Origin of the sequence: Candidatus Enterovibrio altilux, assembly GCF_002381345.1 — a bacterium.
Taxonomy (GTDB): Bacteria; Pseudomonadota; Gammaproteobacteria; order Enterobacterales; family Vibrionaceae; genus Enterovibrio; species Enterovibrio altilux.
The window spans coordinates 288358-403700 of the sequence record NZ_CP020660.1 but is presented as its reverse complement, the minus strand read 5'-3'; the positions used below and the strand labels follow the sequence as shown (position 1 = coordinate 403700).

The 115343-nt window shown below is 36.8% G+C and carries 83 protein-coding genes, 7 tRNA genes, 1 other RNA gene and 28 pseudogenes (2 of these 119 only partly in view); 67 read left to right on the top strand and 52 right to left on the bottom strand.

What is annotated here, in order from left to right; genetic code table 11:
• A protein-coding gene (gene murJ, locus BTN50_RS01740; RefSeq protein ID WP_256386976.1) for a murein biosynthesis integral membrane protein MurJ crosses the window boundary here: on the bottom strand, positions 1-120 show its 5' portion. 1440 nt of this gene lie to the left of the window's left edge; only the first 120 of its 1560 coding nucleotides appear in the window; the start codon lies at positions 118-120; its stop codon lies off the left edge, out of view.
• Between the two features lie 311 nt (positions 121-431).
• Here murJ and rpsT point away from each other — a divergent pair, with 311 nt between their 5' ends.
• From rpsT to BTN50_RS01705, 8 genes and pseudogenes are all read left to right on the top strand, one after another.
• The gene (rpsT, locus tag BTN50_RS01735) at positions 432-692 is read left to right on the top strand and encodes a 30S ribosomal protein S20 (protein ID WP_096618806.1); all 261 of its coding nucleotides are present in this window, start codon (positions 432-434) and stop codon (positions 690-692) included.
• A gap of 248 nt (positions 693-940) precedes the next feature.
• Positions 941-1510, top strand: a pseudogene (locus BTN50_RS01730) (winged helix-turn-helix domain-containing protein); the annotation flags it as partial.
• A 288-nt stretch (positions 1511-1798) separates the two neighbouring features.
• Positions 1799-1978 (top strand): hypothetical protein, encoded by a 180-nt coding sequence (locus BTN50_RS09680; protein ID WP_151897947.1) that lies wholly within the window; start codon positions 1799-1801, stop codon positions 1976-1978.
• A gap of 750 nt (positions 1979-2728) precedes the next feature.
• Positions 2729-3598: a prepilin peptidase gene (locus BTN50_RS01725; protein WP_096618805.1), complete on the top strand. Its 870-nt coding sequence runs from the start codon at positions 2729-2731 to the stop codon at positions 3596-3598.
• A complete protein-coding gene (gene coaE, locus BTN50_RS01720) occupies positions 3599-4204 on the top strand; it encodes a dephospho-CoA kinase (RefSeq protein WP_096618804.1) in 606 nt (201 codons plus the stop codon).
• A 5-nt stretch (positions 4205-4209) separates the two neighbouring features.
• Positions 4210-4950 (top strand): cell division protein ZapD, encoded by a 741-nt coding sequence (gene zapD / locus BTN50_RS01715; protein WP_096618803.1) that lies wholly within the window; start codon positions 4210-4212, stop codon positions 4948-4950.
• A gap of 29 nt (positions 4951-4979) precedes the next feature.
• Complete coding sequence (gene yacG, locus BTN50_RS01710) at positions 4980-5138, top strand: DNA gyrase inhibitor YacG (RefSeq protein ID WP_096618802.1); 159 nt, start codon at positions 4980-4982, stop codon at positions 5136-5138.
• 188 nt (positions 5139-5326) lie between these two features.
• Positions 5327-6167 (top strand): annotated as a pseudogene (locus tag BTN50_RS01705) (transposase).
• Positions 6168-6285: 118 nt separating this feature from the next.
• Here the strand turns inward: BTN50_RS01705 and lpcA are convergent.
• Both lpcA and BTN50_RS11965 read right to left on the bottom strand, forming a co-directional pair.
• Entirely contained in the window at positions 6286-6864 is a 579-nt protein-coding gene (lpcA, locus tag BTN50_RS01700; RefSeq protein WP_096618801.1) for a D-sedoheptulose 7-phosphate isomerase, read from the bottom strand.
• 165 nt (positions 6865-7029) lie between these two features.
• The gene (locus BTN50_RS11965; RefSeq protein WP_394336772.1) at positions 7030-7236 is read right to left on the bottom strand and encodes a transposase; all 207 of its coding nucleotides are present in this window, start codon (positions 7234-7236) and stop codon (positions 7030-7032) included.
• A gap of 312 nt (positions 7237-7548) precedes the next feature.
• Here BTN50_RS11965 and BTN50_RS09900 point away from each other — a divergent pair, with 312 nt between their 5' ends.
• Both BTN50_RS09900 and bcp read left to right on the top strand, forming a co-directional pair.
• A complete protein-coding gene (locus BTN50_RS09900; protein ID WP_161492894.1) occupies positions 7549-7689 on the top strand; it encodes a hypothetical protein in 141 nt (46 codons plus the stop codon).
• A gap of 490 nt (positions 7690-8179) precedes the next feature.
• The gene (bcp, locus tag BTN50_RS01690) at positions 8180-8650 is read left to right on the top strand and encodes a thioredoxin-dependent thiol peroxidase (protein ID WP_096618799.1); all 471 of its coding nucleotides are present in this window, start codon (positions 8180-8182) and stop codon (positions 8648-8650) included.
• A 939-nt stretch (positions 8651-9589) separates the two neighbouring features.
• Here bcp and purB read toward each other — a convergent pair.
• From purB to BTN50_RS01670, 4 genes are all read right to left on the bottom strand, one after another.
• A complete protein-coding gene (purB, locus tag BTN50_RS01685) occupies positions 9590-10960 on the bottom strand; it encodes an adenylosuccinate lyase (RefSeq protein ID WP_096618798.1) in 1371 nt (456 codons plus the stop codon).
• A 22-nt stretch (positions 10961-10982) separates the two neighbouring features.
• On the bottom strand, positions 10983-11603 hold the full coding sequence (gene hflD, locus BTN50_RS01680; RefSeq protein WP_096618797.1) for a high frequency lysogenization protein HflD: 621 nt from the start codon (positions 11601-11603) through the stop codon (positions 10983-10985).
• Positions 11596-12729 (bottom strand): tRNA 2-thiouridine(34) synthase MnmA, encoded by a 1134-nt coding sequence (gene mnmA / locus BTN50_RS01675; protein ID WP_096619510.1) that lies wholly within the window; start codon positions 12727-12729, stop codon positions 11596-11598. Before mnmA ends, hflD begins: the two co-directional genes overlap by 8 nt.
• Positions 12730-12814: 85 nt before the next feature.
• Positions 12815-13357 carry a pseudouridine synthase gene (locus BTN50_RS01670; protein ID WP_096618796.1) on the bottom strand — a complete coding sequence of 181 codons (543 nt, stop codon included), beginning with the start codon at positions 13355-13357 and terminating at the stop codon, positions 12815-12817.
• 335 nt (positions 13358-13692) lie between these two features.
• Between BTN50_RS01670 and icd the strand changes: the two genes are divergently transcribed.
• Entirely contained in the window at positions 13693-14943 is a 1251-nt protein-coding gene (gene icd, locus BTN50_RS01665) for an NADP-dependent isocitrate dehydrogenase (RefSeq protein ID WP_096618795.1), read from the top strand.
• Between the two features lie 419 nt (positions 14944-15362).
• On the opposite strand, the gene BTN50_RS11960 is transcribed toward icd, so the two are convergent.
• The 4 genes from BTN50_RS11960 to BTN50_RS01650 all read right to left on the bottom strand — a co-directional run bounded on the left by BTN50_RS11960 (position 15363) and on the right by BTN50_RS01650 (position 17824).
• On the bottom strand, positions 15363-15551 hold the full coding sequence (locus BTN50_RS11960; RefSeq protein WP_394336771.1) for a hypothetical protein: 189 nt from the start codon (positions 15549-15551) through the stop codon (positions 15363-15365).
• Between the two features lie 568 nt (positions 15552-16119).
• Complete coding sequence (gene gshB / locus BTN50_RS01655; RefSeq protein ID WP_096618793.1) at positions 16120-17067, bottom strand: glutathione synthase; 948 nt, start codon at positions 17065-17067, stop codon at positions 16120-16122.
• Between the two features lie 362 nt (positions 17068-17429).
• On the bottom strand, positions 17430-17585 hold the full coding sequence (locus BTN50_RS09895; RefSeq protein WP_161492893.1) for a hypothetical protein: 156 nt from the start codon (positions 17583-17585) through the stop codon (positions 17430-17432).
• A gap of 143 nt (positions 17586-17728) precedes the next feature.
• Positions 17729-17824, bottom strand: a complete 96-nt coding sequence (locus tag BTN50_RS01650; protein WP_096618792.1) for a hypothetical protein — start codon at positions 17822-17824, stop codon at positions 17729-17731.
• A gap of 1172 nt (positions 17825-18996) precedes the next feature.
• Between BTN50_RS01650 and BTN50_RS01645 the strand changes: the two genes are divergently transcribed.
• Positions 18997-19773 carry an MlaA family lipoprotein gene (locus BTN50_RS01645; RefSeq protein WP_096618791.1) on the top strand — a complete coding sequence of 259 codons (777 nt, stop codon included), beginning with the start codon at positions 18997-18999 and terminating at the stop codon, positions 19771-19773.
• Between the two features lie 542 nt (positions 19774-20315).
• Positions 20316-21100 (top strand): annotated as a pseudogene (locus BTN50_RS10785) (IS5 family transposase); the annotation flags it as partial.
• A 138-nt stretch (positions 21101-21238) separates the two neighbouring features.
• Here BTN50_RS10785 and BTN50_RS01640 read toward each other — a convergent pair.
• Positions 21239-21505: a hypothetical protein gene (locus tag BTN50_RS01640; RefSeq protein ID WP_096618790.1), complete on the bottom strand. Its 267-nt coding sequence runs from the start codon at positions 21503-21505 to the stop codon at positions 21239-21241.
• A 158-nt stretch (positions 21506-21663) separates the two neighbouring features.
• A complete protein-coding gene (locus BTN50_RS09675; protein ID WP_150137407.1) occupies positions 21664-21918 on the bottom strand; it encodes a hypothetical protein in 255 nt (84 codons plus the stop codon).
• Between the two features lie 532 nt (positions 21919-22450).
• Here BTN50_RS09675 and BTN50_RS11955 point away from each other — a divergent pair.
• Positions 22451-22615 (top strand): annotated as a pseudogene (locus BTN50_RS11955) (transposase); the annotation flags it as partial.
• 246 nt (positions 22616-22861) lie between these two features.
• Here BTN50_RS11955 and BTN50_RS01630 read toward each other — a convergent pair.
• Together BTN50_RS01630 and BTN50_RS01615 are read right to left on the bottom strand one after the other, a co-directional pair.
• Entirely contained in the window at positions 22862-23350 is a 489-nt protein-coding gene (locus tag BTN50_RS01630) for an LlaJI family restriction endonuclease (protein ID WP_096618788.1), read from the bottom strand.
• Between the two features lie 1283 nt (positions 23351-24633).
• Positions 24634-25491, bottom strand: a complete 858-nt coding sequence (locus BTN50_RS01615) for a 5-methylcytosine-specific restriction endonuclease subunit McrB (RefSeq protein ID WP_151897946.1) — start codon at positions 25489-25491, stop codon at positions 24634-24636.
• A 295-nt stretch (positions 25492-25786) separates the two neighbouring features.
• Here BTN50_RS01615 and BTN50_RS10355 point away from each other — a divergent pair, with 295 nt between their 5' ends.
• From BTN50_RS10355 to BTN50_RS10775, 4 genes and pseudogenes are all read left to right on the top strand, one after another.
• Positions 25787-26050 (top strand): hypothetical protein, encoded by a 264-nt coding sequence (locus BTN50_RS10355; RefSeq protein ID WP_190319755.1) that lies wholly within the window; start codon positions 25787-25789, stop codon positions 26048-26050.
• A gap of 71 nt (positions 26051-26121) precedes the next feature.
• Complete coding sequence (gene dcm, locus BTN50_RS10780; RefSeq protein WP_150137403.1) at positions 26122-26460, top strand: DNA (cytosine-5-)-methyltransferase; 339 nt, start codon at positions 26122-26124, stop codon at positions 26458-26460.
• Positions 26457-26555, top strand: coding sequence for a DNA cytosine methyltransferase (locus tag BTN50_RS11950; RefSeq protein WP_150137410.1), 99 nt, complete (start codon positions 26457-26459; stop codon positions 26553-26555). Before dcm ends, BTN50_RS11950 begins: the two co-directional genes overlap by 4 nt.
• A 345-nt stretch (positions 26556-26900) precedes the next feature.
• Positions 26901-27050, top strand: a pseudogene (locus tag BTN50_RS10775) (DNA cytosine methyltransferase); the annotation flags it as partial.
• Here BTN50_RS10775 and BTN50_RS01605 read toward each other — a convergent pair.
• The gene (locus BTN50_RS01605; RefSeq protein ID WP_150149082.1) at positions 27034-27300 is read right to left on the bottom strand and encodes a hypothetical protein; all 267 of its coding nucleotides are present in this window, start codon (positions 27298-27300) and stop codon (positions 27034-27036) included. The pseudogene BTN50_RS10775 and the gene BTN50_RS01605 overlap by 17 nt on opposite strands.
• Positions 27301-28362: 1062 nt before the next feature.
• Between BTN50_RS01605 and BTN50_RS09280 the strand changes: the two genes are divergently transcribed.
• The gene (locus tag BTN50_RS09280) at positions 28363-28491 is read left to right on the top strand and encodes a hypothetical protein (RefSeq protein WP_394336761.1); all 129 of its coding nucleotides are present in this window, start codon (positions 28363-28365) and stop codon (positions 28489-28491) included.
• Positions 28492-28853: 362 nt separating this feature from the next.
• A complete protein-coding gene (locus BTN50_RS11750) occupies positions 28854-28979 on the top strand; it encodes a hypothetical protein (protein ID WP_256386975.1) in 126 nt (41 codons plus the stop codon).
• Between the two features lie 355 nt (positions 28980-29334).
• On the opposite strand, the gene BTN50_RS01600 is transcribed toward BTN50_RS11750, so the two are convergent.
• Both BTN50_RS01600 and BTN50_RS01595 read right to left on the bottom strand, forming a co-directional pair.
• On the bottom strand, positions 29335-30663 hold the full coding sequence (locus BTN50_RS01600) for an NAD(P)/FAD-dependent oxidoreductase (RefSeq protein WP_096618783.1): 1329 nt from the start codon (positions 30661-30663) through the stop codon (positions 29335-29337).
• Positions 30664-30914: 251 nt separating this feature from the next.
• Positions 30915-31512: pseudogene (locus BTN50_RS01595) on the bottom strand (transposase).
• A 689-nt stretch (positions 31513-32201) separates the two neighbouring features.
• Here BTN50_RS01595 and BTN50_RS09670 point away from each other — a divergent pair.
• The 7 genes from BTN50_RS09670 to BTN50_RS01560 all read left to right on the top strand — a co-directional run bounded on the left by BTN50_RS09670 (position 32202) and on the right by BTN50_RS01560 (position 40658).
• A complete protein-coding gene (locus BTN50_RS09670) occupies positions 32202-32381 on the top strand; it encodes a hypothetical protein (RefSeq protein WP_150137402.1) in 180 nt (59 codons plus the stop codon).
• Positions 32382-32931: 550 nt separating this feature from the next.
• A complete protein-coding gene (gene nudF / locus BTN50_RS01590) occupies positions 32932-33558 on the top strand; it encodes an ADP-ribose diphosphatase (protein WP_096618782.1) in 627 nt (208 codons plus the stop codon).
• Between the two features lie 465 nt (positions 33559-34023).
• On the top strand, positions 34024-34848 hold the full coding sequence (cpdA, locus tag BTN50_RS01580; RefSeq protein WP_096618781.1) for a 3',5'-cyclic-AMP phosphodiesterase: 825 nt from the start codon (positions 34024-34026) through the stop codon (positions 34846-34848).
• Positions 34849-34850: 2 nt separating this feature from the next.
• Entirely contained in the window at positions 34851-35429 is a 579-nt protein-coding gene (gene yqiA / locus BTN50_RS01575) for an esterase YqiA (protein ID WP_096618780.1), read from the top strand.
• A gap of 96 nt (positions 35430-35525) precedes the next feature.
• Entirely contained in the window at positions 35526-37418 is a 1893-nt protein-coding gene (gene parE / locus BTN50_RS01570; RefSeq protein WP_096618779.1) for a DNA topoisomerase IV subunit B, read from the top strand.
• Between the two features lie 25 nt (positions 37419-37443).
• Complete coding sequence (parC, locus tag BTN50_RS01565) at positions 37444-39708, top strand: DNA topoisomerase IV subunit A (protein ID WP_096618778.1); 2265 nt, start codon at positions 37444-37446, stop codon at positions 39706-39708.
• Positions 39709-39902: 194 nt separating this feature from the next.
• Positions 39903-40658, top strand: coding sequence for a 1-acylglycerol-3-phosphate O-acyltransferase (locus BTN50_RS01560; protein ID WP_096618777.1), 756 nt, complete (start codon positions 39903-39905; stop codon positions 40656-40658).
• 408 nt (positions 40659-41066) lie between these two features.
• On the opposite strand, the gene pyrI is transcribed toward BTN50_RS01560, so the two are convergent.
• Positions 41067-41534 (bottom strand): aspartate carbamoyltransferase regulatory subunit, encoded by a 468-nt coding sequence (pyrI, locus tag BTN50_RS01555; RefSeq protein ID WP_096618776.1) that lies wholly within the window; start codon positions 41532-41534, stop codon positions 41067-41069.
• Positions 41535-41550: 16 nt separating this feature from the next.
• Positions 41551-42483 (bottom strand): aspartate carbamoyltransferase, encoded by a 933-nt coding sequence (gene pyrB / locus BTN50_RS01550; RefSeq protein WP_096618775.1) that lies wholly within the window; start codon positions 42481-42483, stop codon positions 41551-41553.
• 1016 nt (positions 42484-43499) lie between these two features.
• Here pyrB and BTN50_RS01540 point away from each other — a divergent pair.
• From BTN50_RS01540 to nspC, 7 genes are all read left to right on the top strand, one after another.
• A tRNA-Arg gene (locus BTN50_RS01540) sits at positions 43500-43576 on the top strand.
• A gap of 39 nt (positions 43577-43615) precedes the next feature.
• A tRNA-His gene (locus BTN50_RS01535) sits at positions 43616-43691 on the top strand.
• 3 nt (positions 43692-43694) lie between these two features.
• Positions 43695-43771 (top strand) — tRNA-Pro (locus BTN50_RS01530).
• A 699-nt stretch (positions 43772-44470) separates the two neighbouring features.
• A complete protein-coding gene (locus BTN50_RS10765; RefSeq protein WP_223823310.1) occupies positions 44471-44626 on the top strand; it encodes a hypothetical protein in 156 nt (51 codons plus the stop codon).
• Positions 44593-44784, top strand: coding sequence for a pyridoxal-dependent decarboxylase (locus BTN50_RS10760; RefSeq protein WP_223823309.1), 192 nt, complete (start codon positions 44593-44595; stop codon positions 44782-44784). Before BTN50_RS10765 ends, BTN50_RS10760 begins: the two co-directional genes overlap by 34 nt.
• A gap of 499 nt (positions 44785-45283) precedes the next feature.
• The gene (locus tag BTN50_RS01520) at positions 45284-46528 is read left to right on the top strand and encodes a carboxynorspermidine synthase (RefSeq protein WP_096618774.1); all 1245 of its coding nucleotides are present in this window, start codon (positions 45284-45286) and stop codon (positions 46526-46528) included.
• A gap of 60 nt (positions 46529-46588) precedes the next feature.
• Positions 46589-47722 (top strand): carboxynorspermidine decarboxylase, encoded by a 1134-nt coding sequence (nspC, locus tag BTN50_RS01515; protein ID WP_096618773.1) that lies wholly within the window; start codon positions 46589-46591, stop codon positions 47720-47722.
• A 455-nt stretch (positions 47723-48177) separates the two neighbouring features.
• On the opposite strand, the pseudogene BTN50_RS01510 reads toward nspC, so the two are convergent.
• Positions 48178-48624: pseudogene (locus BTN50_RS01510) on the bottom strand (transposase); the annotation flags it as partial.
• Between the two features lie 806 nt (positions 48625-49430).
• Between BTN50_RS01510 and BTN50_RS10755 the strand changes: the two are divergent.
• The 4 genes and pseudogenes from BTN50_RS10755 to BTN50_RS09890 all read left to right on the top strand — a co-directional run.
• Positions 49431-49832: pseudogene (locus BTN50_RS10755) on the top strand (transposase); the annotation flags it as partial.
• A 141-nt stretch (positions 49833-49973) separates the two neighbouring features.
• A complete protein-coding gene (locus BTN50_RS01495) occupies positions 49974-50921 on the top strand; it encodes a glycosyltransferase family 2 protein (RefSeq protein ID WP_096618771.1) in 948 nt (315 codons plus the stop codon).
• 47 nt (positions 50922-50968) lie between these two features.
• Entirely contained in the window at positions 50969-51313 is a 345-nt protein-coding gene (locus BTN50_RS01490) for a GtrA family protein (protein WP_256386982.1), read from the top strand.
• 1447 nt (positions 51314-52760) lie between these two features.
• The gene (locus BTN50_RS09890) at positions 52761-52913 is read left to right on the top strand and encodes a hypothetical protein (protein WP_161492891.1); all 153 of its coding nucleotides are present in this window, start codon (positions 52761-52763) and stop codon (positions 52911-52913) included.
• Here BTN50_RS09890 and BTN50_RS10750 read toward each other — a convergent pair.
• Positions 52892-53518, bottom strand: a pseudogene (locus tag BTN50_RS10750) (IS5 family transposase); the annotation flags it as partial. The gene BTN50_RS09890 and the pseudogene BTN50_RS10750 overlap by 22 nt on opposite strands.
• 1046 nt (positions 53519-54564) lie before the next feature.
• Between BTN50_RS10750 and BTN50_RS01480 the strand changes: the two are divergent.
• Positions 54565-54640, top strand: a tRNA-Glu gene (locus BTN50_RS01480).
• A 127-nt stretch (positions 54641-54767) separates the two neighbouring features.
• Positions 54768-54843, top strand: a tRNA-Val gene (locus tag BTN50_RS01475).
• A gap of 372 nt (positions 54844-55215) precedes the next feature.
• Here the strand turns inward: BTN50_RS01475 and BTN50_RS09885 are convergent.
• A complete protein-coding gene (locus BTN50_RS09885; protein ID WP_161492889.1) occupies positions 55216-55383 on the bottom strand; it encodes a hypothetical protein in 168 nt (55 codons plus the stop codon).
• A gap of 402 nt (positions 55384-55785) precedes the next feature.
• Positions 55786-56544 carry a hydroxyacylglutathione hydrolase gene (gene gloB / locus BTN50_RS01470; RefSeq protein WP_096618769.1) on the bottom strand — a complete coding sequence of 253 codons (759 nt, stop codon included), beginning with the start codon at positions 56542-56544 and terminating at the stop codon, positions 55786-55788.
• A gap of 26 nt (positions 56545-56570) precedes the next feature.
• On the opposite strand from gloB, the gene BTN50_RS01465 reads away from it, so the two are divergent.
• The 6 genes and pseudogenes from BTN50_RS01465 to BTN50_RS01445 all read left to right on the top strand — a co-directional run bounded on the left by BTN50_RS01465 (position 56571) and on the right by BTN50_RS01445 (position 62440).
• On the top strand, positions 56571-57287 hold the full coding sequence (locus BTN50_RS01465; protein WP_096618768.1) for a methyltransferase domain-containing protein: 717 nt from the start codon (positions 56571-56573) through the stop codon (positions 57285-57287).
• A 62-nt stretch (positions 57288-57349) separates the two neighbouring features.
• A pseudogene (locus BTN50_RS10345) lies at positions 57350-58132 on the top strand (transposase).
• A gap of 480 nt (positions 58133-58612) precedes the next feature.
• Positions 58613-59920 (top strand): NAD(P)/FAD-dependent oxidoreductase, encoded by a 1308-nt coding sequence (locus BTN50_RS01460; protein WP_096618767.1) that lies wholly within the window; start codon positions 58613-58615, stop codon positions 59918-59920.
• Between the two features lie 156 nt (positions 59921-60076).
• Positions 60077-60784: pseudogene (locus BTN50_RS09265) on the top strand (transposase); the annotation flags it as partial.
• 304 nt (positions 60785-61088) lie between these two features.
• Positions 61089-61859, top strand: coding sequence for a class I SAM-dependent methyltransferase (locus BTN50_RS01450; protein WP_096618765.1), 771 nt, complete (start codon positions 61089-61091; stop codon positions 61857-61859).
• A gap of 392 nt (positions 61860-62251) precedes the next feature.
• Positions 62252-62440 carry a transposase gene (locus tag BTN50_RS01445; RefSeq protein ID WP_256386981.1) on the top strand — a complete coding sequence of 63 codons (189 nt, stop codon included), beginning with the start codon at positions 62252-62254 and terminating at the stop codon, positions 62438-62440.
• 951 nt (positions 62441-63391) lie between these two features.
• Here BTN50_RS01445 and BTN50_RS10745 read toward each other — a convergent pair.
• Both BTN50_RS10745 and BTN50_RS10740 read right to left on the bottom strand, forming a co-directional pair.
• On the bottom strand, positions 63392-63901 hold the full coding sequence (locus BTN50_RS10745) for an aminotransferase class III-fold pyridoxal phosphate-dependent enzyme (RefSeq protein WP_235610989.1): 510 nt from the start codon (positions 63899-63901) through the stop codon (positions 63392-63394).
• A gap of 293 nt (positions 63902-64194) precedes the next feature.
• Positions 64195-64335: a hypothetical protein gene (locus BTN50_RS10740; RefSeq protein ID WP_223823308.1), complete on the bottom strand. Its 141-nt coding sequence runs from the start codon at positions 64333-64335 to the stop codon at positions 64195-64197.
• A gap of 1262 nt (positions 64336-65597) precedes the next feature.
• Between BTN50_RS10740 and BTN50_RS01435 the strand changes: the two are divergent.
• A pseudogene (locus BTN50_RS01435) lies at positions 65598-66517 on the top strand (IS5 family transposase).
• A gap of 415 nt (positions 66518-66932) precedes the next feature.
• Here the strand turns inward: BTN50_RS01435 and BTN50_RS01430 are convergent.
• From BTN50_RS01430 to BTN50_RS01420, 3 genes are all read right to left on the bottom strand, one after another.
• On the bottom strand, positions 66933-68441 hold the full coding sequence (locus tag BTN50_RS01430; RefSeq protein ID WP_096618763.1) for a SpoVR family protein: 1509 nt from the start codon (positions 68439-68441) through the stop codon (positions 66933-66935).
• Positions 68442-68506: 65 nt separating this feature from the next.
• A complete protein-coding gene (locus BTN50_RS01425) occupies positions 68507-69778 on the bottom strand; it encodes a YeaH/YhbH family protein (RefSeq protein ID WP_096618762.1) in 1272 nt (423 codons plus the stop codon).
• Between the two features lie 36 nt (positions 69779-69814).
• Positions 69815-71749 (bottom strand): PrkA family serine protein kinase, encoded by a 1935-nt coding sequence (locus BTN50_RS01420; RefSeq protein ID WP_096618761.1) that lies wholly within the window; start codon positions 71747-71749, stop codon positions 69815-69817.
• A gap of 456 nt (positions 71750-72205) precedes the next feature.
• On the opposite strand from BTN50_RS01420, the gene BTN50_RS01415 reads away from it, so the two are divergent.
• Both BTN50_RS01415 and BTN50_RS01410 read left to right on the top strand, forming a co-directional pair.
• Positions 72206-72967, top strand: a complete 762-nt coding sequence (locus BTN50_RS01415; protein WP_096618760.1) for a flagellar brake protein — start codon at positions 72206-72208, stop codon at positions 72965-72967.
• 699 nt (positions 72968-73666) lie between these two features.
• A pseudogene (locus BTN50_RS01410) lies at positions 73667-74479 on the top strand (IS5 family transposase).
• A gap of 242 nt (positions 74480-74721) precedes the next feature.
• Here BTN50_RS01410 and pdxH read toward each other — a convergent pair.
• Positions 74722-75360 carry a pyridoxamine 5'-phosphate oxidase gene (gene pdxH, locus BTN50_RS01405; RefSeq protein WP_096618759.1) on the bottom strand — a complete coding sequence of 213 codons (639 nt, stop codon included), beginning with the start codon at positions 75358-75360 and terminating at the stop codon, positions 74722-74724.
• Between the two features lie 420 nt (positions 75361-75780).
• On the opposite strand from pdxH, the pseudogene BTN50_RS01400 reads away from it, so the two are divergent.
• Positions 75781-76702 (top strand): annotated as a pseudogene (locus BTN50_RS01400) (IS5 family transposase).
• A gap of 52 nt (positions 76703-76754) precedes the next feature.
• Here BTN50_RS01400 and BTN50_RS10730 read toward each other — a convergent pair.
• Positions 76755-77423, bottom strand: a pseudogene (locus tag BTN50_RS10730) (IS5 family transposase); the annotation flags it as partial.
• 318 nt (positions 77424-77741) lie between these two features.
• On the opposite strand from BTN50_RS10730, the gene BTN50_RS01390 reads away from it, so the two are divergent.
• Entirely contained in the window at positions 77742-78326 is a 585-nt protein-coding gene (locus tag BTN50_RS01390; RefSeq protein WP_096618758.1) for a TfoX/Sxy family DNA transformation protein, read from the top strand.
• 1215 nt (positions 78327-79541) lie between these two features.
• Here BTN50_RS01390 and BTN50_RS09875 read toward each other — a convergent pair.
• A complete protein-coding gene (locus BTN50_RS09875) occupies positions 79542-79685 on the bottom strand; it encodes a hypothetical protein (protein ID WP_161492887.1) in 144 nt (47 codons plus the stop codon).
• Positions 79686-79829: 144 nt separating this feature from the next.
• Between BTN50_RS09875 and BTN50_RS10725 the strand changes: the two are divergent.
• A pseudogene (locus tag BTN50_RS10725) lies at positions 79830-80341 on the top strand (transposase); the annotation flags it as partial.
• 774 nt (positions 80342-81115) lie between these two features.
• On the opposite strand, the gene BTN50_RS01380 reads toward BTN50_RS10725, so the two are convergent.
• Positions 81116-81595, bottom strand: a complete 480-nt coding sequence (locus tag BTN50_RS01380; protein ID WP_096618757.1) for a MarR family winged helix-turn-helix transcriptional regulator — start codon at positions 81593-81595, stop codon at positions 81116-81118.
• Positions 81596-82113: 518 nt separating this feature from the next.
• Positions 82114-82284 (bottom strand): annotated as a pseudogene (locus tag BTN50_RS09255) (IS5/IS1182 family transposase); the annotation flags it as partial.
• Positions 82285-82364: 80 nt separating this feature from the next.
• Here BTN50_RS09255 and BTN50_RS10720 point away from each other — a divergent pair.
• Positions 82365-83000: pseudogene (locus BTN50_RS10720) on the top strand (IS5 family transposase); the annotation flags it as partial.
• 152 nt (positions 83001-83152) lie between these two features.
• Here the strand turns inward: BTN50_RS10720 and ssrA are convergent.
• Positions 83153-83518, bottom strand: a transfer-messenger RNA (tmRNA) gene (gene ssrA, locus BTN50_RS01370).
• Between the two features lie 1193 nt (positions 83519-84711).
• Here ssrA and gmhB point away from each other — a divergent pair.
• The 4 genes and pseudogenes from gmhB (at position 84712) to pgsA (ending at position 89351) form a co-directional block, all read left to right on the top strand.
• The gene (gmhB, locus tag BTN50_RS01365; protein WP_096618755.1) at positions 84712-85266 is read left to right on the top strand and encodes a D-glycero-beta-D-manno-heptose 1,7-bisphosphate 7-phosphatase; all 555 of its coding nucleotides are present in this window, start codon (positions 84712-84714) and stop codon (positions 85264-85266) included.
• Positions 85267-86130: 864 nt separating this feature from the next.
• Positions 86131-86772: pseudogene (locus BTN50_RS10715) on the top strand (IS5 family transposase); the annotation flags it as partial.
• A 157-nt stretch (positions 86773-86929) separates the two neighbouring features.
• A complete protein-coding gene (gene uvrC / locus BTN50_RS01355; protein WP_096618753.1) occupies positions 86930-88756 on the top strand; it encodes an excinuclease ABC subunit UvrC in 1827 nt (608 codons plus the stop codon).
• Positions 88757-88799: 43 nt separating this feature from the next.
• Complete coding sequence (gene pgsA / locus BTN50_RS01350) at positions 88800-89351, top strand: CDP-diacylglycerol--glycerol-3-phosphate 3-phosphatidyltransferase (RefSeq protein WP_096618752.1); 552 nt, start codon at positions 88800-88802, stop codon at positions 89349-89351.
• Between the two features lie 232 nt (positions 89352-89583).
• Here pgsA and BTN50_RS10710 read toward each other — a convergent pair.
• The 11 genes and pseudogenes from BTN50_RS10710 to BTN50_RS01295 form a co-directional block, all read right to left on the bottom strand.
• Positions 89584-90159 (bottom strand): annotated as a pseudogene (locus BTN50_RS10710) (transposase); the annotation flags it as partial.
• A gap of 424 nt (positions 90160-90583) precedes the next feature.
• Entirely contained in the window at positions 90584-91954 is a 1371-nt protein-coding gene (locus BTN50_RS01335) for an MATE family efflux transporter (protein ID WP_096618750.1), read from the bottom strand.
• Between the two features lie 177 nt (positions 91955-92131).
• A pseudogene (locus tag BTN50_RS09245) lies at positions 92132-92248 on the bottom strand (IS5/IS1182 family transposase); the annotation flags it as partial.
• A 79-nt stretch (positions 92249-92327) separates the two neighbouring features.
• Positions 92328-93061 (bottom strand): annotated as a pseudogene (locus tag BTN50_RS01330) (IS6 family transposase).
• Between the two features lie 136 nt (positions 93062-93197).
• Positions 93198-93893: pseudogene (locus BTN50_RS11945) on the bottom strand (IS5 family transposase); the annotation flags it as partial.
• 456 nt (positions 93894-94349) lie between these two features.
• Positions 94350-95573 carry an NADH:ubiquinone reductase (Na(+)-transporting) subunit F gene (nqrF, locus tag BTN50_RS01320; RefSeq protein ID WP_096618748.1) on the bottom strand — a complete coding sequence of 408 codons (1224 nt, stop codon included), beginning with the start codon at positions 95571-95573 and terminating at the stop codon, positions 94350-94352.
• A gap of 31 nt (positions 95574-95604) precedes the next feature.
• Positions 95605-96201, bottom strand: coding sequence for an NADH:ubiquinone reductase (Na(+)-transporting) subunit E (gene nqrE / locus BTN50_RS01315; protein WP_096618747.1), 597 nt, complete (start codon positions 96199-96201; stop codon positions 95605-95607).
• Positions 96202-96215: 14 nt separating this feature from the next.
• Positions 96216-96842, bottom strand: coding sequence for an NADH:ubiquinone reductase (Na(+)-transporting) subunit D (locus tag BTN50_RS01310; protein ID WP_096618746.1), 627 nt, complete (start codon positions 96840-96842; stop codon positions 96216-96218).
• Positions 96835-97617, bottom strand: coding sequence for a Na(+)-translocating NADH-quinone reductase subunit C (locus BTN50_RS01305; RefSeq protein WP_096618745.1), 783 nt, complete (start codon positions 97615-97617; stop codon positions 96835-96837). The genes BTN50_RS01310 and BTN50_RS01305 overlap by 8 nt, the downstream gene beginning before the upstream one ends.
• Entirely contained in the window at positions 97604-98848 is a 1245-nt protein-coding gene (locus BTN50_RS01300) for an NADH:ubiquinone reductase (Na(+)-transporting) subunit B (RefSeq protein ID WP_096618744.1), read from the bottom strand. Before BTN50_RS01300 ends, BTN50_RS01305 begins: the two co-directional genes overlap by 14 nt.
• 3 nt (positions 98849-98851) lie before the next feature.
• Positions 98852-100192: a Na(+)-translocating NADH-quinone reductase subunit A gene (locus tag BTN50_RS01295; protein ID WP_096619505.1), complete on the bottom strand. Its 1341-nt coding sequence runs from the start codon at positions 100190-100192 to the stop codon at positions 98852-98854.
• A gap of 1799 nt (positions 100193-101991) precedes the next feature.
• Between BTN50_RS01295 and csrA the strand changes: the two genes are divergently transcribed.
• The 3 genes from csrA to BTN50_RS01280 all read left to right on the top strand — a co-directional run bounded on the left by csrA (position 101992) and on the right by BTN50_RS01280 (position 102768).
• Complete coding sequence (gene csrA, locus BTN50_RS01290) at positions 101992-102195, top strand: carbon storage regulator CsrA (RefSeq protein ID WP_096618743.1); 204 nt, start codon at positions 101992-101994, stop codon at positions 102193-102195.
• A gap of 358 nt (positions 102196-102553) precedes the next feature.
• Positions 102554-102630, top strand: a tRNA-Arg gene (locus BTN50_RS01285).
• Between the two features lie 46 nt (positions 102631-102676).
• Positions 102677-102768: transfer RNA gene (locus tag BTN50_RS01280), tRNA-Ser, on the top strand.
• A 175-nt stretch (positions 102769-102943) separates the two neighbouring features.
• Here the strand turns inward: BTN50_RS01280 and BTN50_RS01275 are convergent.
• A pseudogene (locus BTN50_RS01275) lies at positions 102944-103788 on the bottom strand (IS5 family transposase).
• A gap of 446 nt (positions 103789-104234) precedes the next feature.
• Here BTN50_RS01275 and BTN50_RS01270 point away from each other — a divergent pair.
• Positions 104235-105401, top strand: a complete 1167-nt coding sequence (locus BTN50_RS01270; protein ID WP_096618742.1) for a DUF2066 domain-containing protein — start codon at positions 104235-104237, stop codon at positions 105399-105401.
• A 242-nt stretch (positions 105402-105643) separates the two neighbouring features.
• On the opposite strand, the pseudogene BTN50_RS01265 reads toward BTN50_RS01270, so the two are convergent.
• A pseudogene (locus BTN50_RS01265) lies at positions 105644-106537 on the bottom strand (IS5 family transposase).
• Between the two features lie 142 nt (positions 106538-106679).
• Here BTN50_RS01265 and BTN50_RS09655 point away from each other — a divergent pair.
• From BTN50_RS09655 to BTN50_RS11830, 3 genes and pseudogenes are all read left to right on the top strand, one after another.
• Complete coding sequence (locus BTN50_RS09655; protein WP_150137312.1) at positions 106680-106862, top strand: hypothetical protein; 183 nt, start codon at positions 106680-106682, stop codon at positions 106860-106862.
• 512 nt (positions 106863-107374) lie between these two features.
• A complete protein-coding gene (nhaA, locus tag BTN50_RS01260) occupies positions 107375-108553 on the top strand; it encodes a Na+/H+ antiporter NhaA (protein WP_096618741.1) in 1179 nt (392 codons plus the stop codon).
• A gap of 71 nt (positions 108554-108624) precedes the next feature.
• Positions 108625-109375: pseudogene (locus BTN50_RS11830) on the top strand (transposase).
• Between the two features lie 370 nt (positions 109376-109745).
• Here BTN50_RS11830 and BTN50_RS01255 read toward each other — a convergent pair.
• Both BTN50_RS01255 and BTN50_RS11940 read right to left on the bottom strand, forming a co-directional pair.
• Positions 109746-110906 (bottom strand): FAD-dependent oxidoreductase, encoded by a 1161-nt coding sequence (locus BTN50_RS01255; RefSeq protein ID WP_096618740.1) that lies wholly within the window; start codon positions 110904-110906, stop codon positions 109746-109748.
• A 35-nt stretch (positions 110907-110941) separates the two neighbouring features.
• Positions 110942-111829 (bottom strand): annotated as a pseudogene (locus BTN50_RS11940) (IS5 family transposase).
• Here BTN50_RS11940 and BTN50_RS09860 point away from each other — a divergent pair.
• A complete protein-coding gene (locus BTN50_RS09860) occupies positions 111822-111989 on the top strand; it encodes a hypothetical protein (protein ID WP_161492882.1) in 168 nt (55 codons plus the stop codon). The pseudogene BTN50_RS11940 and the gene BTN50_RS09860 sit on opposite strands and share 8 nt — an antisense overlap.
• 419 nt (positions 111990-112408) lie before the next feature.
• Positions 112409-113833 carry a tRNA (N6-isopentenyl adenosine(37)-C2)-methylthiotransferase MiaB gene (miaB, locus tag BTN50_RS01245; protein WP_096618738.1) on the top strand — a complete coding sequence of 475 codons (1425 nt, stop codon included), beginning with the start codon at positions 112409-112411 and terminating at the stop codon, positions 113831-113833.
• Positions 113834-114033: 200 nt separating this feature from the next.
• Here miaB and BTN50_RS09855 read toward each other — a convergent pair whose 3' ends face one another.
• Entirely contained in the window at positions 114034-114174 is a 141-nt protein-coding gene (locus tag BTN50_RS09855) for a hypothetical protein (protein WP_161492881.1), read from the bottom strand.
• A gap of 70 nt (positions 114175-114244) precedes the next feature.
• Here BTN50_RS09855 and BTN50_RS10705 point away from each other — a divergent pair.
• Positions 114245-115115: pseudogene (locus BTN50_RS10705) on the top strand (IS5 family transposase); the annotation flags it as partial.
• A gap of 149 nt (positions 115116-115264) precedes the next feature.
• Here BTN50_RS10705 and BTN50_RS01230 read toward each other — a convergent pair.
• Positions 115265-115343, bottom strand: partial view of an IS1 family transposase gene (locus BTN50_RS01230; RefSeq protein ID WP_161492880.1) — the 3' portion only. It continues 188 nt past the right edge of the window; only the last 79 of its 267 coding nucleotides appear in the window; the start codon falls outside the window, past its right edge — the gene reads right to left on this strand; the stop codon is at positions 115265-115267.

Sequence of the window (115343 nt, the reverse complement as noted above, 5' to 3'; positions counted from 1 at the left end):
AGTAGCAGCACTTGAACCCATAAGATTCGCAATAACAACATCACGAACCAAGCCCATGGTACGGGATACCATCGTCATAGTGCTGACGATCATCCCCGAGCAAAGCAGTTGCTTTGACACGTAAATCCCCTGTTAAAAAACAATAAAGATAATAATTACAGCAATACTTTACCACTAAGCCTACAATAATTTATTCATGAAAAATACAAACTCAAGTATCAACATACACTAAATATTTACTTAACGGTAAGGATGCTGGTAAAATATTATGTATCTTAGTCTCACAGTTCGTAATATGGAGATACTAAAAAGTTTAGTGTTAGTATGGCGGATACTTGCATAAATGAATTGACAATAAAGGTAAACTGAGGCATAATTCTTGGTCTTAAGCCTTAAATTGGCATTGTATATAAGATCTGGGAGTTATACCCTTGGCAAATATTAAATCTGCTAAGAAGCGTGCGGTTCAATCGGAGAAACGTCGTCAGCATAATGCAAGCCGTCGTTCAATGATGCGTACTTATATGAAAAAAACTATTGCAGCTATTGTAGCAAGCGATAAAGGTGCTGCTATGCAAGCATTTAGTGAAATGCAGCCTATTGTTGATCGTATGGCTACTAAAGGTCTTATTCATAAGAACAAGGCTGCTCGCCATAAAGCTAATCTAGTTGCTCAGATTAAAATGCTTTAATGGGTATTTCAATTCGAAATAAAAAACCAGTATCTTGAAATGTGACCCCCAATAATTTCACGTGCAATTATTGGGGGTCTTTTTTTATGTCTAAAGATAGTTTAAAACTAAGGTTCACTATTGTTTGTTCAACAATACTTTGACGGTACAACACTTACTAACCTACTAAACAAGTATGCAATGCCATCTATACTCATAATAATTGAAGGTGCTTGATTTATTAATGATGCAGGATCATGCTACAGACCATGAAAGTTTCTTTAACCGATAATCAAAAACAAAAACTCGAGATTCAACACGACAAAGCTCGTGATGGTAGAATACGTGACCGCATAAAAGCAGTACTTCTTACATCCGAAGGTTGGAAGACAGCTATGATCTCTCAAGCTCTTCGTATTCATGAAACAACGGTACTGCGCCATATTAAAGACTACACATTATCGGCAAAACTATCCCCTGAAAATGGGGGTTCGTTAAGCTACTTAACGTTAGTTCAAACTCAGACTTTAATAGAGCACTTGACTGAATATACGTATCATCATACACATCAAATAGTCCACTATGTAATAACATATTTTAACGTTAAATACACGGTCCCAGGAATGAATAAATGGCTACATCACAATGGTTTTAGTTATAAAATGCCTAAAAATTTACCTCATAAGTTTGATGAGACTAAACAACCAATTTCTAGCGCAGCATATGAAGCTATAAAAACAAGTTGTAGGAAAGATGAATCAATTTTATTTGTTGATGTCGTTCACCTGACCCGAACTACTAAAGTTTCTCACGGATGGGTACGAACAGGACATGATAAATAAATAGCGTTGTCTCTGATGTAGAAAACAAAACCATTAAGTGTATCAAATGTAACTGACGATTAAATGCTACCAAACCTGCTCAAACAAACCCGTCGAAGAATTAATGAAATACTACGGGATGGAGCTTACTACACCAGACAATGTTATGAAGCCGTTTGTATTAAATGAGCAGGTTCCATTCATTTTACTAAAAAAAGAACAATTTTTAAGCACGAGATTATTCGCGTAATTCAGTTGTCAGTTACCAGAAGGTATACAGTCCAAATCAGACTTGGGAAACGAGGAATGGTTATAATAAAATCTTCCCTATCAGAAATAGAAATGTTTCGGGTCAAAAAATTTTCAGGCAGGATATTGAGCCTAAGGGATCATAATGCTCAGATTAGCGTAATTTATGTCATGATGAAAATATTAAATAAGCCGACCGAGTTAAGCATGTCTAGCACAAAAGTGATTGTCTCATAGTGAAGTATATTGGAGTTTGCTATCTGAGCTTAAATTAAAAAATAGAACCACTATGTCTATCAAATTGTTGCTTATATTGGTGAGAGGTTTGGAGGGGGAAGAGTAAAGTACACGGTCGCGAGAATGCATAAATGATTTCATCATAATGCATTCAGTTATAAAATATCGATAAATGAGAAAATTTTGTGCATCACTATAACGAACTGCAAGCTGCTTGTACCAAAGACGGATCTATTTTGTTCGTTAGGGCTGCTCATTCAATGAAAGCCATAAAATAACGGATAGATGGATACATAAAGAACAGAATCAAGCCCTCGAAATGATGGGTAGTCATTGTAGTTTTAATTGTATTGATGTCCTGAATCTTAGCAATATTACTGGCACCGTGATAAGCGAGTATGAGATAATAAAAAATATACTGTACTTTGTCTATGTAAACTGGTAGATAGTAATCTTTTCACTTAGCAGCTTAATATTGTTTTTCAATGAAGTAAAATATCATCGAGATGACTTCGACAAAGATCATGGTATTAGTTTTTAGTAATGAGTTGTTATGGAAGGTGATGAATGAGCAGGCATAAATAATATTTAGGCTAAAAACCAACATTATTTTAATGGAAATATTGAATAATGTTGTACTGTGACTTTGCCAGAGACTACAGATCCTTTAAACATCCAGTATAAATTATATGTTTTGTGTGCTCGAGTCTGTAGCTTTCAGTTGATTGAGTATAAATACTGGATTAAAATATGAATTGGTTATTTGACTCACCGAACTTATATGTAGTTATTGCGTCTATATTTGGGCTGATTGTTGGTAGTTTTCTTAATGTTGTGATTTACCGTTTCCCGCTTATGCTGAAAAAAGCATGGCAAAAAGAGTGTTACGAGTGTTTCTCAGAGTTACCGGCAACTGAAGGATTACCTCTGTTTAATCTCAGTATTCCACGCTCACACTGTCCCACATGCAAGCAGCCCGTAAAAGTCATTGATAATGTACCAGTATTTAGTTGGTTATTGCTAGGTGGTGAATGTCGTCACTGCAAAACAAAAATAAATATTCGTTACCCTTTTGTCGAGTTACTAACAGCAACCGCTGTTGGTTTAACTGCTTATTTTATTCCGGGTTCCTATTGGTCATTAGCGGTTATTGGCGCAACTTTTGTACTTATTGTATTATGTTTTATTGATTTAGATACCATGCTGTTACCAGATAAAATGACGCTGCCATTAATGTGGGCAGGTTTATTCGTTGCACTCATCGGTATTTCCCCAGTGTCTATAGAAGATACGCTAATAGGTGCAATGACTGGTTACTTGTCACTATGGAGTGTATTTCAGCTCTTCAAGTTTATGACAGGCAAAGAAAGTATGGGATATGGTGATTTTAAATTGCTGGCAGCACTTGGAGCTTGGCTTGGATGGCAATTTTTGCCTTTAGTAATTCTTCTTGCCTCTTTCGGCGGTGCTATCTCTGGTATTATTTTGATGTATATTTACGGTGTAGGAAAAGAAACTCCCTTCTCATTTGGACCTTATCTCACCATTTCTGGTTGGATAAGTTTGTTGTGGGGTAATAAGCTTATTGATTGGTATCTGATTTCTTATTTAGGGATGTAAATGGCACTGGTAATTGGCCTTACTGGAGGTATTTGTAGCGGGAAAACAACGGTTGCTAACTTTTTCAAAGTGATAGATATTGACATTATTGATGCAGATATTATTGCACGACAGGTTGTTGAGCCAGGAACCAGCGGGTTATCTGCCATCATTACTAAATTTGGAGACACTATCCTTGATGAGAACAAGACTTTAAATCGTACCAAACTGCGCGAACATATTTTTTCAAACCTCGATGATAAAGCGTGGCTAAACGCTATGCTTCATCCAAAAATTAAACAAGAGATGATAATGCAAACACAGAATGCATCGTTACCCTACTGTATGTTGGTTGCACCACTATTGATTGAAAATAGCTTACAGTCACTTTGTGATCGTATCCTTGTTGTTGACGTGTCTGAAAAAATTCAGGTTGCTCGTATTATACAACGAGATAACGTCGATGATATTCAAGTAAAAAACATTTTTTTATCTCAAGCAACAAGAAAGGAACGGCTTTTATTTGCCGACGATGTTATTAAAAATGAATGCAACGATGAGGAACTAAGTGCGAAAGTTGCTATTTTACACAGTAAATATCTCACGTTAGCAGAAAAACAACGATAATCATCATGACTAGCGATACCCTTTACGAACATCCCTTAAATGAACAAGTTCGCGTTTATTTACGCTTAGAACACATGATGAATCAAGTGATTAAATCTGCAGTGCTTTCTGAAAGTGGTCAATCAATTCTTTTTTTTAAAAGTCTTTTTGATTTGATGGAAATCTTGGAACAGGTGCAGGTCAAAGCTGATTTGGCCAAAGACTTAGAAAAGCAACGTGTTAAACTACAAACTTGGTTAGAAGTGCCAGAAGTCGATAAAGAACAACTTATGTTTTTGCTCGCTGAAAGCCATCAGTTTCAACAATTACTACTTCAAGCTCCAAGGCTCGGGCAAACACTGCGTGACGATAAGTTCCTTTCTGCAATTCGCCATCGATTCTCTATTCCGGGTGGTATATGTAGTTTTGATCTTCCTGTTTTCCACCACTGGCTCAATTTGCCGTTGGTACACCGCCAAACTGATGTCATTACCTGGCAAACATCTTTAGAACCATTAAATAATGCGCTCACCTTATGGCTTCGTTTGACGCGAGGTGGTGCTATAATGCAGAATTTCACTATAATCAATGGTTTCTTTCAAAAAGATGTAGAAGGTGCGAGCCTTTTACGTATTAAAATATCGCCAGATTATAATGTTTTTCCATTAATTTCCGGGTATAAGTCACGGTTTACTATTCGTTTTATGCCATTTGATGAAAGCCAAACAATCATTAACGAAATGATGCTGTTATTGGCTGTCTGCTAAAAATTAATAATTATGTTTTAAGGTGATTTGTGACACAAAAAAATTTAACCATTGTCAAATGCCCACGGTGTAAGTTGCCTGTGGTTTGGGACAATGTTAGCCCATATCGCCCATTTTGCAGCAAACGTTGCCAGCTCATAGATTTAGGTGAGTGGGCTGATGAAGAAAAACGTATCACGAGTGTGTGAAATATATCAGACAGCAAAGATAGTTAAAAAATCAATAAATATCAACAGTCATTGAAAATAATTTATTTTCAGCATTTAATTGATTGAAAAGTGATCCATTTTTTATGGTGGACTTTTTTTCCTAAATAAAGGAACTAGATTATTAATCTACGTTCTAAACTGTTAGATTCACTGAAATATTGAGGTATATGATATGTCACCACAAAATAACGAGCTGGAAACAGCATTATCAAGCTCTAATAAATGCTTGCTCACTAACATTCTGGATTGATCAAAAAGCGATTCAGCTATGGGATCAAATCATGCAGGATAGGATAACCATGGAACCACCTGCTTATTGAATGACTTAGCCATTACAATAAATTTTATGGTTAAACGCGGATTTTTAATATAATTGAGGGGTCGCAAGGATTCGTTAATTTTATTTTCACACTTCCTCAACTTTTATTATTATGCTCTTATTATTTATGCATTAGCAAGGAGTCAAAATAGTTAATGTTGTATTTAAGATGGAAATAAAGAAACCATATAACACTTAGTTATTGATGATACGGAGCTCAAAGTTTACGATGAAGGCAAATGGAAAATAAAAAAAGCATGGTACTGATGGAAACTGCTAAATGTAGTGCAAGTTATAGTTAGTGGTAGGCATAACTAGGCATAAAATTATTGCTGCTGGGTTAAGTGCATTAAATGGGCCTGGTGGTGAAATGTTACCTAACTTGCTCAAAGAGATCCGCTAAAAATTTAATGGACTATCAGCCATTGGTCCTTACGACCCTAAACAATATTACGAAACCGCACGTATGAAACGAGTAGTTACACTTATTCTACCAATATAATGGAATAACTGTTAGGGAACAAGGTTATTCGTGCAATTTAGCTGTCAATAACCAGAAGCTCTACGGTTCGAAGCCACATTGAGCTTTAAGAGATCACCATGTTCATATTAACGAAACTTACACCATAATGAAAGCGTTATATAAGCTGACAGGACTAGGTATACCTAAAATTAATGTGCTTTTTTAATGGTTCATCGTTTTGGGATTAGCTATCTGTGTTTGCATTAAGAAATAAAATTATGCACATAGCGAGTTTTTACGTTTCATATCATAGTACTGTTAAAAACAGTTATGTGATATGAGCATCACGTTTCCATCTCTTTTTCAACTAGCTGAATTAGGATGTGAATAACTTTAATATGTACCTCCTGAATACGATCAGCATAGCCAAAATGTGGGACACGAATTTCGATGTCAGTTAAGCAGGCTACTTTACCGCCATCTTTACCCGTAAGCATGATTGAAGTCATACCTTTTGCTTTCGCAGTTTCAACTGCACGAAGAATGTTTTTTGAATTTCCTGACGTAGACAAACCAAACAGAACATCGCCTTTCGAGCCAACAGCTTCTAAATAACGAGAAAAAATAAATTCATAACCAAAGTCATTGCTTACACATGAAATATGGCTTGGGTCGGAGATAGCGATTGCAGGATAACCTGGACGTTTTTCACGGTAACGCCCCGTTAACTCTTCAGCAAAATGCATAGCATCGCAGTGTGAACCACCATTACCGCAAGACAGTACTTTGCCACCGGATTTAAATGCATGAGCCAGCATCTTTGCTGCAGACTCAATGTTTTTAATGTTTTTTCTGTCGTTAAGAAACATGTTCAGTACATGGGCTGCTTCAGTCAGTCCTGAACGAATAAGACTTTGGTACATAGCAATTCTCTTTGCATTTTTGAATGGCTTGGGGTAATATCAACTTAAATTTTTACTCTTAATTAACTTAAAGATACAGGCTTGAACACCTGAAACTTATTATTTTTTGGTAAAGTCATAATGAAAAATGTTTAAAATTTTTTTGAAGTAGCGTTGGCTTTTAGCCTAAATGCTATTTCTGAACTGTTCATTCATCACCGACAATAATTGCTCTATCGAACTGAGATTTGAACTATAATATGGAAGGTAGTGAAGATCAATATTAAGAATAAAAGCTTTATTTTTGACAAAATTATTCCGATGATGTACCGCTCCGTCGAAAATAATACGAGGTTGATGAGTTAATGAGTAAGTTTTTTGATTGGTTGACAAAAAAGACAATATTTTACTGTTTATTGTCTAATGGTCGTTGACCAAAGTGCCTGCAATATCGCGAATATTTAGGGGTCTCATAAGATCGCGGCAACGATAGTGAACAGCGTCAAGGTCTAATGCTGTTAAGTGGTTTGCAAGGCTTCATTAATTTCATTTTCAAATGTGTTCAACTGCCATTGTTATGCTCTCATTACTCATGTGTTAACAAGTAAACCAAAATGGTTAATGTTGCGTTCAAGACGGAAATTAAAGGAATAATTTGGTACTGAGTCATTGATTTTATGGGGCTTAAAGTCTGGGTGAAGCTACATGAAAAATAAAAAGATATCATGGGCGGTGCAGTGCTATCTAACTTGCTCAAACAGATCCACCGAAAAATCCATGAAATATCAGGCTATCGTGCTTATCACACCAGATAATGCCACGAAATCATTCGTATCAAACGAGTAGTTCCGCTCATTTCACCAAGAAAAAATATTTTTTGAAAATTCAGTATGGTAATCATAAATATTATCTATTAAAATAGTAATATTTTGAATTAAAAAATTCCTTGAATTGACATTGAACTTAAGGGGTTATAATACCTAAATTTAGCGAAACTAACGGCATGATAAAATTATTAAATAAGCTTGACTGGACTAGATATTCCTAAAGTGAAAGCGAGCATTTAATAGCTATCCCTGTTAAAATTTATTATTAGATGCTTAAGTCAGACAATAAAATTCACTTTCAAGTGAATTAAGTATATATAATAACTATTAATTATTAATAAATTAGATACTTGTAATTATTGTTAATATATAGATTACTAAAATGAAGTAATATTACTGAATGTTGCATCTGTTACAGTGGATTATTTAACATTAATCTCATACTTCAACACTATGTTTCATGTCAAAGTGAGTTAATTAAACATATTAGTAACATAGAAGGAAGATATATGCAAATGTTAACCGCAGGTATGGCTGCACCAAACTTTACACTTCAAGACCAAAATGGTAATGTAGTAACACTCACTCAATTCAAAGGTGAAACCAAAGTGCTGGCGTATTTTTATCCGCGAGCTATGACACCAGGCTGCACGACACAAGCCTGTTTATTACGTGACAGCAAAGCAGTGTTTGAAGCATTCAATACTGTGATTCTTGGTCTCAGCCCTGATCCTGTAAAAAAACTTAAATACTTCGAACAAAAGAAAGAACTGAATTTCACGCTATTAAGCGATGAAAATCACGCCGTTGCCGATGCGTTTGGCGCGTGGGGTCCAAAAAAGTTTATGAATAAAGAATATGATGGCATTCACAGAATAAGTTTCTTAATTGATAAAAATGGAAATATTGAGCATATATTCAACAAATTCACGACTAAAGATCACCACGACATTGTGATCAACTTTCTTAAAAGTATTTAGGCCTTTTGGTAGTATGGTAAGTTAACACAGCCAAGATAGGGCGTTATTTTCTGGCTTAGGCAATTCAATTATTTACTTAAGCGGCTAAACAGCTAGGTTAACTTAAATATTTAGGCTGCTGAGTAAACTTATTATAAAATAACCAATTTGAAGCAGTATGAAGAAGCTTTAATTAATCTGAGTTCACTGACATTTTGGAGTAATCAAAAAATTATTTGGCTATGGAATGAAACTAAATAGAATCGCCATGGGAGCTCCTCCTCGTTCATTCAGCTATTCAGCCATTATGACGGTTTTCATGTTCCAATGTGTATTTTTAGTGCTGTTAAGAGGTCTGCAAGAGGCTTTGTTTCTGCATTAGAGTTTAGATAGCCAATTGCAACATGATGAGCTATTAGCTCATTGAGTTAATTTTTAGCATACTGAACTCTTAAGCTTAATGTTCCTCCCAGTAATTTTTTAATTTTAAATATTGCCGTCTCGGATAGGGCTAGGTATGCTTAAAATGAAAGAGATTGTTTAATAGGGAATTATGTTGAAATTTATTATTTAAATTTACATTAGGAAATAAAGCTCTTTGATTATGCTATTTTTAGTTTGGTTATTTTGCAGTTCAGCTTGCCTATAGGTCTAAATATTTAAGGGATCCTAGTTGTTTAAAATGTAGATGAATCATTGAATTCTCTGATTTAGGAAACAAAGTGTATTCTTGACCTCCATCGGTTGAATATAGGTCAGTGCCAACTTGTGCAGTATGATAATGAAGTGTGGTGTCACTGACATTAATTCTTGTTATTATTTTTTGCATCTGTTTACAAAGTTACTAAAATGTACAGTAGATAATGAAATTTTAAATTTAGGACATTGAAATGTTGATTTTAGTGACATTGAGTAGAGCATCGCTGTTTTACTGAGAGCTTACTGCTAAATCATAATCGCTTAAAGTTGATCGGTTAACTTGATAGCATCTCCAATATAGTTTGCTGGTGTCATTTGCTGCAGCCGTATTTTTTCATCTTCAGGCATATCCAAGCTGTCAATAAATGCACGCATTACTTCACTATTTATATGCTTGCCGCGGGTCAATTCTTTTAGCTTTTCATATGGTTTATTAATACCATAACGACGCATAATCGTTTGAATAGGTTCAGCCAGCACTTCCCAATGTTTATCCAGCTCAGCTTCTAGCGCTGCTTGGTTTACTTCAAGTTTATTAATGCCCTTCAACGTTGAGGTGTAGGCAATAATGGAATAGCCTACACCTACACCTAAGTTACGAAGCACGGTTGAGTCAGTCAGGTCACGTTGCCAGCGAGAAATTGGTAGTTTTTGTGCCAAGTGATTTAATACTGCGTTTGCCAGACCCAAGTTACCTTCTGAGTTTTCGAAGTCGATTGGATTAACTTTATGCGGCATGGTTGAAGAACCAATTTCGTCTTCAATAATTTTTTGCTTGAAGTGACCCAGTGCTATGTAGCCCCATACATCACGATTAAAATCGATTAAAATAGTGTTGAAACGAGCAAGAGCATCGAACAGTTCAGCAATGTAATCATGAGGTTCGATTTGAGTTGTATACGGGTTCCACGTAACTCCAAGAGACTTAGTGATAAATTTTTCGCTGAAATCATGCCAATCTATATCAGGGTAAGCTGACAGGTGAGCATTATAGTTACCCACAGCTCCATTAATTTTTGCAAGGATTTCAACGCTTGCGATTTGTTTGTATTGTCGTTCCATTCGGTAAGCCACGTTCGCCATTTCTTTACCTAGAGTAGAAGGCGATGCGGGTTGACCGTGTGTGCGAGACAAAAAAGGTACTGTACGATATTCAAATGCTAAATTTTTGACCGCATCGATTACCTTGCGAATTTCTGGTAATAATATATCTTTACGTGCTTCTTTCAGCATTAGAGCGTGGGCGGTGTTATTAATATCTTCAGATGTACATGCAAAGTGAATGAATTCATTTATTGCGTGAAGTTCTTCATTCTCAGCCATTTTTTCTTTTAAAAAATACTCAACTGCTTTTACATCATGGTTGATTGTACGCTCAATCTCTTTGATACGTATTGCATCAGCTTCGTTAAATTCAGTCGCAATATCATTTAAAAGAGTGCTCGCTTCTGCACTTAATGCAGGTATTTCCTTGATTGCATCTGTTGCTGCCAGTTTTTGTAACCAACGAATTTCCACGATTGTGCGATACTTCAGCAAGCCAAACTCACTGAAGATTGAACGCAATGCAGTTGTTTTCGTTCCGTAACGGCCATCTACCGGTGAAACAACTGTCAGTGCTGATAGTTCCATGAGTTCTCTCCTAGATTATTGATTATGAATGCCTGGCTAAGATGACTTTAGCCTGCTCAATCATTTGCTTACGACCAAAAATAAGGTGGCGACGTTTACCTCCAATGTGACGCCAAAGCACTGCGCTGCGGATACCTGATAATAAGAGTGCACGCACTTTATGTTGAACGGCTGTTATTTGCAATTGGGCAGAAGTGCCTGTGACTTGAATGCGTGTCCCCAATGGGCTAATAGTATCTAAATATATACTCGCGAGATTACTAATCATTTGCTCATCGAGCAGATCAAAATGTTTGAGCTGACGTTGGACTGTATCTAAACGGTCAGCTAGCTGAGAAAGGCTATGTCTGTGACCAGTTAGCTTACGTTCCAACGCGAGGATATTAATTAAGTAACGAGTTAGTTCACGGCCATCAGAGCTGTTACCTAATTCATTAATGAGGGTTGTTAAACCTAAAATGAGATTCTCTTCTTTACCAAAAATATCAATGGTTGAAGCAGGGTTTGTGATAATAATACTGTTTAAACTTACGCCGAGAATATCGCGATCACAGTTACCTATGCGAGCCACTTGCTGTACAAGTTTGACGGATTGACAGATACTTGCAAATACGATGGTACGATCAAATAAAGTATTAGCCACGGACTACAGCTCCTGAAAGACGTGCTTTAATGATGCCGCCACCTAGACAAACATCACCAGAGTAAAATACTGCTGATTGACCCGAGGTTACCGCGCTTTGCGGCTTATCAAAAATTACTTTGATCTGGTCACTATCAATAGGTTCGATGGTACATGATATGTCTTGTTGACGATATCTCGTTTTTACAGTGCATTTCAATGGCTCAGTTATTGTTATGCGATTAACCCAGTGGAGCTGTGTGGCAATTAACCCATTTGAATATAGGCTTGGGTGATTGCTGCCTTGAGCGACAATGAGAATGTTATGTGCTAGATCTTTATCAACCACATACCATGGGTCTTGAAGACCGTCTCCGCCTTTTTGACCGCCGATGAACAAACCTTTGCGTTGGCCAAGCGTATGGTACATTAAACCTTTATGCTCACCAATGGTTTTACCTTCGGTAGTCTCTATAATTCCAGGTTGTGCTGGCAGGTACTTAGAAAGAAAATCAGTAAACTTTCGCTTCCCAATGAAGCAGATGCCTGTTGAATCTTTCTTCTGCGCAGTGATGAGCTTTTGTTCTTTGGCAATCCGACGTACTTCTGGCTTTTTTAGATCACCAACAGGAAACAAGCTGTATGCAATCTGCTCGTGGCTTAACGTGTACAAAAAATAGCTTTGATCTTTGTTGTGATCAATGCCACGAAGCATCTGCACTTTTTCATTAGCATGGGTAGGGAAGGTGCGACGGACATAATGACCCATCGCGATGCAATCAGCATTTAACACTTCGTCAGCAAATTCCAAGAAAGCTTTGAATTTAATTTCTTTGTTACAAAGAATGTCTGGATTTGGTGTTAGACCCGCTTTGTATTGAGCCAGGAAGTGCTCGAATACATTATCCCAGTACTCAGCAGCAAAGTTAATGGTGTGAATGTGAATATCAAGTTTGTCGCAAACGGATTGTGCATCGGCTAGATCTTGCGCTGCCGAACAATATTCATCATTATCATCTTCTTCCCAATTTTTCATGAATAATCCTTCTACCTGATAGCCTTGTTGCTTCAGTAGATAGGCCGACACTGAAGAATCAACACCGCCGGATATACCGACAATAATTTTTTTATTGCTATTATCTGACATGATGAAATTTTTAGCTTCAAATGTATTAATAGTAGAGTTTACCAAAATTTTTTGCGTGATTACAAATGAGCACCTAATCACATTTTCATTGTTCTGTTGAAAGTAAAATTTCTACCCATTCGCCCGGTGATAATGCTTCAATCGTCCAATCACCTAAGCTATAACGGATGAGTCGCACTGTTGGGTGACCAATAGCTGCGGTCATACGACGAACTTGTCGATTCCTACCTTCTTTTAATGTTATCGCTATCCATGTTGTTGGAATGGAACGTCGATGCCGGATAGGAGGATTTTTTAGCCAAATATCAGGTTCTTGTATGACGTTAACATCAGCAGGAAGTGTGCAGCCGTCGTTGAGTTCAATACCTTTGCGTAATTGCATAAGAGATTTTTCTGTCGGTATACCTTCAACTTGTACCCAGTATATTTTTGTTAATTTGTATTTTGGTCTGGTTAACTGAGCTTGCAAGATACCGTCGTTAGTTAAAACCAATAAACCTTCGCTATTTTTGTCAAGGCGGCCTGCTGGGTAAACATCCTTCACTTGAATAAAATCAGCTAATGTAGAGTCACCTGGTTCGCCAGTAAATTGCGTCAATGTGTTAAAAGGTTTGTTGAAAAGAATTATTTTTGTTGGGCCTCTATCTCGTGATGGTGTATATAAACGTAAGCGTGAAGCGCGTCGTTTTTTTTTAAAGCAGGCTTTTGTATGCCTCTTTTTGAAAAAATTTTAAACGTCATGAAATACTATCAATTAGGTTAGGTAACAAATTAAACCTTAAGATTATACATAAATAATATGATTGGGGTGTTACGTAATATACAGTATTTTTTTGCTCATATGTTACATTAAGAATAATCATCATTTTTTGTACCAATATATAAGCTTTTGAGGTTCTTAGTATTGTAGCTAATTATACTGTTTGGTAGGCAAAAATAACAAATGAACGTTAGGAGAGCTATATGAAAAGTAAAGTACTCGTGCCAACTGATGGTCAGAAAATTAAGATAAAAAATGGCAAGCGGATTGTTCCTAATAATCCGGTTATTCCTTATATTGAAGGTGATGGTATTGGGATTGATGTTAGTCCTGCGATGATTAAAGTTGTTGACGCAGCTGTTAAAAAAGCTTATTGCGGTAATCGTAAGATCTTTTGGATGGAAATATATACAGGTGAAAAATCAACACTGCTTTATGGTGAAGATGAATGGTTGCCAGCGGAGACGTTAGATTTTATTCGTGACTATAAAGTGGCTATTAAAGGCCCACTAACAACACCTGTGGGTAGTGGTATTAGTTCTTTGAATGTTGCATTACGTCAGGAGCTTGACTTGTATATTTGTATTCGCCCCATTCGTTACTTTAAAGGTGTACCTAGTCCGGTGAAGCGCCCAGATCAGACTAACATGGTTATTTTTCGTGAAAATTCAGAAGATATTTATGCTGGTGTAGAATTTAAAGCTGGTACTGCTGCAGCAGACAAAGTGATTAAGTTTTTAAAAAACGAAATGGGTGTCACGAAAATACGCTTTGATGAACAATGTGGTATCGGCATTAAACCTGTGTCAGAACAAGGTACTAAGCGCTTGGTTCGTGCCGCAATTCAGTACACTATTGATAATGATCGTGCATCAGTGACGTTGGTACATAAGGGTAATATAATGAAGTTCACTGAAGGTGCTTTTAAAGATTGGGGCTATGAAGTTGCTAAAGAAGAATTTGGAGCGAACTTACTGGATGGTGGCCCGTGGATGTCGTTGAACAATCCAAATACTGGTAAAATAATCATTATTAAAGATGTGATTGCAGATGCATTTCTTCAGCAAATTTTACTACGCCCAGTAGAGTATGAAATTATTGCAACTATGAACCTGAATGGTGATTACATCTCTGATGCGCTTGCTGCACAGGTTGGAGGTATCGGTATCGCACCTGGTGCAAATATTGGTAATAGTATTGCATTGTTTGAAGCGACACACGGTACCGCACCAAAGTATGCGGGTCAGGATAAAGTAAATCCAGGTTCACTTATTCTTTCTGCCGAGATGATGCTACGTTATATGGGTTGGATTGAAGCTGCTGATTTATTAATTTTTTCAATGGAAAAAACGATTAGTAATAAAACAGTAACGTATGATTTTGAACGTCAAATGGATGGTGCTATATTACGTAAGTGTTCTGAGTTTGCCCAAGATATAGTGAAACAAATGTAATAAATTTTATATAAAGCGCCTGTAAAAACCCCCGGAAGCTGGGTTGCGTATTCAGTAGGTTGATTGTAATTTCAAGGTAATACTTATGTTCAAGCAATGCACTAATGACCTTAAATTTTGTTTCTTAATGCGAGTTCAGATAGCAAATTTCAACATGAGGAACTATTTTTGCACGCTTGCTGCCGTTTTAGGCATACCTAGTTCTGTTGCCTTATGTAATGTTTTTATCGTAGCGTAGATTTCGCTAATCTAAGCGTTGTGCTCTCTTCGGCTAAATGTCCCTTCGTATAGTTTTTTGATTCAAACATTTCTGTTTTTCGTAGGGAACCTCTATGGTAACCATACTTCATTTCCCAGTGCTGATTTGAACTATATAAATGCTGGTAATGAATTGCTCAATTATGCGGATGACTTTGTTCCTAAAAAGTTGCTCCTTTTCTTTGTGGAATGATTGGAACCGCTCGTTTAATACGAATGGTCTCGTAACATTGTCTGGTGTCGTAAGCTTTATCGCCTGATGTTTCATTGAGTCTGCATCGAGTCTGTTTGAACACATTAGGTAGTACTGTACTATCAGTTATATTTGAGGCACTTAATTCAGCAGTAATGATTTCATACGTATTTATATCTACTACTAAATGTAGCTTGCGCCAGACTTGCTGTTTCCCATAAGTACTATGCTTTTATACTTGGCATTCGCCTGCACTGCAAATTTTTAGCTCCGTAAAATCAATGGCTAAGAGCGGATGGATGATTTAGTCTTCGCTTTGAACACGATGTTCACCATTTTGGTTCTCTTGCTAGCGCATGAATAGTAGGGGTCTGACAGCGGCAGTAAGCAAATTTAAAAACAGAGTTAATGAATCTTTGCAGACCTTTCCAACGCCTTAACAATCCTCGTTTAATCATAAAAGTCATCGTAGGAGCTAAGTCACTAAATAAAAGAGGTCTCCCATGATTATCCTTCTTAGTTTGATCCCACAGCGTTCAGTTAGCTGTTTAGAGCGTAGATTGATAATTTAGTTCCTTGATGGAGGAAGTAAAGTCATAATTTAGTCATTCCTGTTATCCATTTCACAGATAAGTATCATGGGCATATAGGCATTTATGTTTAGCATTAGTCGCAAGCAAAAAAAATAGATTTTAGCAGTCGTTGCTGCCCCAAAAATATAACGACTACTTTTGTAAACGTGCTTCAATTACATCCATCAGCTTACTGCTGATATTGATATTAAATGCTGCTTCAATTTCTCGAATGCAGGTTGGGCTTGTAACATTTATTTCTGTCAGCTTGTCGCCGATGATATCCAGCCCAACAAAAACTAAGCCTTTTTCTTTCAATGTGGGTGCTACAGCACGCGCAATCGTCCAGTCTGTGTGACTCAATGGACGTGCTTCCCCATGCCCTCCAGCTGCTAAGTTTCCGCGGGTTTCACCTTTCGCAGGAATGCGAGCAAGGCAATATGGCATAGGCTCACCATCAACAACTAGAATACGCTTGTCTCCATTGCTGATATCAGGCACGAAGGTTTGCACCATGCAGTAATTATGACCCAGTGCCGTTAGCGTTTCAATGATAACTGAGAGATTAGGATCTCCTTTCTTCACGCGAAAGATGGCTCCACCACCCATGCCATCAAGTGGTTTTAAGATCATATCACCATGCTTTTCGTGAAATAATCTGATTTGATCATTACGGCGCGTTACTAATGTTATGGGTGTATGTTCAGGGAACCAAGCAGTAAATAGTTTCTCGTTACAATCCCGCAAGCTCTGTGGTTTGTTAATGATCAGGCAACCTTCAATTTCTGCGCGCTCAAGAATGTAGGTAGCATAAATATATTCGGTATTAAACGGTGGGTCCTTACGCATCAATACAACATCAAGATCAGCTAATACAATTTCTTGCTCGTGCTTCACGTCAAACCACTTGTAAGGTTTTTGTGTCACACGGATGATTTTGGTGCGAGCCAAAGCTTTACCTTGCTCAAGTGACAGATCATTCATTTGCATGTAATGAATTTCCCAGTCGCGTGCTTGTGCTTCTAGCATTATGGCGAAAGAAGAATCTTTTTTGATATTGATGGTCTCAATTGGATCCATAACGATACCAAGTTTGAACATTTATTTGTCCTTATTATGATTTTGTTGCTTAACTTGAGTTCAGATAACGCATTTCAAAACAATTAACTATGAGATCATCACTTTCATTTTAGGTATATCTAGTCCTGTAGTCATGTCTTCATTAAGTTGAGTGTAATGTAAAAATAATATTCACGTTAATGAATGTTCCTATGTCTTGGTCATGCATTCCCGTTGATTTGGAATATCTGATCGTTTCTCTAATTGGGTCGTTTTAAGCGAGTATGGGGGGTGAATTCTCCTTTTGGATGCGTTGTGTGTAGAGTTTGCTAATAATGTGTTTATTTTTTGAAAGGATATCGTAGATAGGCTTTGCCTCATAATTTGAGTTCAGATAGCAAATCCTAATATGTCTCACTGTTAGACAACCACTTCGTTTTAGACATATCTAGCTCGGCCAGCTTCTTTAACATTTTTATCATGGCGTAGGTTTCATCAATTTGAGCATTGTGATTTCTGAGGCTCAATCTTCTTCCAAAAAATTTTTTAACTCGAAACATTGCTATTTCTGGTAGGGAACTGTTTATGGTAATAATATCTCGTTTTTAATGCTTATTTGAACTGTATAACTTCTGATATCTGATCGCTAAATGTAATTTACGCTAAACTTGTCGTTCTCACCAGTGCCATGTTTTTCTACTTTTTATTCGTCTTTACCGTAAATTTTCAACTTGGTGGAATTAATAACTAAGTGCGGGATGGTTTCTTTAGTCTTTATCGTGGGCGTGACGTTAACCATTTTTGTTCGCTTGCTAATGAATGAATAGTGAGAGCATGACAGCAGCAGTTAAGCAAATTTGAAAACAGAGTCGATGAATCATGCAAATTTTTTAAGGGTATTAAGATATATGTTTGATCATGAGAGCTATTGTAACGACTAAGCCACTAAATAAACGAGACTTTCATCACTTCAGCATGTCAATTAGCTACGATAGATGTTTTCTATCAGGAGCGCTCATGTTTCGAGTCAAAAGCTGCGTGTCGAGATATTGAACCTAAGGGATTAACAATGTCCAGATTCACAAAATTTACGCCATGATAAAAGCGTTAAGCAAGCTGAGCGGGTTAAGTATGCCTAACACAAAAACGAGCGTCTAATAGCTCATTATGTTGGGATTCTTTATTGGAACTAAAGTTATGGAACAAAGCTATGTGGATGAACAGAAGTCTTTTCTGGATAACAAAAAAATTAATTGCTATAGGATGCATGGAAATTTTGATTAAAGCAAGTATTGCTCATATATTTGATCATCATTGAAGAAAACATCCAATATACTTTCCAATCGTTTATTATATTTAAACATTAAAGGCAATGCATTACGAATTATTGGTACTTTGATTAAACGTGAATATTACCTTTACAACGTAATCCACTTATTCAGCATATGATTGTTACTGTTATTAATTTTTACATTTGCTCACGATTATTATCGGGTGGCTGGATGACGGAATTATACTACTAACCACATTAGGAATCTCTACATTATTAGATAGATTTCCATTATTTGATCGAAAATTAACATTTGCATGTTGGAAGTGTGTCAGCTAGATAGTACTCGAGATGAATGCATGCTGTTTGAAAACTTGAATTTTGCCGTCTCATCTGGTTATTTCGTATAAATTGAAGGTCCGAATGGCTCGGATAAAATCATTTTATTGTGTATTATCATAGGCTTGAAATCATCAGAGTCTGAAGATATTCTTTGGTTAGATATATAGCTCAAATTTTACCCTGATAGAACTATTATGGGAGGTGATGAATGAACAATCAAAAAACTATATTTACTATGACTCTTTCGACGATTACAGGGCCTTTGAAATCCAGAATAAATGAGCAGCTTCAGGCGCTCAAACTAGTATATTCAAGTTGTTTGTGCATAGATCAGTGTATTTTTTGGAACTAAAATAACAATGTGGAAAGACTTAATTTTTGTTTTTTGTTTAGCCGTAGGATTGAGCGGTTGTGCTCAGTCACCTGAGAAGTTAACTACTGACGATGAAACCAATGTAAAAATACGTTGGACACATACTAGCGATCCGTTTGAGGGGTTCAATCGTGCTATGTGGGTAATTAACTACGAGTACTTCGACCCGTATGTTGGACGGCCTCTGTCTGTGGCGTATGTAAATTATATGCCCAGTTGGACACGGACTGGCATCTCAAATTTTATTAGTAACCTCGAAGAGCCAGCAAGCATATTTAGTAGTTTGTTAATGTTTGAAAACAAAGATGCACTGGGGCACTTTAATCGTTTTTGGCTAAATACTATTTTTGGTGTGGCAGGTTTAATTGACATTGCTACCACTGTAAATATTCCAAAGTTAAGTGACAGACAATTTGGTGATGCGATGGGCTATTATAACATAGGTCAAGGCCCTTATATGATGGTTCCTGTATATGGTCCAATAACGGTGAGAGATGGAGTGGGAGCCGCGGTTGATATCCTTTACCCACCAATGTCTTTACTTACAATTACGCAGTCGATTATAAAGTGGACACTGGATGGAATGGAAAGCCGAGCTGTGTTGATTAAACAAGAAGAAATATTAAAAAATTCACCAGACTTATATGCATTGATTCGCGACGCATACTTGCAAAATAAAGCATTCAAAGCGCGTAATGGTGAAGTTCATGCTGATGAAGATGAAGATTTTGAAGCCTTCATGGATGAAATTGATGGTGATTAATCTCTTTCATATTTAAAATCTTCCTTAGATGTACTTATAATCATTGAAAGTACTTAATTTTGTAATGATGCAAAACAATGCTATAGAGAATGAAAATTACTATAATTAATTGTTTAAAAATAGATTCTGTATTCTATTCGTTGACTGTTGTACAAAGATTATACTCTAGTTCAATGAATGTACCTATTATTTTATCAAGTACTTACGTTAATTTCAAAATCAGATTACTTTTTATTGAGTCGTTTCAAGCAAGTGCATAGAGTTTGTCAATATTGTGTTTACTCTTGGGAAGAATATTATATACATTAAAATAATCAATACACTATAAAGCAATTTTTTAGCATGTATCAACGATTATAAAATACATTAAAATATTTTTTCCATCTAAGTTTTATGCAGACTAAAGTCAGTGAAATTTTTCCCTACTCACGAAAGGCTATGAGTCATTTATTTTATAGATGGACGACTTTGTTTCCTCGGTTAAGGAACTAAATTACTAATCAACACTCTAAACAGCTAAATTCACGTAAATATTCAGGCCTGTGAACAAGCTCCGCTACAAAATAACTAACCGAAAAAAGCGTAATCAATACTTAATCAATTGTGGCTCATTAATACTCTGGATTGATGAAGAAGCTATTCAGCTATGAAACCACACGAAACAAAGTAATCATAGGAAACCTCGTTTATTTAGCGACTGAGCCATGACGACGGTTTTCATGGTTAAATGCGTATTTTCAATGCTACTGAGCGGTCTGCAAGGATTAATTAATTCCGCTGTTAAACTTGATTAACTGTTGTCATTATACCCGTGCTATTCATGTATCAGTAAGCGAACCATAATGGTTAACGGCACGTTCAGGGTAAAGAATAAAGGAACTATCCAGCACTTAGCCATTGATTATACTGGACTCAAAGTCTACGGTGAAGGCGAATGGAGAGTAAAAAAGCATGGCACTGATGGAAACGGTGAGTCTGCAACAAGTTACATTTAGCGGTAGCTGTAAATATGTGTGAAACTATTGCTGCTCAATTCAGTGTATCAAATATGGATGACGGTGAAATGTTACCTAACTCATTCAAACAGCTCACTAAAAAATAAATGAATATGAGCCGATGGTGCTTATGACACCAGACAATGTGACGAAACTATTCGTATTAAGCGAGCGGTTCCACTTGTCCCACTAAGAAAAGGATAACTTTTGGGAAACGAGATTATCCGTGTGATTTAGTTGTCAGTTGCCAGAAACGTTTTCGATTAATGACAACATTGTTTTGAATCAAAAACTCTCTCAGAGAGACATTGAGCTTAGAAGAGCACAATGCTTAGATTAGCGAAATTTACGCTATGATACACGCGTTAAATAAACTTCTTGGACTAGGTATGTTTATGAAAGTAAACATTCAACAGTTAACTATGTTGAGAGTTGCTGTCTGAACACAAATTAAGAAATAAAACCGTCTATTAAACATAAATATCGAGTAATCCATTTTTTTTACTAGATGCTTCTGAGCCGTCTTCACTCAATAGTTCAAAAATGTCATTGACTTCTTGCTGTTCGGTTCGTTCTTTAATTTTGTCTTGTTTTTGGATATTGGCTACTTTTTGCAGTAAAGAGTTTGAACGTTTGGGGAACCAAGTTATCGTATGCCTCCACGATTTGTTATCTGATATTATCGACGATAAATTAAATAGCTTGAGTTTTTTTGAATAAAAGTTCAGTAGCATCATTTTTGTGTTTTTTGCTAATTCCGTACGAATAAAGATTATTTTTTAATTTTCAACGTATCATGAAGTTCGTTATCACGATATTATCATAATAATTTATTATTTTTATCGGCTTTGTTTCCTAATTTGAATGCAGATAGCAATTCCAAAATAATGAACTATTAGACGCTCGTTTTCGTGTTAGGCATACCTAAGCTGGTCTGCTTATTTAACGCTTGTATCGTAATGTAGGTTTCGATGATCTGAGTTGTCTGATTCCTTAGGTTTAATGTCGTTTCAGTAATTTTTTGACTCGAAACATTGTTGTCAATGATAGAAAACGTTGATGGTAACCATACCTCGTTTTTTAATGCTGATTGAACCGTATAACTTCTGGTAACTGACCACTGAATTACACGGATGACTTCGTTTCCCAACAGTGGCTCTTTTTTTTAGTGGGATGAGTGGGACCGCTCGTTGAATACGAACGATGTCGTAAGCACCATTGGCTGATATTTTATTTATTTTTCGGCGGGCTGTTTGAGCAAGTTAGCAGTATTTCACCATCAGTAATATTTGATGCACTTAACTTAGAAGTAATGATTGCATGCATATTTATAGCTACCGCTAAATGTAACTTGTTACTAGACTTGCCGTTTCCATCAGTGCTGTGCTTTTTTACTTTTTATTCGTCTACACTGTAGACTTTGAGTCCAGTATAATCAATGGCTAAGTATTGAATAATTCCTGCAGTCTTAGTCTTGAACGTGACGTTAATTGTTTGAGCTCACTTGTTAATGCATGAACAGTGAGGGCATTACAATGGCAGTTGAGCAAGTTTGAAAATAGTATTAATGAATTTTTGCAGACCTCTCAATGACATTGAAAATACGCATTTAGTTATGAAAGCCGTCGTAATGACTAAGTGGAGTAGATCAACAGAAAAGAGTCCTACATTATCGAAAGACCTTAATGAAATGGTCAGAACAAATACTTAATTACTTTAAAACTAACGTTTTAAACAATGGGAGAACCGAGGGATATAACTGCAAGGCAAAGTGGATTCAACGTTGTGCATATGGATTTAGGAGCTTCACAAATTACAGATTGAAGCTTCTCTATTATTATCGATAAGTCATTGTTTTAAGACTTATTTATGAGCGATATGGAGGTTCAAGTAAGACCTAACAAATACGCTCGTGTAAAATTTAGAATATGTAGTAGGATATCAATAACTTAAATCAATAGTGACTGAATTTGATCGAATTAAAATGACCCAGACTATTGATTTAAGCTGATTTGAAAGAGTAGTTCACCATTAAGCGAGGACATTCCATAGTTTCCTCCTCGGTTAAATTAATCTGAATTTCTTCTACTGGTTTAATAGATGAAGTCATGAATCAATTTTTGAATAGATGTCTCTTGAAGAATATTGTCTAGGTATGTGCTTGAATCATTTCTTAGATATGCTTTCATGAAGTCAACAATAGGAACCTCTAAGCACTCCACAACACCTAGTTCAGTATACTCTCTAGTTTTATTTTCCATATATACTTCTCCTATATGACAATATTCCTCTCCTGGAAATGCTAGAATATTTCTCAGTTTCAACTCAGTTTTTAGTGTTGCTGACCACCCATAGTAAAACTGTTTAACCAGATCAGACCAACCTGGAGTGCTCTTAATTTTAATATTGTAATACTTTACATCGATAACAATTAAAGTATCTTCTTTTCTAACTAAGGTATCTGGTATTTGTTCCATAAAGATTTTAGGCTTTTGTCTACTGATACCTTCTTTGTATCTATATCTTGGTTGTGGGAATAGCCCTTTAAGGGACTCATCTCCATTTATGATCGTGTTACAAATGTCCTTTTACAAGACATGGAATAAATATGTTCCATACGCATACTCAGATCTATTATTGGAAATATTCGTTAGAGACAAGTAATCAATTATTATTCTAAGTAAGTTTAATGTTCTTTCACAGAACACACTCCTTGTGAACTCCCTAAGCAACAGGATATCCTGCTTAATATCTTTCTCTTTCAAATTAAGGCTATGGACTTCTCTTGCAATAAAGTTCTCACTTAGTAGGAGCCAATGATGACTTCAATCGCAACTCGAAACTATTTTTTTATGAATTAACGCAACTCTACTATTTAATTGTTTTTGTACTACTGAGGTTTCATAGTTTAAGTAAATCGGTGATTCATTTGAATCTATTGGCAAGTGCTTATCAAGAGTTCTCTTCCAATTTATTTTTTCTGTTCCATTTTTTTATTCTTTTTAACTAAATCTTTAATCAAACCGTTATGAAGCCAGTCTTTAAGAATGTACAAGGCAAGATTAATTTTTTCACAATTGTTCCCATTCCAACTATACAGTTTGGAATTCTAAATCCCTTGTTTTTCCAGAAAATTTATTTAAAGTTTTTAGTATAAGAGTAATCTGCTCTACAAAACTGTTTTTTGCAAATCGTTTAGGCAATATAAGATACGTTTTATTAAGTTCTACAACTCCAGCAAACTGTATAGACTTACCATTTGAAGTCGTCATTCTATTGCTCAATAGATAGTTTTGAAGCTCTAAAGGAATATCTTCTCCTAGCTAATCTCCATCATTGTAGATCTCAAATTAACTACTCATCTTAAGCTGGGACCCCCATAGCTTTGTGCACATCTTTTGAAAAGATACAGCCTCCTTCTTTGAACTTTTCTTGAATATCAAAAAAAGGAAGTTATGTTTTCATCAAATATTAACTCACGACCAGACAATCTCAATACATCATCCCATAAGTACAATAACAGCTTTTTTGAGATAGAATCAATTGATTCAAATTCACCTTCTTTTAAGAAATAAGGTCCTATAAGTCTATCTTCAGGCATAAAAACAACTTTTTCTAAAACTTTATTAATACCGTTTGCAAAGTTCTTTCATGATATATCATGATCGTTATAAATGATTGTTATTTTTGAAATATCATCAGCTTTAAATTTAACAGGTCGATATAAAAAGTTCCATCGTCTCTTGAATGCGGAATCCATTGCTTGAACTCTTTGGTCTGAACTATTCATTGTTGCAACTAATGATAAATTCGAAGGAATAACTAACATGTTATCCTCTAAAGAAGCTGAGCAGTTTTCTTTCAGCTACTTCTCAAATGGTAAGCTTACTGATACTGGATATTCACTTCTACCTTCATTATTACGCTCAAGAAGTTGAAGAATTTCACCAAATATATTTGAGGTATCACCTCTATTAATTTTTTCAATCAATAAAGTAACTGGCTGGGTCGGTGTAATTGTTGACTTCTTTATTGCTAATGCAAATGGCCCTGGAATAAGGTCATACATCACCTTTGGTTTATCTTCTGAATAATCCATAGTTGGTCCTACTGATCCAACAAAGTCAGCGTTTGAATACTCACTATGAAACACCGTTTTAATTATATTTGAAAAATTATTTTTTAGATAATAACTCTTCCCTGTACCAGGAGCTTTATAAACGATAAGATTTTTTCTTTTACACTCGTCTGGCTTTCTGCAGAGGTAACAGATACATTGTGAGAGCTTTTTTTCTAATCTTAAAAGCTCAATTCCTCTTTGGTTTGCGTTTAAGAAATTACTTATTAGACTAAATGTCGCACCGTCTGCATGTGTTATTCCGGCAAGATTAAATAAAGCACTAGAAACAAGATCTGAACGATCTAAATATTTGTTAGCACGATGCCAACTTGGATCAGTTAAAAACTTTATAAAAATTTTTTTATCGTCGCTGCTAACCACCTTATCTATCTCACTCATATATTTTTCGACAGTAGATGGTTCAAGTTGCTTCTGTTTTGAAATTTTTGGTTCTTTATTGAATTGTTTAAAGATTTTATTGAATAGAACTTTATATTTTTCCATCTCTACGACATAAGAAAAGTAATAAGCTGCTATGTAAAACCATTGATGTGGAATAAACCTGAATTTATTGTTTTTTATAAAAAGAAACATACTGTCCACGTTTAAACTCTTCTCCACCCTTAACATAGTTTGCTTCATAATAGTCTATGAAATTATTTGGTACTTCAGACTCAGAACAAAGCATTGCGTCATTCCTCATCTTCTTAGAACATTAATCGAATAATTTTTCCAAATCCAATAAGCTCATAAAACTCCATTTATTAAATAGTTATGTTTTATATTCTACTAAAATATGAGTTTTTTAACGTTAGTAAAACTTGCTATTTTTATTATGTGATTTATCTGTGAAAATACTTTATGTAAAAAAAATTATTTTTATCTCGAGAGCAATTCAGTGGAATTTGAGCAATTATATAATAAAAAAACTGAGCTTGACCTTACACGCAAGGAATTCGCTGACTGGCTAGGACTTGGGAAAAAAGGACAAAAGTCTGTAAAGCAATGGGAAGAAGGTAAAGAAGAAATACCTCAAAAATATGCTAAAAGGTTAGTAACTTTCCCCTATATCCTCCTTATATGTTCCGTGGGAAAAACAAATTTAAAATTATGCACTTATTTGCAGGTATTGGTGGTATACGTCTTCCATTCCAAGAATTAGGTGGAAAGTGCATTTTACGTCTGCATGGGATAAGTTTGCTCAAAAGACATACAGAATAAATTACGGAGAACATGCAAGAGGGTGACATTACTCAAATTTCATCTTCATCTATCCCAGATCATGATTTACTTGTTGGTGGTTTCCCGTGTCAGCCATGTTCACAGGCTGGCCTTAAGAAAGGTTTCTCTGACACAAGAGATACCCTGTTTTTTAATGTACAACGAATTATCGTAGATAAGCGACCAAAAGCATGCTTACTAGAAAACGTGAAACAACTTAAAGGTCACAATAAAGGTAATACTCTTGAAACTATTATTAATACACTGGAAGGTAAAACATCTTTCACTAAGAAAGAACTTGATGAAATGAGCCTTACACCAGAAGCAAGAAGAGCTTTAAGTACAAACTGAACTATCATGTTGAAGTTAAAGTTGTTAGAGCTTATGACTATGGAGTCCCTCAAAACAAAGAACGTATTTATATTGTTGGATTTGATAAAGATTAAGCTCCACAGAACTTTGACTGTGATACTGAGTTCAACTGGCCAATACCAGTGAGAAAGAAAGCTAAAGTTGGTGATATTTTAGAAGATAACTCTACTGTTAATGAGAAGTACACATTCTTAGAGAAACTTTGGGCTGGTAACATGAAAAGAAAATAAAGACATAAAGAAAAAGGTAACGGTTTTGGATTTAGTCTATTTGATAAAGATTCAGATTATACAAGTACCATTAGTGCTAGATACTACAAAGATGGTAGTGAAATTCTAATTGATTAGTCTGATTTAGGTAAGAGACCGAGAAGACTAACTCCTAGAGAATGTTTAAGACTTCAAGGTTTTCCTGAGAACTTTATTATCCCTGTTTCTGACATGCAAGCTTACAAGCAATTTGGTAACTCTGTTGCTGTACCAGTAATAGAAGCAATCGCTAAGAAAATGTATAAGGTTATGAATAGAACATATGGAATAGGAACGACAACATCTAAAAAGCTTCAGTAACTATAATAAGGCTAGGAGATATTCTAGGTCTCTCCTCGCTTGCATTAAACCTTGTCTCTAAAATGTTTAAACTATTTTCGTTATTTTCAATCATTTTTTCAATAATCTTTCTCTTAATAACTATTCCAGTTTTGTCAGTATTATAGTTCCAACAATTAGGATACTTTTCCTTTAACCATTTTGAGAATGTTACACTAACTCCACTTTTTAACATTAAAATTGCAGCTGGATCTGATGTCCCATATTTCATTTTATTGTATAATTCTTTATTCAGTAAACTCATCTTTGACATTACTTCTATACGCTCTTCACCCTTAATGGTGGGTTGACCTCTTTAGTCAGTAAAATAAAGCAGACACGATTTTCAATTTGATACGATTTATTCACTAAAAAAATTGTATTAAAGGAGAAAACCGCGTTTGAAAAAAACGTCTGCCTTAAACCAGTAGGTTTCAGTATTTTGATCATTCCAGTTTATTTTTAGAGAAAAGTGGGAGATAGAAGGCTGCATTTGTTGTGTTTGTACTTTGGTTAAAATGGGTTTTGATGCCTAATTTTCCCTATCCTTTCATTGGGTATAGTATTATCATTCTTTCACTTGCGATGTAGTTATTTAGAGATGTTTCTCGAAAAAATTTTCTTTTCATGAAATAAATTCGTCTTACTTCAACCTCTTTAAAAAGTCGAAGTTTACGGTTTGTAGAGAATTTGTCTTCACTTAATGACATTCTAGACTATTATAATTTAAATACTAATTAGTAAACAAGGCAGTTCTTTACGCAGGAAGCCGAAATAATTAGATCTATAGTAGAAGAAAGTAGAAAAACAGCTCAAGACAATCAAATAGACATGGTTTGGAGAGTTAAAGACTTTCAAAAAAGTTCACTGAAAAGTCAGCGCAAGTTCACCGAGACAATTAATGCCCTGTCACCTGCTGTAATGTTCAGTGAAGAAAACTAGCTAAGTATTGGCAACTCTGTTGTTAATAATTCTAAAAGTTTAGGCAAAAAAAGCCCACTCGTTAAAATGGACTTTTTTAAAATGGGGTGACTAAATAAACGAGGTCTTCCATAATTATCCTGCTTAGTTTGATTCTATAGCTGAATAGCTTCTTCATCAATTCAGAATGTTAGTTAACCACGATTGATCAAAACTTAACTATACTTTTTTCAGTTAGTTCTTTCGTAGTGAAACTGGTTCATAGACCTAAATATTTAAGTGAGCCTAACTGTTTCGAGTGTGATTAAAAATTTAGGTCTCTTATTTAGGAAATAAAGCCTGCTATCATAAATGTTCTCTAGCGGAGACAGCAATGGTTCGAGTCAAAAAATTACTCGTAGGGATATTGAGCTTAAGGGATCACAATACTCAGATTAACGTAACTTACGCCATGATAAAAGTGTTAAATAAGTTGATTGGGCTAGGTACGCCTAAAATATAAGCTATGTTTAATAGTGAATCATGTTAAGATTTGTTATCTGAACCCGAATTAGGAAATAAAGCCCTCCCCCTGACTCTGCATGCATCAGCAAACAAGCTAAAAAGGTTAACATCCTGTTTAAGATGCAGATTAAAAGAACCATCCCATACTTAATAATTATTCTACAGGGTTCCAAGTCTACGGAGAAGGTGAATGACAAGTAAAAAAGTATGGCATTGATGGGAAACGACTAGTATGGCGCCAGTTACACTTAGTGGTAGATATAAATACGCATGAAATAATTGCTGCTGAGTTAAGTGCATTGAATGTGACTGATGATGAAATACTATCTAACCTGCTTAAACAGCCTCGCTGAAGAATCAATGAGATATCAGACGAAAGTGCTTAGAATAACCAGACAATATTATGGAATCGTTCGTATTCAACGAGCTGTTCCACTCATCCTACTAAGAAAAGAGCAACTTTTGGAAACGAGATCATATGTGTAATTTAGTGGTCCGTTACTAGGTGTGATACTGTGCAAATTAGTATGGAAAAACGAGGTATAGTTACCATAAATATTTTTATTAAAAACGGCAATGTTGAGAATTAAAAAATTATTGAGAGGGATATTGAGTTTAAGGGATCAGAATACTCAGATTAGTGCAATTTATACCATGATAAAAGCGTTAAATAAGCTGACTGGGCTAGGGATGTCTAAAACATAAGCGCTTGTCTAATAGTGAATCATATTGAAATTTGCTATCTGCATTTAAAGTAGGAAGCAAAGTTTTTAAATTAATGACGTTACATATTCCCCGTTTTTTGCAAACTGGAAAAATAATAATACAGATAGCAACCAAGCTAAATACCCAACTTATCTCGTACGGTGTAATACCAAGCTCCCAACATCGAAAATGGTACGCGAAACATATGTCCACCTGGGAACGGTAAGTGTGGCAACCCAGCAAAAGCATTAAATCGTTCGGTTTGTCCTTTCAGTACCTCTGACATTAATCGACCAAAAAGATGTGTGTAAGTCACACCATGTCCACTGCACCCTTGCGAATAATAGATGTTATTGCCGATTCGTCCCACTTGTGGAAACCGAGAAAGTGTCATTAAAAAATTACCAGTCCAGCTGTAGTGAATTTTTATGTTATCTAGCTGGGGAAAGGTCTTCAGCATTTTGGGCCGAATCATGGCGTTAATGCCTGACGGATTTAGCGCACCATACGCCACTCCACCCCCATAAATCAATCGCTTATCTCCAGATAGTCTATAATAATTTAATAGGTAATTACAATCTTCAACGCAATAATCTTGCGGCAGTATGCTTTTAGCTTGTTTATCCGAAAGCGGTTCTGTCGCGATCACTTGTGTGCCGCAAGGCATCGACTTGGCCTTCAGTTCTGGCACAAGCCCACCTAGATAGGCATTACCCGCCAGAACCAAAAATGCTGCCGTAACCGAGCCTTTATTAGTAAATACTTTCACGGGATCACCATGTTCAATGCGTATCACCGCTGAGCGTTCGTAAATTTTACCACCGAGGTTTTCTACTGCAGTAGCTTCTCCAAGTGCAAGGTTTAATGGATGAATATGCCCCCCGCTTTTATCCAACAACCCCCCCACATAAATATCTGAATTAACTATATTTTTCATGTCTGATTGAGATAACATTTCTAGCTGATTATATCCATAGCGTTCCCATAGGGCTTTTTGCTGGGTTATTTTTTGCAATTGCTTGTTATTCAGTGCTGCAAAAACCCCCCCGTCTTTAAGGTCACATTGAATGCCATATTGAGTGATACGATCACGAATGATCTTGCTTCCTTCAAATGCCATTGTTCCAAATAATATCGCCTGCTTTTTACCTACTATTTTTTCGAGTACGTCAATATCACGACTATAGCTATTAACAATTTGTCCTCCATTTCGTCCAGACGCACCCCATCCCACTTTAGCAGCCTCCAATATCGTCACACGAAATCCTTCCTCAAGGAGATAAAGGGCAGATGAAAGCCCTGTATAACCACCGCCAATAATACATATATCGGTTTTAGCATTTGATGTTAAAGTGTTTCTTAACGGAGATGGATTTGCTGATGCAGCATAATAAGACGACACATGTTCGCTTGCTTGCCTGTGAGCACACTTTGATAAACTACTAAAATTTATTTGTTCCAGCATGATATATACACCCTTTCATTTAAGTATAATAATGTTTTTTGAAAATTCGTTTCATTTCTTTTTGGGGTTTTTGCATTGCTTAATGAGCGATGTACCATGATAAAAACACAAAAAATAACATTACTAAAATAATGATGATTACTAATTACATGAATGTTTTTAGTGAAAGACCAAACTTAACATATAAAAAATTTTAGTGAGCTTTGTTTCCTAATGTGAGTTCAGATAATAGATCCCAACATGATTCACTATTAGACAATCGTTTTTGTGTTAGATGTACCTAGTCCTGTCAGCTTATTTAACGCTTTTACTATGGAGTAAGTGTTGCTAATTTGAGCATTATAATTTTTTAAGCTTAATGTCCCTACCAGTAGTTCTTTAACTCGAAACATTGTCGTTTTTGATAGAGAATATTTATAGTAACTATACCTCATTTTTCAATGCAAGTTTGAACTGTATAGCTGATGCCAGACTTGCCATTTCCCATCAGCACCACATTTTTACTTTTCATTTTTCTTCACCGTAAACCTTGAGCCCCATAGAATCAATATTTAAGTGCTGGATGCCTCCTTTGTTCTTAGTCTTGAACGTGACGTTAATCGTTTTGGCTCGTTTGCTAATGCATAAATAATGAGGTCATGACAATGACAGTTGAACAAGTTTGAAAATAGAATTAATGAATTCTTTAAGACATCTCAATGGTAGTGAAAATGTGCATTTAACCATGAAAACCACCGTAATGGCTCAGTCGCTAAACAAACTAGGTCTTCCATCATTACTCTGTTTAGTGTGATTCCATAACTAAATAGCTTTTTCATCAATACAGAATGTTAGCTAGCCATGATTGATTAAAGCTTGATTATACTGCTTCTAGTTAGTTATTTTGTTGCGGAGATTGTTCATAGACCTGAATATTTAAGTGAGCCTTACTGTTGAGAGTTTTGATTAAAAAAATTTAGTTTCCTTATTTAGACAATACAGCCGGTTATCATAAATTTTCTCCAGCAGAGATAGCAACGGTTCGAGTCAAAAAATTATTGGTAGGTAGATCGAGCCTAAGGAACTATACAATTTATATTAATTAAACTGGTGCAATGATAAAAGCATTAAATATGATGACAAGAATAAGTATACCTAAAACGAAATCGATTGTTTAAGAGTGCATTATGTAAAAATTTGTTATCTGAATTTGAATTAGGAAAAAAGTCACTAGTAGTTAAATAAAGGAGGTTTCCCACGATAATACAGTTTAGCCATTACAGTGGTTTTCATGGTTAAATGTGTATTTTTAATACTATTGCGAGGTTTATAAGGATTCATTATTTTTATTTTCAAACTTGCTTAACTGCCGTCTTCATGCTCTGCATTATTAATGCAGTAGCAAACAAACTAAAATAGTTAATGTCACGTTCAAGACGAAGAATAAAGAAATCATATAGTACTTAGCCATTGATGCTGCGGAGCTAAAAATCTACGGTGAAGTTGAATGGTAAGTCAAAAAGCATGGTACTGGTGGCAAACGGCGAGTTTGATGCAACTTGCATGTAGCGGCAGATATAAATACGCATACAATCATTGTTGCTGAGTTAAGTTCATCAAATGTAACTAACAGTGCAATGTTACCTAATTTATGCCAAATTTATCGAAAAATCAATGTAATATCAGGCAATAGAGTTTACGAGACCAGACAATGTTACGAAACTGTTCGGATTAAATGAGTGATTCCATTCATCTTACCAAAAAAAGGAGCAATTTTTGAAAATGAGTTATTCGTATAATCTAGCGGTTAGTTACCAGAAATTATACGGTTCAAATCAGCGTTGGGAAGCGAAGTATGGTTACCATAAATGTTTCTTATCAGATATTGTAATGTTTTGAATTAAAAAATTTTTGGAGGAACATTAAGCTTTAAGAGGGCATAATGCTTAGGTTAGCAAAATTTACGCTAGGATAAAAGCATTAAATAAGATGACTCGGCTAGGTATGCTGAACATGAAAGAGATTGCATAATAGTGAATCATATTTGGGATTTATTATCTGAATTCTAATTAGGGAACAAAGCCCAAAAAGTATCCACTTTTACCATAAATTATGCACCCTTACTGAATACTAACAATATGATAGGTTAGTGAAAAAAATTGAATGTAAAATGATCGGTATTAAATTGGGATTCAAATTATTCTGTAATCTATGCCAAAAAAGTAGAGGTTTATGATTGCAGTATACGGGATGGAATCGCTATTATTTATCTTTTAATATAAGCGCTATATGGGTGAGTGTATCCTACAGGAAATACAGTTAAACCAGTTTGGCAAACATGATGTTCAGATTGATCAAAGTGACCTTGTATATAATGGTTACTTTAAGATAGTAAAATATCGCTTTCGTTATCGTTTGTTTGCTGGTGGTTGGAGCAAAACTGTTGAACGTGAGCTGTTTGAACGTGGACAAGCGGCTGCTATGCTTCCCTACGATGTGGCCAATGATAATATTATATTGATTGAGCAAATTCGCATTGGAGCAATGGTCGCCAATGTAGAGCCATGGCAATTAGAAATCGTTGCTGGAATCATCGATAAGGATGAAACACCTGATATGGTAGCAATTCGGGAATCAGAAGAAGAAGCTGGATTGCTTGTGGAAAATCTTATTCCTATCACAAGCTATTTATCAAGTTCAGGTGGGTGCTCAGAGCGTATTCATCTTTACCTGGGTCAGGTTGATGTTTCTACTGCTAGTGGTATTCACGGATTACCAAAAAAAAGCGAAGACATTTTGGTGCACATTGTACCGAGAGAGATGGCGTATCAATGGGTGCTTAATGGCAAGATCGAAAATGCGGCATCAATTATTGCATTGCAGTGGTTGATGTTGAATGTAGAAAGTTTACGTTAGTAATCCCGTGACTACACTGCATTAATATTACGATTATGTCGTGAAATAAGGGTATGGGGTTGGCCTGAGTATCTTTAATTCGAATACACGAAATTAATTATGCCAAACTGCTAAGGCTAATGTCACATTAGGTTGATAGTAGTAAATGTTGCGACTATGAAATATAAGGCATTGCATTTTAAGTTGATGTTGTATAATCAATTCAATATATAACATTGTTGAATCTTTGGCAGTATGGGGATGTGTTAGCGTATTTGCGAGTACGATTGGTTGTTTGTATGTATCATCATGCGGATGTAGCTGCGTTATTACTATTCTAACCTGCACATGCTTCAGCGAGATGAAAAACATGAAGTTAACGTATTCTCTCTGATTGGTTGGTCTATTGTCTGCGAGTTAAATGACATGCGATGTTGTGGTGCAACACAATATATTAGTGCTTACTTATATCAGGATTTTTAAACGTTGCGGATTCGTCATCTATTTAGCCAGGACAACCATACTATTCGGTTGCTGCAAATAACGGATACTCATCTTTTCGCAGACCCTCATGGTAGTTTACTGGGGGTAAATACTGTAGCTAGCTATAAAGCGGTTATTGGCGAAATCAGAGACCAATACATTGTCTTTGATGCCATAATTGCAACCGGTGATTTATCACAAGATCATTCTGCAGAATCATATCAACATTTTGCGGATGGTATTTCTGGATGGATCCAACCCTGCTATTGGTTACCGGGGAATCATGACTGTCAGCTAGAGATGCTGGCTGTGCTCAACCAATCTACTTTGGTACGTTGTGAGCAAGTATTGTTAGGTGAGCATTGGCAAATGATTATTTTAGATAGCCAAGTCAAGGGTGTTCCACATGGTTATGTGTCCAATAAACAGCTGATGCTTCTTGAACAGACATTAATATCGCAACCCAAAAGACATGCGCTTGTGTTATTGCACCATCATCCGTTGTCAGTAGGCAGTGCTTGGCTTGATCAGCATCAGTTACATAACCAAGGTGTATTTTGGTTATGTATCGAAAGACACAATAATATTAAGGGTATCGTGTGTGGACATATTCATCAAGCGCTTGATATCCAATATGCGGGTCTACGCGTAATGGCTGCGCCATCTACATGCATTCAATTTTTACCTGATTCTGATGATTTCGCGCTAGATTCTACAAACCCGGGGTGGCGAGAAATTTCGTTGCACCAAGACGGAACGATAATCAGTAAAATTGGACGCATAAAAGGGAGTGGCTTCCATCCTGATATGAATTCTTCTGGATATTAAATATGTCGGTGATGTTACTTTATATTCATGGATTTAACAGTTCTCCACTTTCCGTTAAGGCACAGCAAATACAGCATTGGTGCAAGGTTCATCGTCCAGACATAAAGCTGGTAGTTCCTCGGTTAGCTTGTTATCCTGCTGCCGTGGTTACTCAACTTATAACCCTTGTTAATGCTTATAGAGGTAACTATCGCATTGGTTTGGTAGGCAGCTCTTTAGGTGGGTATTTTTCGACGTGGCTACATAGTAAATATGGATTTTCAGCTGTTCTAGTCAATCCGGCCGTTAAACCTTATGAATTACTGGTTGATTACTTGGGACCACAGCAAAATCCTTATACGGGAGAACAGTACCTACTGAAATCTTATCATATGGATGAATTAAGCACATTGAATACCAAATTTATCTACCATCCGGAATCTTTATGGTTGTTACAGCAGACAGGAGATGAAGTATTAGATTACCGCCAGGCTGTTGCTAAATATCAAGGGTGTAAGCAAACTATTGAAGCAGGTGGTAGTCATGCCTTTATTGGCTTTGAAAGATACTTCGCTGAAATTATTCAATTTTTGGGACTGTGAGTATGTTTCACAGAATGTTCTCGTGAACTGTGCCAGTATCGGACACGCGAACGAGCTATCATAAGCCATGTGAGAAACTTAGAAAACCATTTAGTTATGACAGAGCAAATTTATAATGCGGAATCCATTGAAATTCTCAATGGCCTAGAACCAGTACGTCGCCGTCCTGGTATGTATACGGATACAATTTGTCCTAATCATCTTGGTCAGGAAGTGATTGATAATAGTGTTGATGAGGTACTGGCAGGGTATGCTGGTAAAGTTGAAGTTATTCTTCATGCGGATCAGTCCCTTGAAGTTATTGATGACGGCCGGGGCATGCCAGTTGATATTCATCCTAAAGAAGGAATGTCTGGTGTTGAGTTGATCCTGTGTAAATTGCATGCTGGAGGTAAATTTTCGAATGATAGCTACCAATTTAGTGGTGGTTTGCATGGCGTTGGCATTTCAGTGGTTAATGCGCTGTCTAGTCGAATTGAAGTGTCTGTTAAACGTGATGGTCAGGTGTACAGCATTGCGTTTGAACATGGCAAAAAAGTGCAAGAGTTGACGGTAACAGGAACTTGTGGTCGTCGAGCTCAAGGGACGCGCGTTCATTTTTGGCCTGATATGTCTTACTTTGAGTCGCCAAAATTTTCGATTTCGCGCCTCAAAAGTACTCTTAAAGCAAAAGCAGTTCTGTGTTCAGGATTAGAAGTCGTTTTTACTGACAAGAATACCAATGAGATGATTAGATGGTATTATAAAAATGGTCTTAAGGACTATATTGCAGAAGGCGTAAGAGGCTATAAGCTTTTACCCGATGAGCCGTATGTTGGTAACTTTATTGCGTCGCATGAAGCGGCTGATTGGGCTATCGTTTGGTTACCTGAAGGTGGTGAACTGATTACTGAAAGCTACGTTAACTTAATTCCTACGACACAAGGAGGTATGCACGTTAATGGTTTACGGCAAGGTTTGCTTGACGTGATACGTGAGTTTTGTGAATTCCGTAGCTTGCTGCCACGTGGCGTTAAGCTGATGGCTGATGATATCTGGGACCGATGTGCCTATGTGTTGTCAGTGAAGATCCAAGACCCACAGTTTGTTGGCCAGACTAAAGAGCGGTTGTCTTCACGCCAATGCGTGGCATTCGTGTCTGGTGTAGTGAAAAATTCATTTAGTCTTTGGTTGAATGAGCGTCCACAATTGGCAGAACAGTTGGCAGAAATTTGCATTGCTAATGCACATAAACGTATGCGTGTTGCGAAGAAAGTAGTGCGCAAAAAGGTGGCGTCAGGTCCAGCACTTCCAGGTAAATTGGCTGATTGTTCTGTGCAAGATTTGGCACGTACGGAATTGTTCCTTGTCGAGGGTGACTCAGCGGGAGGTTCTGCTAAACAAGCGCGTAATCGCGAATTTCAAGCTATAATGCCGCTGCGTGGTAAAATCTTAAATACATGGGAAGTGTCAGCTGATGAGGTGCTGGCGTCAAAGGAAGTATATGACATTTCAGTTGCTCTAGGGATTGATCCTGACAGTGACGATCTGAGTGGATTGCGTTACGGTAAAGTATGTATTCTTGCGGATGCAGATTCGGATGGCCTACACATAGCGGCACTGCTTTGTGCACTATTTTTTAAACATTTTCAAGCTCTGGTGGCTGCATGCCATGTGTATGTGGCAATGCCCCCTTTGTATCGTATTGATTGTGGTAATAAAGTTTTTTATGCTCTTGATGATGTCGAAAAAGCTGGAATTTTGAAAAATCTTAGCCCAAAACGCGCCAAAATTGATATTCAAAGATTTAAAGGTCTGGGTGAAATGAATCCACTCCAGCTTCGTGAAACCACTATGGATCCTAATACCCGTCGTTTGGTGCAGCTTATCGTCGATGACCATAATGAAACGGATCGCATGATGGATATGTTGCTTGGAAAAAAGCGCTCAAAAGATCGTTGTTATTGGTTGCAAAAAAAAGGTGACATGGCCGTACTGGCAGATATTTAACTGAATTTTAGGATAGAGCATTTTAATGAGTGATATCACTTATAATGGTGTCGAGCAGCTTCCACTCAGAAAATTTACTGAGGATGCATACCTCAATTACTCTATGTATGTCATAATGGACCGCGCATTACCATTTATCGGTGATGGTCTGAAGCCAGTACAACGGCGCATTATTTATGCCATGTCTGAGCTCGGTTTATTGGCAACTGCAAAATACAAAAAATCTGCTCGTACTGTGGGAGATGTGTTAGGTAAATATCACCCCCATGGTGACACTGCATGTTATGAGGCCATGGTATTGATGGCACAACCATTTTCATATCGTTATCCACTGGTTGATGGTCATGGTAATTGGGGTGCTCCAGATGACCCGAAGTCGTTCGCTGCGATGCGTTATACTGAGTCACGTTTGTCTCATTTTTCTGAAATTTTGCTGGATGAAATTAGTCAAGGTACAGTAAATTGGCAGCCGAACTTCGATGGTACAATGAAAGAACCTAAAACCATGCCAGCGCGTTTGCCACATATACTCTTGAATGGTGTGACAGGCATTGCTGTTGGTATGGCGACAGACATCCCTCCTCATAACGTGCGTGAGATAACGAATGCAGTGGTGGCTCTTATTGACACGCCAAAGCTTTGTTTGGATGGCGTGCTGGAATATGTGAAAGGTCCTGATTACCCAACGAAAGCAGAAATTATTACCTCAATGGTAGAACTGAGGAAATTATATCGCAGTGGTAAAGGTTCTGTGCGTATGCGAGCTTGTTGGCATAAAGAAAATTATAATATCGTAATCAGTGCGTTACCGCATCAGGTTTCTGGTGCAAAATTACTTGAGCAAATTGCAAATCAAATGCGTGCAAAGAAACTACCTATGGTAGAAGATCTTCGTGATGAATCGGATCATGAAAATCCTACGCGTATTGTGATTGTGTTACGTTCAGAGCGTATTGATTGTGATCAGCTCATGCATCACTTGTTTGCAACAACGGATCTTGAGCGTAGCTATCGTACCAATTTGAATATGATTGGTCTTGATGGTCATCCTCAAGTCAAAGGTTTATTGCAAATTTTGACTGAATGGATTGAGTTTAGGCGTAACATAGTACGCCGCCGTCTGCAATATCGTTTAGATAATGTACTGGTTCGCCTGCACCTCCTTGATGGCTTATTGGTTGCATACCTGAATATTGACGAAATCATCGAGATTATACGTACAGAAGATAATCCGCAAACGAAGCTGATGCAGCACTTTGAACTGAGCACTTGTCAAGTTGACACTATTCTTGACATTAAACTCCGTCAGTTAGTCAAATTAGAAGAAATTAAAATTCGTGCTGAGCAAGACGGATTGCGCAAAGAATGTGAGGAGTTGAATAAACTGTTGGGCTCTGAATGTCGCATGAACAAGTTGTTAAAAAAAGAACTTATGGCTGATGCTGATAAGTATGGTGATGTTCGTCGATCGCCCTTGGTTGAGCGCGAAGAAGCGAAAGCAATGACAGAGCGTGACTTAGTTCCAAATGAATCAATTACGGTTGTGTTATCAGATAAAGGATGGATCCGTCATGCGAAAGGGCATGACGTTGATCCAACTACATTAAACTATAAGTTAGGCGACAGTTATTTTGCTGCGGCGCGGGGGAAAAGTAGCCAGCTAGTTGTTTGCGTTGGTACTGATGGTCGAAGTTATGCACTTGAATCATATAATTTGCCAGCTGCACGAAGTCAAGGTGAACCAATTACAGGACGCCTGAATATCACTGCTGGTACGACAATTCGTCATGTATTGATGGGTGATAATGAAAATTTGATATTAATGGCATCGGATGCTGGATATGGTTTTGTGTGTAAATATGATGATTTATTGTCAAAAAATCGAAGTGGTAAAGCCTTATTAAGTTTACCTCAAGCCTCAGAAGTGATGCCGCCTCAGCAAGTGTTTGATATTGATAGTGATGATATCGTTGGTATCACTAATAAAGGTCATATGCTAGTTTTCCCGGTGAAAGAATTATCTCAGCTGAGCAAGGGAAAAGGGAATAAAATCATTAATATTCCTCCGGCCCGAACTAAAACGCGAGAAGAGTTACTGGCTCAGCTGTTTATTGTACCAGCAGGTTCAACAGTTATATTGCATGCAGGTAAACGTAAGTTGTCACTGAAACCAGTAGATATGGATAACTTCCGTGGTGAGCGAGGTAAACGGGGCTCAATGTTACCGCGAGGTCTGCAGCATATCACTGCGATAGAAATTTTAATTACAGGTTCCGTACCTACTACTTAGATTGTATTGAGGGAAGCGTAATCACACAATTCTCAATTAGGAAAGATTTTGAGTCGGTTAATTTATAAATAGATGAATTTTTTTAGTGCATACGAATATTATTTAAAGTTTTATTTAAGCGTACAAGAGTACGTTATAAATCATAGTAGCAGTTATATTTCTACTGCGTGACTCATTGACTTTAGGAGAAAAAAATGTATTTAATACTACGGCTGTTGGCTGTCGTGTTATTTGCGACTGTTATGCTTATTTTCGGTTGTGGTTACTGTCTCTTTAGCCCAAGAAATCCTAAAAACGTTTACACTGTGGGACGTTGGTTCGGCAAAATGTCTCGTGTGTTTGGTATTAAACTTGAGCTACGTCAATCTGCAGCATCAAAAGCAGTGGGAACTTGTGTGTATATTGCTAATCATCAAAGTAATTGGGATTTAGTGACAGTATCCAATGCTGTACGTCCAGGTGCGGTGACTGTTGGTAAAAAGAACCTCGCTTATATCCCTATCTTTGGCGCCTTGTACTGGTTGACGGGAAATATTTTGATTGACCGCAACAACCGAAGTAAATCGATAGGTACTATTGGGCAAGTTATAGACAAGGTAAAAAAGATCAACGTATCAGTCTGGCTGTTTCCTGAAGGCACACGTTCACATGGCCGTGGCATATTGCCATTCAAAACGGGTGCATTCCATGCTGCGATTGGTGCGGGTGTGCCGATTGTGCCGATTGTTTGTAGTTCTACAAAAAATTTGAAAGTATCTCGTGGGGATAACGGTTACATTATTGTCGAGTTAATGGATCCTATTTCAATTGAAGGCTATGGTAAGAAAAATGTCCGTGAATTGGCACAACATTGTCATAATGTTATGTCGACACATCTGGTAGAATTAGATGCTGAAGTAACTGAGTTGAATCAAAAAAATGAAGTGAAGAAGTCTCATAACATCAGCTGATCTTACATAACCAAGCACCCTTAGGTAACTTAAATAAGGTGCAGGACTAGCTGCGAACTGTAATGGTTGGAGTTCATCAGCCCATAGTTTTAGGCAAACGCGCACTCTTTACATAGGAACGCACAGGTTAGTGTTCACCATCGTTTTTATCAACAAAATTATCGTATCCTTTATTTGCTGTGGTAAACTCTTTGGCTATCGAAATAAAGGCTATTTAGCCTGATTTATTTTAATTATGTTTTTCCTGAATTTATGCATTTGGGTGGAAATCGAGTTAACATCTAGTCTGTGTCATGCTTTTTAAGCAAAGTACACATTTTTAGAAATATAAGTGGTTGAATATTATGATGCAGTAACGAGATAAAAGCTATTATAAACATTATTTTTTGTATATATAAATATAATATTTTAGTTACTGCCGGTCATGGTTACACGTGAAAATATTTTTTCACAGTATTTACATTTTAGATGCAGATCATTTGTTTTGTTTACGATGATGAAACTACTAGTTACAGCTCTTTCATCATGGGTAATACAGTTTGTATTTGGACAGTTGAACACGTCTATAATTGTGTCTGGTAGCGCTAACGGCAATTTGGCAATAACAGTATAGTTCTTAATTTGGTTTACTGTTGCTTGTGGTGCATATATAGCTAGCTGCTTTGTCTGCTCTGTACTAATGAAAAAATTTTCAATTTTGATCAAGTCTTTTGCACCCAGCGCAGAAGAAGGCAAATTTAGACCAATTATAACACGTTCATTAGTTTTGTACAGTTTGAACCGCTTCATGACTTTAAAGGCAATATGCGCTGGAATATGGTCAATGACAGTGCCATTTTTAATAGCTTCAACTTGTAGTTTATAACCTTTACTCATAATATTCACTCCTGTCCTAAAGCCCTTCATTAATTACTAGTATCAATAATGCTTGGCGAGCATAGATTCCGTTTTTTGCCTGCTGAAAATAGTAGGCATACGGTGTTTTATCGATCGCAATGGTGATTTCATTGATGCGTGGCAGGGGGTGAAGAACTTTGAAATTTTTGCGTGCATGTTCTAGTGCTGGTGTGTCGAGTATGCAGGAAGCTTTAATGTGTGCATATTCAGACTCATCATCGAAGCGCTCTTTTTGTACACGAGTCATGTAGAGAATATCGAGGTCTGGAACCACTTCTTCAATCGTGGTATGCAAGCTGTATTTAATGCCAGTTTCATCCAGTTCTTCTAAAATGTAGTTAGGCATTGCCAGCTCTTCAGGTGTAATAAAATAGAGATAATTATTGGTGAATTTTGATAGTGCTTGAGTTAGTGAGTGCACGACTCGACTGTATTTAAGGTCACCTACCATTGCGATGTCTAGGTTATCCAAGCGTCCTTGTGTTTCATGAATACTAAAGAGATCAAGAAGGGTTTGTGATGGATGCTGGTTTGTACCATCACCACCATTAATTACGGGTATACCATTAGAAAATTCAGATGCCAAGCGTGCAGCGCCTTCTTTAGGATGGCGCATGACGAAAGCATCTACATATGCAGAGATGACCTGTATAGTGTCAGAAAGTGTCTCGCCTTTTTTACCTAAAGAAGTATTATCACCATCAGGAAAACCAATTACAGTGCCACCAAGGCGTTGTACGGCTGTTTCGAATGATAGACGTGTGCGGGTGGAGGCTTCAAAAAAACAACATGCGACTACTTTATTTTTTAATAACGTAGGATGGGATTGTCTTTTTAGTTTACCTGCCGTTTCAACGATTAGTTCCAATTCTTCTCGGGATAACTCCAAAATTGAGATAATGTGTTTATGATACAGCGAGGTCGTCATGTTTGTTTTCTTTTTATGATTTATTGTGAGTAAAAGAACAAAAAGGATACTAATACCATATAATGGTATATATGTAATCATACTGTATAACACTAAATAATCACTATAAATGATACATTTATTTGGAACGGGTGTAAGCATTGGTTATAAATGGTAATGTGTGCTAGTTAGGCTGTGTTTCCTAATTCGAGCTTAGAGAGAAAACTTTAATATTATGAACTGTTAGATGAGCGCTTTCATGTTAGAGATATCTAGCCTTATCAGTTTGTTTAACGTTTTTATCATGGTGTATGTTTCGCTAATCTGGGCATTGTAATCTCTTAGGCTCAATGTTCCTTCGAATAGTTTTTTGATTTAAAATATTGCCGTCTTTGGTAGGGAATATTTATGGTAATCATACTCCGCTTTTCAATGTTGATTGGAACCGTATAATTTCTGGCAACTTGTGTCAGACTCATCGTTTCCCATTATTACCCTGCTTAGTTTGATTCCATAGCTAAATGGCTTTTGTATTAATCTAGAGTATTAGTGAGCCACGATTGATTAAATCTTGATTATATTGCTTTTAGTTGGTTGTTTTGTAGATAAGTTGATCCATAGGCCTGAACATTCAAGTGAATTTAGCTGTTTAGAGCATAGATTAATACTTTAGTTCCCTAATTTAAAAAATAAATTGAAATTTTCATAATGATAAAAGCATTCAATAAGCTAAGAAGACTAGGTATGCCTAAAACGCAAGTGATCGTCTAATAGTTAATTATGCTAGGATTTACTATCTAAACTCGCATGAAGAGACAAAATCTAACTATGTAGCAAAACCGTAATTAAGTTAACTTCGTGTAAATATTAAATGATTATAGTTCTTTAGATTATTGCTTCAAACCGTTATGCTCACTATTACTTGTATGGATTTTATTTTGATGAATAAAAAAAAGACCATTTAGGTAAAAATTCTAAAAAGTTCTAGACGGCAAGAAGCGATCCACGTAGTATCCGACTCCGTAATTAAGAACAAAGCACCCGTAGCTCAACTGGATAGAGCGTTGGTCTCCGGAGCCAAAGGTCGTAGGTTCGAATCCTGTCGGGTGCACCAAACCAAAAAATGGAAGTCATTAGGCAAAAAGATAATGTGGTGGTTATAGCTCAGTTGGTAGAGCTCTGGATTGTGATTTCAGTTGTCGCGGGTTCGAGTCCCGCTAGCCACCCCACTTCGGTGAATAGCGCAGTTTGGTAGCGCATCTGGTTTGGGACCAGAGGGTCGGGGGTTCGAATCCCTCTTCACCGACCATGTTTAGGGAAAGCCCGATCTGATTGAGAGGGCTATTTCGTATTTATTTTAGTAAACGATTAAATTGCATAAATTATAATCTAGCATTATCGAACTTCAAAACATACATAAACATTTGTTTATTCAAATGAAACTTTAATTACCCGTAGTTCACTAATATTTGGGGTTGATGCAGAAGCCATTTAGTTATGGAATTAAACCATGCAGGATAATCATGGGAGATCTTGTTTATTTAGTGATTTAGTCAGGTTTTGTTTTTTTTACTCTAGTTTAGAGAGCAAATTTCAACATGATTCACTATTAAAGCATTGCTTTTATTTTAGGCGTACCTAACGCTATCAGCGTATTTAAATCTTTGATCATGACGTAGCTTCACTAATCTGCGCATTAACGGATTGGCTATGTCAACGTTTTGACTTTGATGATAACGCTGATGGTGTTTGCACCAATGATGGTACACAAAGTAACCGTGTGGGGTTATTGATGGCGCGTAACCATGCAATCAAAAATCATTTCAGACGCAGATGTGCAGAAAGATAGTTTACCAAATTATACAAATAAACTGCGTATTATAAGCTCAAAAAATTTTTACTTCACTATACGAAAATTTGCGTCATTACTGAGGCTGGGTGGCATGCAATTGTTAGTGTTGGTACCTATAGCGATGGCACTATGGATATTGAACCAGCCGATGCGGTTTTGGTTACGTTGAAAGCCGAAGGTTTAATCCCTTTCGCCATAATGGGTACGGTAAGCACGACAGATCATGGTGTGATTCACAGTTTAGATGACGCCGCGACGTTGGCAAAAAAACATGGCTTATGGGTGCAGCTTATGGTGGTGCGCCAATATTAAGTAACCATTATGCCCGTTTGGAAGGCATTGAACGTGCAAATTCACTAACTGTAGATTTTCACAAAATGTTCTTTCAACCAATTAGCTGTAGTACCGTGCTGCTCAAAAATAAAAACCACTTTGAGTATATTCAACATAACGCCTATTATCTCAATTAAGAAGAAGATATACTTCTTACTTTAGATTGATAAATCTGTCGTGACAATATGCCGCTTTGATGCACTAAAATTATGGCTTATCTTACAGAATGTAAGACCTCAAACGCTAGGTTTAATGGTTGATCACTTGCTACGCTAAACTCAACTTATTGCTGATATGGTGAACAACTGTTTGCAGTTTGAGCTATTAGTAGCTCCATGTTTATCAATGATTTTGCTTAGGTATGTGTGCATAAATGAAGACTTTAACCTTGATTATTTCAATAAGTAAATCCGGTTGGATGCTCTGGTGAAACTGTGGTCAATGAAAACGTCACTCTCAAGTTCACGCCCTCAATCCATGGTTGCAGTTAAGTGATTTCGATAATTTGTTGAATAAAGTAGAGAACCTTGCGAACGATGCAGTTCAGCAATTTTAGGGTTAATAACTAAGTGTGATGCCTTGAAAGGATTACTGGTTAGTAAAGACATCAAACTGCTTGAAAAGGAACTGAAGAATATGACAATTTTACAAATTGGTGCTGGCGGTGTTGGTTGGGTTATTGCGCACAAAGCGGCACAGAATAATGATATACTTGGTGATATCACTATTGCATCGCGCACGGTTAGTAAATCTGATGCGATAATTGCGTCGATCAAAAGACATCATAATTTAAAGGATTCTCGCCGAAAACTTAAATCACGAACTGTTGATGCTTATGATATCAATGCGCTTATTACATTAATCCAAAATGTAAAACCTAACTTGGTGATTAATGCTGGCCCCCCGCGGGTTAATATGAGCATCATGGAAGCATGTTATCAAGCAAAAGTATCATACCTTGATACGTCAGCAGCGGTTGATCTTTATTCTGAAGGCCAGCAAGTCCCTCAAGCTTATGACTGGCAATGGAACTATCGAAAGAGATTCAAAGAAGCAGGTATTACAGGGATTCTTGGCGCGGGCTTCGATCCGGGCGTAGTAAGTGTGTTTGCGGCATATGCGGTAAAACACTTATTCGATGAAATTGATACTATTGATGTCATGGATGTTAATGCGGGAAACCACGGTAAGAACTTTGCAACCAACTTCGATCCAGAAACCAACATGCTAGAGATCCAGGGTGATTCTTTCTACTGGGAAAATGGTAAATGGGAACAAGTGGCGTGCCATACTCGCATGATGGAATTTGAATTCCCGCTAGTGGGTAGCCATAAAGTTTACTCGATGGCCCATGATGAAGTACGTTCAATGAAGGAGTTTATTCCTGCAAAACGGATAGAATTTTGGATGGGTTTTAGTCACTCTTACTTAAACTACTTTAACTGTATGCGTGATATTGGTTTATTGAGCCCAAATGCGATCACGCTGCAAGATGGTACAGTGGTTGAACCGTTAAAAGTACTGAAAACTTTGTTGCCTGATCCAACGTCTTTAGCACCTGACTATACGGGTAAAACTTGTATTGGCACGTGGGTGCAAGGCAAGAAAAATAACAAAATGCGCAGCGTATTTATTTATAACAATGCCGATCACAAAGTGGCATACAAAGATGTTGAGCATCAGGCGATTGCGTACACTACAGGTATTCCTGCGATTACTGCTGCATTGCTTTATTTTAAAGGCGTATGGAATGGCAAGGGGGTGTTCAATATGGAACAACTTGATCCTGATCCATTCCTCGAACTGTTACCATTAATTGGTCTTGATTGGAGTGTGAAAGAGCTAGAGCCTCAATCTCCTATTATTAATATTCTTAAGTAAGTTTAAGATTAGGCCTGCGATATTTTTAATAAATATTGTGGGTTTTTTGTAAGGAAAGTAATGAGCCCATTACAATTGAAAACTCCATATTTTTTGATTGATGAACATAAATTGCTCCGCAACTTAGAAATAGCAAAATATTTAAAAGAGCTATCAGGTGTTAAATTACTTCTGGCGCTGAAATGTTTTGCCACATGGGGCGTTTTTGATATCATTAAACCTTATCTTGATGGTACAACTAGCAGTGGACCATTCGAAGTAAAACTTGGCTATGAAACTTTTGGCGGCGAAACACACGCTTACAGTGTCGGGTATAGCGAAGATGATGTGCGCGATATCACGGATATTTGCGATAAGTTTATATTTAATAGCCAATCACAATTGAAGACTTATCGTCATATGGTAGCAGGCAAAGCATCATTAGGCCTTAGACTTAATCCTGGAGTCAGTTATGCTGGACAAGATCTTGCCGATCCTGCCCGTCAGTTTTCTCGCTTGGGTGTGCATGCAGATAAAATTGATCCTGAAGTGTTTACATCGTTAAATGGGGTGATGTTCCACATGAACTGTGAGAATAAAGATGTGGATGCTTTTGTTGCTTTACTTAATGTAATCTCTGATAAATTTGGCAATTATTTTGATGCGTTGGATTGGGTAAGTTTAGGCGGTGGAGTATTCTTCACTTGGCCTGGCTATAACATAGAGAAGTTAGCTTCTGCGTTAAAAGCCTTTGGTATGCATTATGATTTACAGCTTTATTTGGAACCTGGCGAGGCGATTATTACTCAAACCACTGACCTAGTTGTTACCATAGTAGATATCGTAGAAAACGACATGAAAACTGCGATTGTAGACAGTTGCACTGAAGCACATCGTTTAGATACTTTGATTTACAATGAACCCGCATTCATCAAGGAATCGACCGAAAATGGTAAGCACACATATGTAATTGGCAGTTGTTCATGTTTAGCGGGAGATCAGTTCTGTGTGGCTAATTTTGAAGAGCCCTTGGAGGTTGGTCAACGTTTGCATATTCTTGATAGCGCAGGATACACCATGGTTAAACTCAACTGGTTTAATGGCCTCCGCATGCCCTCTGTATATTGCCAACGTACTAACGGTTATATTCAATTATTAAACGCATTCGACTATCAAGACTTTAAGCGTTCCTTGTCACAGTGGTCTGTCAACTAGTGGCATTATTCTCTTAATCAGGAAATTCAATTATTTATTATACGCAGCTTTATTTTCTGACTCAAATTCAAATAACAAATCTCAACATGATTCACTATTAAATAATTGTTTTTATTTTAGGCATACCTAACTCTGCCAGCTTCTTTAACACTTTTATCATAGTGTTGGTTTCGCTAATCTGAGTATTGCTATCTCTTAAGCTCACTGTTCTTCTGAGGAGTTTTTTGATTCGAACATTGCCATTTTAATCGGTAACTTTTGTGGTAACTATACTTCGTTTTCTTATTCTGAGTTGAACCGTATAATTTCTGGCAACTGACCGTTAAATTACACGAACGACCTTATTTCCAAAAAACTGTGCGCTTTCTTGATAGGATGAGTGGCTTCGCTCATTTAATACGAATGGGGTCGTAAGTACCATTGCTTAGTTTTTCATAAATTTTTTAGCGAATTTATTTTGAAAAATTAGGTATTCCTTCATTATCAATCACATTTAATACACTTAAATCAGCAGTAATAATTGCATGCATATTCATATTTACCTCTAAATATAACTTATGCTAGACGTGTTGTTTTTCATCCGTACCATGCTTTTTTGCTTTTCATTCGCCTTTACCGTAGACTTTGAGCCCCGTAAAATCAATGGCTAAGTACTGGATAGTTCCTTTAATATTCGTCTTGAATGCGATGTTAACTGTTTTGGCTTGTTTGCTAATGCATGAACAGTGAGGGCATAACAACGATAGTTGAGCAAGCTTGAAAACGGAATTAATGAATCCTGGAAGACCACTCAATGACATTGAAAATAGACGTCTAACCATGAGAGCAATCATAGTGGCTAAGTAGTTAAACACATAAAGTCTTTCATTATTATCTTGCTTAGTTTGATTCCATAGCTGAATAATTTTTTATTAATTCAGCATATTAGTGACTCACTTACCTTCTATATTTATACGCGAACTACTAAGATATGAAATAAAATTAAACAGAATAACCGTGGAAGACCTTGTGTATTTAGAGGCTTAGCCATTACGACGGCTCTCATAGCCCAACGAATCTTTTGCATGCTGTTGAGATGTTTGACAGAATTTATTAATTTTATTTTTAAACGTGCATCACTATCTTTATCATGATTCATGTAATAGCAAACGAGCCAAATGGTTCACATTTCGCCCAAGATGAAAACTAAAGAAAAAGTACAGCACTTAACAGTTTATTCTACGGAACTGAAAGTCTGCGATGAAAGCAAATAAACAGCACACAAGCATGGTACTAGCATCAAACGTCTAGTCTAGCATCAGTCACATTGAGCGGCAGACATAAATGCGCATGCAATCATTCCTGCGAAGTGAAGTTCATCAAATATTACTGACAGTTCAGTGCTATCTAACTTGGCCAAATAGACCCGCCGAGGCATCAATGAAATATAGAGTAATGGTACTTATAGCACCAAAAAAAGTAACCATGTGGGAACTAAATCATCCGTGCAATTTAGCGGTTAGTTACCAAAAGATATACGATTCGCATTAGCATTGAAAAACAAGGTATGGTCACCATAAACATTCTCTATCAAAAACGGCGTTATTTCTTAAATCAGAGAACTAAATTATTAATTTACATTCTAAACAGCTAGGTCACTTAGATATTCAGATCTATGAACAAACTCCGCTACAAAATAACTAACTAAAAGTAATATAATCAAATTTGAGTCAATGGTGGCTCACTAATGTTTGGGGTTGATGAAGAAACCATTCAGCTATGGAATCAAACTAAGCAGGGCCATCATGGGAGACCTGTGTCTTGAACGACTTAACCATTACAACAGCTTTCATAGTCAAACGAATATTCCCAATACCTTTAAAAAGTTTGCAAAAATTTATTCATGCTGTTTTCAAATGTGCTCAATTACCGTTGTCATACCCTCACTATTTATGTATTAACAAGTGAACCAAAACGGTTAACATGCGTTCAAGACGAATACTGAAGGCATCATCCAGCAAAACGTTAGGAAATGAAGTATGGTTATCATAAACGTTCCTTATCAAAGACAGCAATGTTTCGAGTCAAAGGGCTATTCGGAGGGACATTGGGCTTAAAAAATTATAATGTTTAAATTAACAAAAGCTACGCCATGATAAAAGTATTTAATAAGCTGACAGAATTAGGAAACAAAGCCTGATCATCCCCTAAAAAAGTACATCAATAAACGTGTATTAATGAATGCACCCACTTCAATATTGGAAGGTAAATCATGATCTCACCGATAATTTCTATTGTATGTCCCTGCTACAATGAGCAAGAAGTTCTCCATGTATTTACCGACAAGATCATTAACATTTTATCGATGGATACGTTTACCTATGAATTACTTTTCGTAAATGACGGTAGTAAGGATAATACACTTATTTTCCTTCATGAACTTGCAGTGCGCAATAAGAACATTCGCATTATCAATTTATCTCGGAACTTCGGTAAAGAGGCAGCATTAACTGCAGGGCTTGACCATGCAAAAGGGGAAGTCGTCATCCTCATTGATGTAGACCTGCAAGACCCACCGGAACTGATTCATGACTTTCTGCGTGAGTGGCAAAAAGGCTATGATGTTGTTGTAGCAAAACGCATCAATAGAAGCAGCGATACGCTTACCAAAAAGATCACCGCCAGCCTATTTTATAAATTCCATAACAGTATCTCAGATGTGATTATTCCAGATAATGTAGGCGATTTTCGACTAATTACGCGACGTGTCGTTACCGCTATTCAACTTCTTCCTGAAAACCAACGCTTTATGAAGGGAATTTTTTCTTGGGTCGGCTTTAAAACATCCATTATTCAATACACACGCCAACCAAGAGCTGCAGGAAAAAGCAGTTTCAATGGATGGCGGCTCTGGAATTTTGCACTGGAAGGAATAACTAGTTTTAGTACTACTCCTCTGCGTATTTGGCTCTATCTCGGTGTCTTTGTCTCTGCCATCGCCTTTATTTTTGGTGCATCAATCATATTGAAAACGCTTTTTTTAGGTGTTGATATACCAGGTTATGCGTCATTACTTACTATCATATTGTTTTTTGGCGGCATTCAACTAATTGGACTTGGCATTATGGGGGAATACATAGGACGGCTTTATATGGAATCCAAGCGACGGCCAATTTACATCATTGAAGACGACTCTAATACTCAGAAAGACAAGTTTTGATACAAAATTTAGTAAACAAAGTACTTGATTATCGAATAATTAGGTTTGTGTTAACTGGTGGCTTCGCGACAATGCTGCACATCGCAACTGCATTTTCCTTATTACATTTTTTGAGCATATCGGTGTTTATAGCAAATCTATTCGGATTTTCTTGCTCGTTTGGTTGGTCTTACCTGATGCAATCGCGCTTTGTATTTAAAAAAAAATTATCCATTACGAATGCAAAGCGTTTCTTCGTTGTTCAAGTTAATGCATTATTAATTTCACAATTAATCAGCGAGTTGTTTGAAGATACAAATAGTTACCTACGCGTATTAATTGTTGTCTTTATGCTCCCTCTCATTACTTATATTATCCATCGTATTTGGACCTATAACAACTCGAATAGTTAAACATGTGTGGACAACATTTAAATGATACCAAGCATTTTTAATAAAAATATCTCTTTTTTTCGGTGGATCAGCTTTATTGTTAGCTATTTTTCACACTTTTATATGCAAGCAATCGGTTCTTAACCGGCAATCAGATCCAAATGCTGAAGAAAGGATATTTTGGTACATATTGTAACGTTTGACTGACATTCGATAATACCGCAAGCGCTATAAAAACGTATTTGGATCACTGTCATCCTGGGTGGTGGGCAGCCCTCTTTTAATCTGGTATTCTCCATGGACGCCCATGTTATTGCTTGTTATATTGCTGGTTGTTGCATTTTTTATTAGACTTAGTGATTAAAGACGTTTTTAGCTCCCTGTACGCTTATTACTTATGATCGTTTATTGGCACAACCCTTGGCTTTTGTACGATAGCATGCTCTACAACCCTTCTTACTTATGCTTTTTTGCTGTTTTGTATTTTTAATTTGCTTTCAAACTTAGAAAAAATTCATCATTCCTTTATAGCTTTATACACGTTTTTACTATTGTGGAGTAATGCAGTTACGCTATTCATGGCCAGTCCTTACTGTTATTTCTTGCTACTTATTATACCGTCGGATGGCTTATCCTTCTTGAATTGGCGTCATTGAAGCAAAAATTTTCATTTTGATAGCCTTCATCATTTATTTTCAAGAATATATGGTTAATAACACCATAAGCCAAGAAAGCAGCCGCTACATTGGATATTGTATCCTCCACATTTATCCGGTACTCACAGCCGTCTTTGATTGGTTGAGATATAGTTTCACGTTATTTTCAAACCGTATTATTATTAACGTTAAGTTTGGTTGGATTATCACGATCAGCTGACTATAATTACTACACCAACATTGCTGGCAAGTTATTCTTTTTGTCATGGGTACAGTAACTGTAATTTTGTCTGCAAAAGTACATTGAAGGAAGTGGAAAAAATTAAGCACATAATTAAACGAGGAACCGCAATTACCAATGAAAAACAATGGTCGCTACTTTTTTTGTTCGACCGTGCTTGTTATCATGATTAACATCATGCTATCACTAATCGCTTTTTCTTACTGGCACCTCATTTTGGCGTATCCATTCGCATTACTTCCATTACTGATGGCAGCAGAGACATGAAAAAATATAATGCAAGAGGGCTCCATAAAAAATTTTTTTGCACTGTTTTTATCACCGTTAACCTAGTCATCTCAACTGACAGCGACAAGCATTTTTATAAGGTCGATCACGTCTAGCAAGTAAACCAATATTTCAGCGACCAAGGGCTGTATCCTAAATAACTAGTATTTATACAAAAAATTTTATTTGAATTGCATATAAAAATAAACTAAACGTCAAAATTACAATTTGATCATTGAAAAAAATCATTGACATAATAAGAATTATAGTATTATCTATTTAAATATTATTTTCGTCAATGCTGATGATTTCAGTTAAAATTTCCTCCCTGCATGGGCTTTGTTTAGAACAATTACTCGGAAAAATATGGAATCTAAAGTATTATAATGCCCAGATTGGCAAAACCTACGCCATAATAAAAGCATTAAATAAGCTGATCGCTAAATTACACGGATGATCTCGTTTTCAAAAAATATTTCTTTTCTTCGTGGGATGAGTGTAGCCACTCATTTAATACGAACGGTTTCGTGATATTGTCTGGTGTCATAAGCACTATCGGCTAATATTGCATTGATTTCTCGGTGAGTCTGTTTGAGTAAGTTAGGCAGCACTTCATCGCCAGTAATATTTGATGTACTTAACTCAGTAGCAATAATTTCATGCATATTTGTATCTGCCACTAAATGTAACTTGCGCCAGACTTGCTGTTCCCCATCAGTACCATTCTTCTTCACCGTAAACTGTAAACTCCGTAGAATCAATGGCTAAGTACTGGATGCTTCCTTTATTCTGCGTTTTGAACGTACCGTTAACTATTTGGGCTCATTTGCTAATGCATGAATAGTGAGGACATTACAATGGCATCGAAAATACGTGTTTAACCATCAGGGCCGTCATAATAGCTAAGTCGTTCAATAAACGAGGTCTCCTATGATTACCCTGCTTAATTTCATTTTATAGCTAAATAGCTTCTGCATCAATCCAGCACGTTAGTGAATTACGATTGATTAAAGCTTGATTATACTGCTTCCAGTTAGTTGTTTTGTGGCGAAGATTGTTCATAGACCTGACTATTTAAGTGAGCCTAGCTTTTTAGAGTATAAATTGAAAATATAATTCCCTTATTTAGGGAATAAAGCAACCTAAAATTAAAGCAATAGTCTAATAGTGAATTATGTTAGGCTTTACTATCTGAACTCGAGTTCAGAAACAAAGTTATTATACGATCTAAGCAACTTGACGGATGTGTTTACAGTAGTGTACTATAAATCAATTATTATTAAGTATAATTTAGTACTTATGATAATTAAGAAAAATTGAAAAAATAATTTTAAGTATAATAGAAGTGTCAGAAAGTGGCCTTGAGAGCAAACTAAAACTTAGATGGAAAGTAAACTAATATAAATTTTAGTAGTCTATATTGTACATGATACTTAATTAAAGATTATAACCATGTACTATGAATCTAGAGGCTAATGCGTTAAAAGAATTTTTAAAAAGGGTAGCTACAAAAGTCAAATAAATTGATGTGAACAGTGAAAATAAAAAAATATACATTTTAATTCAATACAAAATGGAGAATTTTACCTATTGTATCAATATATTTCCAAAAAAATATTGATTTTTTTAAAAATTATCTGATATAATTTGTAGTCACTTTAATTTTGATTTATTAGAGAAGTATATCTGAAACTTTGAGAGATACTATCAGTTATAAACAGGAGGTAGATAAGATAGGGGGTAACATCAAGTCATCATGACCTTTACGAATTGGGCCAGTCATGTATTATAATAGTATGTATTGAGATAGTAGTGTGAATTTCAGTAAGTATATACAAGTTTAATTTTGATTCTATTGACACAATGTAATATGTAACAATTTTGTATGTTTCTTTCATCACACCATTCATCACATAATAAGAGTAGTTTGCCTCAGAAAGTGGATAACTAAATCTTCTAAAGGCCGTTTATTATAAGTGTTTATATTTCGATAAAATCATCACAAAGTAATTTTATGGTACCTGTAGTTGGATTAGCCAAGGCATGAAAAAGTGATTGAAGTTTCCAAAACCTCAGTTCATTAGTAGTTCATTTATTGACAAGCATGTGTCCCATTCGTCTAGAGGCCTAGGACACCGCCCTTTCACGGCGGTAACAGGGGTTCGACTCCCCTATGGGACGCCAAATGAGTCTTTAGTTTAACTAGTGCAGCAATTAGTTATTAGTTTAAATTGTACATAACTCATAAGTCTCTTCGCATAGAAATGTTCTATTTTTACTGTTCAAGTGGTGACAAATAAAAAATTATCGTGGGCGATTAGCTCAGTTGGGAGAGCACCTCCCTTACAAGGAGGGGGTCACTGGTTCGAGCCCAGTATCGCCCACCACTTTTTAATTTTTTACATGATATTGTAGGCCTAATAAGTAAGTGTAATATGCCTAAATTTTTACGAGGTGATTATTATAAAAGTCTTATTATTACGTAAATTTCACTAAATTTAAACATTATAATCTTTAACAAAAATATTTATGACATCATATCCTATTTTTCAATACATATTGGAACTATACGACTTATGGTAACTGATTGCTAAATTATTAGGACAATCTCATTTTTCAAAAACTACTTCCTTATCTTCTGATATTTCATTGACTCTTCGATAGGCTCAATGTTCCCCGTTAATACGATATTTGTTACTCGTCATTTAGCTTTGTTTCCCAATGTTTATTTGAACCGTATAATTTCTAGTAATTGACTGCTAAATTATACAGATGATATCGCTTTTAAAAATTACCCATTTTGGGTGGGATGGGGGAACCACTCGCTTAATAAGAACGGTTTCGTAACATTGTCTGGTTTTGTAAGCACTATTGCTTGGTATTTGATTGATTTTTTCAAGTCGTTTTGAACGAGTTAAGCACTTCACTGTCCGTCACATTTGATGCGCTTAACTCAGCAGCAATGATTTTGTGCGTATTTATATATACCACTAAATGCAACTTGCGCTAGACTCGACGTTTACCACCCATTCCATGCTTCTTTATTTTTCAGTCGCTTACACCGTAAAATTTTAGCCCCGCAGAATCAATGGCTAAGTAATTAAATAAATGAAGTCTCCCATAATTATTCTACTTAGTGTAATTCCGTAGCTGAATGGCTTCTTCATGAATTCAAAATGTTAATAAGCCACGATTAATTATATAACTTCCAGTTAGTTGTTGCGTAGCTAAGGCTGTCCATAGACTGAAATATTTAAGCAAACTTAGTTATTTATAACGTAGATTAATAATTTAGTCCCCTGATTTAGAGAACAAAGCAGTGATGAATATCAAAAATAGTCCTTCCAGCGCCTTAACGCTGTAAAAGTATCTAGATCGGATGCATTTTGTGTTAGGTGTTTTACACCGGCTTTTACTGATGGTTGGTGTATACGTAGAAATGGATTGATAGCTTTTTCATGGCCAATGGAGCTTGGTAATGTGCTTAATCCTTTTTCGCGTAAATACGCTACATTCTCAGCATACTGATTCAATTCGGCATTATTTGACTCGATGACTTGTGCAAATTTTAGATTAGCTTGTGTATATTCATGAGCGCAATAGACTTTAGTGTCATCAGGCAGTGAGGCTAATGACATAAGAGATGCAAGCATTTGTACTAAAGTGCCTTCAAAGCATCGTCCGCAGCCACCAGAAAATAAAGTGTCGCCACTAAACAATATCCCTTTAGCGTAAAAAGCAATATGATCAATGGTGTGGCCGGGTACTTGATAAACAGTGAAATATGTGTTAAATAGCACAAAAATTTCTTTGTCTTTTAAAACGTTGGTCACATATGGAAAACGTGCAGTGGGAGGACCAAACACGACGATATTTGGAAATGCCTCTTTAAGTGCCGGAATGCCATTAACATGATCGTCATGATAATGTGTTACTAGTATTCCATCAAGCACAATACTTTGCTCTTTTAATACTTTAAATACAAGACTTGCATCACCTGGATCGATAACAAAACAATGATTATCTTCATTTTTTATCAGCCAGATGTAATTATCATTGAATGCGGGTATGCTTGATATAGATAGCATTCATTCTCCAGATACTACACAGAATTATGAAACCAGCACGTAGCAAACGGCCATTGGAATACCCGTATACATGGGATCAATTCTCACATGGCGAATGGGCATGCTCGCATATACAAACACGGTTAGACGAATGGTTACCTCGAATGTTTGGTTACCACATGCTCAAGCTTGGTGGTTTAAGCTGTGAGTTGACAAGTGACCATTGTAACATCAGGCATCAAGTTTGTATCGACAAATTAAATCCCTTACGTACTATTGAATCGGAAAGCTATAGTCTCCCCTTTATAAATAAAGCATTTGATGTTTGTGTTCTTGCAAATCAACTCGATTATATTGATGATCCGCATCGACTTTTACGTGAAATTGACAGGGTAACGATAGACGATGGATACATTATTGTTTCGGGGGTTAACCCCCGCAGTATTATGGGAGTAGGACGGCTCATTCCTTGGCGAAAAAATAAATTACCCTGGAACGGGAGGATGTTTACCTCTATGAGGGTAAGAGATTGGTTAGGTGTTCTGAACTACGAAGTGTTGGAGTTATCTTGCTTTGGTTTGGTTCCTGTAACCAAGTATCGAACGTGGAGCGTTTGGTTTGAAAACTCTTGCTCAGGTTTACTGCCAGCAATAGGTTCACTTTATTTTATTGTCGCACGTAAACGAATATATTCTTTAAAGCTAATGAAACCTGAGTGGAGATTGCGAAAACAGTTATCACCAGTGAGTGGCTTTGTTTCCTAAATCAGGGAGCTAAATCATTAATCTACCTCTAAACAGCTAGGCTTACTTTAATATTTAGGTCTATGAGTAAGCTCCGTTACAAAATAACTAACTGGAAACAGTATAATCAAGCTTTAATCCAATCGTGGCTGACTTATATTCCGGATTAATGTTAGAATCACTCAGCTATGGAATCAAACTCAGTAAGGTAATTATAAGAGACCTCACACATTAGTAAATAAACCAAAACGATTAATGTCACGCTCAAGATGAAGAATAAAGGCACTGTCTAGCACTTAGCTACTGATTTTACGGGAATCAAAATCTACGATGAAGGCGAATGGAAAGTAAAAAGTATGATCCTAATGGTAAGCGTTTAATTTGACGTAAGTTACATTTAAAGGTAGATATAAATATGCATGAAATCATTGATGCTGAGTTAAAAGCATCAAATGTAACTGACGGTGAAGCCCTACCTAACGCGCTCGGACAGACCTGTTAAAAAATCAATTGAATATCAGTCAATGGTGCTTACGACACCATGCAATATTACGAAACTGTTCGTATTAAACGAATGGTTCCACTCATCCCACCAAGAGAAGGAGCAATTTTGGGGAACGAGATCATTCAGGTAATTTATCAGTTAGTTACCAGAAATTATATGATTCTAATTAACGTTAAAAACGGAAAAGGATTGCCATAAACGTTGCCTAGTAAAGACAGCAATAGCTCGAGCCAAAAAACTACTGGAAGAGACACTGAGCCTAAGGGGTCAGAATACCCAGCTTAGCGAAACCTGCGCCATGATAGAAGCGTTATATAAGCTGACAAGATTAAGTATGCCTAAAGCGCAAGCACTCGTCTAATCGTTCATTATGCTGATATCTGCTATCTCACCGCAAATTAGAAAATAAAGCCATATTCTAGCTGGAAGACTTCACTGCATCGGTTACAATAGTAGCATTAGTATCCACCATGTTTAAGTTCGTACGTTTAAGCATTAGTCATTTTAATAAACAAGTACTTACCATTAACAGTAGTCATAATAACCACTTTAAAAAATAAGCATATTAAGCTAAACTTAATTTAATAAATACATGATTAATTTTACCATCACTAATCTTATCGTGAGAGATGTTTAGTTTCAAATTTTGGCTAAAGCAATGTCACATTTATAAATGACCCAGAATCATCAAAAAATAATGTAGCTTCAATAATTACGAATATATTCATCAGGTAGTGCGTGGTAAAGATATCATCTTAGCTTAATGTTGTGATTTACCGCTTTACTCTCAAGACTACAGTACGTTAATCTTTGTTATTATATTACACATGAGAATGCAGCTATGTGCCACGTGGCATCAAAATTACCGCATACACAATCTTATTATGCTGCCACAATTAAATATGCGCAGCGCTACCCTACATTATCGGAGCATATTCCTGCTGATGTGTGCATTGTTGGTGGAGGTTTTAGTGGGGTCAATAGTGCTATTGAATTGGCACAGCGTGGCTATTCTGTTGTTCTACTTGAATCTAATAAAATCGGGTGGGGAGCATCAGGACGAAATGGGGGTGAACTTATTCGTGGTATGGGACATAGCATTGAAAAATTTACTAATCAGATTGGGTGTGACGGTGTAAATGCAATTAATCAAATGAGTATAGAGGCGGTTCAGATCGTTAAGGATCGCATTGGCGAATTTAACATAGATTGCGATCTAGAAATGGGATACTGCGCTCTAGCGCTTAAATCTTCTCATATACGTGAGCTAACAAAAGATTTTGAATTACTGACGCAAAGTGGGTATCCTTATGAGATTAAAATGCTCAGTAAAGCTGCACTTGCTGAGGTTATCGGTTCTAATCGCTATATTGGGGGCATGCTAGACATGGGCAGCGGGCATTTGCACCCACTTAACTTAGTTACAGGCGAAGCAGTTGCCGCAGCATCGCTCGGTGTTCAGATCTTTGAAGACAGTGCTGCAGTTAGTATTATCAAAGGTAATCAGCCTGTTGTGAAGACGGAAAGTGGGCAAGTAACTTGCCGTTATTTATTGCTGGCTGGAAATGCTTACATTGGGCATAAACTTGAACCTTACATTGGTGGAAAAATATTACCGGCTGGAAGTTATATTATTGTGACTGAACCTCTAAGTGATGAACAAGTACATCAAACTATACCGAAAAACATGGCCTTTGCTGACTTGAATATTGCACTGGATTATTATCACCTTTCTGACGACAATCGTTTATTATTTGGCGGATTATGTACTTACTCAGGCAAAGATCCGAAAGATATCACAAGTGCACTGCTCCCAAACCTTGAGCGTGTATTTCCTTCGCTGAAAGGCATTAATATCGACTTTGAATGGGGTGGGATGATTGGTATTGGTGCGAATCGATTACCTCAAATAGGTGCATTACCTGATTCACCCAATATTTTTTTTGCTCAAGCATATTCAGGCCACGGTATTAATACTACGCACATGGCAGGTAAAGTGATAGCTGAAGCTGTCTCCGGAACCGCTGAACGTTTTGATGTGTTTGCCAAAGTGAAATCCATGACTTTTCCAGGCGGAGCGATGTTTGGTTCATCATTGTTGGCGATAGGTATGACATACTACAAAATAAAAGAAGCACTACAACAATAAAGTTGCATGTATCTAAAAAAGCTTTATTTCTAAATTTTAGTTTAGATGGTTTTGTTTCCGAAATTATAGAGATAAATTTTCAACCAACGCTCTAACAGGTTTATAAACAATCGTCGTTACAAAAAAACTCACTGGAAGTAGTATAATGAAGTTTTAATCAATCGTGGTTAATTAACCTTCTGGAGTGATGAAAAAACTAATCAGTAATGGAATCAAACGAAGCAGCATAATCATGGGAGGGCTCGTTTATTTGGTGACCTAGCCATTTCGATGGCCCTCATGGTTAAATGCGTATTTTCAATGCCATTGTCATGTCCTCACTATTCATACATTAGCAAACGAGTCAAAACGGTTAATGTCACGTTTAAGACGAAGAATGAAGGAAGGATCCAGCACTTAGCCATTCATTTTTTGGGGGATCAAAGTTTAGGGTGAAGGAGAATGGAAAGTGAAAAAGCAGGATACTAATGAAAAACAGCGAGTCGGATGCAAGTTACATTTAGTGGTAGATATAAATGCATGTGAAATTATTGCTGCAGAGTTAAGTGCATCCAATGTGACTGACGATGAAATCCTACCTAACTTACTCCAACAAAATAACCTTAAAATTAATAAAATACCAACCGATGGTGCTCACGACACCGTTCGTATTAAACGAGCAGTTTCACTCATGCCACAAAGGAAAGGAATAACTTTTTGAAACACGGTTAGCAACGTAATTTAGCAGTCAGTTACCAGAAGTTATACGGTTCCAATTAACATTGAAAAATAAGATTTTACTATAAACGTTCCCTATAAAAAACAGTAATATTGAGAGCCCAAAAACTACGAGGAAGAATATTAGGCCAAAGGGATTACAATACTTAAATGAACGAAATCTATGGCATAATAAAAGCATTAAATAAGTTAGCAAGCTAGGTGTGCTTAAAATGCAAGCGATTGACTAATAGTAAATTATGTTGGGATTCACTATCTAAATTAAATTTAGGAAACAGAGACGGAAAAAAACTAAGTTATAAAAATGATAACTTATGAACTGCGATTTTTATTTATGTGGTTTTTAGTGGCTTTTTTATGAGTGCTTAGTAGGTGATGGACCGCGCTTTTACGCTTTGCTCTGCCAGTAAATATGATATAATCACTTGGATAACTTTTGTGGAGGATTCAAGTGCATATTGCCTTGTCCTGCGATGCACCAGAGCGCGCAGAAGCTCTAGTTAAAATTACTCAAGATTGGGGTCTAATCCATGATACTGATGCTATATTCAGCCTTATTCTGACCGAGTGGTTCCTAGAACTAAGAAAACGTGATGAACCTAAACTAGGGGCAGTTCATGTCGATTTATCCGGTGGATATGTTGGTTATCGACGCAAATTCGGGGGTGGTAAAAAGCAGCCGATTGCAAAAGCAGTAGGCTTAAATAAAGGCATAAGACCGACAGTACTTGATGCGACAGCAGGATTAGGACGCGATGCATTTGTGTTAGCTTCTTTGGGTTGTACAGTCATGATGGTAGAACGTCACCCTGTTATTGGAGCTTTATTGGAGGATGGCTTAAAACGTGCCAAATTGGATGCTAATATTAGTGGCTGGGTGAGTGAGCGTATGTTAATGAAGCATGCTTCAAGCTATGATGTATTCATGCAGCTGATGAATGACACTTTGCTTAAGCGACCTGACGTTATTTACTTAGATCCTATGTATCCGCATAAAAAAAAGTCTGCCTTAGCAAAAAAAGAGATGCGGATGTTACGATCACTTGTCGGTACTGATATGGATGCTTATGATTTATTTGCACTTGCGTATGCATTAGCTACCAAGCGGATCGTAGTCAAGCGTCCAAATTATGCAAAATTTCTTTCAGAAAAAATTCCGTCAGTACAAATAAAAACTAAGAATAATCGGTTTGATGTTTATGTGAAAGCGCCCATGCGCTGAGCATATTTTAAAAATAAAAAACAGGAAGATGACATGTATTGGTGGAGCAGGGGAAAAAAAGTAATAAAAATACTGTATGATTGGTAAAGTTATTATATTGAAGGGATTGTATTTTTTGAATCAGGAAACTAGATAATAAATTTAAGATTATATTTTTGTTAATTTTAAGTACCCTATCCTTTTTATATAAATTATTTTAAGCGTGTGCAAAGGGTAAAATTCTTCTTCGTACTACGTTGAATATAAAATTTACCACTAACTTAAAATAGTATAATTAAGCTTGAATTAATTATAGCTCACTAATGTATTGAATTGATACAGGAGCTATTCAGCTCTGGAATCAAACTAAGTCGGGTAATCGTTGGAAATTTCATGTATTTAGCGACTGAGCCATTGCAACGGACCTCATGATTAAACGCGTATTTACAATGCTATTAACAGATCTGCAAAAATTTATAAATCTTGTTTTGAAACTTGCTCAACTACCAGTGCCATGCTCTCACTATTCATGCATTAGCAAGCGAACCAAAACAGTGAACATTACGTTCAAGACGAAGAGTAAAAGAAGCATCAGCACTTAGCCATTGATTTTACAGGGCTTAAAGTCTACAGTGAAGAAAATTGACAAATAAAAAAGCATGGCATTGATGGAAAACAGTGTGTCTGGCACAAGTTACATTTAACAGTACATATAAATACGCATAAAATCATTGCTGCTGAATTATGATGCATCATATATGACTGACTGTGAAGTGCTACCTCACTTACTAAAATAGACTTACTGAAAAATCAATGCAATATCAGCTAATGGTGTTTATGACACCAAACAATCTTACGAAACTATTCGTGTTAAACGAGCGATTCAACTGATATCACCAAGAAAAGGAGTAATATTTTGGAAACGAGATCATTAGCGTAAGTTAGCGGTCAATTGCCAAGCTATACGGTTTAAATCAGCATTGCGAAACTAGGTCTGGTACCATAAACCGTTTTCTATCAGAAACGACAATGGGTTAAGTCAAAAATTATCGAGAGGAACCTTGAGTTAAGGGAGCACACTTCTTGTTCCACAAAAGTGACCACACTGGCTTGATCCCATGAATCCATAGACTGGTTTAGTGCCGAGATAAAAGCTTCAGCCATTATGACTGGAATGAGCGGCGGCGTATAGAGATGCACAATAAAATGTAAATGTTGAACAACGATAGAGTTCTGACCAATTAACTCGCTGGTTTCTTTAACAACATTAGTCAAAGACCGAGGAAATTTTCCTAAGTTAACATGCTGAATTTGAGAGATGCGAGAACTGTTGGATCAATACCTCTATAAGGAACCTTTGAGTTTTCAAAGATCTTTTTCAATGCTTAAGTACTTTGGGTCATTGCTGCCTCAAAACTTTCTGCGCCATTTTTGCCAACATGAATAAAATGATTGCGCCAGTTTTGTTGCAATGCATCTGCAGACTGAACGGCTTGCTTAGGTTCTCCTAACGATCCGATGGCGGCTTGTAGTGCATGAAGGGCAAAATTAATTTATTCAAAAAAATAATCATCGGGGGGTGGGAAACATAAAACTGATCCTTCGTGACCATCTTTTTCGATAGTCAGTCCATACTCTAGCGCCGCACATTGGAGACCAATGATTAATTCAGATGTCGCGAGAGGCTCACCAAACTTGTTACTACCATCTTCTGGGTTATAGATCTCTATGCCAAGCATTAAGCCTTTACCACGAACGTCCACAATACAACTTATGCAAGTAGCAATTTTTTGCAATCCATGCCGAATATAATTACCAGTCATTTTTGCTTTGTTTGCAAAATTATCACGACGGATTATTTCCATTGCTTTCACGCCTGATACCATGGCCAATTGGTTACCACGAAACGTGCCCGTATGTTCACCTGGTAACCAAGTGTCAATCTCTTTGTCGAAGATCAATATAGACATTGGCAAGCCGTCTCTCACCGCTTTTGAAAGACATAAAAGGTCAGGTTTTACACCCGCGTCTTCAAATGTAAAGTGGGTCCCTGTTTTACCAATGTCGCATTGAATTTAATTGAATATTAGTAATATACTATTTTTTTAGTAATACGATGAAGTTCTTGAAGTCAAAAAGGAAGAGCGGGAATAATACCACCTTTACCTTGAATCGGCTCAACAATCATAGCTGCGGGCTTTTGAAGCCTGCTCTTATCATTCACTAAAATCCGTTAAATATATTGCAGTCCTGGACGTGCATCTGGTTTCTCTTGAAGACCCAAGGAGCAATGTAAATCGTAAGGAAAAGGAAAAAATGAACGTTTGGCATCAAGCCTTGGTGACGAGATTTGGTTTCAAGGTTCCCCTATCATTGACATCGTTCCATTAGTCATACCGAGGTATGTGCCATGAAAAGCAGTAATAGTATTTCGTCCTGTTGTTTGTTTTGTAAGTTTGATAGCTGCTTCGGCAACATCGGTTCCCGACCCGTCCATAAAATTGTACTTTGGTATTTTTAGAAAAATTTTGCAGGAAAAACATTATTAATTCATGAATGAAATTATCTTTAGCCAGCGTCATTATATTAAGTGTTTGATATGGAATGCCAGCATTTAATTGCTCAATTAAAGCATGATTAATCGCTGGATGGTTGTGCCCTAACGTTAAAGCTCCAGCGCCAGCGAGACAGCCGAGATAAACTTACTCTAACTATTTTCAACCAAAATTTTTGATGCTTTTTTAATAGTTATAGGTAAACGGTGAGGATAAGAACACATGTCAGACTCATAATGCTCTTAGCTAAGTAATAATTTGTCAGGTGTAAGATCGTGTAGACCTTGTAATATAGGAATCATGCTTTCAATTGTTTTGCCCAAAGTATTAGTGGTGTAATTGATCACTCCGTTGTTCATTCTCGTCTTGCCACCTAAACACCACAACAAAAGCTTTTCCAGTATATTATTTTTTATGCATGATGCTCTTATGGAGAAATATATTTACAGATAAAATACACTACAAAAAATAGATATAATAGTCTCCGTACAGCGGACTTTCACCAAACAGAGAACTATCATGTGGAAAAAAAACAATGAATACAAGCGTAAAAAAAACCATATAATTTGACTCATGAATTCATGAAACACGAGACTAAAATTTCAAAGGATCAGATTGATTAATGTAATACTTAGTAATAATACTGAAATGTGGTAAAATAAGAGTTAAATGAGTACATAATTTACTTACTGTTGGGTTCCTCAATATATCCCTGACCTTCTACGACCGAATAACTCTATCAATGCCCTTCCACTAAAGTTAAGGTTCCAGTACCTACTTGCGACAATAAATTGATAAAATTACATGCCGCATGTGCACATTAAATATGATATTCGAGATTATTATGTAAGTTAACGCAATGTAAATTTAGAACACAAGAAAATTCTTAACTCATTGTTGGCTTTTTTACCTAATCCGAGTTCAGATAGCAAATCCTAAAATAATCAATTATTAGATGCTCGTTTTCGTTTTAAGAATACCTCGTTCTGTCAGCTTATTTGGCGTTTTTTATCACGGCGTAGGTTTCGCTAACCTGAGTTATGTGATTTCTTCGGCTTAATGTCCCTCTCAGTAATTTTCTAACTCCAACCATTGCTGTCTCTGCTAGGAACCGTTTATGGTAATTGGCTTTATTTCTTAAGTCATGGAACTAAATTTTCAATCAACACTTTAAACAGCTAGAATAACTCAAATATTTAGATCCATGAACAAGCTTAGCTATAAAATGACTAACTGGAAGCAGTATAATCAAGCTTTAGTCAATCGTGGCTCATTAACATTCTGGGTTAATGAATAAGCCATTTTGCTATGGAATTAAACTACATAGGGTAATCATGGGAGACATCATTTATTTAGTGACTTAGCCATTATAACGGCCCTCATGATTAAATGCGTATTTTCAATGTCATTGAGAGGTCTGCAAGGATTCACTAATTCTGTTTTTTAAGATTGTTCAATTGCAGTTGTAATGCCCTCACTATTTATGCATAGCAAGCGAGCCCAAACAGTTAACATCACGTTCAAGACGAAGAATACAGGAACCATCCAGCACCTAGTTATTGAGCCTACAGGACTCAAAATTTACGGCAGAAGTGAATGGAAAGTAAAACAGGATGACACTGATGGAAAGCAGCGAGTTTGGTGCAAGTTACATTTAGCGGTAAATATACATGCGTATGAAATCATTGTTGTTAAGTTAAGTGTATCAAATATGACTGATGGTGAAGTGCTACCAACTTACTCAAACAGACCCGCCGAAAAATTAATGAAATATTAGTCGATGATGCTTGCGATACCAGACAATGTTACGAAACTGTTCGTATTAAACGGTCGGTTTCACTCATACCACCAAGAAAAGGAGTAACTTTTGGGGAGCGATGTCATCCGCGTAATTTAGCGATCAGTTACCAGAAATTATATAATTTAAATAGACATTGAAAAATGAGGTATGGTTATTATAAACGTTCCCTATTAGAGACGGAAACGTTTCGAGTCAAAAAATTACTCGGAGGGACATTGAGCTTAAGCGATCATAATGTTTAGGTTAGCGAAACTTACGGTATGATACAAGCGTTAAATAAGCTGACCGGGCTAGGTATGCCTAAAATAAAAGCAATTCTTTAATCGTTAATCATATTGGGATTTGCTATCTGAACTTGAGTTAGGAAATAAAGCCTACGGATGGCTACAATGTGTATGAAATTTTTCTCAAGTATACACAGATTTTTGGTAAGTTCTACGCATAGCTCATTTAACCGAAGAATTTGACCTTAATACACACTCAAAATGACTCAACGATCGGGTACTCAAAATTAATGATAATGCACGACAACGCATTTTGTGCATTTGTTGAATGTAAGGATTACTTTTAAACCATAGTCAACTTATTAAATACACGTTTTCTAGAAAACATAAAAATAAGTTATTCAAAATTTAGTAGGATCATTTTAAAAACTGGCTATGTTACTGTATTGAATATATAATTAGGAGGATCCTTTTAGGCTTATGTTCTTAGAATCAAATCCTGCTTAAGTGGTGGTTAATTCGGACATGTTGCGATGATTTCCCCTTTACCAGATGCTACTTCCTCTTCAAGTACCACTTTAAACCCCCATAATCGATGAACATGTTTAAGCACTTCGTTGTGGGAGTGAGCCAGCGGAATTCTATTATGTGGTACGTAACGAAGAGTTAGAGAACGATTATCGCTTAGGGCCCCATTCCATATTTGAATGTTGGGTTCGTGATTCGCGAGATTGTACTGCGCGGATAACTTTTCACGGAGCTGCTGATAGCCTTCTTCGTTATGAATGCTTGTCACTTTCATGTGATTTTGTCGGTCATCATCATTGATGGCAAATAATTTCATGTCTCGCATAACTTTGGGTGACAAAAATTGACTAATGAAGCTTTCATCTTTAAAGTTATTCATCGCAAAATGAATATTTTCGAGCCAGTTAGACCCAGCAATATTTGGAAACCAGTGTTTGTCTTCTTCGGTTGGATTTTCACAAATTCGTCGAATATCAGTAAACATAGCAAAGCCTAGTGCATACGGGTTGATACCGCAGTAGTACCTACTATTATAAGGAGGTTGTGCCACGACATTTGTATGGCTATGTAAGAACTCTATTATGAAACGGTCAGATACCAAGCCTTCATCGTATAAATGGTTCAAAATGGTGTAATGCCAGAATGTTGCCCAACCTTCATTCATCACTTGCGTTTGTTTCTGTGGGTAAAAATACTGGCTAGTTTTACGGATGATACGTATGACTTCACGTTGCCAAGGCTCTAAAAGAGGAGCGTGCTTTTCAAAGAAATAGAGGATGTTTTCTTGTGGCTCTGAAGGGAACCTTTCCAGTACCATTTCACGTTTCTGTTCGCTGATGGGAATGGTTTTCCATAGTGCGTTAACTTGAGTTTGAAGGTAATCCTCACGGGTCTTTTGACGCGTTGCTTCTTCTGCCATTGAAATTTTTTGCGGGCGCTTGTAACGGTCGACACCGTAATTCATTAGCGCGTGACAAGAGTCGAGTAATTTCTCAACTTCATCAACACCATATTTTTCTTCGCATTCACTTATATAGTTTTTTGCAAAAAGCAGGTAATCAATGATGGAACCTGCATCGGTCCAAGTTTGAAATAGGTAGTTGCCTTTAAAGAAAGAGTTGTGACCATAGCATGCATGCGCTATGACAAGTGCCTGCATAGTAATGGTGTTTTCTTCCATTAAGTATGCAATACATGGGTTCGAATTAATGACAATTTCATAAGCTAGCCCCATATGACCGTGTTTATAATTTCGAGCTGTTTCAATGAATTTTTTACCAAAAGACCAATGGCTGTAATTAATTGGCATGCCTATGCTAGAGTAGGCATCCATCATTTGTTCAGAGGTAATAATTTCGATTTGATTAACGTATGTGTCTAGCTTGTAATAGCCAGCTACGCGCTGTATCTCAGTTTGGTATTGTTCGAGGAGAGTAAATGTCCAGTCTGGTCCATCACTGAGTACCTTATGTTTTTTCTTTGTTGTGACAGCCATAGTGGTTCTCCTGAGCTTTTTTTAGCTAACACAAGATATCTTGTGCGTATCCAATGGCAAGCCTATTAGCTTACTTGCTTCTTAAATAATTTTTTGAAAACTGGGAATATATCGTCGACAGTTTGAATGTTTTGCATAGTAAAATTATCGTATTTTTTATTAAGGTTTTCATATTCACACCACAGTGTTTGGTGCGCACGGCGTGTAATTTCAATATAAGAATAATATCGTGTTACCGGAAGTAAATTGCGTTCGAGTAGTTCTCGGCAGCAGGGTGAATCGTCCGCCCAGTTATCACCATCAGACGCTTGTGCTGCGTACACATTCCATGCATTGGATGAGTAACGTGATTTGATAACATCATCCATTAATCTTAGGGCACTTGAGACGATAGTGCCACCTGTTTCTTGTGAATGAAAAAACTCGTGTTCATCGACTTCCTTAGCTTGAGTGTGGTGTCTAATAAAAACAACTTTTACGCTTTTGTAAGTCCGAGTTAAGAACAGATAAAGCAATATATAAAAACGTTTAGCGATATCTTTGGTACCCTGATCCATGGAACCAGAGACATCCATTAAACAAAACATCACTGCTTGACTGCTAGGTTGAGGTCGTTTTTCATAGTTTTTAAATCGAAAATCAAAAGTATCTATAAACGGTACTGCTGCTATTTGTTCTTTGAGTATTTGAATCTCTTCTAGAATGCGCTTTTCTTCTAAAGGTTGAGCTGGCTCAGTACCTGTTAACGCTGCCAACTCTATTTCAAGTTCTTTGAATTTTTTGTGCTTGCCCGCAGACATTGCTGTTCGTCTGGCAAGAGAATTTTTTAACGAGCGAAGAATAGCAATATTGGCAGGTATACCTGTTGCTTTAAAGCCTGAGCGATACGTTTTATATTCAATCAAGTTTGTTATTTGATTTTTTCGAAGATTTGGCAACTCTAAATCTTCGAATAATAAATTGAGATATTCGTCTTTTGAAATCTGAAAAATAAAATCATCTTGTCCTTCGCCATCTTGGCTCGCTTTACCTTTTCCTGCATGATCACAGTCATCATGTCCTAATGGACGTTCAATGCAATCTCCTGGAATGAATTGGTCATTACCTGCGTGAACCGCATCTCGCTGTCCTCCTTTACCTTGATGGAATGTTGGCTCACGGATGTCTCGAGAAGGAATAGTTATGTTTTCACCACTATGCACATCTGTTATTGAGCGCTGAGTTACAGCATCAGCAATTGATTTTTTAATTTGCCTTTTGTGACGCCTTAAAAAACGCTGACGATTTACCGTACTCTTGTTTTTTCCGTTGAGCCGTCGATCTATAAAATGCGTCATAAGCCCCCGTATGTTGTTACTTCTCGTCTATGCGATTTATGAAGACTTACGTACGCGTAAGTACCATTCAGATAGGAGTCGTACTTGCTTTCGAGTATAACCCTTTTCCATCATACGAGCGACGAAGTCGTCGTGTTTTTTTTGTTCTTCATTAGAAGTTTTCGTATTGAAGGAAATTACAGGCAATAATTCTTCTGTATTTGAAAACATTTTTTTTTCGATCACAGTGCGAAGTTTTTCGTAGCTTGTCCAACCAGGATTTTTACCTTCATTATTAGCACGAGCCCGGAGTACGAAGTTGACGATTTCATTCCGAAAGTCTTTAGGATTACTGATACCTGCAGGCTTTTCAATCTTCTCTAGCTCACTATTTAATGCAGAGCGGTCGAACAGTTGGCCAGTATCTGGGTCTCTATATTCTTGATCTTGAATCCAGAAATCTGCATACATAACATAACGATCAAAAATATTTTGACCATATTCAGAATAGGATTCGAGGTAGGCAGTTTGAATTTCTTTCCCAATAAATTCGACATATTTAGGGATTAAGTACCCTTTGAGATGCTCAATATATTTTTCTGCAAATTCTTGTGGAAACTGTTCCCGTTCAATTTGCTGTTCAAGTACGTAGAATAGGTGTACAGGATTGGCAGCGACTTCAGAGTGGTCAAAGTTGAATACTCGAGATAGTATTTTGAATGCGAAACGCGTAGATAGACCATTCATGCCTTCGTCAACACCTGCATAGTCACGGTATTCTTGATATGATTTGGCTTTTGGATCAGTGTCTTTTAGTGTTTCACCATCATAAACTCGCATTTTTGAAAAAATACTTGAATTGTCTGGTTCTTTCAATCGTGAGAGAATACTGAAACGAGCTAGGATATCAAGTGTACTTGGTGAACAAGGTGCTGATGATAGCTCACTATGTTGCAGTAATTTGTTGTAAATTTTCATCTCCTCCGATACACGTAGACAGTAAGGTACTTTTACGATGTAAACACGGTCTAGGAAGGCCTCGTTATTTTTATTGTTACGGAATGTTTGCCACTCAGATTCGTTTGAGTGCGCAAGGATCATGCCTTCAAATGGTAATGCTGAGAGGCTTTCAGTGCCATTATAGTTCCCTTCTTGAGTGGCTGTAAGCAGTGGATGCAGTACTTTAATTGGTGCTTTGAACATCTCTACAAACTCCATCAAGCCTTGATTGGATTTACACAGAGCCCCTGAATAGCTATACGCATCTGGATCATCCTGCGCGAAGTGTTCAAGCTGACGAATGTCGACTTTACCAACCAGAGACGATATGTCTTGGTTGTTTTCATCACCAGGTTCTGTTTTTGCCACCGCAATTTGGTTAAGGATGGAAGGTCTAATTTTCATCACTCTAAACTTACTAATATCTCCGCCAAACTCGCGTAGACGTTTTGCCGCCCAAGGGGACATGATAGAACTAAGGTAACGTTGAGGAATGCCGAAGTCACTTTTTAGTAATTCGCCATCTTCAGCTGAATCGAATAAACAAAAAGGATGGTCATTAATAGGACTGCGTTCGCCATTGGCGACAAGAATGTAAATGTGCACATTTTGCATCAAATCTTTGAGCTTTTCTGCCAGTGATGATTTACCTCCGCCCACAGGACCAAGTAAATAGAGAATTTGCTTACGTTCTTCAAGGCCTTGAGCTGCATGCTTGAGGTAAGAAATAATTTGCTCGATTGCTTCTTCCATACCATAGAAGTCTTTAAATGTATCGTAGTGTGAAATAATACGATTAGAAAAAAGCCGGCTCAGACGTGGCTCAAGTGCCGTATCTACCCTTTTGGGCTCTCCTATTGCCATTAACAAACGTTCCGATGCATTGGCGTAAACACTGCTGTCGCCTCGGCACAGGTTTAAATACTCTTGAAGGCTAAGTTCTTCATTTTTGGCTCCTTCATAGCGTTGATGATAATGATCGAAAATACTCATGGTCCTGCCCCTTAAAGCGTGCTGTTAACAACTAGAAAGAATATCGTCGCAGTTGTTTTCATATCCTCACTCATATAAGACTAGTTAGTAACTAACTAATTTGCTTATTTGACTTACCTATTTTTATAATATTTTTTTCTTTTGGGATAAGGTCTTTTGCTAGGAGTATAACTTTTTTTCATAATTTTCATTGTGCATTTGATGGTGAAGCAAGGGAAACAATTATGTATTCAATGGATTGAACGTAGTACAATGTATTTATTTTTGCAAAGTCATTATTATGCTTACTATTGATGTTAAGTGTCTTTTTGTATCAGGAAACAGAACCACTTTGTAACAAAATCTATTATATTAAGAGTGTAAAAATTAATTATATATTATTATGTAATAAGCCGTTTACTTTGAAAGCAGCGCAAGCAAAAAAATTTATATTTTAGTGTTTGCGGCGGGGTTTTTATGAATATAAATTCAGTACCAGCAACAAAGTCGCCAGCAAAAACCAGAGAAAAAGTAGTGATGGGGCTGCAAGCTATGGATTTCATCCAACATGGTACAGAAGCCTCTCTTGAGATCGTCACACCACTTGGACAAAAATTGAATTTTAAAGCAAATTTTATTGGTTTTGATGATCAACAACATATTTTTTTCACCATGCCAAAGCTTTCTAAAAATAAGTATAATTCATTTTTCATAGAAGGGTTTAACATTGACATTGAAGGTATTTTTGAACATGGGGACGGCGCTCTGGTTTGTTTTCGTACTCGAATAGCACATGTTATTTATCAACCTGTTTCAATATTGGTTTTTCCTGTTCCGCAGCAAGCTAAATTGGTGTTGCTAAGAAATGAAATTCGATATGAGTTATGCCTTCCTGGCGATATCCAGCTTACAAACCGAAAACTACGGGTAGTATTGACGGATGTGTCTTCTAGGGGATGTGGGTTTAGTTATGAAGCGATGGCCTTGGACTTTGATGTTGACCAAAGAATTGTGTTGGAGGTCAGGAACAGTATGACAGAAGACACATATGCACTTAGTGGTAAGGTGAAAAATGGTCGTACGAAGCGAGGTAAACAAACCTATGGAATGGTGTTTAATGAACCAGGAAAAGCTGATTGCCGCCGCTTATTATTGACATTAATCTATAATGGTACTAGGTATGTGTTCAAGAATCCCAAAAATGCTAAGCACTCGATGGACAAAAAAAATTTATCGTAACATTAACTTAAATTCATACATCATGTGTTAAAATAATTTTTTTTAAGGTTATGTGCTCAAAAATATTAATTTTAGTTTAAATATCATACACACGTTAAATGAATATATTAATAACTATATTATGCATTTACGTCAATATTGAGTAGCCAAGCGTTTTTCTATTAAGTCGTATTAAACGAGTGCTAAAGGTTATATTTTTTCTCTGCATGCGTTGTGTATTAGAGCTTGCTAATATTATTGGTATTTTCAGGAAGAGTATAGTGTACATTAAAGTCATAAATACACCACATTATAAATTTTGAATATTAATAACCGATTCAAAAATAAAAAATATTTTTTCATTAAAAGGCTTTATTTTTTAATTCTAGTTCAGATAGCAAATCCCCAAATGATTCACTATTAGACACTCACCTTCGTGTTAAAGATACTTAATTTTGTCAGTCTATTTAATTCTTTGATCGTTGCGTCGGTTTGACTAATCTGAGTTCTGTGATTCCTTAAATTCAATATTGCTCCCAATAGTTTCCTGATTTTAACCATTGCTGTCTCTGCTAAGTAACGTTTATGGTAATCGGATTTATTTTTAAAATCATGGAACTAAATGTTTAATTAACACTCTAAATAGATAGGTTAGCTGAAATATTCAGGTCTATGAACAAGCTTCACGATAAAACAATTAACTAAAAACAGTATAATAAAATTTTAATCAATCGTGACTCACTAATATTTTGGAGTGATGAAAATCATGCAGTTATGGAATTAAACTAAGCCAAGTTGAATGGAAAATCTCGTTTATTTATCGACTGAGTCATTACAACGGCTCTTATGGTTAAATGCGTATTTTTAATGTCATTGAAAGACCTACAAGGGTTCATTAAATTTTTTTTAAATTTGCTTAACTGTCGTTATCATGCCCTCACCATTCATGCATTAGCAAGCAAGCCAAAACAGTTAACGTCACGTTCAAGAAGAAAATAAAGGAACCATTCAGCTATTGATTCTACAGGACTAAAAGTCTACGGTGGAAGCGACTGGAAAGTAAAAAAACATGGCACTGATAAAAAAACGGCGAGTTTGGTGCAAATTATATTTAGTGCGAGATATAAATACGCATGAAATCATTGCTGTTGAGTTAAGTGCAGCAAATGTGACTGACGGTGAAGCACTATCTAACTTATTCAAACAGTCATATCGAAAAATTAATGAAATATAAGCCGATATTGTTTACGATACCAGATACTGTTGCGAAACCGTTCGTATTGGACGAGCAGTTCCATTCATCCCATCAAAAAGGAACAACTGTTTGGGAACGAGATCATCCGCATAATTTAACAGTTAGTTACCATAAGCATTTTCTATCAAAGACGGCAATGTTTCAAATTAAAAAAATTACTAAGAGGAAGATTGAGTTTAAGATATTATAATGATTAGATTAGCGTAACTTACGTTATGACAGAAGCGTTAAATAAGATTACCGTGTTAGGCATGCCTAAAATAAAAGCGATCGTGTAATCATTTATTATGTTGAAATTGGCTCTCTGAACTAAAATTAGAAAACAAAACCTCATGACAATCAAATACATGAGCACGGAACTTCTTTAATCGAGGTCTTTATGCATCCAGAGTCAACGAAATATTTTTGGCTACCCACGCATACTTGTTGCCTAATTTGAATGCAGATAGTAAATCTCAACATAATGAATGATTATACGATCACTTCTTTTTGAGTATACATAACACTGCACAATAAATAATTATGGTGCTAAACGTTCTACGTTCCACTGTCCATTATCTTGATTTTGATATATAAACCTATCATGTAATCGATGTTCGCCGCCCTGCCAAAATTCAAATGATGCCGGCTTTACACGAAAACCACCCCAAAAAGTCGGCACTGGAATTTTATCTTTATCAAATTGTTGCTTCAATTCTATATATTTACTTTCCAGTGCTAATCGTGCCGTGATACGTTCACTTTGGCGACTCGCCCATGCTGCAAGCTGGCTTTCTTTTGGTCGAGACAAAAAATATTTCATTACTTCTATGTTCGTTAATTTGATTGCAATACCTGTAATATGCACCTGACGCTCCAAAGGGTGCCAAGGAAAGTGAAGACTAATACGCGCATTTTTGGCAAGCTGTTTTGCTTTACGGCTTCCAAGATTAGTATAAAATATAAAGCCTTGATCATCCATATGCTTTAGCAGAACAATACGTTGATAGGGTTGGCCATGTTCATTAACAGTTGCAATTGTCATCGCCGTAGGGTCAGGAAACTTAGCATCTATTGCTTGCTTGAGCCAATGCTCAAAGAATTGCACAGGATTTTCAGGCAGATTCTTGCGTCTCAATCCGCTTCGATTATATTCTCTACGAATATCAAACAGATCCATGTATTGCTCCAATTAAAATTTGTGTTATTTTGCGGCGAATAGCTATATTTCTCAAGTAAATTTTTAGTTTGATGCTATAAATACATAAAAAAAGATGTGAGTAGGATCCTAACCATTGGTTTTGTCTTTTAATCCGAGCTTTAATAGCAAATCCTCAGATGGTTCACTATTAGAGAATCGCTTTCGCGTTAGGTATACCCAGTCTTGTTAGCCTATTTAATGTTTTTATCATGGCGATGTTTTTACTAATTTGAATTATGTGATTTCTTAGGCTCAATATCCCTCTATGTAGTGTTTGATTTGAATCATTGCTATCTCTGCTAGGGAATGGTTATGGTAACCGGCTTTACTGCTTAAATAAGGGAACTAAATTTTTAATTAACACTTTAAACAGTTAGGCTCACTTAAATACTCAAGATTATGAACAATCTTCGCTACAAAACAATTAACTGGAAGCAGTATAATCAAGTTTTAATCAATTGTGATTTACAGACATTCTGGATTGATGAAGAAACTATTCAGCTAAGTCACTAAACGAAACATAGTAACCATGGGAGACTTTGTTTCGTTTAGTGACTTAGCCATTACGATGGCTCTCCTAGTTAAATGCGTATTTTTAATGTCATTGAGAGGTTTGAGAGGATGCATTAATTCTGCTTTCAAATTTATTCAACTGCCGTTGTTATGCCCTTACTATTCACGTATGAGCAGGCGAGCCCATACAGTTAATATTGCGTGTAAAACGAAGACTAAAGGAACCATCCAGCACTTAATCATTAATTTCACGGGGCTCCAAGTCTACGGTGAAGGCGCATGAAAAGTGAAAAAGCATGGCACTGATGGAAAACAACGAGTCTGGCGCAAGTTACACTGAGTGATAACTATAAATACGCATGAAATTATGGCTGTTACGTTAAGTGCACCAAATGTGACTGACGCTGAAGTACTATCTAACTTGTTAACACAGACCCACCGAAGAATCAATGTAACATCAGACGATGGAGCTGACGACACCAGACAATGTTACGAAACCATTCGTATTAAACGAGCGATTCCACTCATTCTACCAAGAAGAGGAATAATTTTTGGGTAACGAAGTTATCTCGTCATGTAGCGGTCAGTTATCAGAAGTTATACGATTCCAACCAATATTGAAAAATGAGATATGATAATCATAAACTTTCCCTGTCAAAAAATAACAATGCTTTGAGTCAAAAATTACTTAGAGGGGGAATTAAGCTGAAGAGATCACAATGCTTAAATTAGCGAAATTTATGTCATGATAGCAGCGTTAAATAAGTTGACTGAGCTAAGTATGCCTAAAACAAAAATGGTTGTTTAATCATTAATAATGTTGGAGTTTGCTATCTGCACTCGAATTAGGAAACCAAGCCTTTGTGATAACTGACCACTAAATGACGTGGATGGCTTAGCTCTCCAAAAGTTGCCCTCTTCTTGGTAGGATGAGTGGAACCGCTCGTTTAATACGAATGGTTTCGTAATATTGTCTGGTGTCGTCAGCTCCATCGTCTGATGTTACATTGATTCTTCGGTAGGTCTGTGTTAACAAGTTAGATAGTACTTCAGCGTCAGTCACATTTGGTGCACTTAACGTAACAGCCATAATTTCATGCGTATTTATAGTTATCACTCAGTGTAACTTGCACCAGATTTGTTGTTTTCCATCAGTGTCATGCTTTTTCACTTTTCATGCGCTTTCACCGTAGACTTGGAGTCCCGTGAAATTAATGGTTAAGTGCTGGAGAATTCCTTTAGTCTTCGTTTTGCACGCGATATGAACTGCTTGGGCTCGCCTACTAATGCATAAATAATGATGGTATGACAGCGGCAGTTGAGTAAAGTTGAAAACAGAATTAAGGAATACTTGCAGACTTTTAAAAGCATTGAGAATAGGTTTTTGACTATGTGAGTAGTCGTAATAGCTAAGCCACTAAATAAACAGAAACTTCTATGATTACCTTGCTTAGTGTAATTCCGTAACTGAATGATTTTTCATCAATCCAGAATGCTAGTGAGGCATGATTGAGTAAAGCTTGATTATACTACTCATAGATTTCAATATTTAAGTGAGCCTAATTATTTAGAGCATAGCTTGATAATTGAGTTTCTCTTTTGAGAAACAAAGCCTAAAAGAAATGACTTAGCTTATGCACACTCACACTAAGAATTCATTGAACATATCATAAAAATAATTATTATACATTATTATCGTGATGAGTGTTGTTTTTTTGATACGACATCTTATATGAGGTGATATAGTGCATGGTTTTCTATACTTTCATGCATTACATTAACATGTATTAAAAATTATAGACTTTTTATTCGGGTAGTTCGCTTTTGGAGGGAGAAAGGAGGCACCAGTGCAAGAAGTAAAAAGTGACTTTGGTGATTACTTGTTTCAATTTGGAAAAATAGAAAAGCATTCTATGTTTGGTGGCATAGGTTTTTTTGTCAGTGGTGCAATGTTTGCTTTAGTGAAAAAAAAGCGCCTTTATCTTAGAGGGGGTGCTGATCTTACAGAAAAGCTTATCTATAAAGAGTGCAAGAAATTCGTTCATGTTAAAAAATGCTCCATTGCTATTGTTAATTACTATGACATCACTGAACTTTATGAACAGAAGGATAATAGCTTAAATGCAATGATGAAAAAGTCCATTAAAAATTCAGTGAGGGACAAAGTATATCGTGACTCAATGTTAAACAAGCGCCTGCGTAACTTACCTAATATGCGTTTAACTATTGAACGAATGCTTAAAAAAGGAGGTGTCGAAAATATTGAAACATTTTTTTCTATGAGCCCAGAAGAGTTGTTCCGTAAGGTACGAGATTCGCATGGTGATGATATAGATATTAAATTACTCTGGATGTTTGCAGGTGCACAAATAGGTGTTCACTGGATGCTGTTAAGTGAAGAGACTAAGCACCAACTGCTTCGCACAATTTAATTATATACTTGTGCATATGATAGCCTAAAGAAGTCACTCCAGTGATTTTTTATACCTTATATATAGTGCACGAGCTAATACGATGTTAACAAAGTCACTGTATTGAATTATACAAAGCCATCCAGAATGTTAGTGAGCCACAACTACTCTTAGATAGTTGTATTATAGCAAAAACTTGTTCATAGACCTAAATATTTGAGTGCATCTAGCTGTTTAGAACATAGATTGACTGATGGTGAAGTGGTACCTAATTTGGCTTGATTTCCTAACTTGAGTTTAGGTAGCAAATCCTAGTATGATGAATTACTAGATGCTCGCTTTCGTTTTAAGTATACTGAGCCTTGCTAGCTTATGTAACGCTTTTATCATAGCGACGGTTTTACTAATCTGGCATTGTCATCTCTTAGACTCAAGGTCCCTCTGAGAAATTTTTGATTCATGTCATTTCCGTCCCTGATATGGAACGTTTATGGTAACCATACTTCATTTTTCAACGCGCATTTGGACCGTATAACTTCTGGAAACGGACTATGAAATTAAGGGGGATAATTTAGTTTTCAAAAAATTGTTTTTTTTACTTGATGGGATGAAGTGGAGTTGCTCGTTTAATACGAACGGCTTCGAAACATTGTCTGGTGTTGTTAATTCCATTTCCTAATTTTACATTGATTTTTCAGTAAATTTGTTTAAGAAAATTAGGTGGCACTTTACCGTTAGTCATATTTGAAGCACTTAACTCAGCAGTAATGATTTCATGCGTATTTATATCTATCGTGAAATTTAATTTACGTCAGACTAACCGTGTTCTATCAATGCTATATTTTCTACTTTCTATTCGCTTTTAGTATAGATTGTTAGCTCCTTTCAACAGCATTAAAATCTTCGTTTGATCATGTGAGTTGTCGTAATGGCTAAGTCGTTAAATAAAAGAGATCTTCCGTGTGACTACTATGCTTGGTTTGATGCCATCGTTAAATGACTTCTTGATCAATCCAGAATGTCAGTGAGTTACCATTAATAAAGGTTTGGTTATATGGCTTTCGGATGGTTGTTTTGTAGTGAATCTAGTTGTTGAGAGCGTAGGTTGATGACTAAGTCATAATTTAAAAAATAAAATCGATATATATAAATACGTTAGTAAGGTCTTGAGACTTTACTTACCACAGGGTTTTGTTTTCTACTTTTAGTTCAGATAGTAAATCTTCACATGATTCACTATGAAATAATTGCTTTCATTTTCGGCACACTTAGTTTTGTCAGCTTATTTAATGATTTTATGATGGCGTTGATTTCACTAATCTGAGTTGTATGATTCCTTGGGTTCAATGTCCCTACCAGTAGTTTTTTGACTCGAACCATTGTTGTCTTTGCTAGGAATGTTTATGATAACTGACTTTATTTTTTCAATAAGGGACTAAATTGTCAATCACACTCTAAACATTCAGGTCTATGAATAGTTTTTATTATAAAAGAACTAACTGAAAGCAGTATAATCAAGCTTTAATTAATCGTGGCTTGCTAACATTCTGGATTGATGAAGAAGCGATTTAGCTCTGGAGTCAAACTAAGCAGGATAATCGTGAGAAACCTCGTTTATTTAGTAACGTAACATTACGATGGCTCTTATGGTCAAACGCGTATTTGCAATATAATTGAGAGGTCTGCAAAATTCACTAATTTTATCTTAAATTTGCTCAACTATCCTTGCCGTATCCTTATTATTCATGCATTAGTAAGCGAATCAAAATGGTGAACGTCATGTGCAAGATGAAGACTAAAGAAATTATCCAGAACTGAGCTATTGACTCTACGAGGTTAAAATTTACGGTAAAGGTAGATTGAAAGTAAAAAACATAGCCTTCGACGGAAAACGTTGAGTTTGGTGCAAATTACATGTAGCGGTAGATGTAAATACGTATGAGATCATTTCTGCTGAATTAATTGCATTAAATGTGACTGGCGACAAGGTGCTACCTAATTTCCTCAAACTGACCTGCCGAAAAATCAACAAGACGTAAAGCAATGGTGTTTACGACATCAGACAATGTTACGAAGCCATTCGTATGAAACGAGAGTTTCACTCGCGCCACTAAAAAAGTACTTTTTTAAAATAAATTTTTTGCTTACTTTAGTTAATTTTATTGAAAACGAATTGTAAATAGTAGAAGTTATTGTCTGCTTAGTTTTGGAGGTACTTCCGTTTGGGATCGTGAAGTAACACTTAGGATATCAAAAATATTTTGATTAAAATAGCTATTTCATGGAGGTGCGCCTTGTGTTGCCTCTTAAATTAATTTGCTTCGGATCATTAAATTTTGATGGAGTGCCTTGTAATATTGGGTAAATGTAGCCTTTATAATATGAATCTTGGGTTTGATTGTAAAGTGGGTGATTAAGCGCGGTATTTCGCATCGAAGTCAGCTATACTTTATTAAAAATCAAATTGTTGCCTTGACTAAGGTGTTAAGCAATGATCACTACGTAATGCCATAAGTGAGGCTTAGAGATGATTAAAATTGTTTTCATTGTTGGTTTGGTAGTCATTGGGTTATTGGCTGTAAAGTTTATGGACGAGCAAGCCCAAAAAAAAGTAGGAATTGCGTTTGGTGTTTTATTGGTTGTGAGTTCTCTGAGTGTTATTATTTGTGAATTGATTCGTTAAAATACCACTTTTAAAAATTTTAAAAGTTTAAAATCAAAAAATTAAACCCATAGGTTAACGCCACTAGCTTAAGAAGATGTGGCTTTTTTGTCCCTCATTTGGTTTTGCAACAGGACTATTTTGAATGCTATTTCTCGGATATCGTCAAAGACGTCACTTCTAGCAAAGGTGCCGCATCAATGTGTTCAGCATTCATCATTACTGCTATACGTTGAACAGATGAAATTAGCAACGATTGCTCCCATGCCTCTAATGACTGAAAGCGAAAAATAAAGTTTTCTTGTAAAGGCTTAGGTGCTTGCTGAAGTGCTTGAAGACCCTCTGCTGTCAAATGCGCATGTACTTTGCGTTTATCCAAATTATTGCGAACACGCACTATGAAGTTGCGGTTTGCTAAACGGTCAAGAATAGTCGTTGCTGTCGCTTGGCTCATATTGGTATGATTTGATAGCTGACGAATGGTTACTTCATCTAGATCATGAATTGCTTTCATAAGAACCAATTGAGGACCAGTTAGTCCTGCTTCTTTGTTTAATTTTCGTGAATGCAAATCGATTGCTCGTATTATTTGTCTAAGTGCAACCAGTATCTCTTCGTGCTTCTCCACCGAAGCGTCCCCCTTAAAAAAAGCAACGAAATATTAAAACACATAGAATTATTTATGCAGGCCAAGAGATTTTTATTTTTGACTAAACATTACACATGAGCATGCGAATGCATGAATTCAAAAATAGTAACACTATTAATACCCTATTTAGAGCATGTATTCAATCGATTAAGTTTAGTGTAATGTATCATTTTTTACGGAGTAATTATTGTGTTTTTTGTTGATGCTTAGTATTGTTTTTGTTAGCAAACAAATGCAGCGTAAAATATAGGCTAGATCAGGTTGGACACCAATGCTACCGTTGTAAGCAATACCGTTAAATCTTTTAGCTTAAATATACCGATAAAATTTAGCGGCTGAGCCTCAAAGAGCACATTATTGAATTTATTATGAACCATACTGGTATTCATGCTGCGATTCAAACGCTACCTATTAATATTAATGCTGTTGTTCGTATTTAAAAAATGCCTATGTTCTCTAATATAAGTTTAAATAACAAATTTCAACATGATTCATTATTAGACAACCGCTTTCGTGTTATGGATACCTAGTTTTATCAGCTTATTTAACGCTTTTATCATGGCGTAGATTTTACTAATCTGAGTTGTGTTGTCCCTTAGGCTCAATGTCCCTCCCAGTAAATTTTTTACTCGAATCATTGCTGTTTCTATTAGGGAACGTTTATGGTAAAGGGCTTGATTTCCTAGATAAGAGAACTAAATTTTCAATCAATACTCTAAACAGTTAGGCTCACTTAAATATTCAGGTCATGAATAATGTTTGCTACAAAACAATTAACTGGAAAGAATATAGTGAAGCTTTAATCAATCGTAGTTTACTAACATTCTGAATGGATGAAAAAGCTACTCAGCTGTGGAATGAAACTCAGCAAGATAATTATGAGAGACTTCGTCTATTCAATGACTTAGCCATTACGACGGTCCTTATGGTGAAATGCGTATTTTTAATGTCATGGAGAGTTCCAAAAAAGGATTAATTCTGTTTTCAAACTTGTTCAACTGTCATTGTCATGCTCTCACTATTCATGCATTAGCAAACGAGTCAAAATGATTAACGTTACGTTCAGGACGAAGAAGAAAGGAAGTATTCAGCGCTTAGCTATTGATGCTACGGGACTCAAAGTTTGCGGTGAAGGAGAATGGTAAGTAAAAAGCATGGTGTTACTGGAAAACGGCGAGTTTGGCGGACGTGATATTTAGCGGTAGATATAAATACGCATGAAATTATTGTTGCCGAGTTAAATGAATTAAATGTGATTGATGGTGAAGTGCTACCTAACGTGCTTGAAAAAACCGTTAAAAATTAATGAAACATCAGCGATAGTACTTTCGACACCAGACAATGTTACGCAACCGTTCGTATTAAACGAGTGGTGCCATTCATATAACCTAAAAAGAGTCACGTTTTGAAAATGAGGCATGTAATAGTGAATCATGTCGGAATTTATGATTTGGACCCGCATTAGTACAGATACTATAAATATACAGAACTTAAAACCAGTGACTTAAAAAATTCTTAAAATATTTTATAAATATCTGGTGGAGCTGGCGGGAGTTGAACCCGCGTCCAAAATTAGTCTCACTAATGGCGCTACATGCTTAGTCTATATCTGTTCTTGGCACTATGCTGCTAATAGACCCGCCACATAATGACATACCTAATTTAGTTTTAACATTTTGGCTATTAGGTGTAAGCCTCTATGCGATTCTGTTTAGGTTTGACTGCCCTTAATCCATGTCCTACAGACAGAGGTTATGGAGAGCAGGCACTAGAAGGTTATTAAGCTGCTAGTGCGTAGGTTTCGTCGTTTGCGACTATTGTTTTGCGGCTTTTAACGAGGCAAACCGCCCCTCGGCATGCTCCACGAGCCTTCTTAATCCTGTCGAATCCTAAATCAGCCCCTAATTTTTATGTATCAATAATAGCATAAAATTTCGTTGCAACAATGTTTATCTGGTTGGCTTTTTTAATTTTAATGCAGGTAGTAAATTGAAACAGGGTTAATTATTAGACGATAACTCTTGTGTTAGACATACCTACTCATGTCAGTTTATTTAGCGACTGAGCCATTTCGACGGCCCTCATGGTTAAATGCGTATTTTCAATGCTATTGGAAGGTATGCAAGGATTAATTAATTCTGCTTTTTCATATTTCTTTAACTACTATCGTCATGTCCTCACTATCTAGCACTTAGCTATTGATTCTACGGGTTTAAAAGTCTACGGTGAATAAAAATAGAAAGTAAAAAAGCGTGGTACTGATGGAAATCGCCGATTTTGAGACAAGTTACATTTAGCGGAAGATATAAATATGCATGAAATTATTGCTGTTGAGTGAGATGCATTAAATGTGACTGAAGGTGAAGTGCTACTTAATTTGCTCAAATAGGCCCGTAGAAAAAATTAATAAAATATTAACCGTTGGTGCTTACGACATCAGATAATATTATGAAATTACTCGTATTAAACGAACGGTCCCACTCATTTCACAAAGAAAAGGAGCCACTTTTTAGGAAGTAAATTATCCGTGTAATTTAGTGACTTTTTATTAAAAGCGATACGATTTAAATCAGCATTGTAAAGCGAGGTGTGGTAACCGTAAATGTTTTTTAGCAAAAAATAGGAATGGTTCGAATCCAAAAATTACTGGAAGAGATATCGAACCTAAGGGAGTGCACTGCTCAGATTAGGGGAAACCTACGGCATGATCAAAGCGTTAAATAAACTGACAGGACTAGGCATGTCTAACATGAAAACAATTATCTAACAGTGAATCATGTTGGGATTTGCTATTTAAACTAAAAGTAAGAAACAAAGTTTCGATGATTACGGTAAGAATAATAAAAATTATTATATACGAGATAAAAAGAGACCTAAATTATATTATAAACAATGAATGAAGCATGTTGCAACGAGTGAGATATTATGGAAGCAGACTAATCATCTGTTAGCACTAAGATACAGTCAAAAAATAACGTTTGTTTAAAAATAAACGTTATTTTTTTACAAAATTTTTAGTGTGCAGAAAAAAATAATACGTTTCAGATACTTAAACCTACAGCTATAAATTAATTGAGTATATAGAGGGTATAATTTTGGCTAATCCAGCAGTATTTATGGATAGAGATGGAGTGATTAACGTCGAGCATGGATACATTAGTAAAGTCAATGACTTTGAATATATCGAAGGGGTGTTTGATGCATGCAGAGCATTAAAAAGCATGGGGTACTTGCTGGTACTAGTGACTAACCAGTCTGGCATTGCTCGCGGTTACTACACAAAAAATGATTTTATGTCATTAACCAAATGGATGAATTGGAGTTTTGCAAAACAAGGCATAAATTTTGATAGTATTTATTATTGTCCTCATCATCCTGAGTATGGAGATGAGACATATAAAAAAAACTGTAATTTTAGAAAACCTAAGCCAGGGATGTTTTTCGATGCCCGTGACTCCTTAAACATTGATATGCATAGATCTGTGATGATTGGTGATAAAACTGATGATATGCGTGCAGCTCATGCCGCTGGCATAGGCACTAAAATACTTGTGCGTAGTGGACAAAAAATTTCTAAAGAAGGCGAAGAATTAGCTATAATTGTCCTCAATAGCATTGCTGATGTTCCCGTATACTTGAAAAATCGTTAAGTGGTTAGTGAGTCATGAGTTATTGAATTTATATAATACTATGATGCTGTTTTTTATTATAATATTGAAATTTTAAGTGCTTAATGCGTGGCGTGATTTAAGGAAAAGTCATTTTTTCATTAAAAATATTTTATTAATGATCATTGTATCTAAATTGAATTAATTTGAAAATGCATGCCTTAATATCTGAAACTAATCACTTACTCGAAACTTCAAAAGATTTGCAATTTTGAAAAATAGTCATAGTGAAAAATTGTCGCATAGTCTCTTTGAAACACTGTGTATTTTTGAAGTGCACGTTGTTTTTAGCTATGTATTTATCACTTACCACAGCTATTTTATTTAGTTGAAATATAGAAAACAAAGCTTCTTAGGAATGACAATGCTCCTCAGTGTAGTTTTTTAATTCGTAGCATTGCCGTCTCTAATGATGAATATTTTATCATAATCATACTTTGTTTTCCAGTGCTTCTTGAAACCATATAACTTACGCCAGCTTTGATGTTTTTCATTAGTGCTATGCTTTTTTACTTATCATTCGCTTTGACCGTAAACTTTTAGTCTCGTAAAATGAATGGTGAAGTGCTGGGTGGTTTTTTAATTTTAATCTGCATATTGAACACGATGTGAACAGTTTTAGTCTGCCTATGAATGCATGAATAATGATGGCATGCAATGGTAGTTGAGTAAGTTTGAAAACAGAATTAATTAATCCTGGCAGGCTTCTCAATGTCCCACCATATAATTCTTTTATTTGAACCATTGCTGTCTCTGTTAGGGAACATTGATGGTTACCGGTTTATTTTTTAAAAAATAAGGGAGCTAAATTTTTAATTAATATTCTAAATAGTTAGGCTCACTTTGATGTTCAGCTTTATAAACAATTTTTGTTATAAAACAACTAACTGGAAGCAGTATCATCAAACTGTAATTAATCATGGGAGATCTCGTTTATTTAGCGACTTAGTCAGTACGACGGCCTTTATGGTTAAATGCGTATTTTAAATGCTATTGAGAGGTCTGCAGGGATTCATTAATTCTGTTTTTAAACTTACTAAGCTGTCATTGTCATGGCTTCACTATTCATGCATTTACAACTGGATCCAAACGGTTAACGCTACGTTCAAGACGAGAATAAAGGAATCATCCAGCATTTAGCTATTGATTCTACTGGGATCAAAGTCTACGGTGAAAGCGAATGGAAAGTAAAAAAAACATGGCATTAAGAGAAAACGGCGAGTTTGGTGCAAATTATATTTAGCGCGAGATATAAATCGCATGTAATCATTGCTACTGAGTTAAATGCAGCAAATATGACTGACGGTGAAGTACTACCTAACTTATTCAAACAGATCCGCTGAAAAATCAATGAAGTATTGGCCGATATTGCTTACGATACCAGGCATTGTTACTAAACCGTTCGTGTTAAATGCTCGAGTTCCACTCACCCCACCAAAAAAAGAGGCAACTTTCAAGGAACGAGATCATTCGAGCAATCTAGGAGTCAGCCATGGTGACATTTTTTTGAACTCGCATTAGGCAATACAATTAAGAAAGCTAATTATTTCATAAATTAGATCTTCATGGTGACGTTCAGCTGATTCATATGGCTGCTATCCATGGTATACTAGATACAGAAACTTTTTAACTCCTGCTATTTATTGTGTTTAATGCCATAGACTTTTTAAAAACAGTTTCAAATAAACCGGGTGTCTATCGGATGATGGATGCTTCCGGTGAGATTATATATGTAGGTAAAGCGAAGGGGCTCAAGAAGCGACTCTCTAGTTATTTTAAAAAAAATATGGCTGGTGGAAAAACTCAAGCTTTAGTGCAAAAAATTGCCAATGTTGAAGTTACAATTACGCACAGTGAAACAGAGGCACTCATTCTTGAGCAAAATTTGATAAAGTTGCATTTGCCACGCTATAATGTTTTGCTACGAGACGATAAATCTTATCCATATATTTTTCTCTCTGCTAGTAAACATCCTCGGCTGTCCATTCATCGTGGTGCCCAAAAGCACAAAGGAGAATATTTTGGCCCGTTTCCTGACGTGGGTGCAGTACGGCAAAGTCTTTATTTTCTTCAGAAGATCTTCCCCGTCCGCCAATGCGCAGATTCGGTGTATGCTAACCGCTCACGACCCTGTTTAATGTTTCAAATTGGTCGGTGCGCTGGTCCATGCGTAAAAGGTGTTATTACTGATAAACAGTATGATGAATTAGTGAACTTCACGCGTTTATTCCTTCAAGCTAAAGATAAGCAAGTTATAGCTGCTCTGGTGTCAAAAATGGAAGCTGCGAGACAAGTCTTAGCGTTTGAAAAAGCCGCAGAGTATCGCGATCAAATTCAATTTTTGCGACGTATTCAAGAACAACAGTTCGTTTCCCAAAATAGCGGCAATGATTTAGATGCGGTTGGTGTGTCCATAAAAAATGGTATTGCGTGTATTCACGTGCTGTTTTTACGGCAAGGAAAGGTGTTAGAGAGTCGAAGTTATTTTCCTAAGATGCCAAGAAATACAGATATTCACGAGCTGGTATCAAGCTTTATTGGTCAATTTTACTTCAACCAAACTGCAGGACGAATAATTCCTCCCAATATTTTGATTGGGCAGAAAATGGGCGAAGAATTGGAGCGCCTTAGCAAGGTTTTATCTGAAATTGCTGGTCGAAAAGTACACCTACATGATAACGCTCGTGGTATCTATGCCCGATTTCTCAAGTTAGCACAGACCAATGCAGCATTCGCGTTAACCAGCAAAATGAATCACAAGATGACAATGCACAATCGTTTTAATTCATTGACGGCAGCATTAGGTCTGGAAGTTGTTAAGCGAATAGAGTGTTTTGATGTTAGCCATACTATGGGTGAACTAACAGTGGCGTCGTGCGTAGTATTTAATCACGATGGTCCTGTAAAGCAAGAGTATCGACGTTACAATATTACAGGTATCACCGGGGGTGATGACTATGCTGCAATGGCTCAAGTGCTTGAACGTCGATATAGCAAACAGATCGACCCTGAAAAGGTTCCAGACATTATTTTGATTGATGGTGGTAAAGGGCAGCTTAATCGTGCGTGGAACGTTGTAAACTCGTTAATGATAAATTGGTTAAAACACCCATTGATGTTGGGAGTGACAAAAGGCATTAGATATCGTTCTGGTTTGGAGACCTTGGTAAAAGTATCTGGAGAAAAATTTTCGATGCCATTTGACTCACCTGCATTGCATTTAATCCAGTATATTCGAGATGAAAGTCATAATCATGCAATCTTAGGCCATAGGATGAAACGAGCTAGAGTACGAAAAACTAGCATGCTCCAAGAGATCGAGAGTGTAGGACCAATACGTCGACAAGCCTTGCTCAAATATTTGGGCGGCATTCAGGAGCTTAAGCGTTCTTCTGTTGAAGAAATAGCCAAAGTGCCAGGCATTAGCCGAGTTTTAGCTGAAAAGATTCATTCATCATTGCAACAGCTTTGAGTTTCAAGCAACATAATGTTGCTATTCATAATAAATAAAAACTATGCAACTGAATATTCCGATAATATTAACTCTACTACGCATCGCACTAATTCCCGTTTTTGTTGTAGCGTTCTATATGCCGTATTCATGGGCGGCATTTGTCGCTGCATTTATATGCGTGATTGCTGGTGCAACAGATTGGCTTGATGGTTACCTTGCCAGAACACTTAAGCAATCTACGCGTTTTGGTGCTTTCCTCGACCCAGTTGCCGATAAAGTTATGGTATCCATCGCATTAGTACTAATAGCGGCACATTACCATTCTATGTGGGTGACAATTCCAGCCGCAACTATGATTGCTCGAGAAATTATCATTTCGGCACTGAGAGAATGGATGGCAGAACTAGGAAAACGTGCTAACGTAGCAGTGTCTCGGGCGGGCAAATGTAAGACCGTAGTGCAAATATTCGCGTTAATCATGCTGATTTGGCAATACAATGATATTGTTGTTTACATTGGTTATGTAGCATTGTATATAGCAACAGGTTTGACGTATTGGTCAATGTACCAATATTTTTTAGCTGTAAAAGATGATTTGCTTAATGTAGGTTGATTGTCTTGTGGATACTCAAGAAGATTACTATGTAGTAAGCAGCCTTCTTGATGTTGTTTTACTGAATAACCTGTACTATTGTTATACAATGGAATAGATTTATTTTTTAATTTGAGTTCAGATAGTAAATCTCAACATAATGAACAATTCAATAATCGCTTTTATTTTAGGCATAGCTAACCCCAGTCAGATTATTTAACGATTTTATCATGCCGTAAGTTTCGCTAATCTAAGCATTGTGATCTCTTAAGCTTAATGTTCCTCACAGTAGTTTTTTGACTCGAATCATTATCGGTCTTTGATAGGGAACGTTTATGGTAACCATATCTCGTTTTTCAATGCTGATCTGTTTGAGTAAATTGGCAGCACTTTACTGTTAGCCGCATTTGATGCATTTAACTTAGCAGCAATGATTTCATGCGCATTAATATCTACCGCTAAATGTAACTTGTGTCAGATTCGCCATTCTCCATTAGTACCATGCTTTTTTACCTTCTATTTTTTACCATAGATTTTAAACCTCGTAGAATCAATGACTAAGTGTCGGATGCATCCTTTATTTTTTGTTTTGAAGGTGGCGTTAATCGTTTTGGTTCGCTTGCGAATGCATGAATAGTGAGGGCATGATAATGTCAGTTAAGTAAGTGTAAAAACAGAATTGATGAATCCTTGTAGGTCTCTCAATGGCATTGAAAATACGCATGTAGCCATGAAAATCGTTGGAATTACTAATTGGTTCAATAAACGCGGTCTCCCATGATTATTCTTGCTTAGCTTGATTCCATAGCTGAATGGTTTCTTCATCAATTGTGGCTCACTAATATTCTGGATTAATGGAGAAGCGTTAAGCATGTTGAAATTTGCTATCTGAACTCGCATTAAAAAATGCATTTAGAGTTAGCATAATTACGCCGCAAGAGTTAAAATTTTTTAAATATGAATAATTACATTGCTTCTGATTTGTAACACATGATCAGCATAAAAAATACTGGTATTGTTCACAGCAAGTTCAATAATGTGTTCTTTTATTTTATATACAGCTGATACGCTTATCAGCTGTATAAGTATATTTGAGTTAAAAAATTACGGTAGCATTAGTGCCCACGATGGCTTATTCTGTACTTTTGAATTATACTCGTTTGCTGACAAGAATGACATTCAACATGAGTAGTAATCCTTCCATAAAAATGAGCACACTACACTAAGATATCCATTGAAGGCATGACGTTATTTTATCTCTCCGCCATTGCTAATTGAAAATCATTAGACTGTCTTTTTATCCACATTAGTCTCCATCCTAACATAATCGCCGCTGCAGATACACCAATGATAACACCAATCCAAAAACCATATACTCCCAGTGGTTCAATGAGTAAATCTGTCATACCTAAGACATAGCCGATAGGAACACCAAGTATCCAATATGCCACAAAAGTGCGATGGAATATGGCTTTCATATCTTTATAGCCACGCAATGCACCAGATGCTACGACCTGAAAAGAGTCCATACATTGATAGAGTGCTGCAAGCAACATTATGTTTGCGGCAATAGCGACCACTTCAGGATTACCATTATAAAGGTGAATAATAGATTCCCGAAAGTGAATAGTAAGTGAAGCAGTGCACAGCGCAAAAAATAAACCTATCATCAAACTTAATTTGACTGAACGCGCAGCACTTTCGATAGACTTTTCTCCAAGCAAATGACTCACTCTAATGCAAACGGCCGTGGCTAAACTCATTGGTAACATAAAAATCATTGTGGAAAAATTTATTGCTATCTGGTGCGCTGCGACCACCACTGAACCAAGTGGTGCAAGAAGCACGGCAACAACAGCAAATAATGTAATTTCAAAAAATAAAGCTGCTGCAACAGGAAAACCCATTTTGAATATACGTAAAAAAGCTTTTTTATTGAATTTTTGAAATGAATTAAAGACATTGATGCGTCGAAGACGCTTATTGACCATGACATAAATGAGCATGGCTATAAACATTAGCCAATATACAATCGCTGTTGCCACACCACAACCTACACCGCCTAAAACTGGAGCACCAAATTTACCGTAAACGAAAATCCAGTTTAAAGGAATGTTTACTGCTAAACCAAGAAAACTAATGACCATTGCTGGCACGGTCATTGAAATACCTTCCGTAAAATTTCGTAAAACTTGGTACAATAAAAATGCAGGAATGGACCAGATTACAGCATGCAGATAGCCTACCGTTTTTTCAGTTAAAGATGGATCAACATCCATGTAATGAATGATTGTACCTGCATTGTAAAGCACTAGTCCGCTGGGAATAGATAGTGCTAGCGCCATGTAGACACATTGCTGAACTTGAAATGAAATTTTATGTTGACGACCTGAACCATTAAGCTGAGCTACTATTGGGGTCATGGCGATCAATATACCAATACTAAAAAAAATGGACGGTAACCAAACGCTAGATGCGACAGCAACCGCAGCCATGTCAGTGATACTCACACTACCCGCCATCACTGTGTCAACGAATCCCATGGAGGTTTGCGCGAGGTGTGCGATAAAGACAGGTGTACTCAACTTAATAATAGATTTTATTTCTAGGTAGTAGTTTTGCACCTATTACTCCTAAGATACGATAAAAAAAGTAGCAAAAAATAATATATTACATGCTTGTTAGAGCAACTAACAATCAATGTTTTCATTAATGTAAAAAATAAAGGAATATGTATTTAAGCCATTGAAGAACTTTGTTTTTTTAATTTGAGTGCAGATAGTAAAGCTCAACATGCTTCATTATGAATTAATCGCTTTCGTTTTAGGTATACCTAGCCGAGTCAGCTTATTGATCGCTTTTATTATGGCGTAAATTTCGCTAATCTGAGCATTGTGCTTCCTTAGGCTCAACGTTCCTCAGAGGGGGATGTTTATAGGAGGGCTGTTGCAACTAATTATAGGATGCAGATCTACCCAGTAATGGGCTTAACGATTACTAATAAATCACCTCAACATTGAATAGACGATTCCTGAAGGCGGATCTCTCCTGAACAAGAGTTTTACCCTCATCATGACGTAATCAGAAATCAAACTGGCCTTTGTTCAACATTCGCAGTGATTCGAATCCCTCGATGGTTGACTAGGCTCGCTTTCGTATTTTAAAACCGCAGGATCTGACAACGAGCTTCTTCATGGGGCGTGATCGGACTCGATACCATTACTGAGATACCTCACTTGCTGTTGCTCGACATCCGCTCGCAGCCGTCCCTCCTTCTTCAGGCGCGAGATAGCATGAGCAAACGAGGAATGCTTGTCTGTGTTCAAGGTCTTAGGCTGAGTGTCTACATCATAGTATCTTAGGCACCGTTTCAAGAACTGATAAGCCTTATTTTTATTACGTTTTTGGAAAAAATAGAAGTCCAGTGTCTCGCCTTACTTGTTGATAGCTCGATACAGATAATGCCATTTCCCTTTCACCTTAACGTAGGTTTCATCGAGCTGCCACGAAGAATCTGCTCGGATGAATTGATGGCAACGTAACTTCTTGCGTAATGCTGGGGCATATTCCATGAACCAACGATAAATGGTCGAGCGGTTAACCGAAACCCCTCGCTCTGCCAGCATATCGCTGAGGTTGGCATAGCTCATTGGGGTCGAACCATACCAGCACAGGCACCAAAGAATGATTTCAGGAGCAAAATATTTCCATTTGCATGTGGGATTGATCATTGAGTCACTAGATCAGAAAAGACAGAACTAAATTCTGAGTCTTGGTTAATTTTTTTGCAATAAAGCCGTTTATAGTAACTACACTTAGTTTTTTCGATGCTAATTTGAACAGGATAACTTATGGTAACTGACCCCCTAAATTACGTGGATGACTACATTCCCAAAAAGTTGTTTCTTTTCTTGGTGGGATGAGTAGAACCACTCGTTTAATACGAACGGTTTCGTAATATTGTCTGGTGTTGTAAGGACTATCAGCTGATATTTCATTCGTTTTTCGACGGGTCTGTTTGCAAGTTAGGTAGCACTTCACCGTCAGTCCCATTTGATGGCACTTAATTCAAAAGCAATGATTTCATGCATATTTTATTTATAGCTACCGTTAAACGTAACTTGCGCCAAACTCACTGTTTCCCACTAATACCATGCTTCTTGACTTTTTATTTTTCGTCATCGTAGACTTTGATCTCCTGGAATTAATGGCTAAGCGCGGGATGGTTTCTTTAATTTTCGTCTTGAACGCGATATTAATCGTTTTGGCTTGCTTATTAATGCATGAATAGTGGGGGCATGACAACAACAGTTGAGTAAGTTTGAAACCAGCATTAATGAGCTCTTGCAGAGCTCTCAATGGCATTAAAAATGTGCGTTTAATCATGAGAGTTTTCGTAATAACTAAGTTGCCAATTAAACTCAATTTCCTACCATTATTTGGCTGAATTTGATTTTATAGCTAAATAGTTTCTTCATCAATCCAACATGTTAGTTAACGACAATTGATTAAAGCTTGATTATGTTGTTTCCAGTTAGTTTTTTTGTATCGAAGCTTGTTTATGGGACTGAACATTTAAGTGAGCCTAGCTGTTTAAAGTGTTGATTGAAAATTTAGTTCCCTGATTTAGAAAATAAAGCTGGTTACCATAAATATTCCCTAGCATAGAGAGCAATGGTTCGGGTCAATCAACTACTCAGAGGCACATTGAGCTGAAGGAATCATAATGTTCAATTAGCGAAACCAACGCCATGATAAAGGTCTTAAATAAGATGACGAGGCTAGAGATACTTGAAATGTGCTATCTGAACTCAAAATAGGAAGAAGAACTGATGTCTATTATAACCGCAGTAATAACTAGGTATTCTTGCGAAGTAAAATGGAATAATATTCATGTAAATAATGACATTAATTGAACAATAATACCCATTTTTTTCAAGTAAACACTATAATTAGCATAGGTTGAAGCACAATAGTTAACCCTCAAGTCAGCCATTTATCTTTCATCCCATGTGGCGATTAACCACCAAAATCATCTAACAAGATGTTTTCATCTTCAACACCCAGATCTTTTAGCATGCCGATCACGGCCGCATTCATAATGGGAGGCCCACACATATAGAATTCACAGTCTTCAGGAGCATCATGATCTTTCAAGTAATCTTCATACAACACGTTGTGAATAAAGCCTGTTAAACCATCCCAATTGTCTTCTGGAAGAGGATCTGACAACGCACAGTGCCACTTGAAGTTAACATTTTCTGCTTGTAGACAGTCAAAATCTTCTACATAGAACATTTCACGTTTAGAACGCGCACCGTACCAGAAAGACATCTTACGGCTAGACTTTAGACGTTTAAGCTGATCAAAGATATGCGAACGCATTGGTGCCATACCTGCACCTCCACCAATAAATACCATTTCAGCCTCAGTGTTTTTTGCAAAAAATTCACCGAATGGTCCAGAAATCGTACATTTGGTACCTTCCTTCAAGGACCAAATGTACGAAGACATAATGCCTGGTGCTACATCAGGGTTATTAGACGGTGGCATAGCAATACGTACATTTAATAAAATAATTCCAAATTCTTCTGGATAGTTCGCCATTGAATAAGCGCGAATAGTGTCTACGTTAACTTTGGATTCATAGCGAAATAAGTTAAATTTATCCCAATCTACACGATACTCGTCAGGTACCTCGAAATCTGCGTACTTAACATGGTGTGCAGGTGCTTCAATTTGAATATATCCTCCTGCGCGGAAAGGTACAAATTCTCCATCAGGAATTTTAAGCTTAAGTTCTTTAATGAAGGTCGCTTTATTATCGTTCGATATAACAGAGCACTCCCATTTTTTTACACCGAATATTTCTTCTGGGAGCTCGATGGCCATGTTAGTTCTTAATGCAACCTGACAAGCTAAACGTTCTCCTTCGCATGCTTTACCTTTGCTGATGTGATTAAGTTCAGTAGGTAGAATGTCACCACCACCAGATTTAATTTTAACGCGGCACTGACCACATGAACCACCACCGCCACAAGCAGAAGAAACAAATACGCCTGCGTCAGTTAAAGCATTCAGCAATTTACTGCCTGGTTGTGTAGTGATTGCTAGAGAATCATTGCCATTTATAGATATTGTGATGTCACCTAGTGGTATAAGCTTGGATTTGGCGAATAAAATCACCAATACCAAAACCAGTACAATAAGAGTAAACATCACTACGCCAAGAATAATGTCCATTAACTATTCCTTATTTCACGGTTTACCCGACTTATAGTTGAACACCGGAAAAAGACATAAAACCTAGCGCCATCAAACCTACAGTGATAAAGGTAATTCCTAAACCATGTAGAGCAGGCGGTACTCTTGAGTATTTCATCTTTTCACGAATACCTGCCAGCGTAATGATTGCCAACATCCACCCCACACCTGAGCCGAAACCATAAACTACAGACTCAATAAAATCGTAGTCACGTTGAACCATGAAAGCTACACCACCAAAAATTGCACAGTTAACTGTGATTAATGGTAGGAAGATACCCAGAGCGTTATATAGTGACGGAAAAAAGCGATCCAGAACCATTTCTAGGATCTGTACCAGTGCCGCAATAACGCCAATGAACGTGATGAAATTTAGAAAGCTAAGATCCACTCCTTCAACAAACGCATTGTTTTTAAGTACCAAGTTATAAATTAGGTTATTAACCGGTATAGCCACAGAGAGAACTACGATTACCGCAACACCTAGGCCGAACGAGGTTTGTACTTTTTTAGATACCGCCAAGAAAGTACACATTCCTAAAAAAAAAGAAAGTGCTAAATTTTCAATGAAGATCGAGCGGACCAGTAGGCTGATGTAATGTTCCATTACGTCTTTACTCCTTAAGCTTCTACTTGTTCAGGTTTGAACGTGCGTATAATCCAGATTAGGAAGCCAATAAGGAAGAATGCTGATGGAGCTAATAGCATCATACCGTTTGGTTGATACCAACCGCCTTCTGATGTCAGAGGCAGAACCGCCATACCAAATAGTTTACCCGATCCCAGAAGTTCACGGAAGAAGCCAACAGTAATGAGTACGAAACCATAGCCCAAGCCGTTACCAATGCCGTCCATGAAAGATGGAAGAGGTGCGGACTTCATCGCATATGCTTCAGCACGTCCCATAACAATACAGTTTGTGATGATTAAACCAACGAAAACTGATAATTGTTTAGAAATATTATAGACATACGCTTTTAAAATTTCATCAACTACAATTACCAATGAGGCAATAATCGTCATCTGCACAATAATGCGCACTGAGTTAGGGATATGATTACGAATCGCTGAAATGAATAAATTAGAAAAAGCAGTAACAAACATAACCGCTAGCATCATAACAAACGCAGTTTCTAGCTTAGTGGTTACAGCTAGCGCAGAACAAACACCTAATACCTGCAGTGTTATTGGGTTGTTGTCTAGAAATGGATTCCACAAATTCTTTGTAAGTTCTTTAGCTTCAGCCATTACTCAGGCCTCCTTTACGAACTTTTGTTAAAAACGGTCCAAAGCCATTATCTCCCAACCAGAAGGTAAAGGTATTTTGAACACCATTACCTGTCAAAGTTGCGCCAGACAAACCATCAACACCGTGTATATCTCCAGACTGAGCACCACCTTTTACCACACGAAGAGCGAGTTTACCTTGGTTGTCAAATAACTTTTTACCTTCAAATTGTGAACGCCAACGTGGATTTTCAACTTCTCCACCTAGCCCTGGTGTTTCACCATGTTGATAATATGAAAGACCACCAATCGTGTTACCATCAGTTTCAACAGCAACAAAAGCGTACATCATTGACCAAAGTCCATTACCGTGTATTGGTAAGATTATTTCTTTCGTGGCTCTTTGTTCATTTTTTACTAAGTAAATTTTCGCTAACTTCGCACGACGGCCAATACCTGCAAAATCAATGTTATCAGGCAGGATAACCGATTGTTTAGGGTCATTTGCTGCGATACGCTGATCATACTTTGCTGCTTCATCCTCAGTACCAACCATGTCACCTGTAAATAGATCAATCAATTGAGGTTGAATGTATCTGTTAAACGTATTTTGAATATTACCGTCTGCATTGATCCCTGCAACAGAAAGAATATTGCGCTGCACGTCTAACATGGCATTTTTCTTTTGCAGTGAACGCAAAGAAACCGCCGCGAAAGATACTACTACTGAGCACACAAGGCTCAATACAATAACTACGGTTAGCGTTTTTTTAGTGCTATCATTATTGCTTAACACGTGCTAGTCTCCGTTTGATATTACCCTGAACTACTAGACTGTCGAACAGTGGAGCAAACAAGTTAGCGAATAGTATTGCCAGCATCATGCCTTCAGGATACGCTGGATTAACTACACGAATCATCACTGCCATCGCACCAATAAGAATCCCATACCACCATTTTGCTTGATTAGTGAAAGAAGCTGAAACTGGATCTGTTGCCATAAACATCATGCCGAACGCAAAGCCCCCTAGAACTAAATGCCAGTACCAAGGCATGCTGAACATTAAATTAGTACTAGAACCAATAAAATTGAACAGTGTTGCGGCTGTAATAAGTCCGATCATCGTACCCGCAATAATGCGCCATGATGCAATACGCATGGCAACAATCATTGTACCACCAGTGATGATTGCCAGCGTTGACACTTCACCAATAGAACCTGGAATGTTACCAATGAAGGCATTCACCCAAGAAATTGTGCTACCGGTTATATTGTAAACGAGTCCACTTTGCCCGCCGACAGCCCACTGGCTAAGTGGAGTTGCACCAGAAAAACCATCCGCAGCAGTCCAAACTAAATTGCCTGAAATTTGTGCTGGATAAGCAAAAAATAAGAATGCACGACCCGCAAGCGCTGGATTCAAGAAGTTACGACCTGTACCACCAAATATTTCTTTCGCAACAACAACCCCAAAAGTAATACCCAACGCAGCTTGCCAAAGAGGTATTGTTGGCGGAACAATCAGAGCAAATAGAATAGACGTTACAAAGAAACCTTCATTAACTTCATGTTTGCGAACGAGACAAAACAGTACTTCCCAAAAACCACCGATAATAAACACTGTCGTGTAAATTGGAAGGAAGTAAGTTGCACCAAGCATCATCTTGCTTGCCCAACCTGCGTCAGCCTGAAGAGTGCCACCAAACATTTGAGTTAACCAGTAGTGCCAGTTACCGTCAACAATAGCGATGAGTTGGTCCGTATTGTACATGGCGTTGAGTGCCATGGTGGTTTGACTACCTGTATTGTACAAGCCAAAAAACATGGCAGGAAAAACAGCTAACCAGACCATGATCATTATGCGTTTAAGATCGATACTATCACGAACATGCGTGTCTGCTTTAGTTACTGTTCCTGGGGTGTAAAGCATGGTTACGGCAGCTTCGTAAAGAGCAAACCACTTCTCATGTTTACCGCCAGGTTCGAAATGTGGCTCAATATCTGTTAGAAATTTTTTTACGCTCATCTGTTACCTTTCCTTCTCAATTTGATTTAGGCACTCACGAAGCATCGGGCCAAAATCGTATTTGCCAGGACAAACAAAGGTACACAAAGCTAAATCTTCCGGATCCAGTTCTAAGGCACCCAACTGAACCATACTGTCCAAATCTCCTGCACAGATATCTCTAAGTAACATAGTTGGCTCAATATCCAGAGGCATAACACGCTCATAACTTCCAATTGGTACCATTGATCGCTCACTACCATTCATGGTAGTTGTCATGTTGAACAACTGCCCTTTGAAGAACTGACTTAGGAATGCCCCAGTCACAGAAAATTTATTTTTACCAGGGGCGATCCAACCAAAAAGTTCTTTTTCTCGACCTTCTCGCAGCGCACTTACTTGTAGGTGGAAACGACCAAGATAACTTTGAGGGCCACAAGCCTCTGTTCCACTCAGTACAGAACCTGAAATGAGACGAATTTCTCCTGACATTAACTCACTATTCGTTAGCTCATTAATAGATGCACCTATTTGAGTACGAATAAGACGAGGATTGTTTACTACAGGACCAGCCAAAGAAATTATGCGATCTGTAAATAGCTCACCAGTAAGGAACAGCTTACCAAATGCAATTACGTCTTGATAATTGAGGTGCCAGACTTGCTTATCTAAACTAACAGAACGAAGGAAGTGAATGTGGGTACCCACCAAACCTGCCGGATGAGGACCATTAAACACGTGCTCTTCGATATTTGTCTGTTCACTGCGCGGTAGGTTAGTTTTACCTTTACATACATATACTTTATTGTCAGTTAAACGGGAAACAACATTCAAACCAGCAATGAATGCTGCTTTCTGCTCGTTTATAATTAGTTCTGGATTTGCAGCCAGAGAATTAGTGTCAATTGCTGTAACAAATACAGCAGCTGGTTTTGCATCTACCGCAGGACTTTTGCTGAATGGACGAGTGCGGAGAGCCGTCCACGCACCTGATTCTACAAGTTGTTCTACAACAACTTGACGCTCCAGATCTATGATCTCCGAGACTTCATACTTATTAAAAGTGACTTGCTCGTTGCCTCCAATTTCAATGACCACGGACTGAAGAACACGTTTTGCACCACGGTTTATTTCAGCCACAATACCTGCAGCTGGTGCAGTGAACTTAACACCAATATTCTTTTTATCTTCAAAAAGAATTTGACCTTTTTTCACTATGTCTCCAATACGAACATGCATTGTTGGACGCATCCCAACATATTCTTCGCCAAGCAAGGCGACTCTTTTAATTGCTGGGCCATCGTTTATTACCTGAGTGGGAGTCCCTGAAATGGGGATATTCAAGCCCCTTTTTATTGTAATCATACGCACTTGTACTACATTAACGGGAAAAAATTTATTATTACGTGGTTAAATACACGATTTTTCACTATCTGGCTGAATAATGGGCGTATACAGTCCTCATAACCGCTAAACAACTAACTTGTAACAACTGAGTTTCTTGGGCCAGCTTGCAAACGGTGAATTCTATCACCAACTAAAGTCGCTATTCCACGTTAATCACAATGATACGCCTTTAATTTTCAGCAATTGAGCAAATTATCGTCAATTTTAAGTAATAAGTATGAAAAAATGAACAAGTTGACGTGCAATTATTATTGCTTAAATATTATTACAATAGTAACAAAATGTAAAAAAATGCTTATTCATATATCCAATATTTCATACACTACTCTTTAGTAACATCTGCTCAATGGCTTTTCATTTTGCTGAATGTGTAATTCAACTTGCTATATTCAATTAACTGTAAGATGTACGTTTGAGTACCTGAAACTTATCCTTTATTCTGGTATTTGGAACGTCAAGAAGCTGGTCATTTATTTAATTGACTGAACTGACTGTAATGAACCGTTTTTGCGGAGTGATCATTCTGGTTACAATAGTTTTGTTTCTGAATTAGAGTTCATATAGCAAATCCCAACATGATTCACTATTAGACAATCGATTTCATTTTAGATATACTAGTTTTAGTAGTTTATTCAACGTTTTTATCATTGCGTAGATTTTGCGAATCTTAGCATTATGATCTTTTAGGCTTAATGCCCCTTTGAATAGTTTTTTAATTTAAAATATTACCGTCGTTAAACAAAAAACATTTGTGATAATCATATTTTTTAAAAGTTGTTTTTTTTCGTGGTGGGATGGATGGAACTTTACGGTTAAATAGGAATGGTTTCGTAACATTGTTTGGTGGCATAAACACTATCGACTGATATTTCATTGATTCTTCGCTGAGTCTGTTTGAGCAAGTTATATAAGATGTTATCATAAGTCACATTTGGTGACCTAAATTGAGCAGCAATGATTCCATGCGCCTTTATCGTAGACTTTCAACCCGTAGGATTAATCGCTAAGTGCTAAATTATTCCTTCCATTTTGTCTTAAAAGATACGTTAATCGTTTTGAATCGCTTACTAATGATGTATGAATAATGAGAATATGACACCGGCAGTTAAGTAAGTTTGAAAACAAAATTAGTGGATCTTTGCAGGTCACTTAATAGTATTGAAAATGCTTGCTTGATCATGAGAACCGTTGTAATGATTAAGCCACTAAACAAATGAGGTTCCCCCCCCCTTCCCGACTATCCTGCTTAGTTTGATTCCATAGCTGAATGACTTATTCATCAATCCAAAATGTCAATGAGACACGATTGATCAAAAATTGATAAGACTGTCTACAGTCGGTTGTTCTGTATAGAAGTTTGATTATAGACTTGAATATTTAAGCAAACTTAGTTGTTTAAAATGCAGATTAAGAATTTAGTTCTCTGAGTTAGGAAGCAAAACCTGCGGTTCATACTATAATTTTAGGTTTAGTGGGAAACAATTTACTATGCGATACTGTGATTTTTTAGACATAAGGGTCACATTATCTGGATTTATAAAAAAATTATTATTGGTAAACTGGAGTTGGTCAAAAAAATAAGCCATATTAAAAAATTAAAAAAATATTTAGAGTGCCTGTTAAAAGATGCTCGTAAAGAAGGGAAGTCATTGTTAGTCCATTTCGGAGTATGAGTGGCTGTGGAAGCTTATTTGTGCAGCAAGAAAACCAAACAGACTCAACGCAAAGAAATCTATAATTACTCAAGGAGTAGAATTATGCTGATTTTGACTCGTCGCGTAGGTGAAACGCTGATGATTGGTGATGAAGTCACCGTAACTGTACTGGGCGTAAAAGGCAACCAAGTTCGCCTTGGCGTAAATGCACCAAAAGAAGTGCTAGTACACCGTGAAGAGATCTATATGCGCATTCAAGCTGAAAGAAGGCAACCTTGCATCAACAATGGGGAACTTTTGAGTTAAACGCATTAAAAATTTTTTGAAGGCCGATGGTTTTTATCGGCCTTTGTGCTTTTTTTAAATGGTGTATGTCAAAAGTAATTGAGGTGATTTTTACGAATATACATCTTGTAGTGCTGAATAAGTGTGCAAACACATTATGAGGATATATTTTTACAGATAAAGTGTTTGACATATTCACGGCTCACAGTAATATTTAAATATAGAAGATTGTGAAAAAGTAGAAAAAGTACTAGAATACTCTTCTTAGAAGGAAGCATAATGTTTATCTGTATTTAGTGCTCAAGTCTTCCTACATTACTATTATTTATCGATGGTTAGTAATGAGAATCAATGAGTTTATTTTAGTGAAAAGATATCTGCGCGTGTAGCTCAGTTGGATAGAGTATCTGGCTACGAACCAGACGGTCGGAGGTTCGAATCCTTCCATGCGCACCATGTTAAATGTAATGAGCTTTTGGACTTGTTATTGTATCAAATGTGTGGTGAGGTGGCCGAGAGGTTGAAGGCGCTCCCCTGCTAAGGGAGTATATGGTTTATCTCGTATCGAGGGTTCGAATCCCTCCTTCACCGCCATGACTTGTAACCATTTAATTTATGCTCTAAACAAACATGTAACTGAATCAATTAGTGACTCACTGACAGTATGGATTTATGAAGAAGTTATTCAACTAAAAATTAAATTAAACAAAATAATTGTGAAGGTTTGCTTCATAATACGGGCTCAAATAGCAAATACTAGGATAATGAATTATTCAACAAGCACTTTTATGTTAGGCATATCTAGTCCTGCTAGTTTATTTAATGTCGTTATCATGGCGTAGGTTTCGCTAATGTAGATGTTTTAATCTCTTAGATTTAATAGTACTATACTAGTAGTTTTTGAACTTGAAACATTGTAGTATTTGATAGGAAACATCTATGGTAACCATCATACATTTTTCAATACTGATTTGAATCTTATAACTTTGGTAACTAACCGCTAAGTTACGTGGATGATTGCATTTCTAAAAAGTTGCTTCTTTTTTTGTACGAATGGTGTCGTAATATTATTTAGTATCTTAAGCTCTATTGCTTGATATTGCATTGATTTTTGCTGGTCTGTTTGAGCAAGTTAGGTAGTATCGCATCGTCAGTCATACTTGATGCACTTAACTCGGCGGTAATGATCTCATGCGTATTTATCTCTATCGCTAAATGTAACTTTCACCAGACACGTTGTTTCCCATTAGTACCATGCTTTTTGTTCTCCATTTTCCTTCACCGTAGAATTTCATCCTCCGTAAAATCAATAGCTAAGTGCTGTATGCTTTCTTTATTCTTCGTTTTGAATGCGACGTTAACTGTTTTGGCTTGTTTGCGCATGCATTAATAGTGAGAGCATGACAATGGCAGTTGAATAAGTTTGAAAACAGAATTAATGAATCCTGGTAGACTTCTCAATGGTATTGCAAACACGCATTTAATCATGATGGTCGCAGCAATGGCTAAGTCGCTAAATAAATGAGGTCTGCCATGATTGCTCTGCTTAGTTTGATTTCATAACTGAATAACTTTTTTATCAATCCACAATGTTAGTGAACCACTATTGAGCAAAGCTTCATGTTACTGCTGCCAGCTAGTCGTTCTGTAGCGAAACTTATTCATAGGCTTGAATATTGAAGTGAGCTTAATTGTTTAGAGTGTTGATTGAAAATTTAGTTCCTTTATTTAGGCAATAAAGCCGGTTACCATAAATGTTTCTTAGCAGAAATAGCAATGATTCGAGTTAAAAAACGACTGGTAGGAACATTGTGACTAAAAAATTAATCAACTTAGATTAGTTAAATCGACAGCATGATAAAAACATTAAGGAAATAATAAAATTAAGTATACATAACATGAAAGCGATTGTCTAATAGTGAGCCATGTTGGGATTTATTATTTGAACTTGAATGAGGAAACAAAACCGCTACATGGCGTCATTTTTATATCTTTCCATTGCTGCATCCTAGGCTTCATCTTATGATCAACATTTAATAATGGAGTGATCCGGCATAGTTATGTTACGAATCTTTTTTTTAGCTCTTGTACTGTTAATTGGTCAAACAAGTGTTATTGCTGCTTCAATCTTTAATTCGGAAATAGTGCTAGATGATAGCAGTTCTGCCACAGAAAAGTTAGCAAAGGAAAAGGCATTTATTGATGTGCTGGTTAAAGTATCTGGACAATCAAAAATCGATGAAAATATTGTTATTCAAAAAGCATTGCCTATGGTTAGTCAGTACATCACACAACTTGGGTATGGTCATCATGGCGAGCAACGTAGTCTTGTTCTTGGTTTTGACGATATCAAAATCCGTATGCTATTAACTCAAGCTCAAGTTACATATTGGGGATTACCGCGTCCAGAAGTTCTGTTTTGGATAGTGGAAGACAATGCATCTTCGCGAAATATTGTGTGGAAAAAATCAGGCTCACCATTGCTCAACAAGTTAAAAGAACATGCTGCTCGTCGAGGCTTACCGATCTTAATACCCGTGGGTGATTTTGATGATGTTGTAGCGATTTCTATTATTGACCTATGGGTAGGATTTATGAGTCCAATTTTGGAAGCGAGTATGCGTTACAAGCCGTCAGGTATTACAGTGGTGAAAGTCCATGGTAATCAAGTGAACTGGAAACTGCTTCCTAACGTCACAAGTATGGATAATGATACTTTGATAGAAGGTCATGCGTCAGGAGCGCCAGCGGTAGCATTTGCTACCATGGTCAATGATATTTCAAATTTTTACGCCCAACGATTGGGCGTAACACTTGGTGTGGATGGCACTGGCACAAAACAATTGAATATTTCAGGCTTGAATTCCGCAAAAGATTTTTTTGCTGCTGAGCGTACGTTAAAAAAATTAACGTCAGTGGCTGCATTGCGTTTAGAGTCTTTGGTAGGAGACATGGCAACGTTTAGAATTAGCCTGTTGGCGTCAAAAGAGGTATTTCACAATGAGATGGTGTCAGACCGTCGCATTGAGGCAACGATAAATTCTGAGGAATGTATGCTTGATGTTAGCGCATCTAAAGTGCTAGATTTAACAACTGAACTAGAGGTTCAGACTCAAGTTGATGTTAACAATATTATCAGCGATAATGACACAATGACAGTTGCACCAGTAATTAGTACACCAAGCGTTGAAGTTGAACCAGCATTGCGGTACAAGTGGAATGGGTAGTCTTCATTCTCATTTTGGATTGGATAGGTAAACAATAAACAAACCGAGTAGACTTAATTGAGTCTATTTTTTAGGATGTATTTAATAAATTAATTGTAGTTTACAAATAATATTTACGTTTAATGAATGTACTAATCAGTTTATCGTGCATTTCCATTGATCTTGAGGGTCATGTATTCATGACATTACAAGCTTTGTTTCCTAATGCTAGTTCAGATAACAAATTTTAACATGATTAACGATTAAATAATGGTTTTTATGTTAATCATACCTATCTCTGTCAGTTTATTTAACGTTTTGATCGTGGCGTCAGTTTCGCTAATTTGAGGATTAAGATCTCTTAAGCTAAATGTCCCTTCCAGTAGTATTTTAACTTGAAACATTGTCGTCCCTGATAGAGAGCGTTTATGGTAATCATGCTTCGTTTTCGATGCTGATTGGAACCGTATAACTTTTGGTAACTGATTACTAAATAATGTGGGTGACCTTACTTTTAAAAATGGCTCTTTTCTTGGTGGTATGAGTGGAACCGCTCGTTTAATCCGGATGATTTCGTAACATTGTCAGGTGTCGTAAGAAGCGCCATCGGCTGATATTTTATTGACTTTTCGGCGGGTCTGTTTGAGTAAGCTAGGTCGTACTTAACTCAATAGCAATGATTTCATGCGTATTTATATCTACACTAAATGTAACTTGCGTCAGACTCGCTGTTTTCTATCAGTACTATGCTTTTTTGCTTTCCATTCGTCTTCATCACAGATTTTGAGTTCCGTAGAATCTGTGGCTAAGTGCTTATGCTTTCTTTATTCTTCGTCTTGAACGCGACATTAACCGTTATGGCGCGCTTGCTAATGCATGAATAGTGAGAGCATAACAATGGTAGTTGAATAAATTTGAAAACAAAATTAATGAATCTTTGCGTACTTCTCCATGGCCTCGAAAATATACATTATAACCATGCAGGCCGTTGTAATTGCTAAGTTGCTAAATAAACGAGGTCTCCCATGATTACCCTGCTTAGCTTGATTCCATAGCTGAATAGCTTCGTTATCAATCCAAAATATTAATGAGCCACGGTTGACTAAAGTTTGATTATACTGCTACCAGTTAGTTGTTTTGCAGCGAAGATTATTCATAGACCTTAATATTTAAGTGAGCCTAATTATTTAGAGTGTTGATTGAAAATTTAGTCTCTGATTTAGGAAATAAAGTCGGTTACCACAAAAGTTTCTTAGAAGAGACAGTAATGGTTCAAATGAAAAATTATTGGTAGGAACGTTGAACCTAAGGAATCACACAACTCAGATTAGCGAAATCTACACAATGATAAAAGTGTTAAATAAGATTGGAAAGCATCTCGTACACATTAAAACTATCTGTGCACCAGAATGTAATTTTGATTTCAATAAATGCTTACAAAGCATGTTGGATGTTGTGCTTTTACGACAACCAAAGACATGAGTAATGATCTTCTTCTATTTAGATTCTAATGCATACCAAAGCCAATACAGTTTTTTTGCTACTCGCGTAAGACTAATGCTTATTCACTTTGTAGGTAAGCACTACTTCCTATACGCCAAGAGGGAGAATAGTTATGCTACGAAGTTCTAGTTTTTTAAAATTTGAACAACTGCATTAATGCTGACTCGTAACATTCAAGAGGAATTATGGCATTGGAGTGATTAAGAATAAATTTAATAATTTGTTCTTTTATGTCACGTCTGACACACTGTGTGTGTATATTAAAGCTCTAAGGTTCGTCAACATGTTTGACAATGGTAGGGTTAGTATTCACCAAAATCAATGCCGTACTTTTTATCATTTTTGTGTGCGATAAAACGACAGTTAACATTAATGCTAACTATAATATTAATCACGGAAAATTAAAAGTTTTATATAAAAGTGACCGATGGAGTGCATAACCTGTGAAGCCTACATTATTATCGAATAACTATTTTAATGGAGTGCTTTAGATGACTGATGCTATACGTCAGTTTATGAAGATGGAATCAGCCGGTAGTCTAGTATTAATCGTTGCTGCGATTCTAGCAATTTTCATAGCAAATTCACCCCTGCAGTCTGTTTATGAAAGCGTACTTCATAGCTATGTTGCTGGTATTTATATTGAGCACTGGGTGAATGAAGGTCTGATGGCAATTTTTTTTCTCTTAATTGGACTTGAAGTTAAGCGCGAATTAATTGAAGGCGCCCTCAACACTAAAGAAAAATTACTTTTTCCTACGATCGCTGCTATTGGTGGTATGTTAGCCCCAGCGCTTATTTATTTAGCGTACAATGCTGGTGATTCTGTGACGGCAAGTGGTTGGGCCATTCCAGCTGCAACGGATATTGCATTTGCTCTGGGTATCATGGCTCTTCTGGGTAAGCGTGTTCCTCTTTTATTAAAAGTTTTTTTGCTTGCGCTTGCAATTATCGATGATTTGGGTGTGACCGTAATTATTGCGTTCTTTTATAGTAGTGATTTATCGGTGACTGCACTGATCGCTGCTTTTCTTTCTACTATGGCACTATTTTTAATGCATAGTAAGAATGTGGTTAGGGTAAGGTGGTACATGTTAGTTGGTGCGATTCTTTGGTTTAGTGTACTGAAATCAGGTGTTCACGCAACACTTGCAGGTATTATCCTTGGCTTTGCTATTCCTCTTAATGGAGGGCAAAATAGTCAGTCGCCATTGAAAACTCTTGAGCATGTTATTCACCCGTATGTGGCTTTCTTAATCTTGCCGGTGTTCGCTTTTGTTAATGCAGGAGTTTCACTTGAAGGTATTTCCTTGGAAAGCCTAATGGATGCATTACCGTTGGGGATTGCCCTTGGGCTAATTATTGGTAAGCCATTGGGTATTTTCACATTTAGTTGGGTTTCTGTAAAAATGGGCATTGTTCGTTTACCAGAGAACGTCAACTTTAAGCAGGTATTTGCAGTATCTTTATTATGTGGTATTGGTTTTACAATGTCTATTTTTATTTCGTCACTGGCGTTTGTTGGGGTGGATCAAAGCTACATTACGCTCTCGCGCCTGGGTATCTTAATTGGTTCAGCTGTGTCGGCTTTAGCTGGCTGCGCTTTGCTTAATGTGGTATTGCCAAAGTTTAACCAAGTGGAGGAAAAAAAAATTAGTATTGATTATTAATGGCCTTGTATCCACTAACTCAGCGTTGGTCTTTAAATATTTAGGTCTATGGACAAGCCTCATTACGAACAATGAACTGGAAGCAGTGTGTAATAAAGCTTTAATTCATCGTGGCTCATTAACATTCTAGATTGATGAAGAAGTCATTCTGCTATGGAATCAAATTAAGCTTAGTAACCGTGGGAGACTTAGTGTGTTGAATGACTTAATCATTATGACTGCTCTTATGATTTAATACGTATTTTCAATGCCATTGAGAGATCTGCAAGGATTAATTAATTCTATTTTTGAAACTTGTTCAACTGCCGTTATTATTCTCTTATTAATTCATGCATTACCAAGTAAGTTGAAAAGGTTAACGTTGTGTTCAAGACGAAGACTAAAGGAACCATTTAGCACTTAGCTATTAAGTCTAGCGTAAGTTACATTTAGAGGTAGATATAAATGTGCATGGGATCATTACTGCTGAGTTAAGTGCATCAAATGTAATTGACGGTGTAAGGCAATCTAATTTGTTCAAACATACCTGCCGAAGTATCAATGAAATATCATACGATAGTGCTTGCGACATAAGATAATATGATGAAACCGTTCGTATTAAATGAGCGATGCCACTCATTCCCCCCAAGAAAAGGAGCAATTTTTAGGGAGTGAGGTATAGTTACCATAAAAAATTTTTATAAAAGACAGCAAAATTTAGAATTAAAAAAATTGCTTGGGAGGACATTGAACCTAAGGAGTTACAATACCTAGATTAACGAAACCTCAGTCATGGTAAAAGCGTTAAATAGGCTGGCAGAACTAAGTATGCCTAAAATGTAAGCTCTTGCCTAACAGTGAATCATCTTAGGATTTGTTATCTGAACTTACATTAAAAAACGAAGCCTACAAACCTCTCAATAATATTGAAAATGCGTATTTGATCATGAGAACCGTCGCAATGGCAAGTAATTCAATATACTAAGTTTCCCACGATTATTACATTTCATTTACTTACATAGTTGAATGGCTTTTTCATTAACCTAAAACATTAGTGAAGCATGATGAATTTAAAATTTGATTATATTGCTTCCAGTGGGTTGTGCTGTAACGAAGCTTGTCTATAGACCTGAATATTTAAGTGAACCTAGCTGTTTAGAGTGTAAACTTATGACTAAATTATCTGCTTAAAAAAAATAAATTTTCGAGTGACCTACAGTCCCAGTGCATATTTCAAGACTTGAGTTTTCACTAGTCCGCTATTTTCAGCAAATTTTAGTCCTACGTTTCTCAGTAGTTTTAGCAGAAAAATGTTATTGCTAAAGCCACCATAAAGCACATCCAGGCCTATTTGCATGATTAAATTATCAAATTTTCTTTTTCGTTCATATGTGATAAGCACAGCTTGATTTGCCCATTCCGCCCCTGCATCCACAATTACATTCAGAAAAGCATCGACATCTTTAAAACCAAGATTGACACCTTGTCCCGCCAATGGATTTATGGTGTGCGATGCATCACCGAGTATTACAACACCATCACTATAGTAGCGTTGCGCATGACGACGAGTTAGTGGAAAGGAACCTTGTTGAACGACTTCTATATCGCCCAATTCGGGAGGGAATGATGCGAAGATTTCTTTTCCCAACATATCTGGTTTCATTGCGCAAAGTTGTTTAATGCGAGATGGATTGTCGTACCAAACCAAAGAGCCATGATGCCCTTGCAAAGGTAAGAAGGAACGCGGTCCATCTGGTGTGAACCATTGCCAAGTAATATCTTGTTGAGGCAACGCCGTTTTCACGTTAACTAGCATGCAATGTTGACGATAATCCCAAGCCGTCACACCAATCTTAGCATAATCACGAACACGTGAATTTGCTCCATCAGCACCAACAAGTAACAAACCATATAGTGTATCACCATTATCAAGTTCAACAATATGACCTTTAGTATCCGAATGGATTGATGTAAAATTGTTTGGACAAAGTACGGTTAAACTTACCTGATCTTCACAAGCATCCCACAGGGAGAGCTGCAATATGCGATTTTCAACAATAAAACCAAGCTCCCTTAAACCTATGCTGTCACTATTAAACTTAATCCGACAACTAGAATGTTCCCACGTCTCTAATCGGCGGTAAGGACATAATCGCATTGCAAGAATACCATCCCATACTTTCAGCGAGTTAAGCAAAGCAACTGAGCATGGAGAAATGGCAGATACGCGCAGATCCATGGGTTGTTCAGAAGAGAAAGGCATTGGAGCGTGTCGCTCTACCATAGCAACACGTTTACCTTGTTTTGCTAATCCTAGCGCTGTAGCTGAGCCAATCATTCCACCACCAATAACAATAATATCAAATTTTTTCATAACGCAATCTCTTTAAACCTTCTCAATATAATTCGCTATTCGACAATCGCTTTTGTGTTAGGCATACCTAATTCAGTGAGTTTATTTAAGATTTTAATCATTACGTAGGTTTCGCTAAGCTGAACATTGTGTTCCCTTAGATTCAATGTTCCTCCCAGTAACTTTTTTACTGGAAACATTGCCGTCTTTAATAGGGAACGTTTATGTTAGCCATGCCGCATTTTTTATGCTAATTTAAACTGTACAATAACTGATAACTTATTGTTAAATTATACGAATGACCTCATTTTTTAAAAATGCATCTTTTTTTGGTGGAATGAGTGGAATTGCTTGTTTAATATGAACGGTTTCGTAGTATTGTCTAGTTTCGTAAGCACCATCGGCTGATATTTCATTGATTCTTCGGCGGGTCTGTTTGAACGAGTTAGCTAGTATTTTACCGTCAATTATATTCAATGCACTTAGCTCAGCAATCATCATTTCATGCGTATTGATATCTATCATTAAATGCAATTTATGCCAGGCTGGCCGGTTCCCATCAGTACAATACTTTTTTATTTTTCATTTACCTTTACCGTAGACTTTGCACACCGTACAATTAATGGTTAAGAGTTGGATGGATTCCTTTATTCTTAGCCTCAAATACGACGTTAACCGTTTGAGCTAGCTTGCTGGTATATGAATAGTGAGGGTATGACAATGGCATAGCAATTTTAAAAAACAGAATTAATGAATCTTTGGAGACCTCCCTCCTAATGGCAGTAAAAATATGCATTTAATCATGAGGGCCATGGTAAGGGATAAGTTACGAAATAAATGAGGTCTTCCATGATTATCCTGCTAAGTGTGATTCCATAGCTAAATAGTTTTTTATCAACCCAAAATGTTAGTGAGCCTAATTGTTTAGAGCGTTGATTGAAAATTGAGTTCCCTTTTTTAGGAAATAAAGCCGGTTACCATAAACTTTTTGTAGCAGAGACAGCAATCATTCGAGTTAAAACACTACTGGGAGGGACATCGAGCCTAAGGAACCACATAATTCAGATTAGTGAAAGAGATGCCATTGCTAAAAGCATTAAATAAGCTGACAAGACCAGGTATAACTCACACAAAAGTGATTGTTTAATAGTGAATCATGTTAAATTTGCCAGCTGAACTCGAATTAGGAAACAAAGCTGTTTTATAGCGAAAATTATTCATAGATTTGAATATTTAAGTGAACTTAACTGTTTAGTACGTAGGTTAATAATTTAATTTTTTGATTCAGAAAATAAAGCCATTTTTGTGTAAAATTTGGTAATGAATTTAAGGGGAACGTAAACTGGACACAAAATATCTCAAGAAGTACAATATGTAATTTATCATTATCATGAGTATATACATAACAAGTTAACGTTAAATAGAACAAGTATTTTCGACTGAAGCAAAATAAGTAGATATCATAATGCTGCCTTCCTGCAAAGTAGAAAGATATAGGAACATCAATGTGAGTAAATAGTAACATGGCAAAGAAATTGCTGATCAAAACTTGGGGATGCCAGATGAACGAATACGATTCATCAAAAATGGCAGATCTGCTTAATGTAACTGGCGGTTACGAGTTGACTGAAAATCCGAATGAGGCAGATGTACTGCTTCTTAACACTTGTTCTATTAGGGAAAAAGCGCAGGAAAAAGTATTCCACCAATTAGGTCGTTGGAGAAGGTTGAAAGAGCACAAACCAGAATTAATCATTGGTGTTGGCGGCTGTGTGGCAACGCAAGAAGGAGATCACATCCGTAAACGTGCACCTTATGTTGATGTTATCTTCGGCCCACAAACTCTGCATCGTCTTCCGCGGATGATTAAGCAATCTAGTGCAGACCATAGTCTAGTGATGGACATTTCATTCCCTGAGCTTGAAAAATTTGATAGCTTACCAGAACCCCGTGCACAAGGCCCAATAGCATTTGTATCCATCATGGAAGGTTGTTCTAAGTACTGCACATTCTGCGTAGTGCCTTACACCAGAGGTGAAGAAGTTAGCCGTCCATTGGATGATGTGCTTTTTGAAATTACTCAACTTGCCGAGCAAGGTATTCGTGAAGTTAATTTGTTAGGTCAAAATGTAAATGCATTTCGAGGTAAAATGCATGATGGTGATATCTGTTCTTTTGCTAAATTGCTGCGTTATGTAGCTGCGATCGACGGTATTGATCGCATTCGCTATACCACGAGCCACCCTATTGAATTTACCGATGACATCATCGAAGCGTACCGTGACATACCTGAATTGGTGAACCATTTGCATTTACCAGTACAAAGCGGTTCAGATCGTATTCTAGCCATGATGAAACGTCCGTATACTATTATTGAATACAAATTTAAAATACGTGAGCTACGTAAAATTCGCCCAAATATTGCGATTAGCTCAGACTTTATTGTCGGCTTCCCTGGTGAAGAAGATGCTGATTTCCAAGCAACCATGCAGCTGATCCGCGACATTAATTTCGACATAAGCTTTAGCTTTGTATATTCACCACGTCCAGGTACACCAGCAGTTGATATGCCTGATGATACCCCTAAGCACGTAAAGAGAGAACGTTTGTACAAGCTGCAGCAACAAATGAATGCACAAACCATGATTTTTGCACGTCAAATGTTAGGTACAGAACAACGTATACTGGTTGAAGGGCCATCACGTAAAAACCTTATGGAACTACGAGGTCGCACCGAAAATAACCGCGTGGTCAACTTCGAAGGATCTGTTGATTTAATCGGCCAATTCGTTGATGTGAAGATTACTTACGTGTTGACAAATTCTCTTCGTGGTAAATTAATCCGCACAGAAAAAGACATTAATCTCCGTGTTGTGGTGTCTCCAACAGAGTTGATCATGAAAACCCGTGAAGAAGAAGATCTTGGTGTTGTTATGTATACTCATTAATAACACCATCACCATTAGATGATCTAACTGCACTCAGCTATCTTAGCTGGGATGAATCATTAATTTTTAGGTGTAAGATTGCATCAACTTACGCAAAATAAATAAGAATTTGGTTATGTCTTCAATAAGTTGATTGTAATTTAAGAATAGTTTTGTTTTCTAAATGGAATTCAAGTAACCAATCCCAACATGATTAACGATTAGACAATTGTTTTCGTTGGAAGAATATTTAGCTCAGTCAGCTTATTTAACGCTTTTATCATGGCGTTGATTTCACTAATATGAGTTGTGTGATTCCTTAAACTCAATGTCCCTCCTAGTAGTTTTTTGACTTGAACCATTTCTCTCTCTGCTGTGGAATGTTTCTGGTAACCGACTTTATTTATTGATAAAAAACTAAATTTTCATTAATATACTAAACAGTTAGGCTCACTAATGTTCTGGATTGATGAAGAAGCTATTCAGCTATGGAATCAAACTAAGCAGGGTAATTATGGAAGACCTCGTTTATTTAGCCACTTAGCCATTACGACGGCTCTCATGGTTAAACGCGTATTTTCAATGCTATGGAGAGGTCTGCACGAATTAATTAATTCTGTTTTCAAACTTGCAACTGCCATTGTCATGCCCTCACTGCTCATACATTAGCAAATGAACCAAAATGGTTAACGTCACGTTCAAGACGAAGAATAAAGAAAGCATACAGTACTTAACTATTGATTCTACGGGGCTCAAAGTCTGCGGTGAAGGAAAATAAAAAATCAAAAAGCATGGTACTCATGAAAAACGGCGAGTATGGCGTAAGTTACATTTAGCGGTAGATATAAATATGCATGAAAGCATTGTTGCTGAATTAAGCGCATCCAATGTGACTGTCGCTGAAGTGCTACTTAACTTACTTAAACAGACCCGCTGAAAAAGCAATGAGATATCAACCGATGGTGCTTACGACACCAGACAATTTTACTAAACTGTTCGTATCCAACGGGCGGTTTCGCTCATTCCTCCCAAAAAAAGAAGCACTTGTTGGAAACGAGATCATCCGCGCAATTCAGCGGTCAGTTACCAGAAATTATACGGTTCAAATAAGTCTTGAAAAATGGGGCGTGGTTACCATAAGCGTTCTCTATCAAAAACGGCAATATTTCTAATCAAAAAATTTTTCGAAGAGACATTAAACCTAAGGGATAATAATGATTAGATTAACGAAACCTGCGGCATGATAAAAGCATTAAATAAGATGATTAGGCTAAGTATGCCTAAAACGAAAGCGATTGTCTAATAGCGAATCATGTTAGGATTTGCTATCTGAATACAAATTAGGAAACAAAGCTGTGAAAAAATTTTTTTACTACCTACGAAAAATAATTGGTCATTCACTACGCAAATAGACACCATTGCCTGCATGTCAAAAAAAGAGAAGTTACACAGCTATGTGTAAGTTTTTAAAGTGCGAACTACCGCATTAACACTAATATGTAACATTCGAGCTGAATTACGAATGCCAGCG

Coding starts and splice junctions, on each gene's coding strand:
- BTN50_RS09680 (WP_151897947.1), top strand. CDS start 1,799: ATGGTTATAATAAAATCTTCCCTATCAGAAATAGAAATGTTTCGGGTC.
- BTN50_RS01725 (WP_096618805.1), top strand. CDS start 2,729: ATGAATTGGTTATTTGACTCACCGAACTTATATGTAGTTATTGCGTCT.
- coaE (WP_096618804.1), top strand. CDS start 3,599: ATGGCACTGGTAATTGGCCTTACTGGAGGTATTTGTAGCGGGAAAACA.
- zapD (WP_096618803.1), top strand. CDS start 4,210: ATGACTAGCGATACCCTTTACGAACATCCCTTAAATGAACAAGTTCGC.
- lpcA (WP_096618801.1), bottom strand. CDS start 6,864: ATGTACCAAAGTCTTATTCGTTCAGGACTGACTGAAGCAGCCCATGTA.
- BTN50_RS09900 (WP_161492894.1), top strand. CDS start 7,549: ATGAAAAATAAAAAGATATCATGGGCGGTGCAGTGCTATCTAACTTGC.
- bcp (WP_096618799.1), top strand. CDS start 8,180: ATGCAAATGTTAACCGCAGGTATGGCTGCACCAAACTTTACACTTCAA.
- purB (WP_096618798.1), bottom strand. CDS start 10,960: ATGGAACTATCAGCACTGACAGTTGTTTCACCGGTAGATGGCCGTTAC.
- mnmA (WP_096619510.1), bottom strand. CDS start 12,729: ATGTCAGATAATAGCAATAAAAAAATTATTGTCGGTATATCCGGCGGT.
- icd (WP_096618795.1), top strand. CDS start 13,693: ATGAAAAGTAAAGTACTCGTGCCAACTGATGGTCAGAAAATTAAGATA.
- gshB (WP_096618793.1), bottom strand. CDS start 17,067: ATGTTCAAACTTGGTATCGTTATGGATCCAATTGAGACCATCAATATC.
- BTN50_RS09895 (WP_161492893.1), bottom strand. CDS start 17,585: ATGTTTCGAGTTAAAAAATTTTTTGGAAGAAGATTGAGCCTCAGAAAT.
- BTN50_RS01650 (WP_096618792.1), bottom strand. CDS start 17,824: ATGGTTAACGTCACGCCCACGATAAAGACTAAAGAAACCATCCCGCAC.
- BTN50_RS01645 (WP_096618791.1), top strand. CDS start 18,997: ATGTGGAAAGACTTAATTTTTGTTTTTTGTTTAGCCGTAGGATTGAGC.
- BTN50_RS01640 (WP_096618790.1), bottom strand. CDS start 21,505: ATGATGCTACTGAACTTTTATTCAAAAAAACTCAAGCTATTTAATTTA.
- dcm (WP_150137403.1), top strand. CDS start 26,122: ATGCAAGAGGGTGACATTACTCAAATTTCATCTTCATCTATCCCAGAT.
- BTN50_RS01605 (WP_150149082.1), bottom strand. CDS start 27,300: ATGAAATATGGGACATCAGATCCAGCTGCAATTTTAATGTTAAAAAGT.
- BTN50_RS09280 (WP_394336761.1), top strand. CDS start 28,363: ATGGTTCGAGTCAAAAAATTACTCGTAGGGATATTGAGCTTAAGGGAT.
- BTN50_RS11750 (WP_256386975.1), top strand. CDS start 28,854: ATGAGATATCAGACGAAAGTGCTTAGAATAACCAGACAATATTATGGA.
- BTN50_RS01600 (WP_096618783.1), bottom strand. CDS start 30,663: ATGCTGGAACAAATAAATTTTAGTAGTTTATCAAAGTGTGCTCACAGG.
- nudF (WP_096618782.1), top strand. CDS start 32,932: ATGGGTGAGTGTATCCTACAGGAAATACAGTTAAACCAGTTTGGCAAA.
- yqiA (WP_096618780.1), top strand. CDS start 34,851: ATGTCGGTGATGTTACTTTATATTCATGGATTTAACAGTTCTCCACTT.
- parE (WP_096618779.1), top strand. CDS start 35,526: ATGACAGAGCAAATTTATAATGCGGAATCCATTGAAATTCTCAATGGC.
- parC (WP_096618778.1), top strand. CDS start 37,444: ATGAGTGATATCACTTATAATGGTGTCGAGCAGCTTCCACTCAGAAAA.
- BTN50_RS01560 (WP_096618777.1), top strand. CDS start 39,903: ATGTATTTAATACTACGGCTGTTGGCTGTCGTGTTATTTGCGACTGTT.
- pyrI (WP_096618776.1), bottom strand. CDS start 41,534: ATGAGTAAAGGTTATAAACTACAAGTTGAAGCTATTAAAAATGGCACT.
- pyrB (WP_096618775.1), bottom strand. CDS start 42,483: ATGACGACCTCGCTGTATCATAAACACATTATCTCAATTTTGGAGTTA.
- BTN50_RS10760 (WP_223823309.1), top strand. CDS start 44,593: ATGGGTGCAGCTTATGGTGGTGCGCCAATATTAAGTAACCATTATGCC.
- BTN50_RS01520 (WP_096618774.1), top strand. CDS start 45,284: ATGACAATTTTACAAATTGGTGCTGGCGGTGTTGGTTGGGTTATTGCG.
- nspC (WP_096618773.1), top strand. CDS start 46,589: ATGAGCCCATTACAATTGAAAACTCCATATTTTTTGATTGATGAACAT.
- BTN50_RS01495 (WP_096618771.1), top strand. CDS start 49,974: ATGATCTCACCGATAATTTCTATTGTATGTCCCTGCTACAATGAGCAA.
- BTN50_RS09890 (WP_161492891.1), top strand. CDS start 52,761: ATGATTTCAGTTAAAATTTCCTCCCTGCATGGGCTTTGTTTAGAACAA.
- gloB (WP_096618769.1), bottom strand. CDS start 56,544: ATGCTATCTATATCAAGCATACCCGCATTCAATGATAATTACATCTGG.
- BTN50_RS01465 (WP_096618768.1), top strand. CDS start 56,571: ATGAAACCAGCACGTAGCAAACGGCCATTGGAATACCCGTATACATGG.
- BTN50_RS01460 (WP_096618767.1), top strand. CDS start 58,613: ATGTGCCACGTGGCATCAAAATTACCGCATACACAATCTTATTATGCT.
- BTN50_RS10740 (WP_223823308.1), bottom strand. CDS start 64,335: ATGGACGGGTCGGGAACCGATGTTGCCGAAGCAGCTATCAAACTTACA.
- BTN50_RS01430 (WP_096618763.1), bottom strand. CDS start 68,441: ATGGCTGTCACAACAAAGAAAAAACATAAGGTACTCAGTGATGGACCA.
- BTN50_RS01425 (WP_096618762.1), bottom strand. CDS start 69,778: ATGACGCATTTTATAGATCGACGGCTCAACGGAAAAAACAAGAGTACG.
- BTN50_RS01420 (WP_096618761.1), bottom strand. CDS start 71,749: ATGAGTATTTTCGATCATTATCATCAACGCTATGAAGGAGCCAAAAAT.
- BTN50_RS01415 (WP_096618760.1), top strand. CDS start 72,206: ATGAATATAAATTCAGTACCAGCAACAAAGTCGCCAGCAAAAACCAGA.
- pdxH (WP_096618759.1), bottom strand. CDS start 75,360: ATGGATCTGTTTGATATTCGTAGAGAATATAATCGAAGCGGATTGAGA.
- BTN50_RS09875 (WP_161492887.1), bottom strand. CDS start 79,685: ATGGTTCGAGTCAAAAAACTACTGGTAGGGACATTGAACCCAAGGAAT.
- pgsA (WP_096618752.1), top strand. CDS start 88,800: ATGCAACTGAATATTCCGATAATATTAACTCTACTACGCATCGCACTA.
- nqrF (WP_096618748.1), bottom strand. CDS start 95,573: ATGGACATTATTCTTGGCGTAGTGATGTTTACTCTTATTGTACTGGTT.
- nqrE (WP_096618747.1), bottom strand. CDS start 96,201: ATGGAACATTACATCAGCCTACTGGTCCGCTCGATCTTCATTGAAAAT.
- BTN50_RS01310 (WP_096618746.1), bottom strand. CDS start 96,842: ATGGCTGAAGCTAAAGAACTTACAAAGAATTTGTGGAATCCATTTCTA.
- BTN50_RS01300 (WP_096618744.1), bottom strand. CDS start 98,848: ATGAGCGTAAAAAAATTTCTAACAGATATTGAGCCACATTTCGAACCT.
- BTN50_RS01295 (WP_096619505.1), bottom strand. CDS start 100,192: ATGATTACAATAAAAAGGGGCTTGAATATCCCCATTTCAGGGACTCCC.
- csrA (WP_096618743.1), top strand. CDS start 101,992: ATGCTGATTTTGACTCGTCGCGTAGGTGAAACGCTGATGATTGGTGAT.
- BTN50_RS01270 (WP_096618742.1), top strand. CDS start 104,235: ATGTTACGAATCTTTTTTTTAGCTCTTGTACTGTTAATTGGTCAAACA.
- nhaA (WP_096618741.1), top strand. CDS start 107,375: ATGACTGATGCTATACGTCAGTTTATGAAGATGGAATCAGCCGGTAGT.
- BTN50_RS01255 (WP_096618740.1), bottom strand. CDS start 110,906: ATGAAAAAATTTGATATTATTGTTATTGGTGGTGGAATGATTGGCTCA.
- miaB (WP_096618738.1), top strand. CDS start 112,409: ATGGCAAAGAAATTGCTGATCAAAACTTGGGGATGCCAGATGAACGAA.
- BTN50_RS09855 (WP_161492881.1), bottom strand. CDS start 114,174: ATGGTTCAAGTCAAAAAACTACTAGGAGGGACATTGAGTTTAAGGAAT.